Annotated in this window: 102 protein-coding genes, 4 rRNA genes and 2 pseudogenes (2 of these 108 only partly in view); 67 read left to right on the top strand and 41 right to left on the bottom strand. The window is 39.7% G+C overall.

The window, feature by feature from the left end:
• Together ispA and RB214_RS13130 are read right to left on the bottom strand one after the other, a co-directional pair.
• Window positions 1-203: the 5' portion of a (2E,6E)-farnesyl diphosphate synthase gene (gene ispA, locus RB214_RS13135; RefSeq protein ID WP_309167400.1), read on the bottom strand. 685 nt of this gene lie to the left of the window's left edge; 203 of the gene's 888 nt are visible here — the first part of the coding sequence; the start codon lies at window positions 201-203; its stop codon lies beyond the left edge, outside the window.
• 2 nt (window positions 204-205) lie between these two features.
• On the bottom strand, window positions 206-448 hold the full coding sequence (locus RB214_RS13130) for an exodeoxyribonuclease VII small subunit (protein WP_002961738.1): 243 nt from the start codon (window positions 446-448) through the stop codon (window positions 206-208).
• 321 nt (window positions 449-769) lie between these two features.
• Between RB214_RS13130 and pomA the strand changes: the two genes are divergently transcribed.
• The 4 genes from pomA to RB214_RS13110 all read left to right on the top strand — a co-directional run bounded on the left by pomA (window position 770) and on the right by RB214_RS13110 (window position 5,163).
• Window positions 770-1,537 carry a flagellar motor protein PomA gene (gene pomA, locus RB214_RS13125; protein WP_007587114.1) on the top strand — a complete coding sequence of 256 codons (768 nt, stop codon included), beginning with the start codon at window positions 770-772 and terminating at the stop codon, window positions 1,535-1,537.
• Window positions 1,538-1,539: 2 nt separating this feature from the next.
• Entirely contained in the window at window positions 1,540-2,460 is a 921-nt protein-coding gene (locus RB214_RS13120; RefSeq protein WP_309167395.1) for a flagellar motor protein MotB, read from the top strand.
• A gap of 204 nt (window positions 2,461-2,664) precedes the next feature.
• The gene (locus RB214_RS13115; protein ID WP_024603830.1) at window positions 2,665-3,180 is read left to right on the top strand and encodes a hypothetical protein; all 516 of its coding nucleotides are present in this window, start codon (window positions 2,665-2,667) and stop codon (window positions 3,178-3,180) included.
• Window positions 3,181-3,222: 42 nt separating this feature from the next.
• Complete coding sequence (locus RB214_RS13110) at window positions 3,223-5,163, top strand: DNA topoisomerase III (protein ID WP_309167393.1); 1,941 nt, start codon at window positions 3,223-3,225, stop codon at window positions 5,161-5,163.
• Between the two features lie 76 nt (window positions 5,164-5,239).
• Here RB214_RS13110 and RB214_RS13105 read toward each other — a convergent pair whose 3' ends face one another.
• Window positions 5,240-6,550, bottom strand: a complete 1,311-nt coding sequence (locus RB214_RS13105) for an amidohydrolase (protein ID WP_309167392.1) — start codon at window positions 6,548-6,550, stop codon at window positions 5,240-5,242.
• Between the two features lie 111 nt (window positions 6,551-6,661).
• Here RB214_RS13105 and RB214_RS13100 point away from each other — a divergent pair, with 111 nt between their 5' ends.
• Window positions 6,662-7,519: a tetratricopeptide repeat protein gene (locus RB214_RS13100; RefSeq protein ID WP_309167391.1), complete on the top strand. Its 858-nt coding sequence runs from the start codon at window positions 6,662-6,664 to the stop codon at window positions 7,517-7,519.
• Between the two features lie 213 nt (window positions 7,520-7,732).
• On the opposite strand, the gene RB214_RS13095 is transcribed toward RB214_RS13100, so the two are convergent.
• Window positions 7,733-8,770: an IS110 family transposase gene (locus RB214_RS13095; protein ID WP_309167389.1), complete on the bottom strand. Its 1,038-nt coding sequence runs from the start codon at window positions 8,768-8,770 to the stop codon at window positions 7,733-7,735.
• Window positions 8,771-9,757: 987 nt separating this feature from the next.
• On the opposite strand from RB214_RS13095, the gene RB214_RS13090 reads away from it, so the two are divergent.
• From RB214_RS13090 to glsB, 5 genes are all read left to right on the top strand, one after another.
• A 16S ribosomal RNA gene (locus RB214_RS13090) occupies window positions 9,758-11,291 on the top strand.
• A gap of 296 nt (window positions 11,292-11,587) precedes the next feature.
• Window positions 11,588-14,477: ribosomal RNA gene (locus RB214_RS13085) — 23S ribosomal RNA — on the top strand.
• A gap of 146 nt (window positions 14,478-14,623) precedes the next feature.
• A 5S ribosomal RNA gene (gene rrf / locus RB214_RS13080) occupies window positions 14,624-14,738 on the top strand.
• A 62-nt stretch (window positions 14,739-14,800) separates the two neighbouring features.
• A 5S ribosomal RNA gene (rrf, locus tag RB214_RS13075) occupies window positions 14,801-14,915 on the top strand.
• Together the 16S, 23S and 5S rRNA genes form the textbook arrangement of a ribosomal RNA operon.
• A 351-nt stretch (window positions 14,916-15,266) precedes the next feature.
• On the top strand, window positions 15,267-16,190 hold the full coding sequence (gene glsB, locus RB214_RS13070) for a glutaminase B (protein ID WP_002961081.1): 924 nt from the start codon (window positions 15,267-15,269) through the stop codon (window positions 16,188-16,190).
• Window positions 16,191-16,227: 37 nt separating this feature from the next.
• Here glsB and RB214_RS13065 read toward each other — a convergent pair whose 3' ends face one another.
• Window positions 16,228-17,532, bottom strand: coding sequence for an inosine/guanosine kinase (locus tag RB214_RS13065; protein WP_010554383.1), 1,305 nt, complete (start codon window positions 17,530-17,532; stop codon window positions 16,228-16,230).
• 178 nt (window positions 17,533-17,710) lie between these two features.
• On the opposite strand from RB214_RS13065, the gene tadA reads away from it, so the two are divergent.
• Entirely contained in the window at window positions 17,711-18,226 is a 516-nt protein-coding gene (gene tadA / locus RB214_RS13060) for a tRNA adenosine(34) deaminase TadA (protein WP_033026952.1), read from the top strand.
• A 2-nt stretch (window positions 18,227-18,228) separates the two neighbouring features.
• Here tadA and RB214_RS13055 read toward each other — a convergent pair whose 3' ends face one another.
• Window positions 18,229-18,396 (bottom strand): hypothetical protein, encoded by a 168-nt coding sequence (locus RB214_RS13055; protein WP_002961076.1) that lies wholly within the window; start codon window positions 18,394-18,396, stop codon window positions 18,229-18,231.
• A gap of 163 nt (window positions 18,397-18,559) precedes the next feature.
• Window positions 18,560-20,068: a membrane-bound lytic murein transglycosylase MltF gene (mltF, locus tag RB214_RS13050; protein ID WP_309167385.1), complete on the bottom strand. Its 1,509-nt coding sequence runs from the start codon at window positions 20,066-20,068 to the stop codon at window positions 18,560-18,562.
• Window positions 20,069-20,279: 211 nt separating this feature from the next.
• Here mltF and purL point away from each other — a divergent pair, with 211 nt between their 5' ends.
• The 4 genes from purL (at window position 20,280) to RB214_RS13030 (ending at window position 27,290) form a co-directional block, all read left to right on the top strand.
• On the top strand, window positions 20,280-24,170 hold the full coding sequence (gene purL, locus RB214_RS13045) for a phosphoribosylformylglycinamidine synthase (protein WP_309167383.1): 3,891 nt from the start codon (window positions 20,280-20,282) through the stop codon (window positions 24,168-24,170).
• A gap of 128 nt (window positions 24,171-24,298) precedes the next feature.
• Entirely contained in the window at window positions 24,299-26,749 is a 2,451-nt protein-coding gene (locus tag RB214_RS13040; protein ID WP_309167381.1) for a YdbH domain-containing protein, read from the top strand.
• A 2-nt stretch (window positions 26,750-26,751) separates the two neighbouring features.
• Window positions 26,752-26,949 (top strand): YnbE family lipoprotein, encoded by a 198-nt coding sequence (locus tag RB214_RS13035; RefSeq protein WP_002961070.1) that lies wholly within the window; start codon window positions 26,752-26,754, stop codon window positions 26,947-26,949.
• A gap of 11 nt (window positions 26,950-26,960) precedes the next feature.
• The gene (locus tag RB214_RS13030) at window positions 26,961-27,290 is read left to right on the top strand and encodes a YdbL family protein (protein ID WP_309167378.1); all 330 of its coding nucleotides are present in this window, start codon (window positions 26,961-26,963) and stop codon (window positions 27,288-27,290) included.
• Between the two features lie 69 nt (window positions 27,291-27,359).
• Here RB214_RS13030 and RB214_RS13025 read toward each other — a convergent pair whose 3' ends face one another.
• Window positions 27,360-27,908 carry a DUF1415 domain-containing protein gene (locus RB214_RS13025; RefSeq protein ID WP_309167377.1) on the bottom strand — a complete coding sequence of 183 codons (549 nt, stop codon included), beginning with the start codon at window positions 27,906-27,908 and terminating at the stop codon, window positions 27,360-27,362.
• Window positions 27,905-29,203 (bottom strand): lipid IV(A) 3-deoxy-D-manno-octulosonic acid transferase, encoded by a 1,299-nt coding sequence (gene waaA, locus RB214_RS13020; protein WP_165744239.1) that lies wholly within the window; start codon window positions 29,201-29,203, stop codon window positions 27,905-27,907. Before waaA ends, RB214_RS13025 begins: the two co-directional genes overlap by 4 nt.
• Window positions 29,204-29,385: 182 nt before the next feature.
• On the opposite strand from waaA, the gene RB214_RS13015 reads away from it, so the two are divergent.
• Window positions 29,386-29,976, top strand: coding sequence for an SIS domain-containing protein (locus RB214_RS13015; protein ID WP_309167376.1), 591 nt, complete (start codon window positions 29,386-29,388; stop codon window positions 29,974-29,976).
• Window positions 29,976-31,415, top strand: coding sequence for a bifunctional D-glycero-beta-D-manno-heptose-7-phosphate kinase/D-glycero-beta-D-manno-heptose 1-phosphate adenylyltransferase HldE (hldE, locus tag RB214_RS13010; protein ID WP_309167374.1), 1,440 nt, complete (start codon window positions 29,976-29,978; stop codon window positions 31,413-31,415). The genes RB214_RS13015 and hldE overlap by 1 nt, the downstream gene beginning before the upstream one ends.
• 236 nt (window positions 31,416-31,651) lie before the next feature.
• Here hldE and RB214_RS13005 read toward each other — a convergent pair whose 3' ends face one another.
• The gene (locus tag RB214_RS13005; protein ID WP_309167373.1) at window positions 31,652-33,157 is read right to left on the bottom strand and encodes a capsule assembly Wzi family protein; all 1,506 of its coding nucleotides are present in this window, start codon (window positions 33,155-33,157) and stop codon (window positions 31,652-31,654) included.
• A 211-nt stretch (window positions 33,158-33,368) separates the two neighbouring features.
• Here RB214_RS13005 and RB214_RS13000 point away from each other — a divergent pair, with 211 nt between their 5' ends.
• Together RB214_RS13000 and RB214_RS12995 are read left to right on the top strand one after the other, a co-directional pair.
• On the top strand, window positions 33,369-34,442 hold the full coding sequence (locus tag RB214_RS13000) for a glycosyltransferase family 1 protein (RefSeq protein ID WP_309167371.1): 1,074 nt from the start codon (window positions 33,369-33,371) through the stop codon (window positions 34,440-34,442).
• Window positions 34,439-35,524, top strand: coding sequence for a glycosyltransferase (locus RB214_RS12995; protein WP_309167368.1), 1,086 nt, complete (start codon window positions 34,439-34,441; stop codon window positions 35,522-35,524). Before RB214_RS13000 ends, RB214_RS12995 begins: the two co-directional genes overlap by 4 nt.
• A 1-nt stretch (window position 35,525) precedes the next feature.
• Here the strand turns inward: RB214_RS12995 and RB214_RS12990 are convergent, their stop codons facing one another.
• Window positions 35,526-36,254 (bottom strand): 3-deoxy-D-manno-octulosonic acid kinase, encoded by a 729-nt coding sequence (locus RB214_RS12990; protein WP_309167365.1) that lies wholly within the window; start codon window positions 36,252-36,254, stop codon window positions 35,526-35,528.
• Between the two features lie 122 nt (window positions 36,255-36,376).
• On the opposite strand from RB214_RS12990, the gene RB214_RS12985 reads away from it, so the two are divergent.
• From RB214_RS12985 to glpG, 6 genes are all read left to right on the top strand, one after another.
• Window positions 36,377-37,435: a glycosyltransferase family 9 protein gene (locus RB214_RS12985; RefSeq protein WP_309167362.1), complete on the top strand. Its 1,059-nt coding sequence runs from the start codon at window positions 36,377-36,379 to the stop codon at window positions 37,433-37,435.
• Complete coding sequence (gene gmhB, locus RB214_RS12980) at window positions 37,435-37,998, top strand: D-glycero-beta-D-manno-heptose 1,7-bisphosphate 7-phosphatase (RefSeq protein ID WP_309167360.1); 564 nt, start codon at window positions 37,435-37,437, stop codon at window positions 37,996-37,998. The genes RB214_RS12985 and gmhB overlap by 1 nt, the downstream gene beginning before the upstream one ends.
• A 159-nt stretch (window positions 37,999-38,157) precedes the next feature.
• Complete coding sequence (locus RB214_RS12975; protein WP_309167358.1) at window positions 38,158-39,351, top strand: glycine C-acetyltransferase; 1,194 nt, start codon at window positions 38,158-38,160, stop codon at window positions 39,349-39,351.
• Between the two features lie 50 nt (window positions 39,352-39,401).
• Window positions 39,402-40,427 (top strand): L-threonine 3-dehydrogenase, encoded by a 1,026-nt coding sequence (gene tdh / locus RB214_RS12970; protein ID WP_024595694.1) that lies wholly within the window; start codon window positions 39,402-39,404, stop codon window positions 40,425-40,427.
• 68 nt (window positions 40,428-40,495) lie between these two features.
• Window positions 40,496-40,813 carry a thiosulfate sulfurtransferase GlpE gene (gene glpE / locus RB214_RS12965; RefSeq protein ID WP_010554397.1) on the top strand — a complete coding sequence of 106 codons (318 nt, stop codon included), beginning with the start codon at window positions 40,496-40,498 and terminating at the stop codon, window positions 40,811-40,813.
• Entirely contained in the window at window positions 40,810-41,628 is an 819-nt protein-coding gene (gene glpG, locus RB214_RS12960; protein ID WP_165744230.1) for a rhomboid family intramembrane serine protease GlpG, read from the top strand. Before glpE ends, glpG begins: the two co-directional genes overlap by 4 nt.
• A gap of 3 nt (window positions 41,629-41,631) precedes the next feature.
• Here glpG and RB214_RS12955 read toward each other — a convergent pair whose 3' ends face one another.
• Window positions 41,632-42,030 (bottom strand): flagellar basal body-associated protein FliL, encoded by a 399-nt coding sequence (locus RB214_RS12955; protein ID WP_165744229.1) that lies wholly within the window; start codon window positions 42,028-42,030, stop codon window positions 41,632-41,634.
• A gap of 154 nt (window positions 42,031-42,184) precedes the next feature.
• On the opposite strand from RB214_RS12955, the gene RB214_RS12950 reads away from it, so the two are divergent.
• Complete coding sequence (locus tag RB214_RS12950) at window positions 42,185-42,724, top strand: chorismate lyase (protein ID WP_165744228.1); 540 nt, start codon at window positions 42,185-42,187, stop codon at window positions 42,722-42,724.
• The gene (ubiA, locus tag RB214_RS12945; protein WP_182197283.1) at window positions 42,721-43,599 is read left to right on the top strand and encodes a 4-hydroxybenzoate octaprenyltransferase; all 879 of its coding nucleotides are present in this window, start codon (window positions 42,721-42,723) and stop codon (window positions 43,597-43,599) included. The genes RB214_RS12950 and ubiA overlap by 4 nt, the downstream gene beginning before the upstream one ends.
• Window positions 43,600-43,637: 38 nt before the next feature.
• Here the strand turns inward: ubiA and RB214_RS12940 are convergent, their stop codons facing one another.
• The 3 genes from RB214_RS12940 to RB214_RS12930 form a co-directional block, all read right to left on the bottom strand.
• Window positions 43,638-44,258 carry a 2OG-Fe(II) oxygenase gene (locus tag RB214_RS12940; RefSeq protein ID WP_002961046.1) on the bottom strand — a complete coding sequence of 207 codons (621 nt, stop codon included), beginning with the start codon at window positions 44,256-44,258 and terminating at the stop codon, window positions 43,638-43,640.
• A gap of 91 nt (window positions 44,259-44,349) precedes the next feature.
• On the bottom strand, window positions 44,350-45,234 hold the full coding sequence (locus RB214_RS12935) for a LysR family transcriptional regulator (protein WP_002961044.1): 885 nt from the start codon (window positions 45,232-45,234) through the stop codon (window positions 44,350-44,352).
• 377 nt (window positions 45,235-45,611) lie between these two features.
• Window positions 45,612-46,034: a DUF2721 domain-containing protein gene (locus RB214_RS12930; protein ID WP_002961042.1), complete on the bottom strand. Its 423-nt coding sequence runs from the start codon at window positions 46,032-46,034 to the stop codon at window positions 45,612-45,614.
• 83 nt (window positions 46,035-46,117) lie between these two features.
• On the opposite strand from RB214_RS12930, the gene RB214_RS12925 reads away from it, so the two are divergent.
• Genes RB214_RS12925 through tsaD form a run of 3 tightly spaced genes read left to right on the top strand, consistent with a single transcriptional unit; the run spans window position 46,118 to window position 48,106 of the window.
• Complete coding sequence (locus tag RB214_RS12925; protein ID WP_309167347.1) at window positions 46,118-46,471, top strand: DUF2007 domain-containing protein; 354 nt, start codon at window positions 46,118-46,120, stop codon at window positions 46,469-46,471.
• Complete coding sequence (locus RB214_RS12920; protein ID WP_002961040.1) at window positions 46,464-47,054, top strand: YjaG family protein; 591 nt, start codon at window positions 46,464-46,466, stop codon at window positions 47,052-47,054. The genes RB214_RS12925 and RB214_RS12920 overlap by 8 nt, the downstream gene beginning before the upstream one ends.
• A gap of 38 nt (window positions 47,055-47,092) precedes the next feature.
• Window positions 47,093-48,106 carry a tRNA (adenosine(37)-N6)-threonylcarbamoyltransferase complex transferase subunit TsaD gene (gene tsaD / locus RB214_RS12915; protein ID WP_309167345.1) on the top strand — a complete coding sequence of 338 codons (1,014 nt, stop codon included), beginning with the start codon at window positions 47,093-47,095 and terminating at the stop codon, window positions 48,104-48,106.
• A gap of 11 nt (window positions 48,107-48,117) precedes the next feature.
• Here the strand turns inward: tsaD and plsY are convergent, their stop codons facing one another.
• On the bottom strand, window positions 48,118-48,729 hold the full coding sequence (gene plsY / locus RB214_RS12910; protein ID WP_002961038.1) for a glycerol-3-phosphate 1-O-acyltransferase PlsY: 612 nt from the start codon (window positions 48,727-48,729) through the stop codon (window positions 48,118-48,120).
• 230 nt (window positions 48,730-48,959) lie between these two features.
• Here plsY and folB point away from each other — a divergent pair, with 230 nt between their 5' ends.
• From folB to RB214_RS12870, 8 genes are all read left to right on the top strand, one after another.
• Window positions 48,960-49,319 carry a dihydroneopterin aldolase gene (gene folB, locus RB214_RS12905; RefSeq protein WP_024604056.1) on the top strand — a complete coding sequence of 120 codons (360 nt, stop codon included), beginning with the start codon at window positions 48,960-48,962 and terminating at the stop codon, window positions 49,317-49,319.
• A complete protein-coding gene (folK, locus tag RB214_RS12900; protein ID WP_024604057.1) occupies window positions 49,320-49,808 on the top strand; it encodes a 2-amino-4-hydroxy-6-hydroxymethyldihydropteridine diphosphokinase in 489 nt (162 codons plus the stop codon).
• Complete coding sequence (locus RB214_RS12895) at window positions 49,805-50,605, top strand: undecaprenyl-diphosphate phosphatase (RefSeq protein ID WP_149603106.1); 801 nt, start codon at window positions 49,805-49,807, stop codon at window positions 50,603-50,605. The genes folK and RB214_RS12895 overlap by 4 nt, the downstream gene beginning before the upstream one ends.
• 175 nt (window positions 50,606-50,780) lie before the next feature.
• A complete protein-coding gene (gene mpl / locus RB214_RS12890; protein ID WP_309167340.1) occupies window positions 50,781-52,136 on the top strand; it encodes a UDP-N-acetylmuramate:L-alanyl-gamma-D-glutamyl-meso-diaminopimelate ligase in 1,356 nt (451 codons plus the stop codon).
• Between the two features lies 1 nt (window position 52,137).
• A complete protein-coding gene (locus RB214_RS12885) occupies window positions 52,138-52,758 on the top strand; it encodes a flavin prenyltransferase UbiX (protein ID WP_024600592.1) in 621 nt (206 codons plus the stop codon).
• Entirely contained in the window at window positions 52,758-53,687 is a 930-nt protein-coding gene (locus tag RB214_RS12880) for an ABC transporter ATP-binding protein (protein ID WP_309167337.1), read from the top strand. Before RB214_RS12885 ends, RB214_RS12880 begins: the two co-directional genes overlap by 1 nt.
• Window positions 53,688-54,455, top strand: coding sequence for an ABC transporter permease (locus RB214_RS12875; protein ID WP_002961025.1), 768 nt, complete (start codon window positions 53,688-53,690; stop codon window positions 54,453-54,455).
• Complete coding sequence (locus tag RB214_RS12870) at window positions 54,455-55,132, top strand: tRNA (guanosine(46)-N(7))-methyltransferase TrmB (RefSeq protein ID WP_002961024.1); 678 nt, start codon at window positions 54,455-54,457, stop codon at window positions 55,130-55,132. Before RB214_RS12875 ends, RB214_RS12870 begins: the two co-directional genes overlap by 1 nt.
• Before the next feature lie 266 nt (window positions 55,133-55,398).
• On the opposite strand, the gene RB214_RS12865 is transcribed toward RB214_RS12870, so the two are convergent.
• Window positions 55,399-57,279 carry a GGDEF domain-containing protein gene (locus RB214_RS12865; RefSeq protein WP_033020723.1) on the bottom strand — a complete coding sequence of 627 codons (1,881 nt, stop codon included), beginning with the start codon at window positions 57,277-57,279 and terminating at the stop codon, window positions 55,399-55,401.
• 266 nt (window positions 57,280-57,545) lie between these two features.
• Between RB214_RS12865 and panP the strand changes: the two genes are divergently transcribed.
• Window positions 57,546-59,171 carry a pyridoxal-dependent aspartate 1-decarboxylase PanP gene (panP, locus tag RB214_RS12860; protein WP_309167329.1) on the top strand — a complete coding sequence of 542 codons (1,626 nt, stop codon included), beginning with the start codon at window positions 57,546-57,548 and terminating at the stop codon, window positions 59,169-59,171.
• Between the two features lie 36 nt (window positions 59,172-59,207).
• Here panP and RB214_RS12855 read toward each other — a convergent pair whose 3' ends face one another.
• From RB214_RS12855 to RB214_RS12835, 5 genes are all read right to left on the bottom strand, one after another.
• Window positions 59,208-60,536: an IS4 family transposase gene (locus RB214_RS12855; RefSeq protein WP_375144323.1), complete on the bottom strand. Its 1,329-nt coding sequence runs from the start codon at window positions 60,534-60,536 to the stop codon at window positions 59,208-59,210.
• A gap of 124 nt (window positions 60,537-60,660) precedes the next feature.
• Complete coding sequence (serA, locus tag RB214_RS12850; RefSeq protein WP_309167328.1) at window positions 60,661-61,890, bottom strand: phosphoglycerate dehydrogenase; 1,230 nt, start codon at window positions 61,888-61,890, stop codon at window positions 60,661-60,663.
• A 9-nt stretch (window positions 61,891-61,899) separates the two neighbouring features.
• Window positions 61,900-62,553 carry a ribose-5-phosphate isomerase RpiA gene (gene rpiA / locus RB214_RS12845; protein ID WP_309167327.1) on the bottom strand — a complete coding sequence of 218 codons (654 nt, stop codon included), beginning with the start codon at window positions 62,551-62,553 and terminating at the stop codon, window positions 61,900-61,902.
• Between the two features lie 53 nt (window positions 62,554-62,606).
• A complete protein-coding gene (locus tag RB214_RS12840; protein ID WP_309167326.1) occupies window positions 62,607-63,203 on the bottom strand; it encodes a 5-formyltetrahydrofolate cyclo-ligase in 597 nt (198 codons plus the stop codon).
• 18 nt (window positions 63,204-63,221) lie between these two features.
• Window positions 63,222-63,770: a hypothetical protein gene (locus RB214_RS12835; RefSeq protein WP_197099017.1), complete on the bottom strand. Its 549-nt coding sequence runs from the start codon at window positions 63,768-63,770 to the stop codon at window positions 63,222-63,224.
• A gap of 293 nt (window positions 63,771-64,063) precedes the next feature.
• On the opposite strand from RB214_RS12835, the gene RB214_RS12830 reads away from it, so the two are divergent.
• Window positions 64,064-66,052 carry an LTA synthase family protein gene (locus RB214_RS12830; RefSeq protein ID WP_197099016.1) on the top strand — a complete coding sequence of 663 codons (1,989 nt, stop codon included), beginning with the start codon at window positions 64,064-64,066 and terminating at the stop codon, window positions 66,050-66,052.
• Between the two features lie 95 nt (window positions 66,053-66,147).
• Here RB214_RS12830 and metK read toward each other — a convergent pair whose 3' ends face one another.
• Window positions 66,148-67,299, bottom strand: coding sequence for a methionine adenosyltransferase (gene metK / locus RB214_RS12825; RefSeq protein WP_002958976.1), 1,152 nt, complete (start codon window positions 67,297-67,299; stop codon window positions 66,148-66,150).
• Between the two features lie 304 nt (window positions 67,300-67,603).
• Between metK and tkt the strand changes: the two genes are divergently transcribed.
• The 6 genes from tkt to RB214_RS12795 all read left to right on the top strand — a co-directional run bounded on the left by tkt (window position 67,604) and on the right by RB214_RS12795 (window position 72,942).
• Window positions 67,604-69,595 carry a transketolase gene (gene tkt, locus RB214_RS12820; protein ID WP_024604068.1) on the top strand — a complete coding sequence of 664 codons (1,992 nt, stop codon included), beginning with the start codon at window positions 67,604-67,606 and terminating at the stop codon, window positions 69,593-69,595.
• 184 nt (window positions 69,596-69,779) lie between these two features.
• Window positions 69,780-70,094, top strand: a complete 315-nt coding sequence (locus RB214_RS12815) for a pyrimidine/purine nucleoside phosphorylase (RefSeq protein WP_002958974.1) — start codon at window positions 69,780-69,782, stop codon at window positions 70,092-70,094.
• 177 nt (window positions 70,095-70,271) lie between these two features.
• The gene (hpf, locus tag RB214_RS12810; RefSeq protein WP_007376058.1) at window positions 70,272-70,628 is read left to right on the top strand and encodes a ribosome hibernation-promoting factor, HPF/YfiA family; all 357 of its coding nucleotides are present in this window, start codon (window positions 70,272-70,274) and stop codon (window positions 70,626-70,628) included.
• A 201-nt stretch (window positions 70,629-70,829) separates the two neighbouring features.
• Complete coding sequence (locus RB214_RS12805; protein WP_309169011.1) at window positions 70,830-72,005, top strand: divalent metal cation transporter; 1,176 nt, start codon at window positions 70,830-70,832, stop codon at window positions 72,003-72,005.
• 71 nt (window positions 72,006-72,076) lie between these two features.
• Window positions 72,077-72,532 (top strand): GNAT family N-acetyltransferase, encoded by a 456-nt coding sequence (locus RB214_RS12800; protein WP_309167318.1) that lies wholly within the window; start codon window positions 72,077-72,079, stop codon window positions 72,530-72,532.
• A gap of 95 nt (window positions 72,533-72,627) precedes the next feature.
• Window positions 72,628-72,942, top strand: coding sequence for a type II toxin-antitoxin system MqsA family antitoxin (locus tag RB214_RS12795; RefSeq protein WP_309167317.1), 315 nt, complete (start codon window positions 72,628-72,630; stop codon window positions 72,940-72,942).
• 126 nt (window positions 72,943-73,068) lie between these two features.
• Here the strand turns inward: RB214_RS12795 and RB214_RS12790 are convergent, their stop codons facing one another.
• Genes RB214_RS12790 through RB214_RS12775 form a run of 4 tightly spaced genes read right to left on the bottom strand, consistent with a single transcriptional unit; the run spans window position 73,069 to window position 76,169 of the window.
• On the bottom strand, window positions 73,069-73,830 hold the full coding sequence (locus RB214_RS12790) for a hypothetical protein (protein WP_309167315.1): 762 nt from the start codon (window positions 73,828-73,830) through the stop codon (window positions 73,069-73,071).
• 9 nt (window positions 73,831-73,839) lie between these two features.
• Window positions 73,840-75,027 (bottom strand): VWA domain-containing protein, encoded by a 1,188-nt coding sequence (locus RB214_RS12785; RefSeq protein WP_309167313.1) that lies wholly within the window; start codon window positions 75,025-75,027, stop codon window positions 73,840-73,842.
• A gap of 1 nt (window position 75,028) precedes the next feature.
• Window positions 75,029-75,877, bottom strand: a complete 849-nt coding sequence (locus RB214_RS12780) for a MoxR family ATPase (RefSeq protein ID WP_309167311.1) — start codon at window positions 75,875-75,877, stop codon at window positions 75,029-75,031.
• 52 nt (window positions 75,878-75,929) lie between these two features.
• The gene (locus RB214_RS12775; protein WP_039486721.1) at window positions 75,930-76,169 is read right to left on the bottom strand and encodes a DUF1653 domain-containing protein; all 240 of its coding nucleotides are present in this window, start codon (window positions 76,167-76,169) and stop codon (window positions 75,930-75,932) included.
• A 60-nt stretch (window positions 76,170-76,229) separates the two neighbouring features.
• Between RB214_RS12775 and RB214_RS12770 the strand changes: the two genes are divergently transcribed.
• The 11 genes from RB214_RS12770 (at window position 76,230) to rpoS (ending at window position 83,816) form a co-directional block, all read left to right on the top strand.
• Window positions 76,230-76,709 (top strand): DUF2947 domain-containing protein, encoded by a 480-nt coding sequence (locus tag RB214_RS12770; RefSeq protein ID WP_002958965.1) that lies wholly within the window; start codon window positions 76,230-76,232, stop codon window positions 76,707-76,709.
• Window positions 76,710-76,784: 75 nt separating this feature from the next.
• Window positions 76,785-77,420, top strand: coding sequence for a hypothetical protein (locus RB214_RS12765; protein WP_002958964.1), 636 nt, complete (start codon window positions 76,785-76,787; stop codon window positions 77,418-77,420).
• 37 nt (window positions 77,421-77,457) lie between these two features.
• On the top strand, window positions 77,458-77,745 hold the full coding sequence (gene ftsB / locus RB214_RS12760) for a cell division protein FtsB (protein WP_002958963.1): 288 nt from the start codon (window positions 77,458-77,460) through the stop codon (window positions 77,743-77,745).
• Window positions 77,735-78,436 (top strand): 2-C-methyl-D-erythritol 4-phosphate cytidylyltransferase, encoded by a 702-nt coding sequence (ispD, locus tag RB214_RS12755; protein WP_165743875.1) that lies wholly within the window; start codon window positions 77,735-77,737, stop codon window positions 78,434-78,436. Before ftsB ends, ispD begins: the two co-directional genes overlap by 11 nt.
• Complete coding sequence (ispF, locus tag RB214_RS12750; RefSeq protein WP_024604077.1) at window positions 78,433-78,930, top strand: 2-C-methyl-D-erythritol 2,4-cyclodiphosphate synthase; 498 nt, start codon at window positions 78,433-78,435, stop codon at window positions 78,928-78,930. Before ispD ends, ispF begins: the two co-directional genes overlap by 4 nt.
• Complete coding sequence (gene truD / locus RB214_RS12745; RefSeq protein ID WP_309167303.1) at window positions 78,927-79,979, top strand: tRNA pseudouridine(13) synthase TruD; 1,053 nt, start codon at window positions 78,927-78,929, stop codon at window positions 79,977-79,979. Before ispF ends, truD begins: the two co-directional genes overlap by 4 nt.
• The gene (gene surE / locus RB214_RS12740; protein ID WP_024600608.1) at window positions 79,960-80,724 is read left to right on the top strand and encodes a 5'/3'-nucleotidase SurE; all 765 of its coding nucleotides are present in this window, start codon (window positions 79,960-79,962) and stop codon (window positions 80,722-80,724) included. Before truD ends, surE begins: the two co-directional genes overlap by 20 nt.
• The gene (locus RB214_RS12735) at window positions 80,714-81,352 is read left to right on the top strand and encodes a protein-L-isoaspartate(D-aspartate) O-methyltransferase (protein ID WP_309167302.1); all 639 of its coding nucleotides are present in this window, start codon (window positions 80,714-80,716) and stop codon (window positions 81,350-81,352) included. The genes surE and RB214_RS12735 overlap by 11 nt, the downstream gene beginning before the upstream one ends.
• Before the next feature lie 9 nt (window positions 81,353-81,361).
• Window positions 81,362-81,940 carry a YqaA family protein gene (locus tag RB214_RS12730; protein ID WP_309167300.1) on the top strand — a complete coding sequence of 193 codons (579 nt, stop codon included), beginning with the start codon at window positions 81,362-81,364 and terminating at the stop codon, window positions 81,938-81,940.
• Window positions 81,941-81,981: 41 nt separating this feature from the next.
• Entirely contained in the window at window positions 81,982-82,806 is an 825-nt protein-coding gene (locus tag RB214_RS12725) for a peptidoglycan DD-metalloendopeptidase family protein (protein ID WP_309167297.1), read from the top strand.
• A 35-nt stretch (window positions 82,807-82,841) separates the two neighbouring features.
• On the top strand, window positions 82,842-83,816 hold the full coding sequence (gene rpoS, locus RB214_RS12720) for an RNA polymerase sigma factor RpoS (protein WP_024600611.1): 975 nt from the start codon (window positions 82,842-82,844) through the stop codon (window positions 83,814-83,816).
• A 91-nt stretch (window positions 83,817-83,907) separates the two neighbouring features.
• On the opposite strand, the pseudogene RB214_RS12715 reads toward rpoS, so the two are convergent.
• Window positions 83,908-84,360, bottom strand: a pseudogene (locus RB214_RS12715) (DNA mismatch repair protein MutS); the annotation flags it as partial.
• A 70-nt stretch (window positions 84,361-84,430) separates the two neighbouring features.
• Here RB214_RS12715 and RB214_RS12710 point away from each other — a divergent pair.
• The 3 genes from RB214_RS12710 to RB214_RS12700 all read left to right on the top strand — a co-directional run bounded on the left by RB214_RS12710 (window position 84,431) and on the right by RB214_RS12700 (window position 86,681).
• A complete protein-coding gene (locus tag RB214_RS12710) occupies window positions 84,431-84,772 on the top strand; it encodes a hypothetical protein (RefSeq protein WP_008467385.1) in 342 nt (113 codons plus the stop codon).
• Window positions 84,769-85,119, top strand: coding sequence for an IS66 family insertion sequence element accessory protein TnpB (gene tnpB / locus RB214_RS12705; RefSeq protein ID WP_024604009.1), 351 nt, complete (start codon window positions 84,769-84,771; stop codon window positions 85,117-85,119). The genes RB214_RS12710 and tnpB overlap by 4 nt, the downstream gene beginning before the upstream one ends.
• An 80-nt stretch (window positions 85,120-85,199) precedes the next feature.
• A complete protein-coding gene (locus RB214_RS12700) occupies window positions 85,200-86,681 on the top strand; it encodes an IS66 family transposase (RefSeq protein WP_002963282.1) in 1,482 nt (493 codons plus the stop codon).
• A 21-nt stretch (window positions 86,682-86,702) separates the two neighbouring features.
• Here the strand turns inward: RB214_RS12700 and mutS are convergent.
• Window positions 86,703-88,856: pseudogene (mutS, locus tag RB214_RS12695) on the bottom strand (DNA mismatch repair protein MutS); the annotation flags it as partial.
• 21 nt (window positions 88,857-88,877) lie between these two features.
• Here mutS and RB214_RS12690 point away from each other — a divergent pair.
• The gene (locus tag RB214_RS12690; RefSeq protein ID WP_309167296.1) at window positions 88,878-89,366 is read left to right on the top strand and encodes a nicotinamide-nucleotide amidohydrolase family protein; all 489 of its coding nucleotides are present in this window, start codon (window positions 88,878-88,880) and stop codon (window positions 89,364-89,366) included.
• 67 nt (window positions 89,367-89,433) lie between these two features.
• Window positions 89,434-90,477, top strand: coding sequence for a recombinase RecA (gene recA / locus RB214_RS12685; RefSeq protein ID WP_182701119.1), 1,044 nt, complete (start codon window positions 89,434-89,436; stop codon window positions 90,475-90,477).
• 382 nt (window positions 90,478-90,859) lie between these two features.
• Here recA and RB214_RS12680 read toward each other — a convergent pair whose 3' ends face one another.
• A complete protein-coding gene (locus RB214_RS12680) occupies window positions 90,860-92,983 on the bottom strand; it encodes a TonB-dependent siderophore receptor (RefSeq protein ID WP_309167293.1) in 2,124 nt (707 codons plus the stop codon).
• A 219-nt stretch (window positions 92,984-93,202) separates the two neighbouring features.
• Window positions 93,203-94,369: a DcaP family trimeric outer membrane transporter gene (locus RB214_RS12675; RefSeq protein WP_024600614.1), complete on the bottom strand. Its 1,167-nt coding sequence runs from the start codon at window positions 94,367-94,369 to the stop codon at window positions 93,203-93,205.
• Window positions 94,370-94,811: 442 nt separating this feature from the next.
• Between RB214_RS12675 and acs the strand changes: the two genes are divergently transcribed.
• Both acs and RB214_RS12665 read left to right on the top strand, forming a co-directional pair.
• Window positions 94,812-96,752 (top strand): acetate--CoA ligase, encoded by a 1,941-nt coding sequence (acs, locus tag RB214_RS12670; RefSeq protein ID WP_309167291.1) that lies wholly within the window; start codon window positions 94,812-94,814, stop codon window positions 96,750-96,752.
• Between the two features lie 104 nt (window positions 96,753-96,856).
• A complete protein-coding gene (locus RB214_RS12665; RefSeq protein ID WP_002958948.1) occupies window positions 96,857-97,507 on the top strand; it encodes a response regulator transcription factor in 651 nt (216 codons plus the stop codon).
• 101 nt (window positions 97,508-97,608) lie between these two features.
• On the opposite strand, the gene purU is transcribed toward RB214_RS12665, so the two are convergent.
• Complete coding sequence (gene purU, locus RB214_RS12660) at window positions 97,609-98,439, bottom strand: formyltetrahydrofolate deformylase (protein WP_008134586.1); 831 nt, start codon at window positions 98,437-98,439, stop codon at window positions 97,609-97,611.
• Between the two features lie 205 nt (window positions 98,440-98,644).
• Window positions 98,645-100,531, bottom strand: a complete 1,887-nt coding sequence (locus RB214_RS12655) for a hypothetical protein (protein WP_309167286.1) — start codon at window positions 100,529-100,531, stop codon at window positions 98,645-98,647.
• 312 nt (window positions 100,532-100,843) lie between these two features.
• Here RB214_RS12655 and RB214_RS12650 point away from each other — a divergent pair, with 312 nt between their 5' ends.
• The 3 genes from RB214_RS12650 (at window position 100,844) to RB214_RS12640 (ending at window position 104,370) form a co-directional block, all read left to right on the top strand.
• Window positions 100,844-101,821, top strand: coding sequence for a DNA topoisomerase IB (locus tag RB214_RS12650; protein WP_165743865.1), 978 nt, complete (start codon window positions 100,844-100,846; stop codon window positions 101,819-101,821).
• A gap of 210 nt (window positions 101,822-102,031) precedes the next feature.
• Entirely contained in the window at window positions 102,032-103,357 is a 1,326-nt protein-coding gene (locus RB214_RS12645; protein ID WP_309167284.1) for a L,D-transpeptidase family protein, read from the top strand.
• 11 nt (window positions 103,358-103,368) lie between these two features.
• A complete protein-coding gene (locus RB214_RS12640) occupies window positions 103,369-104,370 on the top strand; it encodes a D-Ala-D-Ala carboxypeptidase family metallohydrolase (protein WP_309167283.1) in 1,002 nt (333 codons plus the stop codon).
• A gap of 110 nt (window positions 104,371-104,480) precedes the next feature.
• On the opposite strand, the gene RB214_RS12635 is transcribed toward RB214_RS12640, so the two are convergent.
• The 8 genes from RB214_RS12635 to RB214_RS12600 all read right to left on the bottom strand — a co-directional run.
• Window positions 104,481-104,798: a hypothetical protein gene (locus RB214_RS12635; RefSeq protein WP_309167282.1), complete on the bottom strand. Its 318-nt coding sequence runs from the start codon at window positions 104,796-104,798 to the stop codon at window positions 104,481-104,483.
• Between the two features lie 88 nt (window positions 104,799-104,886).
• Window positions 104,887-106,251: an exopolysaccharide Pel transporter PelG gene (gene pelG, locus RB214_RS12630; protein ID WP_309167281.1), complete on the bottom strand. Its 1,365-nt coding sequence runs from the start codon at window positions 106,249-106,251 to the stop codon at window positions 104,887-104,889.
• Window positions 106,239-107,756 carry a GT4 family glycosyltransferase PelF gene (pelF, locus tag RB214_RS12625; protein ID WP_309167280.1) on the bottom strand — a complete coding sequence of 506 codons (1,518 nt, stop codon included), beginning with the start codon at window positions 107,754-107,756 and terminating at the stop codon, window positions 106,239-106,241. The genes pelG and pelF overlap by 13 nt, the downstream gene beginning before the upstream one ends.
• Window positions 107,749-108,732 carry a HEAT repeat domain-containing protein gene (locus RB214_RS12620; RefSeq protein ID WP_309167278.1) on the bottom strand — a complete coding sequence of 328 codons (984 nt, stop codon included), beginning with the start codon at window positions 108,730-108,732 and terminating at the stop codon, window positions 107,749-107,751. Before RB214_RS12620 ends, pelF begins: the two co-directional genes overlap by 8 nt.
• Window positions 108,729-110,027 carry a PelD GGDEF domain-containing protein gene (locus RB214_RS12615; protein ID WP_309167276.1) on the bottom strand — a complete coding sequence of 433 codons (1,299 nt, stop codon included), beginning with the start codon at window positions 110,025-110,027 and terminating at the stop codon, window positions 108,729-108,731. The genes RB214_RS12620 and RB214_RS12615 overlap by 4 nt, the downstream gene beginning before the upstream one ends.
• Window positions 110,024-110,539 (bottom strand): hypothetical protein, encoded by a 516-nt coding sequence (locus tag RB214_RS12610; protein WP_002958938.1) that lies wholly within the window; start codon window positions 110,537-110,539, stop codon window positions 110,024-110,026. Before RB214_RS12610 ends, RB214_RS12615 begins: the two co-directional genes overlap by 4 nt.
• 14 nt (window positions 110,540-110,553) lie before the next feature.
• Complete coding sequence (locus tag RB214_RS12605) at window positions 110,554-113,841, bottom strand: tetratricopeptide repeat protein (protein WP_309167273.1); 3,288 nt, start codon at window positions 113,839-113,841, stop codon at window positions 110,554-110,556.
• Window positions 113,841-115,343: the 3' portion of an endo alpha-1,4 polygalactosaminidase gene (locus RB214_RS12600; RefSeq protein WP_309167272.1), read on the bottom strand. It continues 1,206 nt past the right edge of the window; the window shows 1,503 of its 2,709 coding nt (coding positions 1,207-2,709); the start codon falls outside the window, past its right edge; the stop codon is at window positions 113,841-113,843. Before RB214_RS12600 ends, RB214_RS12605 begins: the two co-directional genes overlap by 1 nt.

The raw sequence follows: 115,343 nt of genomic DNA, 5'->3' as shown, positions 1-115,343 counted from the left end.
ACATTTAAGTCTTGCTGGTTTGCGCCAAGCATTTTACCTGTGGCATAGACTAAAAATGGACGTAATCTTTTACCGCCATTAAATAATCCATACTGGGTGGCGTTCTTTACAGCTTCTTCTGTATCGAGAGGTTGTTTAAAATGCTGTTGTAAGGTCGCTACTACATCTTTTTGAGCACGTTCAATATGATTTTTTATGCTCACAGCTATTCCATATCATTATCAAAATTTGTAAGTACTGACTTTTCGCCATTTCCCATCAAAATTGATACTTTTTGTTCTGCTTGCTGTAATTTCCCAGATGAAGCACTTGCTAATGCAATTCCACGCTCAAATTGCTTTAACGATTGCTCAAGCGATAAGTCACCTTGTTCCATGTCACTAACGATTGTAGATAATTCTTCTAGTGCTTGTTCGAAACTTAAGTTTTCAGGTTTTTTAGTCGCCATCTTTATTTCAGCTTACATAATAAATTTAGGGGTCAATTTTAGGGGGAATGCTAAACTAGGTCAAAGGATGATATGGGTTTTTTACCTTTATAACGTTAAATTATATTTCAAGTGCATTAATAAAGCCTTAATAGCGGTCTGTTGGTTTAATAAATCAATTGATAATTAGGTAGCCCTTATAACTTGATCTAAAATAGTGCTAAAGGCTGCTTTTTATGTTTATTTATAAAAATGGCTTAAGCAATTCAATATGTTGCCGATAAGCAGTTAATAATAAAAATTTATGATAAGGCCATTAAGCATGAAACTTCTGGAGGAAATGTGGATTTAGCAACCATAATCGGGATCCTAGGCGCAATTGGCTTAATTGTCATGTCTATGTTTATGAGTAGTAGCGGTGAAATGGCTATGTTTTACAATACCCCGTCTGTGGTTATTGTATTTGGTGGTTCACTCTTTATTGTTTTATCAAACTTCACCATGTCGCAATTTTTGGGGATAGGTAAAGTTGTTGCCAAAGCGTTTATGTTTAAAATCGAGACGCCAGAAATACTTATCGAAAAAGCAGTAGAGCTTGCGGATTCAGCTCGTAAAGGCGGTTTTTTAGCACTCGAAGAAGCTGAAATTCCAAACCCCTTTATGCGCAAAGGCGTCGATATGCTCGTTGATGGCCACGACGCAGATGTAGTTCGCGCTACACTTCAAAAAGATATTTCTCTAACCACGACTCGCCATGAATTGGGCGCGGGTTTATTTAAGTCGTTAGCTGATATAGGGCCTGCAATGGGCATGATTGGTACTCTAATTGGTTTGGTTGCAATGTTGTCTAACATGGATGACCCTAAGGCAATTGGTCCGGCAATGGCAGTAGCACTATTAACAACTTTATATGGTGCGTTTTTAGCCAATGTTGTGGCAATTCCTATTCAGGTAAAACTTGAACTGCGTAAAGACGAAGAGGCTATGAATCAGCGTTTAATTTTGGATGCTATTTTAGGTATACAAGATGGTCAAAACCCAAAAGTAATCGAAGGTATTTTGAAAAATTACTTAGCTGAATCTAAACGTAAAGTAGATACCGAGGAGTAATTATGTCTGATCAAGAGTGCAAATGCCCACCACCAGGCCTACCAGCATGGATGGGAACGTTTGCCGATTTAATGTCACTGTTAATGTGCTTTTTTGTACTCTTGCTTGCGTTTTCAGAAATGGATGTACTTAAGTTTAAACAAATTGCGGGCTCTATGAAGTTTGCTTTTGGTGTGCAGAATAAAATTGAAGTGAAAGATATTCCTAAAGGTACCTCTGTTATTGCCATTGAGTTTACCCCAGGCAAACCAGAGCCAACCCCAATAGAAACCATTCAGCAGCAAACAGTCGAAATGACTCAACAAATGTTAGAGTTTCAGGCTGGTGATGAAAGCTCAGCTGGCGGCAGGCAAGAGCAACGCGGAGATAAACGCGGTGGGGAATCTCGTAGTACTTCTCAAGAGCAATCGTCAGAGCAAGCAACTTCAGCAGCCGATCAGGAACAAACTAACGAGCTTGTTAAAAAAATTGCACAACAACTTGAAAAACAAATAATTGATGGCGCAATTGAGCTTGAGTCTTTAGGGCAGCAAATAATTATTCGCATAAGAGAGAATGGTTCATTTCCTTCAGGTAGTGCATTTTTACAACCTAAGTTTAAACCTATAATTCAAGATATTGGTGTGCTGTTAAAAGATGTACCCGGTGAAATAACAGTATCTGGACATACTGATGATTTTCAGGTGTCGAATGAGTTATATATTAACAACTGGGACCTATCATCAAAGCGTGCCGTAGCAGTCGCAAGCGAGCTGCAAACGGTGCAAGGGTTTGATAAAAACCGCATGATGGTAGTGGGTCGGGCTGATACCCGTCCACTTGTTCCAAACGATTCAAATGAAGATCGCCGCAGGAATCGCCGAGTAGAAATATCTATATTACAAGGTAAAGCAAAAGAGTCAGCGCCTATTGATGTACGTTAAGCTATTGCTTGGTATTATATCTCACTACTTTTTGTTTTAATTTAGGGTACTTAATTGCCTAAGCATCTTGGCAATTTCATCATTTTAGCTTACAGTACATTTCCTTAACATATGTAATGGAATTCCCGTGAATAAAAAATATAAGTATAGCGATATGCCTGGAAATGGTACTGGCGGAGATGACGATAAGACGAAAGAATAACAATGCCTTTATGGGTTGATAAGGTAATTACATTTCTTGAACTTAGCTGGGTTTTATTTTTAATCCCAGCTATTGTTGTTTTCTATTTGCGTAAAGATTTTTTAGCATTACGATTTGTATGTGTCACAGGTGTATTTTTCTTATTTGGTGCACTTATATACGATTCTTTAAAAGAGTTTGATAAAGATATTTATATATATAGATATCTTGTCTGGGCGTTTAATGACATAGCTTGGATGGCTTTAATTGCCTATCTTGGGATAAAAGATAAAGTTTATTTATGGCAATGTGTGTTAGGTCAGTTGGTTGTTATAATGGCACCAATTTTACAACTTTTTCGCGTTGTTGATCGCCACCTTTGGGATTTATCTTATAGCACGCTAATGTATAAAACGCTTTTACCTTTAATTAATACGCTCACCGTAGTGGTGTGTTATCTTCCGCTAATTTATATTGTAATTAAAAATAATAAGACAGTAACTGGTAATAATCATAAAAAAGCCCCTCCTTTAAAATAGCTGTGCTAAACTACTGTTTATATGAACAGTGGTGAGCAAGCTATGAAACTCTACATTGCAGAAAAACCTTCACTTGGACGCGCTATTGCTGATGCGTTACCAAAACCACATAAAAAACACGATGGCTATATAGAAGTCGCCAACGGAGATTGTGTCTCGTGGTGTATAGGGCATTTACTAGAACAAGCAGAGCCCGATGATTATGATGAGCGCTTTAAAAAGTGGCAGTTTGATCACTTGCCTATAATACCTGAGCAGTGGAAATTAAAAGCCAAAACCAAAACTCGCAAACAGCTCACTGTTTTAAAAAAATTAATTAAACAAGCCTCGCAACTTATTCACGCTGGCGATCCAGACCGTGAAGGCCAGCTTCTGGTCGACCAAGTAATAGAAGAAGCTAAAATAAGTCAGGCTAAAAAGCAAAGTACGCAACGTTTACTCATTAGTGATTTAAACTTATCGGCGGTAAAGAAATCATTGGGCACAATGCGTTCTAATCGAGATTTTATTCCGTTAAGTGTATCTGCTTTAGCGCGCTCTCGTGCTGATTGGCTATTTGGTATGAATTTAACACGTGCATACACACTAGCTGGGCAAAAAGCAGGGTTTGGTAATGTGCTTTCGGTAGGGCGAGTACAAACCCCTATTTTAGGTCTTGTTGTTAATAGAGATAACGAAATAGCACACTTTGTATCTAAGCCTTTTTACGATGTATTGGCGCATTTGCTTACTCCAGATAATCAACCATTCATAGCTAAGTGGGTTCCAAGCAAAGCATGTGAGCCACATCAAGATGAAGAAGGGCGAATACTTAACAAAGCTCTTGCAGAAAATGTTGCTTCACGTATTACACGGCAAAGTGCTGAGCTTACTTCACTCGACCAAAAACAAAAAAAGCAAAGTGCTCCATTACCTTATAATTTATCTGCTCTGCAAATAGATGCCGCTAAAGCATTTGGTATGCCAGCTCAAAAAGTATTGGATATTTGCCAAATACTTTACGAACGTCATAAACTAATAACTTACCCACGCTCAGATAATCGTTATTTACCTAAAGATCACCATCAAGAAGCATCTGCTATTTTAAAGGCAATAAGTGCAAATGGGGGGCAAAGCAGTGAATTAGTAAACGGGGCTGATGTAAAAAAGCGTAGTAAATGTTTTAACGATTCAAAAGTAGCAGCCCATCATGCCATTGTGCCTACGGCTAAGCAGTTAAAGTCAGCGAGTTTGAGCGGTGACGAAGCAAAGGTATATCAATTAATAAGCCGTCATTACTTAATTCAGTTTTATCCCGACTATATATATAACGAAACTAAAGCTGAGGTAATTATTGCTGGTGGGCTTTTTAAGGCAAATGCAAAGCAAGATGTAAGCTTGGGTTTTAAGGTGTTAATGGGTAAATCTGAATTAAAAGATGTAGCCTCGCTACCTCCTTTAACAAAAGGTATGCCTCTTTTTTGCGATAAAGGCGAAGTAGTCGAAAAGCATACATCACCCCCAGCTTATTTTACCGATGCCACATTATTGGCTGCGATGACGGGCATTAGCCGTTATGTTAAAGATCCACAAATTAAAAAAGTATTAAAAGACACTGATGGTTTAGGTACGGAGGCAACACGTGCGGGAATAATCGAGTTGCTATTTAAGCGGCGTTTTTTAAAACGTGAAGGTAAGTCAATTAGAGCGACCGAAACGGGACTTGCTCTTATTAGCGTATTACCACAAGGTTTAGCGAGTCCTGATTTAACCGCAAAGTGGGAGTCGAGCTTAGGTGATATTGCACAGCAGGCAATGAGTTATCAGCAATTTTTACAGCCTTTACTTGCTGACCTAAATGGGTTTGTTCAATTAGCAGCAAACTGCGATAGCAATGCATTTGCGAAGTTACCAAAAACCTCACCTAAAAAACGTTTTGCTAAACGAGGTGGAAAAGCGACCTTTAAAAAGTCGAGTTATAAAAATAGCTCTGTTGCTAGTTAGCAACAGAGCTATTTTATTAAACGATATTACTTAACCTGAACTCTGTTTGAGATAGATTTATTATCCAGAATTCAGGTTACTTATTAAATAAAGCAACAGCAGCGTTACTCATTGCTTTTATTCCAGTAGGAATAGCAACTTTATAATCTGGTGCAAATTTACTAGAGTGTAGAGAAGGGAGTACCTCACCTGTTTTTATTGAATCTGCATATTGTGCTTGGTTTACGCCTCCTAGCCAAAAGAGGGTGATAGAGATATTTTCATCGGTGCGCCCGTATAGGCCAAAATCTTCACCCGCCATTACAGCTTGTGTTTCAAGTACATTAGTATCGCCAATTGCGCTGGCAATAGAATTTCTAACAATGTCTGTTTGTGCAGGGTTATTATAAGTAGATGGAATAGATTCATCTTCATGTACATATACTACAGGGTAGTTTGATTTATCCAATCCAGCGCTTTGTGCTATCCCAGCTGTAATACGTTTGATTGCAGCTATTTGAGCGCTTCTTACATCGGGGTTATAGCTTCTAAGAGTGAGTTGTAGTTTTACTTCATCCGAAATCACATTATGTTTTGAACCACCATGAATAGACCCCACTGTAATAACAGAAGGCTCAAGCGGTGAAAGCTCTCGGCTTGTGATTGTTTGCAAAGCAAGTACAGTGCGTGCAGCTATAATCACAGGGTCTATAGTTGTATGCGGATAAGCACCATGGCCACCTTTACCTTTAATTGTAATATCGACAGAATCTACACTTGCCATCGTGTATTCATTTTTCATTGATACCTTACCAGCGGGGACGCTAGCGCTTACATGTAAAGCAATTATATGATCAGGTTTTGCATATTTACTAAATAGTCCTTCGCTTAACATCGCTTTAGCACCCCCACCTACTTCTTCTGCAGGCTGTGCAACCATCATTAATGTACCTTGCCACTGTTTTTTATGAGCAATTAACTGCTCTGCAGTTCCAATAAAAGAGCTCATGTGGATATCGTGGCCACAGCCGTGCATTACACCTACTTTTGCACCGTGCTCGTCTATTACTTTGACTTTTGAGGCATAGGATTTTCCTGTTTGCTCAATAATAGGTAAGCCATCAGTATCAGTGCGGATCATTACTGTCGGCCCCTCACCATTTTTATAAATACCAACTACACCAAAGCCACCTACATTACTTGCTACTTTAAAACCCAGCTGAGTTAATCTATCTGCTATCTTTTTACCTGTTTTTTGTTCGTGATAAGAAAGCTCTGGGGATTGGTGTAAGTCGAGGTAAAACTTTTCAATAGCTGGCATGGCTTTGCTTAAATTCAAATCGAGTCCATTTGCTTGTACTAATGGGCTTGCTAATAAAAGTATTGCACTTAGGTAAGTTAATTTCATATTTTCCCTTATTGTTGAATATGTATACCGAGTGATTTAGGTATATGACTTGTAATTATTATGTTCACCACCATATAAAAACCTAAATAGACGAATATGGCAATCAATTCAATGAGCAACATAGTTAGTATTAATGCGCAAAACCTTCAACAAGTACTCGGTGAAACATCACAACAAAAATTGGTGTTGCTTAACTTTTTCTCTCCTCAAAGTTCTGACTGCATCGGACAGGCTGCAATTTTAGATAAAGTAGCAGCAGAATATGCAAGCTATATAGTAGTAGCAAACCTAGATTGCGATGCAGAACAAGCACTCGCTTCTCAACTTGCGCAACAAGTTGGTCTGCAAACACTGCCTACGCTTGTATTATTAAAAGACTCCGCACCAGTAGATTTACTTGCAGGTGTTCAAAGCGAAGCACAAATACGCGAAGCCCTAGCAAAGCATTTACCTGCGCAACAAGACTTACTGTTAGAACAAGCAAAGCAAGCGTTATTAAAGTCAGATTTAAATGCTGCATTTAATTATGCAAAGCAAGCTTATGAAATAGACAGCGGTAATGCACGTATCAAGTTAGTGCTAGCAGACATATGTATTCAAATTCACAAGGTAGATGAAGCGCAAGCACTTATAAATACAATAGATGCACAAGAGCAAGATGCTTACTTTAATAATATTAAAGCAAAATGCGAGGCCGCGCTTGAAGCAAAAGATTCACCAGAGATTAAAGAAAAGCAACAACAAGTAGAAAAGTATCCAAATGACTTAGAATTAAAAGAAGAGCTCAGTATTTTACTTAATGAAGCAGGCAGAAAAGAAGAAGCATTGGATGTACTGTTTACAGTTCTACAAAAAGATCTGAACTTCAACGAAGCAAAACCAAGCTTTTTAGCCATTATTGCCTCTTTACCTGATGGCGACGCACTCGCAGCTAAGTATCGTCGCAAGTTATATAGTATTTTATACTAGGGTCTTATATGGACTCCCCGTAAATGTCAAAAAGAAAAAGTTAAAATAAATTTAGATGCTAGCTTATATACGGGCTCAAATGAGGGGCTACCTCTGGCCTCTTATGTATTCGCACCTTCATGACTATTCTGTTGAGCAGTTTATGAAACTTCAGACCCTAACAGTCTATTGAAGGTTGGTCTTACCTATTTTAAGCGCTCTTATTGACAAATTTTAAGCCGCAAGTAATTGTGGCTGGTATTCTTTATTATGCTTTTGCATTGCAAAAGCCGTTCTTATCGTTTTATTCGCTAAAGCAATTGCTGCGACTTTCTTTCCTCGACGCGCGGTTAATGCTTTTAACCATACATCTTTTTCACTGCGACTTTCTCTTTTTTCTAGTTGGGAAACAACAGCTAATGCACCTTTAAACAAAGCACTTCGCAGCTTCTTATTTCCTATCACTTTAGATATCGAGCCTATTTTTTCTTTACCACCACTGCTATGTTGTACAGGTGTTAGACCAAAGCAAGCGGCGGCTTCTCGACCACTTTTGAAATGTGTCGCATTACCTAGCGCTATTTTTATCAAGATTGCACAGACTGGGCCGACTCCCTCTAAGGCTTGTAAGCGATTGCAGGCTTTATCTTCTTTAACTATTTCATGCAGTTGTTTTTCAATCAGCTTTGCTTCTTCAATTGTCTCCTTAAAGCGTTGAAAAAGGAGGTGAATTGAAAAGCGAAATGAGGATGTTAAACTATTTTCTGCGTCTTCTAGTATCTCTGGTATAGCGTGAATTAATGGGGTATCACCTTGAGCTATTGGGTACCCTAACTCCAAAAGCAAGCCTCTGAGTTGATTACTTAAACTTACTTTTTGTTTGACCAATAAATCACGCATACATTCAATGCCTTGCAGGCATTGGTCCTGCACTGAAAGTAATCGGCTTTCTTTAATATGAGGCTGACGAGCGGCAACAGAAATAGCCAGTGCATCATTAGCATCTGTTTTTTGTCCTTGACGAAATGCTTTTACTTGTCGTGCATTAATTGCTTTTACTTGATGACCAGCTTGTTTAGCAAAGCGTGCCCAATAATGTGTTCCGCCACACGACTCCATAGCAACTAAAGATTGCTTCTCTTTAATTAACAACTCTTTAAGTTTAGCTCTTGTGATTGCTTTGTTATAAATAACGTTTCCATTTTTATCTGTTTTGCAGACCTGGAATAAATTTTTTGCTAAATCAATTGCGATTACATTACAATCAAACATGTATGGGCTCCTTGGTAAAAGTTTGGTCGCTTATTACGTTACTCCTGAGGGAAGTGGGAGTCCATACATCTGTTGCTCTTTGCGGATTAAAATTTGTTCAAACTAGGGGGTGTTTAATCGCGGCGCGAGATTTGTAACCTAGTGGGCTAAGTAAAAACCGAGTAACAAAGAGTAAATAGCCCCTAGGAAGAACCCTTTAGGCAGCGCCTGTTTGGCATTAATGCTACGTTATCGCCTATTTATGGGGAGTAACCACACTACATAGGCTCTGCCTTGCCTGAATACCAAACAGGCTGCTGCAAATTTAACCTTGAAAGATAAACAGACCCTAGATTCTAATAACTATTACTTTTGAGAAGCACCTATATAAGGTGCTTTTTGTATTTTTAGGGTTTTAATTAAAAGCTTTAGTATGGTTTAGCTATGTAAAAATAAGAGTTATCAACAGGGTTTTGTGGGTAACTTGTGCTTATCATGTGTGCTTGCTTGGGGCTTAATTTTAATTACTATTTTATGCAAATAACGCTTGCGTAAAATCCGCCGCTCCCTATAATGCGACCCCACTGAGACGGGAAACGCCAACGCATAGCGAGGCAGCAACTACTTAGAGAGTTAAATAAAACTTCGGTTTTAAATCTTCCAAAAAGAAAGTTTAAAACAAAGTGTTGACTCGAAAAATAAAGGGTGTATTATTCGCATCCCTTGAGTCGCTAAAGCGACTCAAGCGTTCTTTAACAATATAAAGCAATCATCTGTGTGGGCACTCGTACAGATTGAGTTCTAACAGCCAAGCTACTTAGGTAGCGAGGCAAACAAATTAGAGTCTCAATTGAAACTGAGTGACCATATGTTATTAAAAGATTCAGCCTTGAGCTGTTTTGATTTCACTTTTTTAAAAGTGAAAATAATAACGCACAGTCAATTCGTTTTTGGCAACAAAAACAAAAATTCAGAATTCATTGAGCTGTCGAAAGACATAAAACTTTTTAATTGAAGAGTTTGATCATGGCTCAGATTGAACGCTGGCGGCAGGCCTAACACATGCAAGTCGAGCGGTAACATTTCTAGCTTGCTAGAAGATGACGAGCGGCGGACGGGTGAGTAATGCTTGGGAACATGCCTTGAGGTGGGGGACAACAGTTGGAAACGACTGCTAATACCGCATAATGTCTACGGACCAAAGGGGGCTTCGGCTCTCGCCTTTAGATTGGCCCAAGTGGGATTAGCTAGTTGGTGAGGTAATGGCTCACCAAGGCGACGATCCCTAGCTGGTTTGAGAGGATGATCAGCCACACTGGGACTGAGACACGGCCCAGACTCCTACGGGAGGCAGCAGTGGGGAATATTGCACAATGGGCGCAAGCCTGATGCAGCCATGCCGCGTGTGTGAAGAAGGCCTTCGGGTTGTAAAGCACTTTCAGTCAGGAGGAAAGCGTGGTGGTTAATACCCATCATGTGTGACGTTACTGACAGAAGAAGCACCGGCTAACTCCGTGCCAGCAGCCGCGGTAATACGGAGGGTGCGAGCGTTAATCGGAATTACTGGGCGTAAAGCGTACGCAGGCGGTTTGTTAAGCGAGATGTGAAAGCCCCGGGCTCAACCTGGGAACTGCATTTCGAACTGGCAAACTAGAGTGTGATAGAGGGTGGTAGAATTTCAGGTGTAGCGGTGAAATGCGTAGAGATCTGAAGGAATACCGATGGCGAAGGCAGCCACCTGGGTCAACACTGACGCTCATGTACGAAAGCGTGGGGAGCAAACGGGATTAGATACCCCGGTAGTCCACGCCGTAAACGATGTCTACTAGAAGCTCGGAGCCTCGGTTCTGTTTTTCAAAGCTAACGCATTAAGTAGACCGCCTGGGGAGTACGGCCGCAAGGTTAAAACTCAAATGAATTGACGGGGGCCCGCACAAGCGGTGGAGCATGTGGTTTAATTCGATGCAACGCGAAGAACCTTACCTACACTTGACATACAGAGAACTTACTAGAGATAGTTTGGTGCCTTCGGGAACTCTGATACAGGTGCTGCATGGCTGTCGTCAGCTCGTGTTGTGAGATGTTGGGTTAAGTCCCGCAACGAGCGCAACCCCTATCCTTAGTTGCTAGCAGGTAATGCTGAGAACTCTAAGGAGACTGCCGGTGATAAACCGGAGGAAGGTGGGGACGACGTCAAGTCATCATGGCCCTTACGTGTAGGGCTACACACGTGCTACAATGGCGCATACAGAGTGCTGCGAACTCGCGAGAGTAAGCGAATCACTTAAAGTGCGTCGTAGTCCGGATTGGAGTCTGCAACTCGACTCCATGAAGTCGGAATCGCTAGTAATCGCGTATCAGAATGACGCGGTGAATACGTTCCCGGGCCTTGTACACACCGCCCGTCACACCATGGGAGTGGGTTGCTCCAGAAGTAGATAGTCTAACCCTCGGGAGGACGTTTACCACGGAGTGATTCATGACTGGGGTGAAGTCGTAACAAGGTAGCCCTAGGGGAACCTGGGGCTGGATCACCTCCTTATACGATTTAGAACTTATTTGTTCGTAGTGTCCACACAGATGATTGTTAATTAGTGCGTGTCCTTCGGGATAACTAATTAATATGCTCTTTAAAAATTTGGAAAAGCTGATAATAAAATTCTGATAGATACATTGTATTTATCAAGAGTTTTCAAAAGTAAAAAAGAATGGTAGCAGTACCATTCAGTGCCATTTGATTAACGTTTTACGTTGATTGATTGGTATCTACTTTAGTATTCAATATTAACTTCTGGCGAAGTTAAACTGTCACAAAACAAAGACCCGTTTGGGTTGTATGGTTAAGTGACTAAGCGTACACGGTGGATGCCTTGGCAGTTGGAGGCGATGAAGGACGTATTAACTTGCGATAAGCCTAGTCAAGCTAGTAAAAAGCGCTTGAGACTAGGATTTCCGAATGGGGAAACCCACCTGCTTGCAGGTATCGTTAACTGAATACATAGGTTAACGAGGCGAACGCGGAGAACTGAAACATCTAAGTACCCGTAGGAAAAGAAATCAACCGAGATTCCGAAAGTAGCGGCGAGCGAAATCGGAACAGCCCTTAAGCTTATTATGTGTTAATGGAAGGCTCTGGAAAGTGCCACGATACAGGGTGATAGTCCCGTACATGAAAAGACATTTTAAGTGAAATCGAGTAGGTCGGAGCACGTGAAACTTTGACTGAATATAGGTGGACCATCATCTAAGGCTAAATACTCCCAACTGACCGATAGTGAACCAGTACCGTGAGGGAAAGGCGAAAAGAACCCCTGTGAGGGGAGTGAAATAGAACCTGAAACCGTGTACGTACAAGCAGTAGGAGCCCACTTGTTGGGTGACTGCGTACCTTTTGTATAATGGGTCAGCGACTTATATTTTGTAGCGAGGTTAACCGAATAGGGTAGCCGTAGGGAAACCGAGTCTTAACTGGGCGACTAGTTGCAAGGTATAGACCCGAAACCCGGTGATCTAGCCATGGGCAGGTTGAAGGTTGAGTAACATCAACTGGAGGACCGAACCCACTAACGTTGAAAAGTTAGGGGATGACCTGTGGCTAGGAGTGAAAGGCTAATCAAACCGGGAGATAGCTGGTTCTCCCCGAAATCTATTTAGGTAGAGCCTCGGACGAATACTTACGGGGGTAGAGCACTGTTAAGGCTAGGGGGTCATCCCGACTTACCAACCCTTTGCAAACTCCGAATACCGTAAAGTAATATCCGGGAGACACACGGCGGGTGCTAACGTCCGTCGTGAAGAGGGAAACAACCCAGACCGCCAGCTAAGGTCCCAAAGTCATAGTTAAGTGGGAAACGATGTGGAAAGGCCCAGACAGCCAGGAGGTTGGCTTAGAAGCAGCCATCCTTTAAAGAAAGCGTAATAGCTCACTGGTCGAGTCGGTCTGCGCGGAAGATGTAACGGGGCTAAACTATGCACCGAAGCTGCGGATTCAGAATTTATTCTGAGTGGTAGGGGAGCGTTCTGTAAGCGGTTGAAGGTGTACCGGGAGGTATGCTGGACGTATCAGAAGTGCGAATGCTGACATGAGTAACGATAATGGGAGTGAAAAACTCCCACGCCGGAAGACCAAGGGTTCCTATCCCATGTTAATCAGGGTAGGGTAAGTCGACCCCTAAGGCGAGGCCGAAAGGCGTAGTCGATGGGAAACAGATTAATATTTCTGTACTCGATATAATTGCGATGGGGGGACGGAGCAGGCTAAACAAGCATGGCGTTGGTAGTCCATGTGAAAGTGAGTAGGTTGGCGACTTAGGTAAATCCGGGTTGCTATTAAGACTGAGACACGAGACGAGTCACTAAGGTGATGAAGTTGTTGATGCCATACTTCCAGGAAAAGCCTCTAAGCTTCAGATTATATGGAATCGTACCCCAAACCGACACAGGTGGTCAGGTAGAGAATACTAAGGCGCTTGAGAGAACTCGGGTGAAGGAACTAGGCAAAATCGTACCGTAACTTCGGGAGAAGGTACGCTCCTATCTGTGATGAGACTTGCTCTCTAAGCGGACGGGAGCCGCAGTGACCAGGTGGCTGGGACTGTTTATTAAAAACACAGCACTGTGCAAAATCGCAAGATGACGTATACGGTGTGACACCTGCCCGGTGCCGGAAGGTTAATTGATGGGGTTATCCTTAGGGAGAAGCTCTTGATCGAAGCCCCGGTAAACGGCGGCCGTAACTATAACGGTCCTAAGGTAGCGAAATTCCTTGTCGGGTAAGTTCCGACCTGCACGAATGGTGTAACCATGGCCACGCTGTCTCCACCCGAGACTCAGTGAAATTGAAATCGCAGTGAAGATGCTGTGTACCCGCGGCTAGACGGAAAGACCCCGTGAACCTTTACTACAGCTTGGCACTGAACATTGAACCTACATGTGTAGGATAGGTGGGAGACTTTGAAGCAGCGACGCTAGTTGTTGTGGAGTCGTCCTTGAAATACCACCCTTGTAGTTTTGATGTTCTAACGTTGGCCCCTGAATCGGGGTTACGGACAGTGCCTGGTGGGTAGTTTGACTGGGGCGGTCTCCTCCTAAAGAGTAACGGAGGAGCACGAAGGTTGGCTAAGTACGGTCGGACATCGTACGGTTAGTGTAATGGTAGAAGCCAGCTTAACTGCGAGACAGACACGTCGAGCAGGTACGAAAGTAGGTCATAGTGATCCGGTGGTTCTGAATGGAAGGGCCATCGCTCAACGGATAAAAGGTACTCCGGGGATAACAGGCTGATACCGCCCAAGAGTTCATATCGACGGCGGTGTTTGGCACCTCGATGTCGGCTCATCACATCCTGGGGCTGAAGTCGGTCCCAAGGGTATGGCTGTTCGCCATTTAAAGTGGTACGCGAGCTGGGTTTAGAACGTCGTGAGACAGTTCGGTCCCTATCTGCCGTGGGCGTTTGAGAATTGAGAGGGGTTGCTCCTAGTACGAGAGGACCGGAGTGAACGAACCGCTGGTGTTCGGGTTGTCATGCCAATGGCATTGCCCGGTAGCTACGTTCGGAACTGATAAGCGCTGAAAGCATCTAAGCGCGAAGCAGGCCTCGAGATGAGTTCTCACTAGACTTTTAAAGTCTCTGAAGGGCCGTTGAAGACTACAACGTTGATAGGCAAGATGTGGAAGTGGTGTGAGCCATTAAGCTAACTTGTACTAATTACCCGTGAGGCTTAACCATACAACGCCAAACGCGTTTTATGCGACAGTTTAGACAGAAGTTAATATAACTAAAGTAGATATTACTTAAGAAAGACTTAAAAAATATTATCAGATATTTTCCAAATTCAGTTAGTGCGTAGCGATACGAACTGACAACCTAATTTGCTTGGTGACAATAGCGTTTTGGACCCACCTGATTCCATGCCGAACTCAGTAGTGAAACGAAACAGCGCCGATGATAGTGTAGCATTTGCTATGTGAAAGTAGGACATTACCAGGCTTCAAATTCAGTTGAAGGACTTTAACCTTAATAATTAAAATAAGAAAATTGAAAAGAATTTTCTTGGTGATAATAGCGTTTTGGACCCACCTGACTCCATGCCGAACTCAGTAGTGAAACGAAACAGCGCCGATGATAGTGTAGCATTTGCTATGTGAAAGTAGGACATTACCAGGATTTAATTAAGAGAAACCCGTTACAGTAATGTGACGGGTTTTTTGCTTTTTGTAATTTTGTAAATAGTCCATGCCGAACTCAGTGGCGAAATGAAATAGTTCTAAGGCGAGCCCCGCAGAAGGACGCCCCGACACAAAGATAGTGTAGCATTTGCTATGTGCCTCTCCACCGCTGTGGCACTACGACATTACCAGGATTTAATTAAGAAAAACCCGTTACAGCAATGTGACGGGTTTTTTGCTTTTTTAAATTAAGAAAAACATCCCCCTTTAAATTCAACAACAAAACTAGTTGCGTCTATTCGCGCGTGCTAAAATCCAATTTTTATGAATGATGATATAGAGGTCTAGTTTGCCTACAGCTGATTACCAAAAGGTGCTTGATGAAATAGCACATGAAGTACGCCCTTTATTATCACAAGGAAAAGTAGCTGATTATATACCGGCCCTTGCAGAGGTCGATCCTGAGCAATTTTCTATCGCTATTTATACAACTGATGGTAAGACTGTATGTGCGGGGGATTGCTCTCAACGTTTTACCATTCAGTCTGTTTCAAAAGTTATGACACTTACTATGGCACTGCAACGTTATGGTGATGAACTTTGGCATCGAGTTGGAAAGGAGCCTTCAGGTACTGCCTTTAATTCGCTTACACAGCTTGAGTTTGAAAAAGGGATTCCTCGTAACCCTTTCATAAATGCAGGCGCAATTGTAACGTGTGATGCGTTATACAGCCGCTTATCTGCACCAATGCACTCTATGCTCGAGACCTTTAGGTTGTTAGCTGGTAATAGAGGGATAGTGATTGATAAAAAAGTCGCTAATTCTGAGTATGAATTTAGGCATCGTAATGCTGCTATGGCGCATTTAATGAAGTCGTTTGGTAATTTTGAAAATGAAGTCGATGATGTTTTATGGTCTTACTTTAACTTTTGTTCTATTGAGCTCAACTGTATTGAATTAGCCAAAGCTTATAATTTTCTAGCAAATAAAGGTGTTGATAATCGATCGGGCGATCGTGTTTTAAGTAGCCGTCAAAATAAGCAGCTTAATTCGTTATTATTTACCAGTGGCTTATATGATGCTGCGGGGGATTTTGGTTACAGAGTCGGTATGCCAGGTAAATCGGGAGTGTCAGGGACTATTTTAGCTGTGTTACCAAATAAGTTTACTGTAGCTGTTTATTCTCCGGGGCTTAATTCGTTTGGTAACTCCGTTGCAGGAATAGCAGCGCTGGAACTGCTATCTAAAAAGCTCGATATTTCTATTTTTTAGGAAATCGATAGGGAGCAATAATTGCTCCCACCGTTATTTATTGTTCCCAATAAACTTGTTCTAAACAATCTTCGCGCTCTGGTAAACCACGAGATAAACGCGGAGAGTGCTGAACTAATACTTCATAGCTCGCTCGGTTAGCATATTTACTAATTTGCGATAGTGACGAGTAAGTAATAGCTTGTTGCTGATGTTTAGCTGAGTTTGCCACATTAAGCTTATGGTAAACATTCGCTGACAAATCATGTAGTACAGCCGCAAGTGCGCAGTCACCTGCACCATTGGTGTTTTTTATTGAATCAGGTCCACCCATAAATGGGGCCGTATGACTATATGCTCTGATAGGTTCATCACACTCATCTTTACGCATAGCTCGTGAGAATTCGTAACGGTTAAAATCAGGTATGGCGCCTGGTAGTAACGGGTATTCGGTTTCACGCTTTAAGCTTTCGTCTACGTAGCCGGCCATAAATAAGCCTTTTTCGCCAGCGGTACAAATAACTAAGTCTACCCAATCAAGTGCTTTATCAGCAGCTAGAAGAGGATCTTCAAAACCTGTAATAGCTAAACCTTCTTCTTCGTTCATAGCAAGAATATCAACATGCTTTTCAACAAAGTTTGCCCACCAAGTAGGGTCTTGTTCAATTAAGAACTTAGTACCGAGTGTAAGCACAACTGGCACACCTGCGTCATTAGCGTATTTTACCGCTTGCATAGTGGCTTCAGTCATTGTTTCGCTACCTTGAGTACGCATAAGATAGGCACTAATCACTAACGCTGATGAATTCTCAATAAGGTCTTTATCGATAGATTCAGGACGTAAGTGATTCATTAGGCCTGCACTTATTGCAAAAGTACGCTCACCGGTTTCATCAATTAATGTAAAACAACGGCCTACAGGCCCATCAACTGGTTGAAGGTAGTTTAAGTCTACACGGCTTGAGGTATTACATAAAAAACGGTAAGCGTAGCTACCTATTTTTATATTTTCGCTCATTACGCCTAATAAAACTGAGCGATCATCTGCAAGTACAGAGTAGTTGTGCATAGTGTTACCAATGGTTCCACCGGCAAACTCAAAATCAACCATATTGTTTAATTTTAAACGATCGTATAAGGCGTTTGTTGTATCGCTATCAATAACTTGCGACATCCCTCTACGTAGTTGAAATTCGTCAAGGAAAGCTTGATCAACTTTTGCCTCTATATCAACAACGATCTGATCGATACCCGTAATATAACTACGTTGTAATCGCTCTGTTGCGTTAAGTTGATTGGTAAGTGGATCTTTGGCTTCCACTGGAAAATAATGTTTATGCCTGCGGCGTCCAGGAAATTTCATTTGCTACCCGTGTTGTGAGCTAAATAAAAAAAGCGTGAGATTATAGCGTAAATCAGCACGAGTGAGCCATTACAAACGGGTAAATATTGTTTTATTTTTGGAATAAAGTAATGAATGGCGCACTTTAGAGTGCTAACTAGGTATAATTACAGCATAAAAGGTTATTTAAGTAGAAATAATGAACGAACCATTTGATGATTCCTACTGGATGGAACAAGCGCTTTTGTATGCAAAGCAAGCAGAGCTGCTTGATGAAATTCCGGTTGGAGCAATTGTAGTCAAAGATAACCAGCTAGTTTCAGTCGGGTATAACCGCTCAATAACGGATAATGACCCATCTGCCCATGCCGAAATGATTGCAGTGCGAGAAGCTGGAAAAGTCCTTAACAATTACCGCTTAATTGATTGCACCCTATACGTAACGTTAGAGCCTTGTTCTATGTGTGCGGGATTGTTAGTGCATAGCAGAATAAAGCGTTTAGTATTTGGAGCAGTCGATGCTAAAACAGGGTCTGCGGGTTCAATTATGAATTTATTACAAGAGCCTAAGTTAAATCATCAAGTTGAGGTGTGTGGTGGTGTTTTGGCACAGCAGTGCGGTGATACTATTTCGAATTTTTTTAAGCGTAGAAGAGCGCAAATTAAAGCAGCTAAGAAAGCTGCTCGTGATGAACAAATAAATAAGCCTAACTAAAGTTAACTAGCGATTGGCTCTATTTCTGTTTCAGCCATTTGCTGCATAGCAAACATTCGGCGGCGCCAGATGATTTTTTTGTGCAGTTTTCTTAGCATAACACGACGACGTGTGGCTGTTGAATAAATCACATTGCGTTTTAATTTTTGTGTGCGTCTACGTTTTAGCATGTTTTCTCCTAATGCAAGAGTGAGAAAGGCACGGGTATATCTTATAAAATAATGATATACAATTAACACACATTAGTGATCATTTGATGACAAGTAAACAGATATTTAATTTACTTAAATTTTGCTTACTGGCTTGCTCAAAAAACTGATACCTATACAAATCTTAGTTATTGTTTTCACTCGGTTGTTCGGGCTCAATTATAGGCTGTTGTTTTTCTGTTTGCGCTTCATCTTTGTTACTTTTTTCGTCACTTTCTTCATTTAGCTTTGGCTCGGTATCAGTGCTCTGCTCTGTGATTGGTTCTGGTTCAGGTTCTACAGCAATAGCATTATTCTCATCTAGCCAAACAAGTGCATCGTAATAGCGACGAATATTATCAACATATTTAACCGCTACATCGCCACGCGCATAACCATAGCGAGTTTTACGGTAATAGCGCTTTTTAATTAATAGCGGTAAGCGTTTTTTTACATCAGCCCATTTATCAGGGCTTGCGCCTTGCTGCTCGGTAATCATACGCGCGTCGTTAACGTGCCCCCAACCTACATTGTAAGCCGCTAGTGCAAGCCATGTTCTATCAGGTTGAGGAATTCTATCAGGAATACGCTTAATCAGTTTACTTAAATACTTACCACCACCGCGAATATTTTGCTCTGGCTCTAAGCGGTTGGTAACACCTACTTGTTTTGCTGTACTGCGGGTTAGCATCATAATACCGCGAACGCCTGTTGGCGATTTAGCGCGAGGATTCCACATAGATTCTTGATAGCTAAGTGCCGCTAATAAACGCCAATCAAGGCTACCAGCATATTGTTCAAACCATGGTTGGTATGTTGGTAAGGTTTCTTTGATAGCTTCGATATAAGCAAGGGTATTTACATAGTTAAATTGGCGTACGTGGCCAAAGTATTTTTCTTCAAGTACGTAGAGCTGATTACTCTGTTTTATATCGCCAAAAAATGGCACTAATAAGGAGTATAAAGAATCATCTTTTGATTTATTAAGTATCCATGCAATCGGGTCGTTATGACTAACAGAAAAACCGATACTTAAATTTGGATGATAACGTCGAAACAGCGATAGGGTATGCGTATCAGCGAGTGTGTAATCTATTTCGCCATCAATAACTGCTTGAAGTAGTTCTTCTTCATCAAACTCTTCGCTTTCTATCCAAGTAAGATCTGGATTGTTTTTTTTCATTTTTTGCAGAGTAAGCGAATGACTACTTTTAGCGATAACAGTAAAGTTGCCATCTAAGTCGGCAAACTCTCGAGGGCGAACACGTCCTTGCTTATAAACTAACTTTTGGCTGATTGTTCTGTAAGTTGGTCCATAACGGTATTGCTCTGCACGGGTTTTATTATAGGTAAGTCCTGAGGCAATTAAATCTAAATCGCCGCTTTCCAGGCGTTCAAACATATCGGATAAGTTAAAAAATGGCACTATTTCAAGCTCTACACCTAGATATTCAGCAAATGCTTGAGATAGCTCATATTCAAAGCCTTGTTCACCTTGAACGGCTTGATAATAATTACTAGCACTTGCAAGTGTACCCACACGTATTTTGTTTTGTTCTTTTATTTGGGCGAGTTGAGTTGGCTGCTCTTGCATATCACATGCACATAACAGCATAACTAAAGTAATGATTATTATTAGTTTTTCTTTGAACATTGAGTGCCCCTTAAGCTCGCCAGCCACCGTTATAGCAAAACTAAGCCATCGCGTCACTTTACCTTTTATTTTATTAACCAAAAGAGGCTATAAATAAAGCTAAAAAGTTAATTTTATGAAAAGCGTAATTTTGAGTTAAATCTGAATGCTAATTGGACTATAATGCGTGCCTAAAATATCGTTCAATCCCTAACCCCGGATGAAATTACCTATGTTGATCCTTCGTGGTGCACCAGCACTTTCAGAGTTCAGAGTTAATAAAATTTTAGCGCGTTGCCAACAATCGCAACTTCCAGTCACTAACGTATACGCCGAGTATGCTCACTTTGCCGATTTAACATCGCCGTTGAGTAGCTCTGAGCAAACCAAGCTTGAAAAACTATTAACTTACGGTCCAACTATTGCTGAGCATACCCCAGCTGGCAAACTTGTACTTGTTACACCTCGCCCAGGTACCATTTCACCTTGGGCATCTAAAGCTACCGACATCGCCCACAACTGTGGTTTAAAGCAGGTTCACCGTGTTGAACGCGGTATTGCTTATTATGTTGAAGGTGATTTAAACGCAGAACAACTTGCACAAGTAACTGCGTTATTGCACGACCGCATGACTGAAGCCACACACAATGAACTTGAAGATGCGGCTCAGCTGTTTCGCAGTGATGCCCCACGCCAAATGTCGTCTGTCGATATTTTAGGTGGTGGACGCGAAGCACTAGCAACAGCCAATGTTGAGCAAGGCTTTGCGCTTGCTGATGACGAAATAGACTACTTAGTAGAAAATTTTACAAAGTTAGGACGTAACCCTAACGACATCGAATTGTTTATGTTTGCACAAGCGAACTCAGAGCATTGTCGCCATAAAATATTTAATGCTGACTGGACAATCGATGGTAAAGAGCAGCCAAAATCGCTGTTTAAAATGATTAAAAATACGTTTGAGCTAAATCCTGAAAATGTATTGTCGGCGTATAAAGATAACGCGGCAGTAATGAAAGGCTCAAAAGCGGGTCGCTTCTTCCCAAATGCGCAAGGTGAATATGCGTATCATCAAGAAGACATTGAAATACTAATGAAAGTTGAAACTCATAACCACCCAACAGCTATTGCGCCATTCTCAGGTGCTGCTACAGGTTCTGGTGGTGAGATTCGCGATGAAGGCGCAACTGGTCGTGGCTCTAAGCCAAAAGCAGGGTTAGTTGGCTTTACTGTATCAAATTTACGTATTCCAGGTTACGAGCAACCGTGGGAAAGCGATTTTGGTAAGCCGGGTCGTATTGTAAACGCACTTGATATAATGACAGAAGGTCCACTAGGTGGCGCTGCATTTAATAATGAGTTTGGTCGTCCTAACTTATTAGGCTACTTCCGTACTTACGAAGAAAAAGTAACAAGCCATAACGGTGAAGAAGTACGTGGTTACCATAAACCAATTATGCTTGCCGGTGGTTTAGGTAATATTCGCTCTGATCATGTTCAAAAAGGCGATATTCCTGTAGGCGCTAAATTAATTGCGCTAGGCGGGCCTGCAATGAACATTGGTTTAGGCGGTGGTGCTGCATCAAGTATGGCCTCAGGCCAGTCAAACGAAGATTTAGACTTTGCTTCAGTACAGCGCGAAAACCCAGAAATGGAACGTCGTTGCCAAGAAGTTATCGATAAATGTTGGCAGCTAGGCGATGAAAACCCAATCGCGTTTATCCATGATGTAGGTGCCGGCGGTTTATCTAACGCGTTTCCTGAGCTTGTTAATGATGGCGGACGTGGTGGTAAGTTCCAATTACGTAGCATCCCTAACGATGAGCCAGGCATGGCACCACACGAAATTTGGTGTAATGAATCACAAGAGCGTTATGTACTCGCTGTTGGCGTAGAGGACTTTGACCGCTTTGAAGCAATTTGTAAGCGCGAACGTGCTCAGTACGCTGTTATTGGTGAAGCAACAGCTGAACCTCACTTAACAGTGTCAGACAGCCACTTTGAAAATAACCCTGTTGATTTGCCGCTGGACGTATTATTAGGTAAAGCACCTAAAATGCACCGCGATGTAACGTCAAAGCAAGTTGTTGGCAAAGCGCTTGATATCACATCAATAAATGCAGCAGATGCAGCGCAGCGCTTAATGCGTTTACCAACCATTGCAGAAAAAACATTCTTAATAACAATCGGTGATCGCTCAGTTACGGGTTTAGTAGCGCGCGACCAAATGGTTGGTCCTTGGCAAGTACCTGTTGCTAACTGTGCTGTAACTGCGGCAACGTATGACACTTACCACGGTGAAGCTATGTCACTCGGTGAGCGTACTCCGGCTGCATTACTTAATTACGGTGCTTCTGCTCGTTTAGCTGTGGCAGAGTCGTTAACTAATATTGCCTGTGCAAATATTGGTAGCCTTGAAAACATTAAGTTATCGGCAAACTGGATGGCAGCAGCGGGTCACCCAGGTGAAGATGCTGGTTTATATGAAGCTGTTAAAGCCGTAGGCGAAGAGCTTTGTCCTGCGCTTGGTTTAACGATTCCTGTAGGTAAAGATTCTATGTCGATGAAAACGACATGGAAAGATGAAGGTGACTCACAAGAGAGGTCAGTAACATCGCCGCTTTCACTGGTTATAACTGCATTTGGTCGTGTTGACGACGTACGTAAAACAGTAACGCCACAACTGCGCACAGATAAAGGCGATACATCGCTTATATTAGTTGATTTAGGTGCGGGTAAAAACCGCATGGGCGCATCAAGCCTTGCACAAGTTTATAAGCAATTAGGTGATGTAACCCCTGATGTTGATAGCCCTGAGTTATTAAAAGGCTTCTATAACGCAATGCAAGCACTTGTAGCTGATAGTAAGTTACTTGCCTATCATGACCGCTCAGACGGTGGTTTATTTACCACAGTAGCTGAAATGGCGTTTACGGGTCATACCGGTGTAACGGTTGATTTAGCAGCTTTAACAGGTTCAGACATTGAAGCGCTTTATAACGAAGAGCTAGGTGCCGTAATTCAAGTTGCAAATGCTGATTTAGATGCAGTAAATGCGGTGTTTGAACAATATGGTATAGCAGCCATTAGTCACAACATTGGCACGCTTAACAGTGACGATACGATTATATTTAACCGTGGCGAAAATACGGTACTTAATCATACGCGTACTGAGCTTCGTACTATTTGGGCTGAAACAACGTATCAAATGCAAGCACGCCGTGATAACCCTGAGTGTGCTAAGCAAGAGTTTGATGCTAAGTTTGATGCAAAAGATCCAGGCTTAAACGTAAAACTTAACTTTGATTTAAACGAAGATATAGCTGCACCATATATTGCAACCGGTGCTAAACCGCAAATGGCTATTTTACGTGAGCAGGGTGTTAACTCTCATTTAGAAATGGCGGCAGCGTTTAATCGCGCAGGTTTTGCAGCCGTTGATGTACACATGAGCGACATTTTAGAAGGTCGTTTAACACTAGAGCAATTTAAAGGTTTAGTGGCCTGTGGTGGTTTCTCATACGGTGACGTACTTGGTGCGGGTGAAGGTTGGGCTAAGTCTATTTTGTTTAACGACATGGCACGCGATCAGTTCCAAAACTTTTTCCACCGTGAAGATACCTTTAGCTTAGGTGTATGTAACGGTTGCCAAATGTTATCAACGTTAAAAGAGTTGATCCCTGGTACTGAACATTGGCCGCGCTTTGTAACTAATAAATCAGAGCGTTTTGAAGCACGCTTTAGTTTAGTAGAAATACAAGAGAATCCGTCTGTGTTCTTTAACGGAATGGCTGGATCGCGTATGCCAATTGCAGTTTCTCATGGTGAAGGTCATGCTGAGTTTGCAAACGATGCAGCCACTAAAGCGGCGCTTGATAGCGGCACTGTAGCGGTTAAATTTGTAGATAACTACGGTAACCCTACAACGCAGTACCCAGCGAATCCTAATGGTTCTCCAGAAGGTATTACCGGTATTACGTCAACTGATGGTCGTGCCACTGTAATGATGCCGCATCCAGAACGTGTATTCAGAAGCGTTGCCAATTCTTGGCACCCAGATGAGTGGCTCGAGGATAGCCCGTGGATGCGTATGTTCCGTAATGCACGTAAAAACGTAGGTTAATTATATTTACGTTTATACAAGTTAGATTCATAATCTTACTGTAAAATAAAAAAGGCTGCATTGTGCAGCCTTTTTTGATTAGTATAGTTTTAGCTAAAAGCTAAAAGCACAAAGCATTTAAGGATAGTATGTTTAAGCGAGTTGGTTTAATTGTTGGGGCTGTATTGCTAAGTACCTTGCTGCTTGGTTATGTATTTCGCTTGCCTTTATTACAGTGGGCTATAGCGCCTGAGCTCGAAAAAGCGGGTGTCACATTAAACTGCCTTGATTTTTCAATTACGTCTGAACTAAATATTCATGCTGATAAAGTGTGTGTAAATTATCAAAATCAACAATTACAACTTACTGGTATTACTGCAAATACAAAGCGTGTAGATATTGAAAATGCAGTGCTAACAGTTAATCCACTCCCTAAAAGTGATAATGCTAATCAGCTTGCTAAAAATCTCGATTTAGCACTTCCCTTAAATCGCCCATTAATCAATATTAAACAGCTTGTAGTAAAAAGTGATGAGTTCAATAAGCCACTTAAAATAAGCATATTAGAACCCGAACTAAATAAATTTAATGTCTCAGGTGATATAAACGCAAGTGCAATTTTGACTGCTAATAAAGTAAGGGGTCAGTTTGAAATTAATGACACTTTTTTAAAGCACGTTATAAACACTAAAAATACATTAATAGCAGATTTTAACTTTAATACTCAGCAAGCATTTAGCTTTGATGGTATAGAACTTGAGTTAAATGGCGATATTAGCTCCCAGTTTGCTCACACGTATGAGCAGTGCAAAGTTAACGTATTAACCACAGGTAAATTGGCGACGCGTTTTAATTTAAATAGCCAAGCGTTAATGTTTAATACCGATTTGCTTAATAACAAAATTAATTTAACACCAAGCTGTACTGAGTTAATTCCACCAAGTGAATATGCAGGCTTTATTAGCAAACAAGTTCCTTTAAATTGGCAACTTAAACTCCCTCAATCAATTAGCTTAGAGGCTAGTGGGTTGAGGGTACCTGCAATTAATTTGGTAAGCGTGGGCGATAAGCAATTTGATATTTTAATAACAGATACAACACTAAATATTACATCTCCATTTGAAGACTTACAGTCAACTTTGTCAGCTCAAATAAATACACCCGATATAAATAATATTAACGTTAATGCTCAGTTATCTGGCGCTGCAATTATAGGCGATTACGCCGTTGTGCTTGAAAATTTACCTGAGTTTGCACCTGCAACAGCGAATGGGCTTAGCCTTAGTGGTCACTTTAATATAAGTGAGTTTATAGACTTAAAACCCATTGGGCTTATAAATGCTAAATTAACGCTTAATAGTGTAGATGCGTTTGATATAAGTGCAGTGCAATACCAAGGTGATTTAACTGCAAAAATGGATAAACAGTTAAACACAGAAGTAACGTTAACGCAGCAATTAAAAAGCGCAGAATATAAAGAATTTAAAGTCACAGATATAAGTAACACATTAACAGCAAATGCTAATTTAGGCGTAGGTGAGTTATTTGCTGATCTAACAGCAAAAACGAATATAAAGGCTGTTAATAGCCCCGACATAAAACTTAATAATATAAAAGTAGAGTCTACGGGCTTGCAAAGCCGTGCACTAAAAGCCACGCATCACGCATTTATAAATAATGTTGAGTTAGTGATAAATCATCATATGTCGTCGCAAGCTCATCCATTTGAAGTGGTTATTCCTGAACAAAGTGCGCTGTCGTTAAATGCGTTTATTAGTCAATTTGAGCCACTTGCACAGTTAACAGAGGGCGAACTTAATGGCTATATTAGTGGCGATATAAACTTACAAAATGCACTGTTCAATATAGGGATTAGTCATACAAGTGCATTGTATAACGATTACCTTGCGAGTGATTTAAGCAGTACATTTAGCGGGGAATATAATTCAGGTAAGCTTAATGTAAAACCAACTACCTTTAATTTAAATGAATTTAGAGCCGGTGCCGTAGTTAAAACTATTAAAGGTCAATGGCAAGTTAATAACAATACCGCGCTTATAAATGATGTAAAAGGAAGTGTGTTTGGTGGCGAGTTTTCATTAGATAGCTACACAGTAGGGAAGCCAAACCAAGTTGCTAATGTTAAGTTTGAAAATATTGATGCAAGCAAACTTGTTACACTCGACGATAAGTCGGGCATTGTATTAACGGGACGCTTGGCGGGGTCTTTACCGGTTCACTTTGATAGTGGAAAAATTGAGATAATTGACGGAAGCTTATTTAGCCAAGGAACAGGTAATTTAAAAATTACCAATAATGCCGCTTTTGATTCAGTAATGCAGCAACAGCAAGAGTTACAACCTGTGTTAGGGTTATTAACTAATTTAGATATTCAAAAACTTAATAGCAGTGTGGCACTAAAAAATGATGGTTGGTTAAAACTAGGGGTTAATTTGCAAGGCTATAATAAAGCAGAGCAGCAGCAGGTTAACTTTAATTATAACCACGAAGAAAACGTATTTACACTTTTACGCGCACTGCGCTTAAGTGACGAAATTACACAAAAAGTTGAGCAACAATACTCACAAAAAGGAAACTAATAATGAGACAGTCGTTATTGATAAAAGTACTGCTCGCACTGGGTGCTATTAGTGCACTAAGTGCTTGCACGCATCGTGTTGAGGTGTCTGCTAAAGAGCCCATTACTATTAATTTAAATGTGAAGGTCGATCACGAAATTCGCGTAAAAGTAGATAAAGAACTCGACAATTTATTTAGTGACGACAGTGAGTTATTTTAAGGAGCTAGAACATGAATACGAAGAAAAAATTAAACATTATTACGTTAGTTAGTGCAGTATGTATGTCGTTCTCTGCGTGGGCTATTAGCCTTGATGACGCTAAAAACCAAGGTCTAGTAGGTGAAGATAGCTCTGGTTATTTAGGACTTGTTGTACAAAACGCAGAGGCAAAAGCCGTTGTTGATGACATAAATGCAAAGCGTAAAGCGCAGTACTTAAAGCTCGCTAAAAAGAATAACTTGTCGCTTTCACAAGTTGAAGCGCTTGCTGCTGCTAAAACAATTGAAAAAACCCAAAGTGGTAATTACGTTGAAGTAAATGGTAACTGGGTTAAAAAATAATCTTAAGTATTACTTGTTTTGCAAAAGGTTTGCACAAACTTTTGTACAAACCAAGATAAAACCGAGCATTTAAGCGCTCGGTTTTTTACAGCCTTCAAGCAACTGCTGCCAAAAATCAATCCCCTTACGTCTTGCTAAGTTTATATTATGCTCAGGAATAGATTCAGGCTCGTTATAACTATCAAGTGCTTCGCTCATGCTTGCTTCGCGGATTAAATGCAAAGTAGGAAAGGGCGCTCTATTTGTGTAGTTTGCGGCATCGGTTTCATCACTGTCGGCAAATACATAATCTGGGTGAAAATTAGCGATTTGATACTTACCTTCAAAGCCTTGCGCGACTAAAAGTGCATTAGCTAAATCGACCAAGTCTAAAAAGTCTTCAAAGTCACTAAAGCCGTTGTCAAACATGATAAGGGTTGTTTCGCGCTTTGGTTCACGGTCAAGCTCAACACATTGCTCAAGCATATCCATTACAGTATCATCCATAGTTGCTGCTGGGCTTACTATGTAATGGATACAGTTGTTTTCTACTTCTTTTCGAGCAAATGGGCAAAAGTTATATTTAACAATAACAGATGACACCCATTCACGGGTTTGGCTTATAGCTATGTTGGTCACGGTTTTGGCTCTAAATATTGATTAATAATGTTAAGTGTTTTTTGTATAGCACCTTGGTTTTTAGTTACGCATTGCGCAGCTTTAATACCTAAGGTTAGGCACGCTTTTGTGTTTTGGCTAAACGTTATAAGCTGCTTTGCGAGTTCGTCGTTACTATCAACCACTACAGCACCTTTGAGCTTTGTTAGCTCGGGATAAACATGATCAAAATTGTATGTGTGTGGACCTGTTATTACACCTACCGAAAACGCCGCTGATTCCAGTGGATTATGCCCACCTCTGCGAATTAAGCTGCCACCAATAAAGCTCACATTTGCAGCGCCATATAAACACTGTAATTCACCAAGCGTATCAGCAAGGAGTATTTGCTCATTATTATAGTTATTTTGGCTACGACGGCTAAAGCTAAGTGGGCTTTGCGTTAAAAGCTCTGCCACTTTGTCGAATTGCTCTGGATGGCGCGGGGCAATTATAAGTAATGCGTTCGGTTGCTTTTTTAGTAATTCTTGATGGGCTAAAAGTACCAGCTCATGCTCAACAGGATGTGTTGAGCCTGCTACCCATACAAAGCGTTCATCGTTATTGTCTTCATTGCTGTTATAAAGCTGTTTAAGGTTGAGTACTTCAGCTAATTGCTCTTCACTTGGTGTTATATCAAATTTAATTGAACCTGTTACATAGCTTTTTGAAGCTTCAAGACCAAGTTCAATAAAGCGTTTAGCATCTGCCTTGTTATGACTCGCAAGTACCGTAATTGAGCGCATAATAATATGGGTTAATTTAGCGACCTTTTGATAGCCTTGCTGCGACTTTTCAGAGAGTCTTGCATTGATGACAAGTACTGGTATGTTTTTTTTGTGGCTTATCGCCATTAAATTTGGCCATAGCTCGGTTTCTAAAATACATAATGCTTGTGGCTTTATACGCTTTAAAAATCGAGCCGTTGCAAACGGGAAATCGATTGGTAAATAGCTACACGCTACAGTATTTTTAAACTGGCTAAGTATTTGCTCTCTGCCTGTTGGAGTATTACAGGTTATAAGTATATTTAAATTTGGATGCACTTTTTGCAAAGCTTTAATAAGTGGCGTTGCGGCAAGTACCTCGCCAACAGAAGCACAATGAAAAACTAAAGGTTTAGTTTTAACCGTAAATAAAGACTTACTGACAAACCCAAAGCGCTCTTTAAAGTGTGCACGATAGCCTTGGTTTTTTTTACCTCGTAAAATATATAGATAAAATACAATCAGTGGGCTAATAATAATTAATGCGAATGAGTAAAAAATGCGTGCCATACTGATCTTTCTTAAAGGGAAGTGGCGTTAGTTTACCGTGAAATAGCCGTTTTCTAAACAGACTCGTTATAAAATATGGTCTGGGTTCAGTTATAACCCGATAAAATACACACAATTAAATAAAATTATGGAATAATGAATTTAATTTTTCCTGCCATTTCAGTTCCAAGAGGAATTTTTTCATGTCAATTATCGATTCAGTGGCAACTAGCTACGTTGAAACATTAAACCGTCATCAGGCATTATTTGAAACGATGGAGGCTTATCATCAAGAATCTATGCAATTGTTAGAAGCATGCCATAGTGCATTACAAGCTGGTGGCAAGATTGTTTGGTTTGGTAACGGTGGTAGTGCAGCAGATGCACAGCATTTAGCAGCAGAATTTGTAGTGCGTTATAAATTAGAACGTGGTCCGCTTGCTTCAATTGCATTGACCACCGACACCTCAATTTTAACAGCGCACAGCAACGACTATCACTTTGATACGGTGTTTGAGCGCCAAGTTCAAGCGTTATGTAAGCCAGAAGATTTAGTAATTGGTTTAACTACATCAGGTACTAGTAACAATATTAATTTAGCATTAGAGGCTGCAAATAAACTAGGCGCTTTTACAGTGGCATTAACTGGGCGTGATGGCGGTAAAGTAAAAGATATTGCTAAGTTACCTATTATTATAAAAAATGACGAAACAGCACGTATTCAAGAAGCTCACATGTTTATAGGTCACTGGTTATGTGAAGCCATGGATATGGTTGTTGCGGAGCAGCAGTAATGGATTTATCGTTATTAAAAAACTTATCAGCGGCACGAATATTAGTTGTTGGCGATGTAATGCTAGACCGTTATTGGTATGGTGATACAGGTCGCATTTCGCCAGAAGCACCAGTACCGGTTGTTAAAGTGAGTAAATTTGAAGACAAAGCGGGCGGTGCAGCTAACGTTGCAAAAAATATAGCGCGGTTAGATACAAAAGTTGGCTTATTGGGTTTAATTGGTGAGGACGAAAGCGGGCAGATTTTAGAGACCATCCTAAAAGGTGAAAAAATAAGCTCACAATTAGTGAGTGTATGTGATTTACCGACTATTTCAAAAATGCGTGTTATTAGCCGCCACCAACAATTGGTTCGACTTGATTTAGAAGAAACGTTTACTGAGCAACACAGCCAGCTTTTATTAAACCGCTTAGAGCTTGTACTTGATGAATACGACTTTATTGTGTTTTCTGATTACAGCAAAGGATCTTTGAGTTTAATTAAAGAAATGGTAAGCCTTGCGAAGGGCGCCGGAAAAACGGTTTTAATCGACCCTAAATCGCCAGATTTACATTTATATGAAGGTGCTGATTACATTACACCTAACTTACATGAGTTTAAGTTAGCGGGTGGTCAAACCGATTCAGAAGAGGCTTTAGCCGCAAGTGCGCGTGATTTAATTAGCAAAAATGGCATTAAAGCCATGTTACTTACGCGTTCTGAGCAAGGTATGTCGCTTATTAGTGCAGATGAAAAATTTGATTTTGCAGCGCAAGAGCTTGAAGTAAGCGATGTAACCGGGGCCGGTGATACGGTTATAGCTACACTCGCGGTTATGCTTGGTGCGGGCATGGAACCTAAAGATGCTGTCGAAATTGCTAATTTAGCCGCAGGTATCGTTGTGAGTAAGTTTGGGGCTGCAACTGTCTCGCCAGAAGAGCTAAGCCGCAAGCTTGGTCAGTATTTACATACTACGGGTGAGCATTACCAAACACCATTTGATGATGTACTTCAGCATATTGAATTTGCAAAACAAAACGGCGAAACCATTGTATTCACTAATGGCTGTTTTGATATTTTACACGCCGGGCATGTACGTTATTTAGCGCAAGCTAAAGCACGAGGCGATAGACTCGTTGTTGGATTAAATAATGATGAATCAATTACGCGTTTAAAAGGGGCAGAACGTCCTATTAACCCACTAGATGAGCGTGCGATGGTACTTAGCGCACTTTCATCAGTTGATTGGGTTATTCCGTTTGGTAGCTTAGATGAAAACGATACTCCCGCTAAATTAATTGAGCAAATAAGCCCTGATATTTTAGTTAAAGGTGGCGACTACACTGTAGATCAAATAGCGGGTGCTGAGCATGTACTTCGCCATGGCGGAAAAGTTGAAGTGCTTGAATTTTTAGATGGGTGTTCAACATCAAAAGTAATTAGTAAAATTAAACAGTAATACCAATTTTATTAAAAACATGATCATTCTAGCGTATTAAATAGCTCACTAACTACGTTAAAAATTATTTATATAGAACAACTATGTATCATAATTTTAGCCTTGTTATTGAGCTATTTTCTTATCGCTATAATAGAACACTAATTTAATGCAATTGGTATATTAAGTTACTAAAAATACAAAAAAGGGATGAAAACAGTGTTTTCATCCCTTTTTATTTTTAATAAAGTAACTTACTAAAAATTTAATTCGTACTTGGCAAATGCTGATGTATCGTTTTCAGCACCGTCATTGTTAGATGCAAAAGCACCTAAAGTGACTCGCCCTCCCATAGAAAGCATTCTATAACGAAGTTCTAATTGCTTACTATTAAAGCCTGTTTTAGTAATAGTGTTACCTAAGTCTGGATTGTTAGGATAACGATCGCGATTGTCACTATTATAATCAACACTGCGCAGTTTTACCTGCCAATCATTACCATTTGACAGTTGGCCTAATAAAGTTAGAACAACTGATTGTGCATCATTATCATAAGTTGAACCAATTGTACGGCCGTGGTAGCGATAGCCAGACTTATAAGTATCATGCTCATAGTAACAATTTTCAACTATTGATTCAGCTTGACATGAAACACCTGTGTCTATGTACTCTACATTTATTAATAAGTTTTGATCATATACACGTTGTGTTGTCTGTACACCAAATAAGTAGGCTCTATCAGCGGGTTTAAATTGTGAACTGGCATCTTCGCCAATCGTACTGGCATAAACAGCATAAGGTTGGTTGAAAAGTGTATCTGACCAGCGAATATCTATGCCAGCTAATTGATTACCTATTTTTGACTCTAATTGGCTATCGCAACTAACATTGCCATCAATACATGCTGTTTGCCCAGTTATGACATCAATAAAATCACCCGCAGAGCTTGGTTGACCTTCGCCAGCCCATTGCGCAGACCAGCTAACAGCAATTTCTAATTGTTGTATTGGGCGTATATTTAATCTACTGCTCCAAAGTAAAGCATCAGGAATTACACGTGTAGACTCAAGTTTAGCCATTTGTGCGGTAAAGCCCCATTGACCAATCCAGCTTAACCATGGTGTTTCAAAAGCAGTACTTTTTTCTCTGGTTACACTTAGTGCAGGTAAAGGTTTCGCATTACCAGACATAATTAAGCTGTTATCAACACCAGGTCCCCAAAATTGCTCAACAGCACCGGCTCTAAAAATCCAGTTACCTAAACGGTAAGCTAAGTAACTATCGTCAAGTGAGGTATCGTTACAATCGGTTAAAGCTTGCTCATCGGTAACTATATCGTCAGTCGTTTTTCCATCAACTAAACATTTTTTACCGTCGCTTCTGTAATTTATAGCTACTTTAGCTGCAAAGTTATCGCCTAAATAAGCGTAAGCTGCTGAAAGCTCTGTTTCTTGTGTATTTGTTGCACCAAAGCTTGTTGCTATGATCGGATCTGTGGCTGCAAAAGCAGATAATTGAAGACTATGCGAGCTGCTATTTTCTGATTTATATCGATGCTTAACGCGAAGTAAAGCATCTTGCAAGCTTGGAGATAATTGCTCAAGCGGCATGCTTTGCACATCACTTATAAAACTTTTCCACATAAGCGGATAGGTAGTTACAGGCGCTAAAATAACACCGGCATCAGCTAATTGTTGAATATCAGCTCTAAGACCGTAATCATCGGGTTTTACCCATGGTTCAGCATTAACTGACGCGCTCATAGCGCAAAAAAGAGTAGAAAGTAGAAAAATTCTGTTTCGCAAAGTTCAGATCCTTGTGATTTAGATTGCGGCTAAGTTTATCAACCTAAGCTTGTTATTGCAGTAAATAATCAAATTTATAGAGCTAATTTAATATATTAAAATGTAACCTAGCTATCGTAATAAGTATCTGATTGGTATACTGGAGTTCAAATAGGAAATTGAGAATGTAATGAGCAACAAACGACTTTTATTTATTCCCGTATCATCACCAGAAGGCATTGGTGAATATATGCGCTCGTTGTTGTTGGCTCAAAGTTTAAAGGCAGAACTTACTGATTCTCTCGATATTCACTTCATACTAAACAAGCATACAAGCTACGCAAAAAAGTGTCCTTTTGAAGCCACATTGCTTGAACACTCAGCGACTAAAGAGCTTGATTCTGTTTGCGACTTTATAGAGCAATTTAAACCTGACGTCGTTGTTTTTGATTGTGCAGGACGTGCAGGGCATATGAAAGCGGCTAAAAAAGTAGGCGCTAAAGTTGTATTTATTTCTCAGCATGCAAAAAAACGCGCTAAGGGATTGAAGCTAAACAGGATTAATTTAATTGATACACATTGGGTTGTACAGCCTGATTATTGTATTGAGCCACTTACATGGGCTGAAAGTGCGAAGTTAGACATGTTTCCCTTGGCACCCCCTCGTAATGTAGGCCCTTTTGTTGCATTTGCTTCTTGTGAGCAAAAACGTGATGTTTTAAATCGCTATAATTTAGTATCTGATGGCTATTTTATTGTTAATGCGGGTTCTGGCGGACATATATTAAATAATCTTAATTGTGCTGAGGTTTACTTTAAAGCCGCGCTTAAAATTACTAAAAATACTGGTTTAAAAGCAGTTGTAGTGTTTGGTGCGAATTATAATAAAGCAATTCCGAAAAGTGATGAGGTTACTTGTTTATCAAGCCTGCAAGGAACCGAATTTTTGGCATTAATGAGCCAAGCTAAAGTCGCATTACTTAGTGGTGGAGATACTTTATTGCAAGCAATTGCAGTTCAAACCCCTGTTGTGGCATGTGCTATCTCAAAAGATCAAAATACACGTTTGGATCATTGCGTTAATGCAGGTGTTGTAATAAAAGCAAATCTTGATATTGATGAAATTACAACGAAAATAGCTCAAGTTATTACCGAGCCTTTTTATAGTGAATTTATTGGTAAATATAAGCAACTCGATAGCACACATAGCTTCGATGTGATCACTACCGGTATAAAAAATATGCTTGTAGGAGATCGCTTATGAATATAGTGATTGTAATTGATTCACTAGTAGGTGGTGGTGCTGAAAAAGTAATGCTTACCTTGGCTGAAAAAATGGCGAAACTACAGCACAATGTCACTATATTATCTCTTGCGAGCAACGCTGAGTATGACATTCCTGATATAGTTAAAGTTGATAGCCTTTTTCCTGATAGAGCATCTAAAGTAGATAGATTCTGGCAGCGAAAAAATAGTATTTTGCGATTAGAAGCGTGGTTTGAAAAAAAACAAAGCGAGATTGGCAATATTGACCTAGTGCTTTCTAACCTTGATAGAAGTAATAACTTGCTCGCGCTTAGTAATATCAAAAATGTTCACTTTGTTATTCATAACTCCGTCAATGCAGAACTTGCCCGTCAAAAAAAGTTAGGTCCATTTTCATACTTATACCTTAAAAAAAGTAAGCAAAACTTAAATGGTAAATCACTTACTTGCGTATCAAAGGGTGTTGAAAAAGAAATAACACAAGGGGATTTAATTAACCCAAGTGCAATCGCGACTATTTATAACCCGTTCGATTTTGAAAAAATAAGACAGCAAGCAAATGAGCAAAATAACAATATCCCAAATGAGCCTTACTTAATTCATGTAGGAAGACTCGCCAAACAAAAACGCCACGATATATTATTTGCAGCATTTGCAAAGCTTGATAAAAAATACAAGTTAGTCCTTTTATGTAATAAACCGGCTAAAGCGCTAAAGCTTGCACAGCAATATGGCATAGAAAAACAGTTAGTAGTGCCTGGATTTCAACAAAACCCGTACAACTGGATTAAGCATGCCAAAGCTTTAGTTTTGAGTTCTGATTTTGAAGGACTGCCAACGGTATTAATTGAGGCTTTAGCGGTGGGTACTCCGGTAGTTAGCACTAATTGTACATTTGGACCAAGCGAGATATTAACAGGCGAGCTGAGTAAATATTTAGTACCCGCTGGACAAAGTGAGGCATTAGCCAATGCCGTTAAGCAGGTGCTAGTAGATAAGCCAAATGTAGAAAACGCAGATATTCTAAAACAAGTACAGGCAGAGCAGGTTGCTCTGCAGTATTTAGCATTGGCTAACTAAGTTAACTTATATTAGCGAGTGTTTTGAGGTAGTTGCTGTGCAGAGTTTGCCAGTCATTCACTTGCCAATTAAATACATCATTTCGACCTTGTTCTTTTAAAAATGAGCGCTCAAGGCGTGTTATATTACTTTGTTGCCACTGTGGGTTAGGCGTTCTTATTTCACCTCTGTCAAAGTCGATAATATACACATCACCAGTATCATCAAACAATATGTTATTAATGTTTAAATCGGCGTGATACACACCTTTTGAATGAAATAGCGCGATTGTTTTAGCAATGCGCTCCAACTCATCTTCAGTCAATGGGCGTTCAATTAATATATCGAGTACACTTTTAGCGCCTTTAACAGCCTCGGTAATAATATCACCACGGTAAATTAATCCGCTGTGGGTTACTTTAGCTGCAACAGGGGTTGGTACGTTTAAACCAAGCTCTATAAGCTTACTCATTAAGCTAAACTCTTTAAATACGCGGGTTTGTTCAAGTCCTGGGTATAAATATTGATCGCTTAGCAATTTACCCACTAAGCCACCGCGCCAATAATGCCTAAGTACGGCTGTTAATTCGTCTTGCTTAAAAAACCATGCTGTTGCTCGACCTTTTTTAGCGCCCACAATTTTATTTTGTTGTTGCCAATAATTTGTATCAAACCAATCGAGGGTAATTTGGCTTGTGTATTTAGGGTGGCTTAATACAGTGTGATTGCCTTGCACGTGTTGTTTAAACATAGCTCTGTGTAATTGCTAAATAATAGGCCTATATTAGCGCGTTTTAAAGCGCAGGATAAGTGCTTGCAATAGCGTGATTATAATTTAAGATCGGCTTTTGTATTAAATACCTAAGGGAATGTGTGACTCAAGCTCCTAATTATTCATCTATTTGTATATTAAGACTCTCTGCCATTGGTGACGTATGTCATGGTGTGAGTGCTGTACAAGCCATTCAAAAAGCACACCCGAATGCGAAAATCACCTGGGTAATTGGCAAAATAGAAGCCATGTTACTTGCTGACTTACAGGGTGTTGAGCTGGTGGTATTTGATAAAAAGCAAGGCAAAGCAGCGCTTAAAAGCTTAAAGCAACGCTTCAACAACCAAAAGTTTGATGTGCTTCTTAATATGCAAGTTGCATTAAGGGCTGGGTTTGTAGCGCGTTGTATTCCTGCAAAAGTAAAAATAGGGTTCGATAGGGCTCGTTCAAAAGAATTACATAGCTTATTTATTAATAAACGAATAGATCCACAAGCTCAGGCGCACGTTCTTGAAGGCTTTAAAGGTTTTGCAAAAGCCATTGGTGTTTCTGATTATAAACCGAGTTGGAACATGCCATATACCGAGCAAGACCAAGCGGTTGCAGATGAGTTACTAACACCAGAATACCTAACTAATAAACTATTAGTAATATCGCCCGCAGCTAGTAAAGCGCAGCGTAATTGGCTCGCTGATCGTTATGCCACATTGGCTGATTATGCAAGCGAGCAAGGCTTTAAGGTGGTATTGACGGGTGGTCCAACAGAGCTTGAAATTAACCTAGCAAATAGCATTATTGAGCACAGCAACACGCCTATTTTAAATTTAGTAGGTAAAACAAAACTCAAAGAGTTGTTGTGCGTGTTAAAGCGTGGCAGCTTAGTGCTTGCCCCCGACACGGGTCCTGCGCATATGGCAGTAACAGTTGGTACGCCGGTTATTGGTTTATATGCACATTCAAATCCAGCACGCACAGGTCCTTATTTATATCAAGACTACGTGGTAGAGGTTTATCATCAAAACTTGTTTAAGCAAACAGGTAAAACGGCTGAGCAAGTCTCGTGGGGTACACGCGTAAAAGGCGATGATTTAATGAGCCAAATTACAGTTGATGATGTAAAAGCGATGTTTGACCATGTTGTACAAAAAGAGTCTTTGTAATGAATGCACAACAAAAAAATAAAGCGCTTTTTTTAGACCGAGATGGCGTGGTAAATGTTGATCATGGTTATGTGTATCAAAGCGATAAATTTGAATTTATTGACGGTGTTTTTAGCACTTGTAAAACATTTTATGATGTAGGCTATAAAATCATAATCGTCACTAATCAATCTGGAATTGGTCGAGGTTATTACACCGAAGCTGATTTTTTAGCACTGACCGACTGGATGAAAGACCAGTTTAGTGCCCACAGCATTGCAGTTACCGATGTGTATTTTTGCCCGCATCACCCTAAAAAAGCGCGCCCTGAATATTTGAAAGAGTGCAGTTGCAGAAAGCCTGCGCCAGGTATGTTATTACAAGGCATACAAGAGCATAATATCGACCCTGCTTGCAGTATTATGGTGGGCGATAAACTCAGTGATATGAAGGCTGCGAAAAAAGCGGGCATCACTACACGCGTTTTAGTGCGTTCAGGGCAAAGCTTTGACGAAAGCGCTAAGCAAGAAGCTGATTTAATTATCGATTCTATAAGTAGTTTACCTGCACTTTTAAACACATAAATAAACAGCCTGTAAACTGGCAGGAATTCCTTCCAACTGAGGGCGTTTGCGACGAACTGCAAACCGTGCATTTTACCCATTAAACTTTTACAATACCCCGCATAATAAACAGCCGCGAAAGTGCGGTTGTTTACCCGTTCAAATATATGGAGAACCTAGATGAGAGCATCTGCTTTTTTTAGCCAGCTACAACAGCAAATTGAAGACGTAAAAACCGAAGGTTTGTATAAAAACGAACGTATTATTAAGTCCCAGCAGCAAGCTCAAATCGAAGTTGCATCAGGTAAAGTAATCAACTTTTGTGCTAATAACTACTTAGGTTTAGCTAATAGCCCAGAGTTAATTGAAGCGGCGCAAAATGGTTTAAATAATCATGGTTTTGGTGTTGCGTCTGTTCGTTTTATTTGTGGCACGCAAGATATCCATAAAACACTAGAGCAAAAAATCAGTGCGTTTTTAGAAACAGAAGATACTATTTTATATTCTTCATGTTTTGACGCAAATACAGGTTTGTTCGAAACTATTTTAGGCGCAGAAGACGCTATTATTTCTGATTCATTAAATCATGCATCAATTATTGACGGTGTACGTTTATGTAAAGCTAAACGTTTTCGTTATGCAAATAACGACATGGCTGATCTTGAGAAGCAACTTATTGCAGCAGACGAAGCCGGTGCTAAAACTAAACTAATTGCTACCGATGGCGTGTTTTCTATGGACGGCGTTATTTGTAATTTAGAAGCTGTGTGCGACTTAGCCGATAAATATGATGCGCTTGTAATGGTAGATGACTCTCACGCAGTTGGCTTTGTTGGCGAAAACGGTAAGGGTACACCTGAGTACTGTAATGTATTAGACCGTGTAGATATTATCACCGGTACATTAGGTAAGGCGCTGGGCGGTGCTTCAGGTGGTTATACATCAGGTAAAAAAGAAATTGTTGAATGGTTACGTCAGCGTTCACGCCCATACTTGTTCTCAAACTCATTAGCGCCTTCAATTGTTACTGCATCAATTAAAGTACTTGAAATGCTTGAAAATGGCGGCGAGCTTCGCGCTAAACTTTGGTCAAATGCTAAATATTTCCGTGAGCAAATGGAAGCTGTTGGTTTTACGTGTGCAGGTAAAGATCATGCAATTATCCCCGTAATGCTAGGAGATGCCAAAGTAGCCTCGTTAATGGCTGATAAATTACTTGCTGAAGGCATTTACGTAACCGGTTTTTCATTCCCTGTAGTACCAAAAGGGCAAGCGCGTATTCGTACACAAATTTCAGCGGCACATAGTATTGAGCAACTCGATACAGCTATCGATGCATTTACCCGTATTGGTAAAGAAATGGGCGTTATTTAATTTTATTTTAAACCGAAGCCTCGCTTCGGTTTTTTAATTGAGTGTGGATTATGAAAGCATTATCAAAATTAAAAGCAGAACCGGGCATTTGGATGACAGATGCACCAAAGCCAGAAGTAGGTCATAACGACTTACTGATTAAAATTCGCAAAACAGCTATTTGTGGTACCGACGTACATATTTACAAGTGGGACGAATGGGCAAGTAAAACCATTCCAACGCCTATGGTTGTTGGCCATGAATATGTTGGTGAAGTCGTTGATATGGGCCAAGAAGTTCGTGGCTTTCAGGTTGGCGACCGCGTATCTGGCGAAGGGCATATTACGTGTGGGCATTGTCGAAATTGTCGTGCAGGGCGTGTACATTTATGCCGTAATACAACGGGTGTAGGTGTAAACCGTGAAGGTGCGTTTGCCGAATATTTAGTTATTCCTGCATTTAACGCATTTAAAATTCCAGATAATATTTCTGACGAACTCGCTTCTATTTTCGACCCATTTGGTAACGCAGTTCATACCGCACTATCGTTTGACTTAGTTGGCGAAGATGTACTTATCACTGGTGCAGGCCCAATTGGTATTATGGCAGCAGCTGTTGCAAAACATGTTGGTGCTCGCCACGTTGTAATTACCGACGTAAACGAATACCGCCTAGATTTAGCACGTAAAATGGGGGCTTCACGCGCTGTAAACGTTGCCAATGAAAAGCTTGAAGATGTAATGAAAGAGCTAGGTATGACAGAGGGTTTTGATATTGGCCTTGAAATGTCAGGTGTGCCAAGCGCGTTTAATTCAATGCTTAATAATATGAACCACGGCGGTAAAATTGCCATGCTGGGTATTCCACCATCTGATATGGCAGTTGACTGGAACCAAGTTATTTTTAAAGGTTTAGTGATTAAAGGTATTTACGGTCGCGAAATGTTCGAAACGTGGTACAAAATGGCAAGTTTGATTCAATCTGGCCTAGATTTAAACCCAATCATTACACATCAATATTCTGTGGATGACTTCCAAGCTGGCTTTGATATGATGATTTCAGGTCAGTCAGGTAAAGTAATTTTAAACTGGGATTAGTTCCTCACTAAATTACAAGAAGGGCGGCTTTAGCCGCCTTTTTTATACTATTAATTAAAGAGATTTCAATGGCATTTAAACATATTTCTATAGCGCAAACGTTAGAGCTTTTAGATAAAGAAGACGTGGTAATTGCAGATATTCGCGATCCTAATTCGTATCAAGCCGGTCGCATTCCAGGCTCAGAAGCACTTTCTAACGGTAATATCGCACAATTTATGATGGAAAAAGAATTCGATCAGCCAATTATTATTGTCTGCTACCACGGTATGAGCTCACAAGGCGCAGCTAGCTACTTAGTTGAGCAAGGTTTTGAAGACGTTTACAGTATGGATGGCGGCTTTACAGCTTGGGAAGCTGCTTACAGCGAGAAAGTAGAGCGATGATAGAGCTTGGCAGTTTAAATAACCCGCGCGCCGCACAGGGCTTTATAGATTATTTAAAAAGCCAAGGTTTACAAGGACAATTAAGCTCCTCAGATGGTAGCAATGTCATTATTAGTGTTGCGCCTGAGCATTTTCATCAAATACAACCTTTATGGGCCGAATTTACACAAAACCCTAACCATGAACGCTATCAACAAGCTTCATGGGATGTAGGTAGCACACAATCGCCGCTTAAATACCAAGGGCAATCACTTAATCTAATGACGCGATTTAAAGCGCTTAGCTGGTTAAATCAAACCGTAAGTATTGTAAGCGTTATAATTTATTTTGCTTTTTTCCTAGGTGGTTTTGAGACCATTTACACCATGATGCAGTTTAAACCTACGCAGCCTTTAAGTTGGTTAACGCCCGCCCTCGTACATTTTAGCGCGATGCATATAGTGTTTAATTTAATTTGGTGGATGTCGCTTGGTGACAATATCGAAAAACAATGCGGAAAACTCACCCTAATAGGTTTGTTTTTAGTAACTGCACTTATAAGTAATTGGGCACAATACTTAATGGTTGGCCCCAATTTTGGCGGCTTGAGTGGTGTGGTGTATGGGCTACTTGGTTTTTGCTGGATTCATAGCTTTTTAAATCCTAACAAGCCTGCGCTTGTAAGTACGGCTATTGTTGGCTTTATGTTGATTTGGTTAGTGCTTGGGTTTGCTGATGTATTGTTTGTAGGTATGGCTAATTGGGCGCACTTAGGTGGGTTACTTAGCGGTATGGCTTTTGCCTATACCGCCAAAATATTTAACGCAAAACGTTAAATACTAATGATATAAATATTTAGTGAACAAGACTTCACGGATGATCTCTTGTCCTGTTTCTTCTTTTAGCAGGCTTTTTAGTTTTTCGGCGCACTTTGCACGTATTTCTTCACGGCCAGTAAGTGATTTTATTTTTTCTTCTGGTTCTTTAGATAAAATCTCTACTAGGGCATCACGAAGTAATGGCGTGTGGTGTTCAACCAGTGCAATATCAGAAGTATCAGTAAGCATTAAATCAATAGTTACACGCACATAGCCCATTTTTTTACTTGATGCGCCAATGTAGTTGGTGATTATATCTGGCTCAAAACCAAAATAACCAACTGTGGATTCAGCACGAGCTGTAAAGCTTATAACGCTTACAAAGAATGTAAAAAGACCTGCGTATACTATTTTTTTCATATTTAAAGCGTTTCTTAAAACTTGTTACAAATAGTTTATACTTAATAGTAGGTAATAAACAGCGCCAAGCAATTATTTATGGTTATAAAACATCACTTTTTCAAAAGCTTTGGCAATGGTATCATCTCGTTGTTTTTTATTTTGTTGAGCTATTATGATTACTTATCCTCTGTCTATATCTGCTAATTGGCAGTCCACTTCTTATATAAGTGACTTATCTCCTCTAGAGCAAGAGTGGCTTTTTGAACAGAATTCATTAACGGCTAAATTAAAAAGCAACTCAAAAACTTTTAATGTAAAGGTATTAAGTGAGCAGTTATTTACTTTAAGCCCAGAGCAAAACTTACTACTAAATAGCACAGCTAAAACAGCTATGAATCGAGAAGTTCTCTTACTGTGCGATAACAAACCAGTGGTGTACGCACAAAGCTGGCTTCCGAAAAATGATTCTATTAATCCTTTGCACAATATGGGCGAGCGTCCTTTAGGTGATGTGATTTTTCAGGACCCAGCATTAAAAAGAACGGATATAGAAATTGCTTATTTTGATGACACGCACCCTATTCAGCAATTAGTTACAAAATTGAACTTACCCGAGAAAAACTTACTAGGGCGTCGAAGTGTATTCTCACTCAAAGAATATAAGTTTTTAGTGTGTGAAGTGTTTTTACCTGGAGCATATTTATACTCATGAAATTAGCCGCTTTAAAGCCAAAACATATTCCTTATTATATACAGTTAATGCGTATAGATAAGCCCATTGGTACCTTGTTATTACTTTGGCCAACATACTGGGCTTTATGGCTTGCTAATAGTGGGATGCCGAGCTTACTCAACCTTATTATATTCACGCTGGGCGTTGTTGTTATGCGTAGCGCAGGGTGTGTAATTAATGATTTTGCAGATAGAAAAATAGACGGCTCGGTAAAACGCACAGCTCAACGGCCGCTAGCTTCAGGGCAGGTGAGTAGTGGTGAAGCACTTAGTCTATTTTTACTACTCATAGTTATTGCGTTCATTTTAGTATTAATGCTTAGCGTTAATACTATTTTGCTTTCTTTTGGAGCTTTGGCTTTAGCCTTTTGTTACCCCTTTATGAAGCGCTATACACAGTTACCTCAAGTTGTTTTAGGGGCTGCATTTGGTTGGGCTATTCCTATGGCGTATATGGCTTCAATTAATGCACTACCACAGCAGGCATGGTTATTATTTATAGCCAATATTTGCTGGACAGTGGCTTACGACACCATGTATGCGATGGTTGATAGGGACGACGATTTAAAAATAGGGGTAAAATCAACCGCTATTTTATTTGGTAAATACGACCGCCATATTATCTTTTTACTTAATGCTGTATTTATAGCGTTGGTTGCTTTTATTGGTATAAGCAATCATTTAAGTGTCGCGTTTGGCGTTGGTTTAAGTATTGCTGCGGGCCTATTGGCATACCAACAAACGCTTATTCATAAACGTGAAAGAGATGCCTGTTTTAAAGCGTTTTTAAATAATCATTACGTGGGTTTGGCTATCTTTATAGGGTTATTACTTTCATACCCAATAGCATTTTAAAAACCTCAATAAAGGCTGTTAAAATGCTCTATTAGGAGTTATCGGGGCGGATCAATAATGCCGCTAATAGAGGCGTTTTTTCTAAACCAGCCTGCAATAGAATAGCGATCGTCAACGGCGGGAAGTACTTCGTGGGCAAAGCGTTCGCTTTCAAACATTACTAATGTGCCAGCAGTTGGTTTAATTGTTATTTCTATCTCTTTACTTTTAGGTTTATAAATAACAAGTTCGCCACCTTGCTTAGGCGTATTTAAATAAAGTACCGTTGTAAATACTCGATTAGAGCGACCTTTAAATGCATCTAAGTGCTTTTTGTAAAAATCACCCTGTGTATATTTTGCATAATGGCATTCGTAATCAAATAACCCCATAAAAAAACTGCGATTTAACGTAGTCTTTATACTTTGCATTATTGCTTGATAGGTAAGCTGTGCTTGAGAGCTGCCGTCAAACCAATAGGTTTTATCAGTACGTACGGTTTTATCTATTTGTAAGTCATTTAATCGACCAATACCAGCAAGGCTAAAGTGAGGGTTTATACGGTGGCAGTCTGCAACTAAATCGTTAACTAAATCGGCAATAAGCGCGTTATGAATTACGGTATATCCTTGGCGTTCTATATCATCTAAATAGACATCAGGACCAAAAAGTGTGTTCATTCACATCAGCTGTTTAAAAAAGGTGCGACAGTGTAGCCGAAAAGCTGTTAAAAGCTACTGTTTATTGTGCCGCACTTTTTGAAACATCAGATTAGCTAAATGCAGCACCCGCTTTTTTTATAAGCGATAGTAAATGCTCTACATGTTCAGTAATCGACGTCTGTTGGCTTGTTTGTACAACGAGTTGTTCGTGGTTTAAACCTTTATTTGTTTTAAGTTGTACTAATTCAGAATTCTCTGCGATTGCATTAGCATGTTCAATGCTTGCAATAGCAAAATGATCTGATTTAACTACACCTGCCATCACTTGCTCAATACTGCCCACTTTAATACTTGATGATTTATTTAAAGAATCAATCGCTTCATTAAGCATAGTTTGTACTTGTTTAGACTCAGAGAAACAGCCAAACATCGGGTAGCTATCAAGGTTTTGTTTACTTATATCGTTTTTATGGGCAAGAGGGTGGTTTTTTGAAACAAATAATACAAGCTGATCTGGTAAGTGAATGTCACTACCAATGCTGTTAATAGCTTGAGAGTATACGCTTATATCTATTTCACCCTGTTGGAGTTTGCGTGTTAGCTCTTGCTGATCTTGTAGCTGCATCTCAATTTTTATATGAGGGTATTGAGCTAAAAACTGTCCACAAGAAATAGGTACTATGCTGCTTGCCTTATTGGTATACCCAATAACGAGCTTTTCATTGGCATTACCGTTTACTGATTGAAAAATCCGCTTTTTCGTTAGCTCAAGTTCCGATAGGGTTGTTTTAGCATATTCTAGAAAAAGCTCGCCTTCTGGCGTTAATTTAACAGAGCGTGTTGAGCGTTTTACTAACTCATATCCCATTTCATCTTCAAGTGTTTGAATGCTGCGCGTTAGCGCTGAAGTACTAATTTGGGTTTGTTCAGCAGCTTGTCTAAAATGACGTAATATACCAAGTGCTACAAATTGCTCTAATTGTTCAAATCTCACTTTATAGTCCCTTTTTATAAGTAAGTCGCAGATACCACGGACATCAAATATATTAATTTTTATTCTAAAGTTTAGTAAAATTCTATATTGAAATACGGTTGCAAGTTCATACGTGTTTCCAGCAGGATACCCCCCTTTTAGTATTAATTAAAGAGAAAAGCGACCAAATAGTATTGCTTTTTAAATTCATAACTAGTTGTTTATTGTATTTTATCTATGTTTTTGCAATGGGCTAGCTAAGTAAACTTATTTGTAGTCAGTAAGTTAGTTAGTATATTTGGATTAAATTGTTCTAATTAATAAAAAAGTACGCCCCAAAAAGGGGCATTCATACAACATGATTGTGACAAATAATAGAGTGTTTTATTTATAATAAACTATTTTACAAAATTTCTATTTATTCGGCTACTTAGTGGTTTATTTTCAATGCTTTGTAGTTCTATCTCGATTGCATCACAGGAAATATGTATTTCAAATAAAGACGTTAATAACGATAAACTTAAGCAAGCTAAGCTAATGCCAAATAAAATAATTCCTGTGGCATTAAACTCAATAAATAATGCAAACATTGATAGTGTACACAGTAGAAAAGAGGCTACCCCGTACACTTGCATCGTTCTAATTAGCTTAATACGTTTACGTAAGTTAGTGATTTGAGCCACTACAACAGGCCGAATAGATTCACCTTCACGCGCATTTAGCTCCCTAATTAATTGCGCTAAAACTAAAAATCGGTTTGTATAGGCAAGTAATAGCAGCGATATGGCCGGAAAAAGTAAGCCCGGAGTTGTTAGTGTCATGTTGATTCCTTAAAAGTGCAGCATGTTAGTATGCTAATAATTTAGCGTAGGATATTGTTAACACAAAATAAATGAGGTGAGTATTGCAAAATATTAATAATAACAACACAACAGATAGCTCTTTTCAGTGGATCACAATTTATAAAGCCGAAAACACCCTTGAAGCTAATATTATTAAAGGTTTAATACAAACTGGTGGTATTGAATGTAAAATAAAAGGCGAGATGCTCCAAGGCGCATTAGGAGAAATTCCATTTGATCAGGCGCAAGTTAGTGTGCAGGTTTATGCGATAAAAGAGCGCCATGCGCGGCAAATATTGATAAACTATCAACAAGTAAAACAATCCGCTCCAGATTGGGTATGCCCTAATTGTAATGAGCATAATGGATCAACATTTGATTTTTGTTGGTCGTGTGAGACGTTAAAGAATGACTAAAGCAAATAATTTTCAGCGTATTAGAGAGCTTAACTATTTACAAAAGGCCGTCTTAGCAAGTGCTTTAATAGAGCGAATGCTGCCAAATTACGGTTTATTTAGCGAAGCAACGGGGTTTGGTGATGAAACCTTATTACGTAATTCGCTTAATGTTTGTTGGGAAAAAATATTACTGCCTAAAAGTAAAATAGATCTCGAAAAACAAGTTGAAAAAATAGAGCCAAATGTTCCTGAACTTGCTGATTTTGATATGTTTGGTACTTATCCTGCTATTGATGCTGCAACGTCTTTACTTAGCTTAATGCACGGTTTAGTGGCGCAAGATGAGCAAGAGTTCATTAGTGTGAGCAAAATATCTCAAGCAACAGTGGCTCGCTTTATTGAATATCAAATGACGGTTGAAGGTGAGATTGCTGATAACACAGCAGTGAGAGAGCACCCATTAATGCAGTACGAAATTGAAGTATTAGGTGAGCTAATTGATTTTGTAGAAAATATGGGGCGTATTACCTCTGATAGCGTAAAGGCACTAAAAAAGTTTGCCCTTGAAGATGGCCAAACAAATATTGGTCTTACGTTATAAAAGTAGCAAAGTAGAATTTAAAAGGCAGGAGAAGTACAGTGCGAATTTTAGGCATTGAATCGTCATGTGATGAAACGGGTATTGCAATATATGATGACGAAAAAGGCTTGTTAGCTCATCAATTATACAGCCAAGTAAAAGTACACGCTGATTACGGCGGTGTAGTGCCGGAACTTGCATCGCGCGATCATGTTCGTAAAACATTACCACTTATAGATGCAGCTTTTGCACAAGCAGGTTGTGGCCCTGAAGATTTAGACGGTATTGCTTATACTGCAGGCCCAGGTCTAGTTGGTGCATTATTGGTAGGTACGTCTATTGGTCGCTCATTAGCATACGGCTGGGATATACCTGCGGTAGCAGTACATCACATGGAAGGGCATTTACTTGCTCCGATGCTTGAGGAAAATACCCCTGAGTTTCCGTTTATTGCATTGCTTGTATCGGGCGGTCATACCATGATGGTTAAAGTAGCGGGTATTGGACAATACGAAGTACTAGGTGAGTCAGTTGATGATGCCGCAGGCGAGGCCTTTGATAAAACGGCTAAGTTACTTGGTCTTGATTACCCCGGTGGCCCACGCTTAGCTAAAATGGCTGAACAAGGCGTAGCAAAGCGCTTTGTATTTCCTCGCCCTATGACCGACAAGCCAGGTCTTGATTTTAGTTTTAGTGGTCTAAAAACAGCGGCATCAATCACGATTCGTGAAAAGGACGACGATGATCAAACCAAAGCTGATATAGCGCATGCATTTCAAACTGCGGTTATTGATACCCTCGTTATTAAGTGCAAGCGTGCGCTTAAACAAACAGGTATTAAGCGTTTGGTTATCGCCGGTGGCGTAAGTGCGAATACACAGCTTCGACTGCAGCTCGAACGCGTAATGAAAGGTATGAAAGGCGAAGTGTTTTATCCGCGTACTGAATTTTGTACCGACAATGGTGCAATGATTGCTTATGCCGGAATGCAACGTTTAAAAGCAGGGCAATTTGCCACGCTTGATATGAAAACAAAACCTCGTTGGCCTATAGATAGCCTTGAGCCGATTTAATGACTCATATTTTAGATATTTTTGTTTTCATCGGTGGGTGCTTTTTTAGCACCCACTTTTGGTTCTTCCCCACTAAATAATCGAATAATATTAGTACGGTGACGAAATATAATTAACAGCGTGATAAAAGTAACGGGAAGAGTATAAAGTGGCTTTATTAGCCATGTATACAAGGGCGCTAAAGATACAGCTACAAGCGCCGCCAGTGATGAATAGCGTGTTATTGCCACTATAACTAACCAAGTACACACAAGTAAACCTGCCAATGATAAGCCAATAGGTAATAATGAGCCAAATGCCGTTGCTACGGCTTTACCGCCTTTGAAGCTAAAAAACAGTGGATACATATGGCCTAAACAAGCAGCTACTGCGACTAAACCAAGCTCTAAAGGTTCAACTTCTAAAAAATAAGCCCCCCATACCGGAATAGTGCCTTTTAAAATATCAAACACTAGAACCAAGCAAGCCGGAAATGCTCCGCCTAATCTATAAACATTTGTAGCTCCTGGGTTATTAGAACCACTATTACGAGGGTCTGGGAGTTTGAACAACCGCGACACTAAAATAGCCGACGAAATCGACCCAAGTAAATAAGCTAAAACAAACATTATAGTGGCTAACACGCGCTTCCTTATTTTTTAATTGCTATACCAATTGATAGTGCTTTTAGGCTATTATTGGCAGCTAAATTTATCGTAAAAATTATTAACAGACTATTTAATAGCTAGTTTAGTTATTTTGCTATTGTAGAAGTTATTTTTACATATTTAAACACTGGCTAAACCATATACAGTATTAATTTTATTGATGCTTAGTATAGTTGCTTAGTAGTTTGTTGTTATTTGGAGTATCAATGGATAAGGTTTTTATATCTCAATTGCACGTCGACACTATTATTGGAGTGTACGACTTTGAAAAAGAAAGTAAACAGAGCCTTTATTTTGATATTGAAATGCTAAGCGATATTAAGCCTGCAGCTGAAAATGACGATATTAATTTAGCACTCGATTACTCAAAAGTAAGTGAGCGAGTTATTGAGCACTGCACTTTAAAACCTGTAGAGTTGCTAGAAACTTTAGTTGAACAATTAGCGCATATTATTTTAAGCGAGTTTAATACTCCACAAGTTACTATAAGAGTAAGTAAACCAGCAGCAGTAGCACAAGCGCAAACTGTAGGTGTTGAAATTACACGTGTTAAGGCAACTGACTAAATGGCTCAAATTTATATCAGCCTAGGGTCAAATATAAATAAAGCGCATTATATACAATGTGCATTAATTGCACTTAAGCAGCACTTTGAACATATTGTACACTCGTCTGTTTTTGAAAGTGAAGCAGTAGGGTTTGCTGGCAATAATTTTTATAATTCAGTCGTTGGCGCTACAACTGATATGTCGCTTGTTGATGTATGCGCTTTATTAAAACAAATAGAGCGTGATAATGGACGCACAGCGAACGATAAAAAGTTTAGTCCACGAACGCTCGATTTAGATTTACTATTTTATGATGATGTAATTTGCGCTTCTCCAGCACAATTACCACGAGATGAAATAACTAAAAACGCATTTGTATTACAACCTCTTAGCGAGGTTGCCCCAGATTTCTATCATCCTGTAGCTAAACAAACGATTGCGCAGTTATGGAATGAATATAATAACCCTCAACAAAAGCTATGGAAGGTGGAGTTTTCTAACCCATGAGTATCATCGAAATAATTATTTTAGCCCTCATACAGGGATTTACTGAGTTTTTACCAATATCTAGTTCTGCGCACTTAATTCTCCCATCGCAAATTTTAGGCTGGGAAGATCAAGGGCTTGCGTTTGACGTGGCAGTACATGTTGGTACTTTAATTGCCGTTGTTATTTATTTTCGCAAAGAGGTCGTCGACATACTCAGTGCGTGGTTTAAATCCTTTGGAGCACAGGGTACTACTGATGATAGTAAGCTAGGTTGGTGGATAATTTTAGGCACTGTGCCTGCCGCTATTTTAGGCTTACTTTTAAAAGACTTTATAGAGTTGTACCTACGAAGCGCTTGGGTAATTGCTACTACCACAATTGTGTTTGGTTTATTGCTTTGGTACGCGGATGCAAAAGGTAAGCAAATTAAAACTATTTATCAGCTTAATTGGAAAACAGCACTTATTATTGGTTTTGCACAAGCTGTTGCAATGATCCCGGGAACTTCTCGCTCAGGTATTACGATGACTGCTGGTTTAATGCTTGGAATGAATAAGCAAAGCGCAGCGCGTTTTTCGTTCTTACTGGCAATTCCAATTATTTCTATGATGGGGCTTTATTATACTGCAGAGCTTGCTTTGGGTGACCATGTGGTTGATTGGAATACATTATTACTAGGTGTAGTGCTATCGTTCTTATCGGCTTATGCATGTATATTTATGTTTTTAAAAGTAATAGAGCGAATGGGCATGTTGCCATTTGTGATATATCGTTTATTGCTCGGTGTAGGTTTAATAGTATTTTTAATGATGTAGCAAATAATGACTAATAAAAAAGCCTTCTAATTAAGAAGGCTTTTTTATTATCAAGTGGTCATTTTGGCACGAGTGAAATGCTTACTCGCAATGGTAACTAAGCACGAATTTTGGCATTATAGCGCCATTAAACTTTGCATAGCTGTAAAGTGAGCATACGATTTAAGGAAAGTATATGCATATACATATTTTGGGTATTTGTGGCACGTTTATGGGTGGTATTGCAGCCATTGCTAAATCGTTGGGTCATAAAGTAACGGGTTCCGATCAAAACGTTTACCCACCAATGAGTACGCAACTTGAAGAGCTTGGCATTGAACTAACTCAAGGCTACGCGGTATCTCAGTTAGAGCCAAAGCCAGATATGGTCGTTATTGGTAATGCAATGAGCCGGGGTAACCCATGTGTTGAATATGTGCTTGATAAAGGTCTGCCTTATACATCTGGCCCTGAGTGGCTTAAGCATAACTTACTGCAAGATTCTTGGGTGCTTGCGGTTGCTGGTACGCATGGTAAAACAACCACAGCAAGTATGCTTGCGTGGGTATTAGAGTACGCAGGTTTAAAACCAGGGTTTTTAATTGGCGGCATAGTGCAAAATTTTGGTGTATCGGCAAAAGTGGGTGAAACGCCATTTTTTGTTATTGAAGCCGATGAATACGACACAGCTTTTTTTGATAAGCGCAGTAAGTTTGTACACTACCTCCCGCGTACACTTATCTTAAATAATCTTGAATTTGATCACGCTGATATTTTTGAAGATTTAAACGCAATAAAAAAACAATTTCATCACTTAATGCGTACATTACCTCAAAGCGGCAAGGTAATTTGGCCAAAGCAAGACGTAGCGCTTAATGACGTAATAGCACAAGGGCTTTGGAGCGAAAGCGAAACGCTAGGCGATGATTGGAGCTATGAATTAATAAAAGCCGATGGAAGTGAGTTTAATGTATTACTTAATGGCGAAAAGCAGGGCACTGTCTGTTGGCAAGCAATAGGCGAGCATAACGTTCAAAATGCGATTATGACTATCGCAGCAGCGCGCCATGTGGGTATAGCCATTGATCATAGTATTGATGCTTTAGGAGAGTTTATTAGCCCTAAAAGGCGTATGGAGCTAAAGGCGGATATAAATAATATTAAAGTGTATGACGACTTTGCGCATCACCCAACAGCAATTAAAACTACGCTTGCAGGATTGCGCGCAAAAGTAGGCGATGAAAAAATTATCGCTATTTTAGAGCCGCGCTCAAACACCATGAAAATGGGCGTACACCAACATACATTATTAGATTCATTACGTGATGCTGACAACGTACTCCTTTTTGAACCAGAGAATCTAAATTGGTCGCTAAAAGAGCAAGCAGATAAAGCAGGCATGCAGTGCTTTAACAGCACACAAACAATTATTGATACAGTGCTTGAAAATATTGAGCCTAATCAACATATTTTAATTATGAGCAATGGCGGTTTTAATGGCCTTCATCAACACCTTGTTGATGGCTTAGCTGATAAATACAGCGGAGAATAGTGTGCAATTTAAAGATAGAATTACGCTCGCATTTAGTGGTGCATCGGGTGCGCCTTATGGGCTTAGGTTACTTGAAGTATTACTAGAGCAGCAATTTCAGGTCTACGTTCTCATTTCAAGTGCAGCACGCGTGGTGCTTGATACAGAATCAAATATTAAGCTCTCTGGTAATGAAGATAAAGCCACAGAGCAGTTAAGTACGCTGTTTAATGCCAAATCTGAACAGCTAAAAGTATACGGTAAAGATAACTGGTTTAGCCCTGTGGCTTCGGGCTCTGCTGCTCCTAAAAAAATGGTAGTATGCCCATGTAGTGCCGGATCGGTTTCTGCAATTGCAGTGGGGGCGTCTGATAATTTATTAGAGCGCGCCGCTGATGTGGTAATTAAAGAACGCGGACAGCTCATTTTAGTGCCTCGCGAAACACCATTTAACGAAATTCATTTAGAAAACATGCTTAAGTTATCTCGTTTAGGGGTAACAATTATGCCAGCCGCACCTGGTTTTTATCATAAGCCACAAAGTATTGAAGACTTAGTTGATTTTATGGTGGCGAGAATTTTAGATCATTTAAACATTGAGCATAACCTAACAAAACGTTGGGGTTATGGTGAGGGTAAGTAATGAGTAAGCAAAATATTGCTTTAAATATAGAAGGCCTTACCAAGGTTTATAAAAATGGTGTTGAGGCAATTAAAGGCTTTGATTTACAAGTTGAAGAGGGCGATTTTTTCGCTTTGCTTGGTCCAAATGGAGCCGGTAAATCAACCACTATTGGTGTTATTTCGTCACTTGTTAATAAAACAAAAGGCAAAGTAGAAGTATTTGGCTGTGATATTGATACTGATTTAGAAGCTGCAAAAGCGCATTTAGGCCTAGTACCGCAAGAGTTTAACTTTAGTCAGTTTGAAACGCTTAGCCAAATACTGGTTAACCAAGCCGGTTATTATGGTGTGCCACGTGGTGAAGCCCATAAACGTGCTGATAAATATTTAGCGCAGCTGGGTTTGTTAGAGAAAAAAGACAAGCAAGCACGTACGCTTTCAGGCGGAATGAAACGTCGATTAATGATTGCACGCGCCCTTATGCACGAGCCAAAATTACTTATACTTGATGAGCCAACAGCGGGTGTAGACATAGAACTTCGTCGTTCAATGTGGGATTTTTTACGCCAAATAAATGAGCAAGGCGTTACTATTATTTTAACCACACACTACCTTGAAGAAGCTGAGTTACTGTGTAAAAACATAGCGATTATTGATTCTGGTCGAATTGTTGAAAACACCACCATTAAAGCACTGCTTGCAAAACTTGATAAAGAAACCTTTATTTTAGATTTAAAAATGCCAGCAAACCCTGTCACGCTTGAAGGTTATAAGTTTACGATGACGGACGATCATACTGTTGAAGTAGAAGTCGCTAAATCACAGGGCTTAAATGCGGTATTTAGCGCATTAACAACCCAAGGTAATACAGTATTGAGTATGCGAAATAAAGCAAACAGACTAGAAGAGTTATTTGTAGGATTATTAGAGCAAGGGCGGGGCGAATAAATGTTTAAATATGGCGTAGCCTTAAAGAGTTTATGGATTAAAGAGTGTATTCGTTTTTTACGTATCTGGGTACAAACCTTAGTGCCGCCAGCAATTACGATGAGCTTATATTTTGTTATTTTTGGTAACTTAATTGGTTCACGTATTGGTGATATGGGCGGCTTTAGTTATATGGAGTTTATTGTACCTGGCCTTATAATGATGTCGGTTATTACTAATTCCTATTCCAACGTAGCCTCTAGTTTTTACTCAACAAAATTTCAAAAAAGTATTGAAGAGCTTTTAGTTGCACCTGTGCCTAATTACATCATTGTACTGGGTTATATGGGCGGCGGTATGACGCGTGGTATTATGGTGGGCTTTATAGTTACCTGTGTATCGTTATTATTTGTTGATATTCAAATTCATAATATTTTTGTAATTATGGCGACCGTTATTTTAACCTCAGCTGTGTTTGCTTTAGGTGGTTTAATTAATGCAATTTACGCAAATAGCTTTGACGATATAAGCATTATTCCCACCTTTATACTAACGCCATTAACTTACTTAGGCGGTGTATTTTATTCAATAACGTTATTGCCAGAATTTTGGCAAAACGTATCGCAAATAAACCCTATTATTTATATGGTAAATGCATTTCGCTATGGCTTTTTAGGTGTGTCGGATGTTGATTTAAGTGTAGCGCTAGGTGTTATTTTGGTGTTTATTACTGTGTTATTTACTTTAGCGCTAACTTTAATTAAAAAAGGTGTGGGGCTAAGACACTAATGAGTGATGCAAATTCACGTAGTATTGTATCTAATCAAGCGGGTATTCACGAAAAGCTTGATGAAATAGTAAATAAGCACTTAGATGCTGAATTTAAAAAGCCAATAGCAGCGCATACCCAAGCCGCATTTGACGAGGTTAATGCTAAAGTACAAGCCTTTAGTGGCCCGCTTATTTTGGACTCGTGTTGTGGCGTGGGTGAAAGCTCAGCTAATCTAGCTAAACGCCACCCTGATGCACTTATAGTTGGTATTGATAAATCTTCGCACCGATTAGATAAGCATGATGTTGAATATAAGCAAACCGACAGTGGTCAGTACATCTTAGTGCAAGCAGATTTAAATGACTTTTGGCGTTTAGCGGTAGCCGCCAATTGGCAACCTACGCACCATTATTTGTTGTATCCAAACCCGTGGCCTAAATCTAAGCATATTCGTAGGCGCTGGCATGGCGCAGCTATTTTTCCATTTATCGTTAAGTTAGGTGGAAAATTAGAAGTGCGCAGCAATTGGGATATTTACGTTAAGGAGTTTGCTCGGGCGCTTGAATTAACAGGCAACCCTTGCGATGTAACACTTTATGAGTCAGACGATGCAATTACGCCTTTTGAGCGTAAATACTGGGCCAGTGGCCAGCAAAGCCACCGACTCGTTATAAACTTACCTAGGGCGTGTTGACCTTTCGTGATTGATTTTGCAGCAGCATGTTTGGTTTTTAGGCAAGGCGGAGCCTATGTAGTGTGGTTATTCCCCATAAATAGGCGATAACGCAGCATAAAGTCCAAACATGTGCTGCCCTTTGGGTTCTTTCTAGGGACGATTAACTCTTTGTTGCTCTGTTTTTACTTAGCCCACTAGGTTACAAACCTCGCGCCGCGATTTAATCGCCCCTAGATTGAACAAATTTCAATCCACAAAGATCAACACGCCCTGGTTAAAGTAAGTTAAAGTGCTAATTCTTCTGTAACCGTATTAACATGTGGCACTGGGTGGGCAAAATAGTTGCCTTGCATTAGTGTCACATTCGCCTTTTTAAGTGCGGTTACTATGGTTGTATTTTCTACCGATTCTGCCATTAATTGTAAACCAAGTTGATTAGCAAAGCTGGCTATATGCTCAATAAACAAGTAGATATCTTTGTCATTCACTATTTGCTTTATTAGTGCGCCATCTAATTTAATACCATCTACTTCAAGCTTAAGTACGTTTGATATATTTGAATAACCACTACCAAAGTCATCAATAATAACCTTAACGCCTTTCGTTTTAACCATTCCAATAAATGCTTTTACTTCAGAGAAGTTGGCAATAGCTTGGGTTTCTAAAAGCTCTAATGTGATATTACCAGGATGCGGGTAGCGCTTAAGTTCGTCCGCAATAAACTCACTTAAATTAGGGTCGAGCATATCTTGTGCTGTTATATTTAAACTCCAGCAAATATCGGTTTTTCTAAAGCGACTAACGCATTGTGAAAATATAGTACGGGTAAGTATTCCGTCCATTCTTGAGCGGGTAACAACATTTAAAAATGCATCAGGTTTTAATACTTCCCCTTGCGCTGTTACCATTCGAGCTAAACATTCGTATTGAACGACCTTATTGGTATTTGTGTCAATAATGGGTTGAAAGTAAGGCACTATACGATTGTTATCAAACGCTTCTCGCACTTCTTTTGCCATTTCTACATTGTATTGATATTGCGTTTTTACATCGTGTAGCGCTTTTGAGTAGTTAACTACACTATGCCTGCCTTGTTTAGCTTGCAGCGCTGCTATATGAGCGTTTTCAAGTAGTAGCGATTTATTACCACTGGCAATACCTGCACATAGGGTTATGTAGATAAAAGGGTCAGTTAATACCGGTGTATTAAAGTTATATGTTTTTACGAGGTCGGTAAATTCGTCATTACTCATTTCTTTAGGCGCGAGTAATACTATTTTATTTGTTGCTAGTCTATATATATGGCAATGCGTAGAGCTTCTAAGTTTAAAGTGAATAAGTAAGTTTTTCATTACCTTGTCACCCACTTCCGTGCCGTAAAAACTGTTTATATCTTCTATTTCATTAACCCAAATAACGGCTAATTGCATGTGATGTGCATTACTTTTTTTAATAAAGTACTCAAGTGCAATATGATTTGAAAAACCAGTACTTGAGTCAGTTGCTAAAGACCGTTTTAGTAAATAAATATATATGGCGGCAACGAGTATCGCGATAAAAAAGAAGAAGCTAGCCATTGCAGCTGCTTTTGATACGCTTTCTTTAAGTTTCTCGTTTAAATCATAAATAGTTATATCGGCACCCGTTAAATAGGTATTGCCGTTGATTGGGTCAACGTAAGGAATAAAAATTGTTTTAAAGTGGCCCCACTGATCGCTCGATATTTCAAATACTGGCTCTGTTGAATAAAAAGCACTTATATTTGCATCGGTAGCTTCAGGGTAGAGATCTAAAAATTGAGTTACCTTGCCATTATTCTGATCGTCTTGCGTGTAGCTTGATGAGCTAAAAAGCACCTTACCGTCTTTTAAAATCATTGAATAGACATAAGCAATATCAAGTGCTTGAGCAAACTCAGAGAGTTGTTTACTTTTATCTTGATAGTAAGAAAAACTTATATTATCGCCTTGATTAACCGCACTTAAATAATCGTCACCTAAAATATGTTTAACGCTGGTGGCGGCATTAAGTAAGCGATTATCAACCGACTGCATTATTTCAGCACGCGTGGTTTGGTAAGTGTAGTAAACGTAGGTTAGCAAGCTTATTAAAAACAAGCTAAAGCCTGCCACTATCCAACTAACTTTGACTCTTCCTTCTGGCATATGTGTCCCTTTTTTGTTATCAAATTTATTATACCCAAAATAAGTAAATGCCCAATAAATAATTAGGTTTGGTAGAGTTTTAATTAAATTATCATTTTTTTGTCATCGCTTTGATTGCTTTTATAGGTTTAAACGAGACATTTTAGTTATATTGCAGTAAAGTTAGCGCAATTTTTAAAGAAACACGATTGCTCCAAATGTCCTAATAAGTAGGCGTTTTTGATGGGTAAGCGCGTGTTTTAGCTACACACACACTAGGTATTAAGATGGATCAAAAGCGTTGTGCCGTCGCCTCTAAAGAAAGCCTTAAGCGTATATTTACTGTACCTGAAGCGCCAGACTCAACTTTAAGCAAAATCGAGCTTGAAATTTCGAGTAATTTAGCAGGTTTTCTAAACGAAAATATAGCGGCAATTGAAAAACCATTACATGAAATAGAAAAAGATTTTCAATCGGCAGTGATCCCAGAAGATCCAACGTTTGTCTCTGCTTATGCCCAAGACATAATGGAGCAACTTGTTGCACATTCTGTGCATACAGCTGCGCCTAGTTTTATTGGTCACATGACCTCTGCCTTGCCGCACTTTTTATTACCGCTGTCAAAATTGATGGTAGGGCTAAATCAAAATCTAGTAAAAATAGAAACATCTAAAGCGTTTACGCCTCTTGAGCGTCAAGTGCTTGGGATGATGCATCATTTAGCTTATGGGCAAGAAGACTCATTTTATTCTAAATGGATGCACAGTGCTAAAACCTCATTAGGTGCATTTTGCTCTGGTGGTACGGTTGCTAATATTACTGCGCTTTGGATTGCGCGAAACCGCTTATTAAAACCTGATGGCGATTTTAGAGGCATTGGTGCACAAGGCTTAATTGCTGGTATGCTGCATTACGGTTATAAAGGTTTAGCAGTATTAATATCAGAACGCGGGCATTACTCATTAGGTAAATCGGTTGATTTACTCGGCATTGGTCGCGATAACTTAATTGGTATTAAAACCTGTGAAAATAATAAAGTTGATGTAGGAGCGATGCGCGAAAAAGCACGTGAGCTTGAAGCGCAAGGCATTAAAGTAATGGCGATTATTGGGGTCGCGGGAACAACCGAAACCGGTAATATTGACCCACTTGATGAAATGGCCTACTTAGCACAAGACATTAACTGCCATTTTCATGTAGATGCAGCATGGGGGGGAGCGACCCTTTTATCGAGTACGCACCGTCCTTTACTAAAAGGGATTGAGCGAGCAGATTCAATTACCATCGATGCACATAAACAAATGTATGTACCAATGGGAGCGGGTTTGGTTTTATTTAAAGACCCCGCTGCAACTGATGCAATAGAACATCACGCTGAGTATATATTACGTAAAGGTTCAAAAGACTTAGGTAGCCACACGCTTGAAGGCAGCCGACCTGGTATGGCAATGTTAGTACATGCTTGCTTACGTGTTATTGGTCGTAAAGGTTACGAAATGCTGATTGATCGAAGCATCAAAAAAGCACATTACTTTGCTGATTTAATTAAGGCTGATGAAGACTTTGAGCTTATTTCGGAGCCTGAGTTGTGCTTATTAACGTATCGTTATGTACCTAAGCAAATTAAACAAGCAATAGCCGACGCAGATGCTGCAACTCGGTTAGATATTTTTGCTTCACTGAACCGTTTTACTGCCAGTATGCAAAAGCGTCAGCGAGAGTCTGGTCGCTCATTTGTATCACGTACACGCTTAACGCCTTCTAAATACGACAATCAACCAACGGTTGTATTTAGAGTGGTCCTTGCTAACCCGCTTACCTCAGGCGCTATTTTAAAAGAGATATTAGCTGAGCAAAAAGAGTTGGCTGCAACAGATCCGGTATTCAAAAAATACTTGAGAAAGTATATGTAATCTAAATACAAAAAGGGTCCATAAGGATAATGCCAGTCAGTTAAGCTGACTGGCATTTTTCTTTTTATGGGGATACTTAGATGGTTTTGGCTTAACCCATCGGGGATATCTTCTATCCTCTCGTCTAGCTGGAAGCTTAAATAAGACCAGTGTATTGAGTAAGTGCTGCCAGTGTATTGGAATGTTTCCTGGACTCATTATAGATACTGACGAGAAATACTGAATGACAGCCATCGAACTGCTAGAGAAACTAAGCTGGTTAGGCCATATCCCTGTGACTGTCGCCGCCATCGTCATTATTCTTCGTATTAAATTATAGGCGAGTAACACGCCCCATAGCTCCTGACGCACCATGTCTGGACGCTTGCTTCTTAAATGGTATGCGCTATCAAGCATGGTTTGTTTGATTTCTCTAAACCCAAGTTCTATCTCCCAACGATGACAATATAATTCAACAATTTCATTACCTGGATAACGCAATCTATCCGTCATCGAGGTTAATATACGGTAGCTTTTGCCCTTTATTGTTTTACTGATTAATCTCGCTTTAATCGTTTCAGGAACATCGGGAAAGTTTTTTTGTGCATGCTTTGTGGTTTTCAATTCAATGATATGGTCATTTTTACCCGCGCTGGAGATGATTTCATACTGTAAGTCGGGCCTTGCTGGTATCAGCCAGTGCCTCATCTCCCCAGTTTGATGCCAACGGTTTAACAGGCCTAAAGAATAATATCCTTTATCAAAAATAGTCAGTGAATTATCTGGTGTACGTTCAATTAAACGCTCAGCTAATTTCATCTCGTTGGTTTTATAGTTATCAAACTCGCTACTGAGCAGTTGATGGCTGGTCAATTCCATATGACAGACCCTGCGTATTTGAGGAAAGGCTGTATCACCGTATTGGTTGCTACCTGAAGAGAAGGCTTTACGATTATCAGGCGTGTCGGCTGTTCGCCACACAACACCGTCAACAGCTAATAGGTTCAAACCATTCCATGTTTCGAATGACTGTTGCTTATACATTGATTGAGCATATTTATTGAAAACGTGTTTAACGGAATCATCACCTAACCTTTGTCTCGCCTGTACCATCGCACTTGGAGCAACGAGTGGGTTCTTGCCAGGTAACATGATATCTAGCTTATTAGCGATATTCCAAACTGATTCTTTTCGAAACAATGCCATGCCAATAACTGACCACAAAACGGCTTCAAGCGGTAATCTTCGCTTACGAACGGTTGCAATCCCTGCTTGTTGAAAACCTTGTTCAATGATTTCAGGGTCAAGAATTTCTGATAATTTTTCAAAGGTATGGTATCGGCTGCTTTCTTCAAGTGTTGCTTGCAGTGCTTGTTCTATATTCACAAAAAAATCCGTAGTTAGTTTCCTAACTACGGATTTTGCATGATCGTTTGGATCGGTCAACCGGTCATTTTCTTAACTGATCGGCATTAGTCCATAAGGACCCTTTTTTAATATCAAAGAATGGTTAATGTAAGATACGTGCTCTAATTGTACCCTCAACAGCGCTTAGTTCTTTAAGTGCTACTTCAGATTGATCTGTATCAACATCAATAACTACATAACCAATAGATGCGTCTGTTTGTAGGTATTGCGCAGCAATATTAATACCGTGCTGTGCAAACGCTTGGTTAATTTGCGTTAGTACACCTGGGCGGTTGTGGTGTACGTGTAATAAACGGCTACGATTAGCAAGCTCAGGTAGCGATACTTCAGGGAAGTTAACCGCAGTAATAGTTGAGCCATTATCTGAATATTTAGCCAATTTACCCGCTACTTCAATACCAATGTTTTCTTGCGCTTCTTGTGTAGAACCACCAATGTGCGGCGTTAAAATAACATTGTCGAATTGGCGCAGTGGCGATACAAATTCTTCATCGTTAGATTTTGGCTCAGTAGGGAACACATCAATTGCTGCACCACTTAGTTTTTTCTCTGTAAGCGCTTCTGCAAGGGCATCAATATCAACAACAGTTCCGCGTGATGCATTGATCAAAATAGACCCCTGCTTCATAACTGCAAGTTCTGCTGTACCAATAAGGTTTTTAGTTTGCGGTGTTTCTGGTACATGTAAGCTAATAATATCAGAGCGTTGTAACAGCTGAGTAAGGTTATGAACTTGTGTTGCATTACCCAGTGATAACTTATCTTCGATATCGTAAAACTCCACGTTCATACCGATATTTTCAGCCATAATACCTAGCTGAGTACCAATGTGACCGTAGCCAATAATACCTAATGTTTTACCACGTGCTTCAAACGAACCATTTGCTGTTTTTAACCAGCCACCACGATGAGCCGCTGCATTACGCTCTGGAATACCACGTAATAAAAGTAGAATTTCGCCAAGTACAAGTTCAGCAACTGAACGAGTATTAGAAAATGGAGCGTTAAATACAGCAATACCACGTTCGCGTGCTGCATCTAAATCAACTTGGTTTGTACCAATACAAAAACAACCAATAGCAACTAGCTTTTCAGCTGAGTCTAATACGGCTTTGTTAATATGAGTACGAGAACGAAGTCCTACAAAGTGAACATCTTTAATGCGCTCTTTAAGCTCGTCCTCAGGTAAGGATGTTTTAACGTAGTCGATATTGCTGTAACCGTTACGTTTTAGCGTTTCAACAGCGCTTTGGTGAACACCTTCAAGCAAGAGAATTTTAATTTTGTCTTTTGCTAACGATACCTTACTCATAACCTCATCCTATTTAATTTGTGGCCCATTTTTGGTACCGATAATCACTTTATCAGCACCTCGCATCGCAAATAGGCCGTTGGTAACTACGCCAACAATTGAATTTATTTGTGTTTCAAGTTGTTTGGCATTGGTAATTTTTAAGTTAAATACATCTAATATAACGTTACCATTATCGGTAACTACGCCTTGGCGATAAACAGGGTCACCACCAAGTTTTAATAATTCTCGTGCAACGTAGCTGCGCGCCATTGGAATAACTTCTACCGGAAGCGGGAAGTCGCCCAATGTATCTACCAGCTTTGTGTCATCAACAATACACACAAACTGTTTTGCAACTGCTGCTACTATTTTTTCACGTGTTAGCGCTGCGCCGCCGCCTTTAATCATTTCGTTTTGAGCGTTTATTTCGTCGGCGCCGTCAACGTATACATCTAAAGCATCAACGTTATTAAGTTCAAACACTTCAATACCTAACGATTCCAAACGTGCAGTTGACGCTTCTGAGCTTGATACAGCGCCTACAATAGTGTCCTTTACTGAGCCAAGGGCATCAATAAAGTGATTAACAGTAGAGCCTGTACCGACACCTACAATGGTGTTTTCTTTTACAAACTCGAGTGCTGCCCAGGCAGCTGCTTTTTTTAATTCGTCTTGTGTCATTACTTTGTGCTCATGTATGTCAGAAATATGCGGCTAGTAACCAAAATTAAATGTTACCAACAGTATGTTTTATCTGGGGTGATAATGGTTTTAAGTGGTATGTCCCACGACTCAATTGGTAGAGCATCAACTTTTTGGCATTCATGTGCAAGGCCAATTAGTTGCGGTTTTTGCCAATTTTTTTCATGTAAACGCGCCAATGTCCGGTCGTAAAACCCACCTCCCATTCCTAGGCGATTACCTTGTTTATCAAATGCAACTAACGGCATAAGGATGTAATCAAGCGCTGGTAATGGGCATATTTGAGAGCAGTTCAGCTTAGGCTCCAAGATACCATAGCGATTTGCCCTCATGGGTGAGTTTTTCTCATAGCGCTGAAATAGTAAATTAGCGCCATTAAATGGGTGTATTATAGGTAGATAAACAACATGGTTTAAGTTCCATAATTCTTTAATTAACAATGAAGTGTCTAGTTCTCCGTCGTTACTTAAATAAATGGCAATATGCTTAGGACTCGTTGTTTTTTCGCTTTTTAAGTGTTGAATAAAATTCATTTTTAGCGATTGCGCAGCAATTATTTGCTGATTATTTGACAAGTTTTTACGGGTGTTACGAATTTCAGCTCTTATTTGTGCGCGTTTATTGCTCATTAAACTAATTAGCCATTCTTAAAAAGAGAATAAATCGGGAAAAATTAAAAAAACAGCCAGTACGACTAGCAAAATTGTGGCAGTTGCAATCAATGAATATAAAAGTAAGTTACTGCGTTTTTTAGGAGGTGCTAAATCCTCATCTAGCATTAGGTCGTCATTTTGCCATTCGTCTACACTTTCGTCTGGTGTTTTTAATTGAGCTTCAGGAAGGCGTTGCTCTAGCTCATCTAGCTTTTCTTCAAGACGTATTAAGCTGCTAGTGATGTAATCTAGAGCATCAAAAATACGTTCATCACGTTGGTTGTTATTTGCAGCTGCGGAGGAGCTATTTTGAATGGTGTTTGAAACAGCTTGCAGCTTACTTTTAATACCTAAGCTTGCTAATAACTTACTCTGTTTTAACGCTTTGTCTTTATCGCTTGGCGCAAATAGCGGCTTACCTTTAAAAAAAAGAGCTACTTTTTCATCTGACGTTTTTAATTTTGCAGCTAAGTTTGCGCACGCTGTTTTTATGTCAACGTTATCGGCAAGTCCTGCAAATATAACGCGAAAGTTATCGGCCATTTAACTATCCCTAAAGCTTTATAATGAAGCGAGTATAAACCGAACCCCTTTATAAATGTATCTCTATGTAAAATAAAATTGTTAAACGTATCTATTTCCCAAAAGATGACTTACAAAAAAAGTTGATTAGTATTTCAATAGAATATTCCATTACTTGCAATTAAATGTGAATAGAATATTTTATATGTAAAATTTATTCTTTAATTACAAGTAATTACAGCTATTTCCTTGTTGAAATAGCTTAAACAAGTAAAATTGTTTTCCTAGGGGTATAATATATTAGGTACAGGATTTTGCTAAACACACACACACTTCCATCTAGTCGCTGGCTAGAATTTGTAAAAGAAAGCGGACGTATCGCCACTCTTTGGTTTGCTGGTGTACTACTTTTTATGGGCTTTCGGATTTTCTTTTTAATTCACTTTAGTGATCGTATAACTTCCGAACTAGATATTGATTCAATAATCGCGACATTAAAAGCGGGTCTAGCATTTGATTCTGCCGCGACGGGAGTCTGTTTTAGTATTGTTTTTATTTTAAACTGTATTTTACAGCCTCTGCGTTTAGGACAATGGGTTAGAAAAGCACGTATATATACAAGTCTAATATTTTTCATTACGTCAACAATACTATGTATAACGAGTATTACTTACATTGCTGAATATGGAAGCCAGTTTAACTTTTTTATGTTCGAAGGGCTAAATGACGATCAACAGGCAATTGCATTAACTGTAATCGAGCAATATAAACCGTGGGGTAGCCTACTTAGTTTAGTTATTTTATTAGCGATAGCATTTAAAATAAATAAACTAGTTGATAGGAAAAGCTATAGTGCTATCAACCATCTTTTCACGACTAATATATTAAAGCGTACGATTTTAGTTGCATTGATTATTGTTTTATTTGTTTGTGCAATAAGAGGATCATTTGAAACTCGTCCTGCTTCTCGAAAATGGTCAGCAGTAACGACAGATGCTTTTGTAAATAATCTTGTAATAAATCCGTTTCGAAGCTTTATATATGCCATTAAAGATTATAATGATTTACAAAGTTTTGGTTTAAATGGTCACAATCCTTACTTACAAAAAAATGCACCTGACATAGATAACCCTTTAACGACGCTTGAGAAAAAAACCAGTGCGCCAATGTTAGCGGCACCTTCACAAGTGTTTTTTATTGTTATGGAAAGTTATGATGCTTGGCCGTTACAGCAAAAATATACATCGCTCAATTTAACTAATGAACTACGTAATTTAGCTAGTAAAGGTATATATTTAAATAATGTGTTACCTGCAGCAAGCAGTACTATGAATTCGCTATCTAGCCTTATGTCTGGTATAGCGTTTTCGGGCGTTAATATGAGCCGTATTGGACCACAAAAACCAGCGAGTAAGTTATCAATATTTAATCAACTTGAGCAACTAGGTTATCAAAGTCGATTTTATTATGGCGGCTTGCTGTCATGGCAAAATATAGGCGAATATGTGCTTTCACAAGGAGCTGATAAAGTATTTTCGGCTGCAGACACTGGAGGTAAAGGAAGTGCTGGTGTGTGGGGAATTGATGATGGTCAGTTATTTGATTTAGTCGATACTAAAACAGATGAAAAAAGTTTTAACTTAATCATGAGTGGGAGTTACCACGGACCATTTAACTTAGATTTAGATAAGTATGGGTATCCTTTAAAATCAGTTGCTGACTATCCAAAGGAAATTCAAGCTTTAGATGATGACTTATTAGACCCTTACGTATTAGGGCATTTATGGTATGCCGATAAAATGCTTGGTCAATTTGTTCGTAAAATGGAGCAGCACTACCCAGATGCATTATTTGTAATTACAGGTGATCACTATAGTCGCCGTTATTTACATCATCGCCCAGATCTATATGAACTAACACATGTACCGCTTGTTATTTATGGTAAAGGTGTAAATCCAAACTGGGTATCTAGCGATCAATTAGCGAGCCATATGGATATTGCACCTACATTATTAAACTTAATAGCACCGCAAAATACGACATTTTATAGCATGGGCCAGTCACTATTAAATCAACCTAAAGATCGTACTGTATTTGGTTTTCAAACTGTGCGTAAACCAGAACAGCTTTGGCGTGGTGATTTTTCGTCAATGTATGAGTATCAAAAAGTTGAACCAGAGGATCGGATTAACTTAGTACCACTTAAGCCGCAGCCTTTTGAACCAATTGATGTAGCAACAGAGCAAGCTTATAATAAGTATATGGCTACAGCGTGGCAGTTACTTACTAAAGGAATGGATTAATAGATTTAAAAGTAGCTTTTAAAGCTGCTTTTACTCAATTAGTTTACATATAAAAAAAGCGCCAATTGGCGCTTTTTTTATATTTACTTAGCCAATCAAAGGCCAGCAGCTGCACGAAGTGCATCAGCTTTATCTGTACGTTCCCAAGGGAATTCGTCGCGACCAAAGTGGCCGTAAGCCGCTGTAGGAAGGTAGATAGGGCGCTCTAAATCAAGCATTTGAATTAAGCCGTAAGGGCGCAGGTCAAAGTGTTCACGAATAAGCTCGATTAAACGGCTTTCTTCTAACTTGCTTGTACCAAACGTTTCAACGCTGATAGATGTAGGCTCTGCAACACCGATTGCGTAAGAAACTTGTAATTCACATTTATCAGCAAGGCCAGCCGCAACTACGTTTTTAGCAACGTAACGTGCAGCGTATGCAGCTGAGCGGTCAACTTTTGATGGATCTTTACCAGAGAAAGCACCACCACCGTGACGAGCCATACCACCGTATGTATCAACGATGATTTTACGACCTGTTAAACCACAATCGCCCATTGGTCCGCCAATTACAAAGCGACCTGTTGGGTTAATGAAAAATTTAGTCGCGCTTGTAATAAGCTCTGCAGGAAGTACCGGCTTGATGATAGTTTCCATCACCGCTTCTACTAAATCTTTTTGTGAAATGTCTTCGCTGTGCTGAGTAGATAGTACTACTGCATCAATACCTACTGGCTTACCATTTTCGTATGCAAAAGTAACTTGAGATTTTGCATCTGGACGTAACCAGTTAAGCTCGCCGCTTTTACGTACTTGCGCTTGGCGCTGTACTAAACGGTGTGAGTAAGTAATTGGCGCAGGCATTAGCACTTCTGTTTCGTTACATGCGTAACCAAACATAAGACCTTGGTCGCCAGCACCTTGTTCTTCTGGGCTAGTACGGTCAACACCTTGGTTAATGTCAGGAGACTGTTTACCAATAGTGTTTAAAATTGCACATGAATCAGCATCGAAACCCATGTCTGAATGCGTGTAGCCAATTTCACGTACTGTTTTACGTGTAATTTCTTCAATATCAACCCATGCGCTAGTAGTGATTTCACCACCAACCATAACCATACCTGTTTTTACGTAAGTTTCGCACGCAACACGGGCATGAGAATCTTGCTCTAGGATAGCATCAAGTACCGCATCAGAGATTTGATCGGCGATTTTATCCGGATGACCTTCAGAAACTGATTCAGAAGTAAATAAATGTTTTGCCATTGTATTTCTGCTCACAAATATTGCGCTTCACAAACGTCGGTATTAGCGCTAAAAAATTAAGGGGCGTATTTTATCGAAAACAAAACACCTTGCATAGTGTTTTTACGCCTAGACGTCTAAATAAAATTACTAATAACTTTTTGGTCTTAAAAAATATTCATAATGCCTCACTTTTATAGGGTTTTTAATTGCACACAGCCCCCACAATAAGTAAGAATGGTCTATATAAACAAACCCAAGTTACTTGGGTGCATAAACAAACACATAAATACCCGCGCAAATACACATAAAGGTAGGAGAATTCATGCCATCTCGCAAAGAACTTGCAAATGCTATTCGCGTCTTGTCAATGGACGCAGTACAAAAGGCCAAATCTGGTCACCCTGGAGCCCCTATGGGCATGGCTGATATCGCAGAAGTATTATGGCGCGATTATCTAAAACACAACCCAACAAATCCAGAGTGGGCTGACCGTGACAGATTTATTCTTTCAAACGGCCACGGTTCAATGCTTATCTATTCTCTATTGCACCTAAGTGGTTACGACTTACCACTGGACGAAATTAAAAACTTCCGTCAAATGCATTCTAAAACACCAGGTCACCCTGAATATGGCTATGCACCAGGAATCGAAACTACTACGGGTCCATTAGGTCAAGGGATCACAAATGCCGTAGGTATGGCAATTGCTGAAAAAGCGCTAGCTGCACAGTTTAACCGCGAAGGTCACGATATTGTTGATCACTTTACCTATGCATTTATGGGCGATGGCTGCCTTATGGAAGGTATTTCTCATGAAGCTGGTTCACTTGCAGGCACATTAGGTCTGGGTAAACTTGTTGCATTTTGGGATGACAACGGCATTTCAATCGATGGTGAAGTAGAAGGTTGGTTTACAGATGACACGCCAGCTCGCTTTAAAGCATACGGTTGGCATGTAATTAGTGGTGTTGATGGTCACGACAGCGATGCTATAAGTGCTGCAATTGCAGAAGCTAAAAGTGTTACCGATAAACCATCACTAATTTGTTGTAAAACAATTATTGGTTACGGCTCACCTAATAAATCTGGTAGCCACGATTGTCACGGTGCACCACTAGGTGATGACGAAATTAAAGCGTCTCGCGAATTCTTAGGTTGGACTGGCGATGCGTTCGAAATTCCTGATGATATTTACGCACAATGGGATAGCAAAGAAAAAGGTCAGCAGCTTGAATCAAGCTGGGACGAAAAATTTGCAGCATACGCAAAAGCATACCCAGAGCTTGCAGCTGAATATAAGCGTCGTATTAATAACGAACTGCCTGGCGATTGGGCTGAAAAATCTCAAGCGTACATTGAGCAATTACAAGCAAACCCAGCAAACCCAGCGTCTCGTAAAGCATCACAAAATGCATTAAACGCATTTGGTCCGTTATTACCAGAATTTATGGGTGGCTCAGCCGATTTAGCAGGCTCAAACTTAACAATTTGGGATGGCTCTAAAGGTTTAACACACGACGATGCAAGCGGTAACTACATTTACTACGGTGTACGTGAGTTTGGTATGTCGGCAATTATGAATGGTATTGCCCTTCATAAAGGCTTTATTCCTTACGGTGCTACGTTCTTAATGTTTGTTGAATATGCAAAAAATGCCGTACGTATGGCTGCATTAATGAAGCAACCAAGCATTTTTGTATACACGCACGATTCAATCGGTTTAGGTGAAGATGGTCCAACTCACCAACCAGTAGAGCAAATTGCAAGCATGCGTTTAACGCCTAACTTATACAACTGGCGCCCATGTGACCAAGTTGAGTCGGCAATTGCATGGCAACAAGCTATTGAGCGTAAAGACGGTCCTACATCGTTAATCTTTACTCGCCAAGGTCTTGAGCAACAAGCGCGTGACGCACAGCAATTAAGCGATGTTAAAAAGGGTGGTTACATCCTTAGCTGTGACGGCAATCCTGAAATTATTTTAATTGCGACGGGCTCTGAAGTGCAACTAGCACAAGATTCAGCAACTGAGCTACGCAGCCAAGGTAAAAAGGTACGTGTTGTATCTATGCCATGTACTGATGCCTTCGAAGATCAAAGCGCAGAGTACAAAGAAAGCGTATTACCGGCATCTGTTACACGCCGCGTAGCAGTAGAAGCAGGTATTGCTGACTACTGGTACAAGTACGTAGGTCTAAATGGCGCAGTAGTAGGTATGACTACCTTTGGTGAGTCAGCACCTGCTGGTGAGCTGTTTGAGCACTTTGGTTTTACAGTGGCAAACATTGTAAGCAAAGCAAACGAGCTTTTTTAATCGCTTTGATTAAATAAAGTAAGTAATTGAAAAACCCGCACATGCTGCGGGTTTTTTTATGCCCTTACATGAAGCAACTTCACCTTGAACAATGCTGCTTTCCTTGCAAGAAAGTAAGCTATCAGGCAAGGTAGTGCGATAAAATTTATAAATAAAAATCTTAAATTAATAGCAGGAGCTAAAAATGCCAAAGTTCGATAACGTGAGTGTAGTAAAAAAAGCCAATGTATATTTTGACGGAAAAGTGTCGAGCCGTACCGTTATTTTAGGTGATGGCGAAGCGAAAACGTTAGGCTTTATGCAACCTGGTGAGTTTGTTTTTGATACAAACCAAAAAGAGTGCATGGAGCTTTTAGCTGGCCAATGGGATATTTTATTACCAGGGGCAAGTGAGTGGAAAACATTTAACGCGGGTGAATCGTTTAATGTTGATGCAAATGTAAGCTTTAAAGTAAAAGTATCTGATTTTGCTGACTACTGTTGTTCGTACACAGATTAATCAATACAGCTAGACGTCTGAAAGCCCATGTACTATGGGCTTTGCATAAACTTTGCACAACGCATGATTTAAATCACCAAAAACCGCAAATAAACCTCAAATATCTCTCTTTTTTCCTTGTGTTAATCTAAATAGCCCCCAATACTATTTATGAGGTAACAAATAAAAGGATACCCTATGAAAATTAATCTTTCTGGTCACCATGTTGAAGTTACTGACTCTATTAGAGAGCACATCAACGAAAAATTTTCAAAAATCGAGAGCCACTTTCCATCGCTTATTGCACTCGATATTATTTTGTCTAAAGAGCATCATAAAATCCAAGCTGAAATTAGCACTAATTACGAAGGCACGCGCATATCGGTAAAAGGGGAAAACGAAGTTATGTACCCTGCCATTGCAAGCGCAGCTAAAAAACTCGATGCAGCACTAAAACATCGAAAAGGGCAGATAAAAGCAAACTTACACGAAAAGCCTGTTAGCACTACACCTGAAATCGCACACGAGATCATCCAAGAGATGGATCTTAAATAAAATTTAGTTCCAAAGTATTGTAAAAAAGAGCCGTATGGCTCTTTTTTATTGCCTGTAATTTAGGTAAGTTATGCGTTCTTGCAGTTTATTAATTAAAAAATTAATAAAAAGAACACACAACACACATATTTTGAGAAATTAATGCACACAACAAAAGCAGTATGGAAGTCTCGACTAGGTGCGCTTGGACCTGGAATACTCATGGCAACAGCCGCTATTGGCGGATCTCACCTAGTTGCCTCTACGCAAGCTGGGGCAATATTTGGCTGGCAACTATTTTGGCTAATCCTCGTTGTTAATGTTTTAAAGTACCCGTTTTTTCGCTTTGGTATGGAATACACACTCGCGACTAAAAATAGCCTAGTGGAGGGCTATAAAAGTAAAGGCCCGTTTTATTTTTACAGTTTTATCGGTTTAAACATTGTAGCCGCCGTAGTTAATACCGCTGGCGTATTACTACTTACTGCAAGCTTACTGCATTACGCGTTGCCCGTAGTGATAGAAGTAACACTGCTATGTTGGATATTATTAGGAGTGTGCTTAGGCATATTATTGTTAGGGCACTTTAAAGCGCTCGACAGTGTGGCCAAAGGCATAATGGGGTTATTAACGCTGGCTACCGTTATTGCGTTAGTTATCGCGTTTAGTAATGGCCCAATGGCGCCTGCTGATTATGTTGGCCCATCACCTTACGAGCTGGCCATGCTGAGCTTCATGGTTGCGTTAATGGGTTGGATGCCAGCCCCTATCGAAATATCTGCATTAAGCTCTTTATGGCTAAAAGAAAAACAAGCGCAGCAAACAGTTTCTAAAAGCCAAGGCTTGTTCGATTTTAACGTAGGTTACTGGCTTACAGCAGGCTTAGCACTGGTGTTTTTTAGCTTAGGTGTATTAGTGCAATACGGGCAAACTAGCAGTATAGAACTCGGTGGAGTCGCCTTTGCTAAGCAGCTTATTGATATGTACGCACTCACAATAGGCGAGTGGGCAAGGCCGCTTGTATCAGCAATCGCTTTTTTATGTATGTTTGGCACTACACTTACTGTACTTGACGGCTATGCCCGCACACTTAACGAATCCCATAAATTACTTGGCTTTGGGCAATCAAAACACAGCTTAAATATTTGGTTAATACTACAAGCACTTGCCGGTATGGCGGTTATTTTATTTTTTAAATCAGTCCTTGGCCCCATGCTTACGTTTGCCATGACACTTTCATTTGTTACAACGCCTGTATTTGCATGGCTTAACTTTAGCCTTGTGCGCTCAGAGCCTGCTATAAAGCACAGCGTGCTATTACGTAGTTTAACGTGGTTAGGGCTAGTGTATTTAGTTGGGTTTGCAGTTGCGTTTGTAGTATGGAAACTAGCAGCCTAAATAGAGCCACTTACTTTAGGGTTTTAATTAAAGCCCTAAAGCATTAAATTCTAGGGTTAAACGAGGTATAAATGGATATTAGAATAGGTGAGCTTTCAAACCCACACGTTATAAAGTTACTACAAGCGCATCATAACGATATGTTAAAACACTCGCCCGTTGAGAGCGTACATGCACTTGATGTAAGTAAACTCACTCAGCCCGATATAACTTTTTATAGCTTATGGATTGATAATAATTTAGCGGGTGTTGGCGCTTTAAAAGCACTAAATACAACGCATGGCGAAATTAAGTCAATGCGCACATCAAGCAACTATTTACGCCAAGGCACAGCCGCTAAGTTACTCACGCATATTATTGAGCAAGCAACTTTACGAGGTTACAAAAAGTTAAGTTTAGAGACCGGCACGGCAAAGGCATTTTTGCCCGCACACAAGCTTTATACTCAATTTGGTTTTAAAGAATGCGAACCATTTAGTGATTATGAGCTAGATCCGTACAGCTTGTTTATGAGTAAAGGGCTTTAAGTTGTATGCGCTCACTATTTACAGTAAAAACGAAGTAACCGATTTAACAGCAGATCAGAAAAAGCAATTAAAAGAATTCTTAGAGGTGTGGCGCAATGAGCAAACGTGATTTATTTTCAGAATTAACTACAGCACTTGTGGACGCTAAAGCGCATCCACAAGGAAAGCTTACGTTACGTTCTCATACAGTAAATGATATTAACGATCTTGCTATCTCACCTGATGAAATAGTAAATATTCGACAAACATTTAATATGTCACGTGGTGTGTTTGCTAACATTCTTCATACTTCAGCAAGAACGCTTGAAAACTGGGAACAAGGGCGAAGCGCACCAAATGGGCAAGCAATTACCTTGTTAAAGCTTGTGCAGCGACATCCTGAAACATTGAACCATATAGCTGAGTTGTAGGGTTTTAATAAGGTAGTGCGGACTGGATGCTTGCTCGTATATTTATTATTTATTGAAAAATGAACTGGTCATGCAAGAAGTTAATTTTATGTAGTGAGCAAAAAATGAATTTCGAATACGAAAAAGTTAGTCGTCACAATAAACATCGCTGAATTTATATTTTCCTTCGTATTTTTTAAAAAGTTTCGATTCTTTTAGTTTAGGTAAGTCCAAAATATCTAGATCATTTTCAGCCACTGTTTTTGATAGAAGCTTATACCTTGGTGAAATAGTTTCGTAAAACTCTGCGGTATTTATCTCTATGCTTTTTATAAGCCCTAAAGCTTCGTTGCCCCAGCTAACTAAAGATGAGTTGACTAATGCTGCGTTTTTATATTTTATTTGCTCTTTTTTTAAGGTGCCATGAGCGCGATATTTCTCTTCATAATCCCGAATACTCGCCTCCCTAGCTGTTTTTATTCTAGAAAGCTCAGCTTGCAAAGATGCATCAGGTAAACTTCTTTCATCAGCAATTTTAAAAGCTTCAGCATCATCATATTCTGAAAGTCTCAAATGTTCATATAGATCGAAAATTTGAACTTGAGATTCTCTAAGCTCAAAAGAGATACAGTAAAAAGAAGATATATCATTTAGCAAAATAGCGCTTAAGTTGTATTTTTTTTCATTAACCCAAGTGTTTCTTACTTTCCAAGCTATACAGGCTAAAGCGATAGTTGCTACCATTATTACAAAGGTACTGATAGAAGTTATCCAGTTAGCAAGGCTATCTTGTTTAAATTTGCTTAGTAGTATATCCATAATTGAATTCGTAGAAATACCTACGATGAATCCAATTAATATGAGAAGAGTACAAATAAGCCATTCATTTGAATAAATACTTTTTTTCATGTTATTCCTTTAGCTCAGCTCTTTTATCGCTCTACTTATTCCATCTAAGCTCAGCGCATACATGCGGTTGTTCATTAGCTCTTTTATAAAGCCAATTGATTGATAGTACGGCCAGTGTTCAACGGGTTGTGGGTTGAGCCAAGCTACTTTATCAAAGTGGTTGGTGATACGTTGCAACCATGCACTGCCGGGCTCTTCATTGTAGTGTTCTACGGAGCCGCCCGCATAAGCTATTTCGTAAGGGCCCATAGTGGCATCGCCTACAAATATTACTTTGTAGTCGCTGGTAAACTTATTAATTAGCGTCATGGTGTCAATCACGTTTGAGTGGCGGCGTTGGTTGTCTTGCCACACGTGCTCATATAAGCAGTTATGAAAGTAGTAAAACTCTAGGTGTTTAAATTCGCTGTGGGCTGCGCTAAATAACTCTTCGCAGGTGTGAATGTAGTCATCCATTGAGCCGCCAATATCAAACAGCATGAGTACTTTTACGGCGTTGTGGCGTTCGGGTGCCATTTTTACATCAAGCATGCCGCCTTGTTTTGCAGTAGCGCGAATGGTCTCGTTTAAATCAAGCGTGTCGCTTGCGCCAGTGCGAGCAAATTTACGTAATTTTTTAAGGGCGAGTTTAATAGTACGCGAGCCAATTTCTCTGTCGGTGTCGAGGTTTTTGTATTCTCGTTTATCCCACACTTTTACCGCTAGGCGGTTACGGTTGCCGTTTTGTCCTATACGCACGCCTTCGGGGTTATAGCCGTATGCACCAAAAGGTGATGTGCCGCCAGTGCCTACCCATTTATTGCCACCTGCGTGGCGTTTTTGCTGCTCTTCTAAACGCTCTTTTAAGGTTTTCATAAGCTCGTCGAGCCCGCCCATGGCTTTAAGTTGGGCTTTTTCTTCATCGCTTAGGTTTTTTTCAAACTCTTTACGTAGCCAGTCTTCAGGTAAGTTGTGCTGTTGCTTTAAGCTCTCGAGCAAATCAAGATCGGCAATACCGCTAAAGTAGTCGCTAAAGGCTTTATCGAATCGATCAAAGTGCGTTTCGTCTTTTACCATTATGGTGCGAGCTAAATAGTAAAAGGCGTCTACGTCGGCAAATATAACACCTTTTTTTAAGGCGTTAATTAAATCGAGCAGTTCGCGAAGGCTTACCGGTAGGCGGTATTTACGTAGCGTGAAAAAAAACTGCACCAGCATATTAGCGACGGCTCATAAACGCGAGTTTTTCGATTAGGCTGATGTCTTGCTCATTTTTGAGTAATGCGCCAAACATGGGCATTAAACCGCCTTTTTTAGCTTTGTCGTGCAGTGTTTTAGCGTCTATGTCTTCAGCCATTAAAAGCTTTAACCAGTCGAGTAATTCGCTGGTGGAAGGTTTCTTTTTAAGGCCGTTTGCTTCGCGCAGGTTAAAAAACACTTCAAGTGCTTGGCGTACTAAATCCTGTTTAACGTTAGGGTAGTGCACGTCAATAATTTGCTGCATTTCGTTGCTGCTAGGAAAATCAATGTAATGAAAAAAGCAGCGGCGTAAAAATGCGTCCGGTAATTCTTTTTCGTTATTTGATGTGATGATTACAATAGGGCGCTCTTTTGCGACAATGCGCTCGTTAGTCTCATAAACATGAAACTCCATTTTATCAAGCTCAAGTAGTAAGTCGTTTGGGAACTCTATGTCGGCTTTGTCTATTTCATCAATCAAAAGCACTGGGCGTTTACCGTTGAGCTCTGCATATGTAAATGCCTGCCAAAGATTACCTTTAACGATGTAGTTACTAATGTTGTGTACACGCTCGTCACCTAATTGGCTGTCGCGCAGGCGCGAAACCGCGTCGTACTCGTATAAACCTTGCTGCGCTTTAGTAGTCGATTTTATATGCCACTGAATAAGCGTGGTATCTAAGCTTTTAGCCAACTCCTCAGCCAGCATGGTTTTACCTGTGCCAGGTTCGCCTTTAATTAAAAGTGGTTTTTCGAGCATAATGGCAGCATTTACAGCTTGTTTAAGCGCGCTACTCGCTATGTAATTGTCAGTTGAATTAAATTGCACGGTGTACCCTTGTCTGGTCTGAGCAGTAAGTTATTTTGTTATAATGCCATAGTTAAGCAGCAGGTCCAATATAAGCAAAACGCTGTATGACCTCACCTTCTTTTTCAACAGTTTCTAAAAACATACTAAGTGGGCGCGCCCATATACCAAATTCACCATAAAGTGCTTGGTAAATCACAAGCTGTTCCTCGGTTTCGCTATGGGTGGCAACATGAATAACTTTATATTGCGGGCCTTTGTAGTGTTGGTATATGCCTGGTTTTAGGGAAAGTGGTTTTATTGCTGTAGTCATGTTTTGATCTCTTGTATAATTTGGCTTTGCACTTTTAATGTTAACTAATTTGCCAATACTATGAACTATATTTCTTTAGATGATTACAAAAAGGCGTGGGTTTTTCGCCACAAAGATTTACCTGTATCTGATGAAGACGCAGCAAAAATAAAGCCTATGAGCGACGAGCGCGCAGCCGTACTTTGGACAACCATGGTGAGCCGTGAGTTTGATCACCCCGATTTTTTTGAAGACACCGATTGGTGTGGCCAAGAAAAAAGCTTTAGCCAAGAAGTAGATTGGCAAGATGCGTGGGAAAATGGTGATGCGCTACCACCAGAAGCAATCTTAACGTTTTTAGATTGGGAAGCTAACACCACGGTTTATTTTTGTATGGCTCGCGATAATATTATCGAAACGACGTTTGATGTATTTAAACGCAATTGGCAAAACTTTATGTTTTTAGCTGATGGCAGTTTATTGATTGGTAAAAAGCGTAATACGGTTGTGCAATTTTTAGAATCAGGTAAAGCAAAATTAGGTGAAAAGCCAAGCGCTTAAAATAGTGCGCTGCGCTTAAAAAATATTCAATACTGTGTTATAAAACATTTACCTGAATATTTTTGAGTACAGCTTTTGGTCGCTAAAAATCAGTCACTTGGTGCTCAGCAGCAAGTTGAAATTTGGCAAACTGATGCACAAAAAGTGTTGTATGCACAATTGTGTAATGCGTTTTATCAGCGTGAGGTTCAGCGATTAGTTGCAGAGCCTAATGCCGATAAACTGCGCCGCCAGTTAAAAAGCCTACCTTATTATATTGAGCGAGCTGCAACGTTAGTTGCCAATGGTGACACGCCTTTTACGCTTGATGCACAAAATGGTACGTGGCTTGAAAAGCAAAAACCGACCCCACCCGATGTGAATGTTCAAGCTAATGAACTTTTTTATCAAACGTATGCCAAAGTGGGGCTTATTGTGCCCGTTATATTGCATGGCTACGATCAGGTGCGTCTTAGAATAGACAGTATCGATCAGTTAGGTGAAAATAAGCTGCATTGTAACGAGCTTGGTTGGTTTGATTTTTTAGGAAATGGGCTAGAGCAGCAAAATGCTCAGCTAATAAAGCCAAGTAAGGTGAGTTTAACCGCTGCATGTTGCGGGCATCAGTGGCAATTTTCGAAGCGTTGTATGCCACGGGTTTTATCACTACGCGAAATGCTTTTAGCGGGTAGTATTAATTGGCGTAATTTAAAGCGCCCCTTAGCGTATTAAAGTTAAGGTATTTGGAATTTAAAATAAGGAGTGTTAAATGCGTATTTTTCAAGTTGGCTTACTGTGCTTAGCACTGTTTGTACAATACAGGTTATGGTTTGGTCATAATGGTTTACAAGACTACACACGACTAAAAGGTGCTGTAACGTCGCATCATCAAACCAACGAAAAACTCATTAAACGTAATAAAGTACTTAAAGCAGATATTGAAGACTTAAAGCTTGGCCAAGAAGGCATTGAAGAGCGTGCACGCAACGAATTGGGAATGATTAAACCGGACGAAACATTTATTCGTGTTTTACCGGGCAAACAATATGACAAATAAACAGACTATTGCAGCAATTGTACCTGCGGCGGGTGTTGGCAGTAGAATGCAGCACAATGCGCCTAAGCAATATATACAATTAGCCGGTAAAACCATTTTAGAACACACCTTAGCTAAACTTTCTCAATTACCTCAATTACGCACTATTGTTGTTGCCCTTAGCGACAGCGACCCCTATTTTGACGAACTCCCACTGCTTGATAATCGCATTGTGCGAGCCAGTGGCGGAAAAGAGCGAGCCGACTCGGTGCTTAATAGCTTACTTTTTTTAGCGCCTAACCCGCCTACATGGGTGCTTGTACATGATGCTGCACGCCCGTTAGTTAATATTAGTGATATAGAACGTTTAATTGATGAATGTATACGCGCTGATGAAGGCGGTATTTTAGCTAGCAAAGTAAAAGACACCATAAAACGCGGCCACACTCATGCCCTACAAACGGTGCCGCGAGACGATTTATGGCAAGCACTTACCCCGCAGTTTTTTAAATATGACGAGCTTAAAAATGCACTGCAAAACGCATTAGCAAGCGGGGCTACTATTACCGATGAAGCCAGTGCAATTGAGTGGGTGGGTAAACCGGTTAAGCTTGTAGCAGGTCGTAGCGATAATATTAAAATAACCACGCCAGAGGATTTAGACCTGGCTGGGTTTTTATTACATAAACAACAAAACGAGAGTGGATTATGATACGAATTGGCCATGGTTTTGACGTACATAAATTTGGCGGCGAAGGCCCGTTAACTATTTGTGGTGAAAAAATTGATTACCCACAGGGCTTTTTAGCGCACTCAGATGGTGATGTTGCTATTCATGCATTATGCGATGCTATTTTAGGCTCACTTGCAATGGGTGATATTGGTAAGCACTTTCCAGATACAGCTAGCGAGTATGAAAATATCGATAGCCGTATTTTACTTCGCCATGTGGTGGGCTTAGCTAAAGAACAAGGTTATGTACTTGGTAATGGCGATGTGACTATTGTTGCTCAGGCACCAAAAATGTTGCCACATATTCAAGCTATGCGCGCTAATTTAGCCAGCGATTTAAATTGCGACCTTAGCCAAATTAACGTTAAAGCCACTACTACCGAAAAGCTAGGCTTTGAAGGGCGCAAGGAAGGTATTTCGAGCCATGCGGTGGTTATTATGAGTAAAGAGCTTGCGAGTACAAAAAACGCATGAGCGATTTAAATTATTTATACGGTGCACCGCTTTCTAAAGCTGATTTTAAAACCACAGCTGAAGACTTTATGGTTGATGAAGACTTAGGTATAGAATTTACCGGCAGTGGCGAACACGTGTGTTTGCAGGTGGTTAAAAAAGGCGAAAACACGCAATACGTTGCAAAGCTAATTGCACAGCGTGCGGGTGTTTCACCGCGAGACGTAAGCTATGCAGGCATGAAAGATCGCCACGGCGTGTGCTCGCAGTGGTTTAGTGTAAAAGTACCAATTAAAAAGCCTATCGATTTTAGTGATTTAAATAGTGAGAGTATTTTTATTGTGTCGCAACAGCGCCACGACCGTAAGTTACGTACGGGCTGCCACAAAGGTAATAAATTTACTATTACGCTTCGTAACGTAACCAACCCTCTTGATATTTTATGTCGTATTAACGCAGTACGCGCAGGTGTGCCTAATTACTTTGGCGAACAGCGCTTTGGGCATGGCGGTCATAACTTAGTTATGGCTGAAAAAATGTTTGCCGGTGAGCGTATTCGCGATAAAAAGTTGCGCGGTATTATTATTTCAGCAGCACGATCGCATGTATTTAATCAGTTAGTGAGCCTACGTGTAAAAGAGCATGGTTTAGCTAAAACAATGCACCGTGAAGTATTTATGCTCAGCGGCAGCAATGCATTTTTTGAAGATGCAATTAATGACGAAAACATAGAGCGATTAGCCACCGGCGATATTATGATGTCGGCACCTATGGTGGGAAAAAGCGAAAAAGGCTTAATCGAACAAGAAAAAATATGGCTCGAACCTTTCCAAACATGGTGTGATGGCTTAGGTGAGTTAGGCCTTAAAAATGAGCGCCGAATGCTGCGCTTAATTCCACAAAACTTAACTGTTGAAACACTTGATGAAACCACACTAAAACTAAGCTTTGGTTTGCCAAAAGGGTGTTTTGCAACCGCATTATTACGTGAGCTAGTGGATTACACAGATGCTAGCCCTCGAGAGCGCAAAGAAAAGGATAATGGCATAAATGAAGATACTGTTAAGTAACGATGATGGCGTAAATGCCAAAGGCATTGCGGTTTTATATCAGGCGCTTATACAAATTGCAGATGTAACCCTTGTTGCACCTGATCGCAACTGTAGTGGCGCGAGTAATTCTTTAACACTTATGAACCCGCTACGAGCAACTACACTCGAAAATGGTTTTATGTCGGTTAATGGCACACCCACTGATTGTGTACATTTAGGTGTAAATCAGTTAGCTGATGAAAAGCCAGATCTAGTTGTTGCAGGTATTAACCATGGTGCTAATTTAGGCGATGACACGCTTTATTCCGGTACTGTTGCCGCTGCAACTGAAGGTCGCCATTTAGGTCTGCCTGCAATTGCGGTATCGCTTTGCTCACATAATGGCGATCATTTTGAAACAGCCGCTGCAGTTACCGTCAATATTATTAAAGGCTTGGCTTCGCATCCGCTTCCAAAAGATCAAATAATAAATATTAATGTGCCAGATATTCCATTAAGTGAATTAAAAGGGGTGCAAGTAACACGTTTAGGTGCTCGTCATAAAGCCGAAACGATGACGAAACAAACCGATCCTTGGGGCCGTGATATTTATTGGTATGGATCGCTTGGCACCGAAAGCGATGCTGGTGAAGGCACCGACTTTTACGCAATCAATAATGGCTATGCCTCAGTTACGCCACTGAGTGTTGATATGACAGCTAAAGATAGCTTAAAGGCAGTAGGAGAATGGTTAGCCGATTTGGAGATTAATCGTGCTCGCTAATTATACCCGCAGTGCAAAAGCGCTTTCTGACTTACTAAAGCGTGAAGGTGTTGAAGATACGCAAGTACTTAGTGCTATAGCTGATATTCCGCGCCATATTTTTATAGATGATGTGCTAAAACACAAAGCCTATGAAAATACAGCGCTCCCTATTGGGCACGGGCAAACAATTTCTCAGCCTTACATAGTAGCGCGCATGACAGAGCTACTTCGTTTAGTTGGTGTGCGCAATAAAGTGCTAGAAATAGGTACAGGATCTGGGTATCAAACTGCAATATTGGCCAAAACGTTTACAAAGGTTTACTCGGTAGAGCGTATTAAAACACTTCAGTGGCAGGCAAAAAGACGTTTGCAGCAACTCGATTTATATAATGTAACCATGAAGCATGGCGATGGTTGGCAAGGCTGGCAATCACAAGCGCCGTTTGATGGTATTATAGTGACTGCTGCGGCCTCTAAAGTTCCGCAAGATTTACTTGCTCAGTTGGCCGATGGTGGCGTGTTATTAGCCCCAATTGGTGAGAGCGATCAAAAATTAGTAATGGTTATCCGCAAAGGCGATAATTATAAAGAGCATGTTATTGCTCCCGTTAGATTTGTGCCGTTAGTACCTGGCGATATTGAATAGGAATTCATTTTGAAGTTGTTTACCAAGTTATACGATATGGCCCTAGTGTGGGCAAAACACCGTCATGCGGAACGTTACTTAGCTGCTATGAGCTTTGCAGAGTCAGTTTTTTTTCCAATACCGCCCGATGTAATGCTTGCACCTATGTCGCTTGCACAGCCCAAAAAAGCGTGGCGTTTTGCAAGTTTTGCCACAATAGCATCGGTTGTTGGTGGAGTAGTTGGTTACTTGCTTGGGTTTTGGCTATTTGAACCCGTTGTTGAGCCATTGATTGTGCAAATGCACTGGCAAGAAAAGTTTGATATAGCACTAAACTGGTTTAAGGATTACGGTGTTTGGGTTGTGTTTTTAGCCGGTTTTTCGCCTATACCATATAAAGTATTTACGATTGGCGCAGGTGTTTTACAAATGGCATTTTTGCCATTTTTAATAGCATCAGCCATTGGGCGCGGTGCGCGATTCTTTTTAGTTTCAGCCTTAATGAAGTGGGGCGGAGCTCAAATGGAGCGAAAATTACGTCAGTATATTGAAATACTTGGTTGGGGATTAGTGGTATTAATTGCGCTAGCTTACTTTTTATTGCGTTAAGCGTTAAAAATATCAATTTTCTAATTTAGGGGAAAAATACAATGAATAAACAGTGTTTACTGTATGTAACTATATTTATTAGTATTTTTCTCTTTGGTTGCTCTTCTCGCCATGTTCCTGCACCTGTTAGTAGCTTAAATAATAATGTTAATGATTTGGGTCATACTATTAATATTAATGGGACTAGCTATAAAGTACAAAAAGGAGATACGCTCTACTCTATTGCCTTTAGTGCTGGGCAAGACTTTAGATTACTTGCAAAAAACAATTCAATTCCATCACCTTACACAATTTTCCCTGGGCAAAACATCTCCTTACTCCCTAAGCCCGAAAAAACAAAAAGGGATGAAAAATATACGAATTCGAGTAAAAAGTCTACAAAAAAAACACAAAAAAATAACATAATATTAAAGAAAGAGCTTGATCCCCCAAAACAACGAGAGTATGTTCAGAAACAAGCCAGTAACAAAGTTAGTAATACTAAACGTTTGTCGAGCAGTAAAGTTAAATGGTTTTGGCCCGCAAAGGGCAAAATTACCAAACGCTTTTCTAATAAGGAAAACGGTTATAAAGGTTTACAGATTACTAATCGCAAAGGGGCTTCAGTCTTAGCTGCGGCACAAGGAACAGTGGTGTACGCGGGTAACGCCCTTCGAGGTTATGGCAGTTTAATCATATTGAAACATAATGATGATTACCTAAGTGCTTATGCACATAACTCGAAATTACTTGTTAAAGAAAAGCAGAAGGTTAAGGCAGGACAAAAAATAGCAGAAATTGGTAATTCAGAATCTCCGGTCACCGCGCTTCGCTTTGAAATTCGCTACCGAGGGCAAGCTGTCAATCCTGCTAAATACCTACCCTAATTTTTAGGTATTGATAATTGCTCGGGAGAAGGCTTATGGCTAGCGCAGCAAAACTTGACAAACATACTACGACTGACGAAAAATTCGATGACATCGATGTTGATGAAAGTACAGCTCTACTAGATAAAGTAGACGACGATGAAATATTTGCTAAAGAAGAAGTAACTAAAAATCTTGACGCAACTCAACTTTATTTAGGTGAAATTGGTTTTTCTCCTTTGCTTAGTGCTGAAGAAGAAGTGTTTTTTTCTCGCAAATCACTTCGAGGCTGTGAAGCCTCACGTAAACGTATGATTGAAAGTAACTTACGTTTGGTTGTTAAAATAGCACGTCGCTACAATAATCGCGGCCTTGCTTTACTTGATTTAATTGAAGAAGGTAATTTAGGCTTAATTCGCGCAGTTGAAAAATTTGACCCTGAGCGTGGATTTAGATTCTCTACTTACGCTACATGGTGGATACGTCAAACAATTGAACGTGCCATTATGAACCAAACGCGTACCATTCGCTTACCTATCCATGTAGTTAAAGAACTTAATGTTTACCTGCGTACAGCACGTGAATTAACTCAAAAGCTTGACCATGAGCCAACAGCTGACGAAATTGCAGCTTGCCTAGATAGACCCGTTGAAGACGTTACTAAAATGCTACGTTTAAACGAAAGAATTGCATCAGTAGACATGCCTATTGGTGTCGAAAACGACAGTGTACTACTTGATATCATCCCAGATGAAAAAAGTGCTGGCCCTGAAGGCGAAGTACAAAATAATGATATTAATAAACATATTGTAGACTGGTTAGGAGAATTAAACCCTAAACAACGTGAAGTATTGGCACGTCGATTTGGATTGCTTGGTTATGAGCCATCAACACTTGAAGATGTAGGTCGTGAGATAGGCTTAACACGTGAGCGTGTAAGACAAATTCAGGTAGAGGCATTACGTCGTTTAAAAGACATTTTGCAACAAGAAGGTTTAAGTACAGATAGCTTGTTTAATCAGTTTTCGTAACTAGTTAAATAGTATAAGAGACTATGTGTGTTAAAAAGCCGAATAATTTATTCTTCGGCTTTTTTTATGCTTGTAAATCAGATGATATAAATTACAACAATGCTTTTAGTTTATATAACAAATCGTGCGCTTGGCGTGGCGATAAATTATCAGGGTCAATTGCACTTAACTGCTCTTCAACTTCAGAAGGTGTACTTTGTGCAATTTCGTTATTAAAAGTAAAGGCTTGCTGCTCTGTATTTGGTGCAGTAACGCTTTGATGATTTTCAAGCAACTTAAGTTTTTGCTTTGCTTGTGCAATCACAGCTTTTGGCACACCTGCAAGAGCGGCTACTTGTAAACCAAAGCTTTTGCTTGCTGCACCGTCGAGAACTGTATGCATAAATGCAATCGTGTCGTTATGTTCTATTGCATCAAGATGCACGTTTACAAGGCCCGTGGTTTGCTCAGCAAGTTCTGTTAATTCAAAGTAGTGCGTAGCAAACAATGTTTTAGCAGATATTTTTGATGCTAAATGATCGGCTGTTGCATAGTAAGCGTCTAGCGAACCACACCTAGCATCGATGCTCTGATTATCTAAAAATACCTGCTCAATGATAAATTCGGAGCAGGTGATGAAAACTTACAGAACAAGCGCACAGTGGCAGCAGCTTTTGCTGAAACGCAGTACGTTTAGTGGTACTAATATTGAATTCTGCCAACACCATAATGTCGCTATTACGACTTATTATAAACAACGTGCTTTACTGGCAAAAGACCAGCCTAATTCCACCTTGCCAGTGCACACGCAGTGCCTTACATCATCACGTTTTGTCCAGGTAAAACAAACTACTGAAGTCTGCGCGCAAACTCGTCAAAATACGCTGCAGTTTGATACGCTAACCGGCCAACTCACGTTTCCTATCGATTTAGCGACGGCCGATATCGTTGCCATTATTAAAGGGCTAACGGTATGAGGATGTTCGTTGATGTACCCACCGTCTATTTATGTGCCGATGCCGTTGATTTTCGAAAATCAATTAATGGTCTGGCGGCGTTGGTGGAAGCAGAGCTTGAACTACCCGTGCTCAGTGGTGCGCTATTTGTGTTTTGTAATAAAGGCCGTGACAAACTCAAACTGCTTTACTGGGATAACACCGGTTTTGCACTGTGGTATAAGCGATTAGATAAGCATAAGTTCAAATGGCCCAAACTCATGTCACCCACCATGACCTTAAGCGAGCAGCAATTACACTGGTTATTATCGGGTTATGATGTGATTGGACACAGTAAAATTGATGTCGCAGGTAAGAAAATGCTTTAATATTTGCGATCGATTGATGATCATCAAAGTGAGTTCAGTTAGCACTGCAAAGCCTTTGATGATGCCTTAAAATAGGCGTCATGAAAAATGAACTCGCCCTTAAACAGCGCATTGCTGAACTTGAAAAACTGTTAGCGCAGAAGGATGCCCAGATTGCGGCATTGGAAGAGCGCTGGAGCTTGGCCCAACAAAAACAATTCGGCAAAAGTGCTGAAGGCTTTGCCGGGCAAGGCGAGTTATTCAATGAAGTGGAAGAAATTGTTGAGGAAGTTGAGGCAGAGCAACAATCCATTAGCTATACCCGTAAAAAGCCGGTGCGTAAGCCACTGCCAAAAGACTTACCTCGTGAGCAGGTTATTCACGACATCATCGACAAAACATGTGATTGCTGTGGCGGTGAGCTACATAAAATGGGTGAAGATAAGTCAGAAAAGCTTGAGTTCATACCCGCTAAAATCAAAGTGATTGAGCATATTAGGCCTAAATACGCCTGCCGTCACTGTGATAAATCCTCAACTCAGACACAGATTAAACAAGCCTCAATGCCTGCCATGCCCATCAACAAAGGCATTGCAACCAGCAGTTTGCTCAGTCAGCTTATCACCAGTAAATACCAATACGGGTTACCGCTGTATCGCCAGGAAGCGATGTTTAAGCAATACGGTATTGAACTCAGTCGACAGACCATGAGCAGCTGGATAGACAAATCAGCCACACTCTTCGCGCCATTAGTTGAACGGCTTAAAGCCGAGCTGTTAAGGCAACCCACGCTGTTTGCCGATGAAACGCCATTAAAGGTGGTGAAATCGGACAAAGTAAACAGTTACATGTGGGTGTATTGCTCGGGTCGAGATTCACCAGACCCGAATAATCCTATCCCTAATATCGTACTTTACGACTTCCACAATAGTCGCGCGGCCGCCTGCGTGGTCAATTATCTTGATGGATATCAAGGGTACTTGCACGTGGATGGCTATCAAGCCTATGCCAGAACAGAGGCAACCTTAATCGGCTGCTGGGCGCATGCTCGTCGTAAATTTATCGACGCGAAAAAGCTACAAGGTAAAAACAAAACCGGCAAAGCGGATGTGGTATTGAGCCTTATCCAAAAACTGTACGGCGTTGAGTCACGCATCAAAGATAAAAGTGTGGATGACAAATATACGGCAAGACAAGAGGTTAGCCTGCCTATTCTTAGCAAGCTAAAAATATGGCTTGAGCAGGATCAGCCAAATTTAGTGGGGAACAGCAAACTGATAGAGGCAGCTAATTACCTGGCAAATCAATGGCACAAGCTCATACGCTATGTTGATGATGGCCGACTTAGCATCGATAATAATAGAGCAGAACGCGCGGTAAAACCGTTTGTGATAGGCCGAAAGAATTGGTTATTTAGCCAAACGGCTAACGGTGCCCATGCTAGTGCCACCCTTTACAGCATTGTGGAAACCGCCAAGATAAATGGTCTAATCCCATTTAATTACATCTGTGCTTGCCTTGATGAACTGTGCCAGCCTGAGCCCGATATCGACAGCTTGTTACCCTGGAATTTTAAAACATAGGTGTAGTTCGCTAGACGCTCACGTTGCATACGCAAGCGAAAGCCCATCGTAGGTACTTGTACCACGACCAATTTCATCCATTAATACTAAAGACTGCGCAGTCGCATTATTTAAAATCGTTGCTGTTTCGGTCATTTCTACCATGAAGGTTGAACGCCCTGATGCTAAATCATCGCTTGCACCAATACGTGTAAATATACGGTCGATATTACCGATTTTAGCGCTGTCAGCGGGCACATAACTGCCAATGTGAGCCATTAGAACAATAAGTGCTGTTTGGCGCATATAAGTTGATTTACCGCCCATGTTTGGACCGGTAATAATTAGCATTTTACGCTGAGAATTTAACTCTACAGGGTTGGCAATAAACGGTTCTTTCATTACTTGCTCAACAACAGGGTGACGACCTTGTTTAATGCTTATATTGTCGTTATCGCACAATTGTGGTTTTGCATAATTGAGTGCAAATGCACGCTCAGCTAAATTGTTTAAAACGTCCAGATCAGCCAGTGCTGCAGCCATCATTTGTAATTGCTCAATATGCGGAGCAATAAATCTAAATAGCTCTTCATATAATTGCTTTTCAAGCGCGAGAGCTTTTGATTGGCTACCGAGTACTTTATCCTCGTGTTCCTTAAGCTCTGGAATAATGTAACGTTCGTTATTTTTAAGCGTTTGGCGACGAATGTAGTCGGCTGGAACCAAGTGCGCGTTAGCTCTACTTACTTCTATAAAAAAGCCGTGTACTCGGTTATAGCCAATTTTTAATGTACTAATTCCTGTACGTTCACGCTCGCGTTGTTCAAGCTGTTCAAGTACATCGGTGGCACCTTTGCTTAAGTTACGCCACTCATCAAGCTCACTGTTGTAACCAGGGGCAATAACACCACCGTCACGAATTAGTACCGGTGGGTTATCGATAACTGCACGTTCTAATAACGCTTGTAAATCAGGGAGTTCAGGCGAGTGCTTGATGATACCTGCTATACGAGGATCGTTAGCGTCAGCTAACAAAGTATGCAGTGGTGCAAGTGCTTGTAGCGCACTGCGCAGGCGAGTTAAATCACGCGGGCGTGCAGTACATAAAGCAAGGCGTGCAATAACACGCTCTACATCACCAATCTCTTTTAATGATTCGTGTAATTCACCGCCAAGCTGCGCATCTAAAATAGCGCTAATTGCATTTAAACGTGAATTTAGCTCGTCTTTATTACGAATTGGTGTATGAATACGGCGCTTAAGTAAGCGAGAACCCATTGGCGTTGCTGTTTTATCAAGTACTTGAGCAAGTGTATTTTCAAACCCGCCCGATAAATTAACAGTTAATTCTAAATTTTTACGGGTAGCGGCATCTAAAATAACAGCGTGTTCGTTGTGCTCAAGCGTAATTGCACGAATATGCGGCAGTGCAATACGTTGTGTATCTTTTACGTATTGCATTAGGCAACCTGCAGCAACAAGCGCGCTGTGGGCTTTATCTACCCCAAAACCCACTAAATCCTTAGTACCAAATTGATCGCATAATAAGTGCTGAGCCGTATCTAAATCGAACTCCCATTCTGGGCGACGGCGGGCACCTTTTATATGTTCAATTAAATGAATGTTCTCAAAGCTTTCGCTATACAGAAGTTCTGCTGGTGATAGGCGTTGAATAGTTGAGCTAAAGGCTTCGTCGGTATTTACTTCGACAATATTAAAACGACCAGAGTTAATGTCTAAATAAGCAATACCGTATAAGCCTTTTTTACTTTGCCAAACGCTGGTAAGGAGATTGTCTTGTCGTTCTTGTAAAAGTGCTTCATCAGAAATTGTACCGGGTGTAACTATACGCACTACTTTACGATCAACAGGGCCTTTACTGGTTGCAGGGTCTCCCACTTGTTCGCAGATAGCGACTGATTCACCCATTTGGACTAGACGTGCTAAGTAGTTTTCTACCGCATGGTAAGGTACACCCGCCATAGGGATAGGATCGCCGCCAGCTTTACCACGATGAGTTTGCGAAATATCGAGTAATTGAGCGGCGCGTTTAGCGTCATCAAAAAAAAGTTCGTAAAAATCGCCCATACGATAAAACAATAAAATATCGCGATGCTCTGATTTTATTTTTAGATACTGCTGCATCATAGGGGTTTGTTGTTTTATAGTGTGTGGTGCATAAAGATCAAACGACATGTATTTACCCAAAGGCTGAATATGGAATTACATCAAGAGATTAAAACACTTGCTGCGCAATTAGGCGCTATTTTAACGGATAAATGCTTATGGATCACTACTGCTGAGTCATGTACTGGTGGCGGAGTGAGTTATGCGCTTACCGATACACCTGGAAGTTCAGCTTATATCGACCGTGCATTTATCACTTATAGTAACCAAGCAAAGCAAGATTTGCTCAATGTTAGTGCTAGTACATTAAATCAATACGGTGCTGTGAGCGAGCAAACAGTCCATGAAATGGCAGTAGGTGCTATTAAAGCAACAAACGCTAATATATCTATAGCTGTATCGGGCATTGCAGGGCCTGGCGGGGCGACAGAAGGTAAACCTGTTGGACTTGTATGGTTTGGCATACAAATTGATGACAAAGTACTGACCTTTAAACAAATATTTACTGGTGATAGGGCTCAAGTAAGGCTGCAAGCTATTGTATTTGCATTAAAAAGTGTAATAGATGAGATAAAATGAAAAAATTAGCTTGATACTGTGATTTCATACAGTATACTTGTTCGCATTAGCTGGATTGGAGAACAAAATGAACGATAACAAACAAAAAGCGTTAGACGCAGCACTATCACAAATTGAACGTCAATTTGGTAAAGGCTCAATTATGAAATTGGGTGACAACAAAGCGTTAAACATTGAATCTGTATCTACAGGTTCACTAGGTATTGATATTGCCTTAGGCATAGGTGGCTTACCTATGGGACGTATTGTTGAAGTGTATGGTCCTGAGTCATCTGGTAAAACAACGCTTACTTTACAAGTTATCGCAGAAGCTCAAAAAGAAGGTAAAACATGTGCCTTTATTGATGCTGAGCATGCTCTAGATCCTGTATATGCACAAAAACTAGGTGTAAATATTGATGACCTTTTTGTATCTCAACCTGATACAGGTGAGCAAGCACTAGAAATTTGTGACATGTTAGTACGTTCAAGCGCAGTAGACGTTGTTATTATTGACTCGGTTGCTGCACTTACACCAAAAGCTGAGATTGAAGGCGACATGGGCGACTCGCACATGGGCTTGCAAGCACGTTTAATGTCACAAGCATTACGTAAGCTTACTGGTAATATTAAACGTTCTAACACGTTATGTATTTTCATTAACCAAATCCGTATGAAAATTGGTGTTATGTTTGGTAACCCAGAAACAACAACGGGTGGTAATGCACTTAAGTTTTACGCATCGGTACGTATTGATATTCGTCGTATTGGTTCGGTGAAAGAAGGTGATGAAGTTGTTGGTAACGAAACCCGCGTTAAAATTGTTAAAAACAAAGTTGCGCCGCCGTTTAAACAAGCTGAATTTATCATCATGTATGGCGAAGGTATTTCTAAGCAAGGCGAGTTAATTGACTTAGGTGTTAAGCATAAAATTGTTGAAAAAGCAGGTGCTTGGTATAGCTACTGTGGCAACAAGGTTGGCCAAGGTAAATCTAACTCAATTAAGTTTTTGAAAGAAAACCCAGAAATTGCAGATGAGATTGAAGGTAAGTTACGCGAAATGCTTTTACTAAAAGCAACTATTGAACCAGAAGATGGTGAAGATAAGTTAGGCGACGATCCAGACCTTTAAACTGCACCCAAATGAGTTTTTAAGCTTGATTTGACCCGAGCTTTAAAAAGCGCTGATCAGTAATGATTAGCGCTTTTTTGTTGTTAAAAACTTAGAGTAGATAACCTGAGCTCTGGATAATAAATCTATCTCGAGCAGCTATTTTCAGCACTAACTGCGTTGAATTTACTTGCAATAGGCCAGCTATTGACGCGTAAATTCGTCTTGTTTCCACTGAAAATCTCTGGCTAGATAAAATAAATTTAAATACCACTATGATTCAATACGTTAGTAAATCTCTTAACCAGAGTTTAGGTTAGATAAAATAAAAACGACACATTAAAAATGTGTCGTTTTTTAATTTAACCGCAAAAATCTACGGCCTTTAATTAATCAAATATATTTATAACTGCCAATTTACAGATAGAGCGTAGTTACGCGGTGCACCGTAATAACCTTGTTCCCAGTATAGGCTGTGCAAATATTTTTCACCTGTGGTGTTATTAACGTTGAAAGTGACTCCTACGTTATCTGTAATTTTGTAAGTGGCCATTAAATCAAGTAACCCGTATGCATCTTGGTGAGTAGTGACGCTTGCAATACCATTAGCATCTTTAACTTGAACTCGGCTAGTTGAATCCTGCCAGCGATAGTTTGCACCAAATGATAAACCATCAACTAAAGGTACTTGGTAGGTTGCGGCCACTTTAAGTTGATTTTCAGGTGTGTAATCTTTAACTAAATCATCACCATCAATAGTTAGGTTACTAAAACTTACACTTGCGCTTAAATCATCAGTTATGCGACCACTTAATTCAACTTCGAAGCCGTTGCTGTTAATACCATCTGCTGCATAATAACGCGTATCACTAGGTAGTGAGTCGGGTAAAGCTATGGCAAGCCCTTCCTGCTTTGCATCGAAGTAAGCAAAAGTTACGAAAATTTGGTCATCAAGTAACTGTGCTTTTATACCAACTTCACTGCTTTTACCTATTACGGGAGCTAATTGGTTGGCATTAATATCAAGCTCTTTTTGCGGTACAAATGTTTCTGTATAGCTTGCATAAGCTGATAGAGACTCGTTAAAGTCGTACACCGTGCCAATATAAGGAATAACTTCAGAGTCGCTTCTTGTTTGTTCAACACCGTAAGCGTTCCCTTTTGTTTTCCAATCGGTATAACGCACACCAGCGAGCACACTTAAAGGCTCACTTAATTTAATGCGAGTAGATATGTAAGCTGATTTTTGCTCGTTAGTAATATCACTACCATTTAAGCCATCAGCAAGTGTTGCCTCTGGTACTACACCATCCCACGTTTTAAGTGATGGCATTGCTGGAAAACCATTGCCTGTAGTGTAATCGTAAAGAGACTGCTCGTTGTAATCCATTTTAGCTTGGCTAACACCAAATGATAGGTCGTGCTCTTGGCCAAATAAATCAAACTTACCACTGGCATATAAATCAAATAAGTCATGCTTATCTTCGTAATCATAACGGCTAGCATAACCTGTTAAACCAAGTTCAGTATCTTTATCAGGGGTGCCGGATACGTAGAACAACTCTGAGTCTTGTTCGTTTTCGATGTGAGCATAACGTGCTCTAGCTACCCATGTTGCCGATAAGTTTTGTTCAAGTGTTACATATACTTGCTCAGCACTGTTATCCCAGTAAGACCAGTCAGCAGCGGTGCTGGTTGATTCGTCGTAATCGGTTGCTGTTCCGTCTGTATAATAAAGAGGTAGTGCACCCCACAGCGGGCTATCTGCGTCTTTTTGTTGGTTAACGTAGTTAACGCTTAATAATGTGTTGTCTGTTAATTTGCCTTCGTAGGCTAAGTAAACAATGGTTTTATCTGTTTCGTAGCGATCTAAATATGAGTCAGCTTTTTGCTTTGTAAATACAGCGCGTACAGCGTGGTCTTCATTTATTGGCGTAGATACATCTAAATCTAAACGTTTTTTATTCCATGAGCCATAAGATGCTGATGCATTTGCCTGTGTTGTATAAGTTGGCTTTTTTAAAACCATGTTTACAGTTGCAGAAGGATTACCAGCGCCGGTCATTAAACCATTAGCACCGCGAACTATCTCTACACGGTCATAAATTGATGTATCAAGACTGCCTTGAATAGAGCCTGAGCTTTGTGGGATCCCTAAGCCATCAACTTGAAAGTTCGTAATTTCAAAACCACGGGCCTTAAAGTAAGTACGATCTGTTTCTATTTGCTCTACTGTTACGCCTGGCGTGCTTTCAAGTACTGAGTTTATATCGTCTAGTGAAAAGTCGTCCATTAGTGCGCGTGAAACTACCGAGATTGATTGTGGTGTTTCTTTAATTGTTAAACCTAGTTTGGTAGCCGATTGCGCTTCTTCAGTAATGTAGTTTTTATGATGCTGACCATATACCGCAATTTTTTCGAGAGGTTCAGATTTTACATTTGCCTCATCAGCAAGTGCATAACCAGATAAAATTAAAGAAGTAGCAAAGCTTAGTTTAGATAAACGCAAAACTTGAGGGGACAACATAAGTTTTTCCAGTTAGTTCAAAAGAAGTACGTAACTTAATCTAAATGATATCGATTTGCAATTGTGTTTAGTGTTTTTATCAATAATAATTCTATTTTTTTGGATTTTAGCGCCACATATAAAGATTTTAGGTACGAATTGATGAATTATATAGAACTCAATCTCGCTTATAAAAAAAGCGGCCTAGGCCGCTTTTTAAAGTAGTTAGCTTTTTAATTATTAAAAAGAGTACTTAACAGAAAACTGTAAGCGGTCTAAATCGCCATCAACGCCGCTTTCAGTTTCACGCTCAGCATGCTTTAGCTCAGCACCAAAAGTTAGACGTTTAACCGGTGAGTATAGAATGTTAGCGCTATAGCTTTGGCTTGATTCAGTCGGATCACCAGAAATAGCTAATAAATCAGTGTTGTTATCAGCACTGAAGAATGAATATAAGAACGTTGAACGCCATTGGCTTGTCCACTTGTGCTGGTAAGCAACAAAACCAGAAGTCGAATCAATTGCATCTAGTTCATCGCCATTAAGTACTGCACCGTGAGCAACGTTTAAGCCTACGTAACGGCCTAAGCCTTTACCTTGAGTAAGCATAAATTTAAGGTTGTCTTCACCAAGGTTTATTTTACCCGATGCACTAATACCAAAAGAAGTTTCATCTGCATCAACACTGCCTACTTTATAAGTAAGTTGGCGAGCAAGCGCTGCAACCACAATGTTACCCCAATCAGCTTTGTGTGTGTAACGAGCTGTAAAGTCAGGCAATGATGCATCATCAGTTACTACCATACCGCTAGTAGTAGAAATTGTACTTTCTGGGTTTTCTAATGAAAACGACCATGCGCCAGTGGTGTATTTAATTTGCGATTGACGCACAAACACAGTGCCCTCAGCAGGGCCTACAAAATCAAGCGTTTCAGCAAGCGCCCCCACGTTTTGGAAGTTAGACCATGTTTGACCAAATAACCAACCATCGTAAGTTACAAAGGCATGGCGAATACGCGGGGCGTAAGAATTTGAAACTCGCTCATTACCGCCAGCAGCCGAGGCCAAAAAGTCAATTTCAATTTTAGTATTAACGGTTTTACCGTTATCCATAACAGTGGCTGTGCCAAAGTTAAAACGTGACTCACGAGCATGCATATCAAATACAGCATCTGAGCTGTTATCATCGCCAACTGTTAACGTACTTGGTACGTAAAAGTCACGACCTACGTTTGAGCCTGCAGGCGCACCCGCTGAATAATCACTCCACATAGAGTCGAGTTTAATGTATCCACCGTAAGTAAATTCCGTATCACCAATTTTTGCGGCAGTCGCTGCATAAGCAGTGCTTGATAGTGCACATAACACAGCGCTTGCTGCTAATGTTTTTAATGGGGTAAATTTCATTGTGGTGTCCTTTATAGGCTACTTGTTGTTTGTTGCTTTTTTTTTCATGTAAGGTTGTATTACTTGCTACTAGTATTACTTACGAATAAAAAAGGGTGTTAGTTTGGCTTCTCAATACACATATTGTTTTCATTCGTTAAATAAAGCTTTAGCAAGTAATACCGCAAATATCTTTATTAAAGTGCACAAACACTTTTGAATATGTGCAATATTTACTCAATTACCTATTGGTCTATAAGACTAAGGTTTTAGAGTTGATTAGTTTGCATTTACTTACATTTAACGCGTTGTATTATTTATATAAAAAAATTGAAAGCAGGTGGATTATAAACTACAAATGAGCAAATTGGAGTAGAGTACAACTAAGGTCTAATACTTAATAAAGTACTGCTGAGTAATCCTTGATAAAAGCTTAAGGCAAGTAATTTAAATGGAGACGAAGATGTCACAAAGTATCTATCCAGTTCCTGCGCATATTAAAGATGCGACTCTCATTGATAAAAATAAATATAATACGCTTTATAAGCAATCTATTGATGACCCTGAAAGTTTTTGGCGTGAGCATGGCAAACGCCTCGATTGGTCTACTCCTTACACTAAAGTTAAAAACACCTCTTTTGATAAAGGCCACATCAGTATTAAATGGTATGAAGATGGCTATTTAAATGCGTCTTACAACTGTATTGACCGCCACTTAAAAACGAAAGCAGACAAAATTGCGCTTATTTGGGAAGGTGATGATCCTTCTCAAAGTGAGAACATTACTTATCAAAAACTTCATGATGAAGTGGCTAAATTTGCCAATGGTTTAAAAAAGCTGGGTGTACAAAAAGGTGACCGCGTAGCTATTTATATGCCAATGACCCCACAAGCGGTGTATGCAATGCAAGCCTGTGCACGTATTGGTGCTATTCATTCTGTTGTATTTGGTGGTTTTTCACCATCGGCTATTGCTGATCGTATTAGAGATTCTGGCGCTAAGGTTGTTATTACTTCTGATGAGGGACGCAGAGCAGGAAATTGTGTTCCATTAAAAGCAAATGTAGATGAAGCGGTAGCGCAAGAAACTGTAACCACAATTGAACACGTTATTGTGCACCAATTAACAGGCGGTGAAGTTGATTGGAATGAGCACGATATATGGTGGCACGAGCTAGTTGCTGACTTACCAGCACAGTGTGAGCCAGAGCCAATGAATGCTGAAGATCCTTTGTTTATATTGTATACATCAGGTTCTACTGGTCAGCCTAAAGGTGTTGTACATACTACAGGTGGCTACTTAGTTTACTCATCAATGACACATGAATACGTATTTGATTTAAAAGAAGATGATGTGTATTGGTGTAGTGCCGATGTAGGTTGGATCACAGGCCACAGTTACATTGTGTACGGGCCATTAGTAAACGGTTGTACTCAGGTTTTATTTGAAGGTGTACCCACTTATCCAACTGCAGGGCGTATGGGCGAAGTAGTTGATAAACACGGTGTTACTATTTTATATACCGCCCCTACAGCAATTAGAGCACTAATGGCTAAAGGTGATGAGCCTACAGCTTCGTCACATCGCGATAGTTTACGTATTTTAGGTTCAGTAGGTGAGCCAATAAATCCAGAAGCGTGGACATGGTATTACGAGAGTATTGGTAAATCTAATTGCCCGATTGTTGATACATGGTGGCAAACAGAAACCGGTGGCATTATGATCACACCACTTCCGGGCGCTACTGATACAAAACCAGGTTCTGCAACACATCCATTTTTTGGTATTGCGCCTGCATTATTTGATGCTGAAGGTAATACACTCGAAGGTGCCGTAGATGGTAATTTAGTTATTTTAGATAGTTGGCCATCGCAAGCTCGAACTGTTTATGGCGACCATGAACGTTTTGAACAAACTTATTTTAGCGCCTACCCAGGAGTTTACTTTACAGGCGATGGTTGTCGTCGTGATGAAGATGGTTATTACTGGATCACCGGTCGTGTGGACGATGTACTTAATGTGTCTGGGCACCGCCTTGGTACTGCCGAAATTGAAAGTGCGTTAGTTGCGCATGAAGCGGTAGCAGAAGCTGCTGTTGTAGGTTACCCGCATGATATTAAAGGCCAAGGTATTTATGTTTACATTACGCCTAACGAAGGTATAACAGTCAGCGATGAATTAACTAAAGAGGTACGTAATTGGGTTCGTAAAGAGCTCAGCCCAATTGCATCTCCAGATATGATTCAATGGTCACCTGGTTTGCCAAAAACACGTTCAGGCAAGATTATGCGTCGTATTTTACGTAAAATCGCTGCAAATGAGCACCAACAACTCGGTGATACGTCAACGCTTGCCGATCCTTCAGTTGTCGATGAACTAATCGAGAACAGATTAAATCGTTAAATGTGCGTTAAAAACTTGATTACAAGTTGATTCTAAACGTAGTATATCGGCTGTCAGTAAAGGTTTTAAACCTGACTGGCAGCCGAATTTATTAGGAGTGAACCATGAGTCAGTTTTTAATAGCGGACGATCATCCGTTATTTCGTGAAGCACTAAAGGGCGCACTGAGTGCAAAATTTGAGGGTTTAGAGGTTTTTGAATCATCCGATTTTGACAGCACACTGCAAGTGTTAAGCGAGCAAGAGGATCTTGATATATTACTGCTAGACCTTCACATGCCAGGTAATGGTGATTTATACGGTCTTATTCGTATTAGAGAAGAATACCCAAGCTTACCTATTGCCGTTGTTTCAGGTAGTGAAGACGTGAATATCGTTTCTAAAGTAATGGGTTATGGCGCTATGGGTTTTATTCCTAAATCATCATCGTCTGATGATATTGCCAGTGCGATTAACCAAATACTTGAAGGCGATACATGGCTACCAAAAGAGCTAAAAAACAAAGTAGCTGAAATTGAAGGTGAAGATAGAGAAATAGCAGCGCAAGTTGCCTCATTAACGCCCCAACAATACCGAGTGCTGCAATATTTGCACGAAGGTTTACTTAATAAGCAAATTGCTTATGAACTACACATATCAGAAGCGACAGTAAAAGCACACATTACAGCCATATTTAGAAAACTCGGTGTGTACAATCGTACCCAAGCCGTTTTAATTGCCGCTAAATTAAAGCTCGAACCAATAGAGCAGGCATAATTTACATTTAAAAAGTTATTAGCTTATTTATGAGCAAAAAAAATGCCAGCAACAATGCTGGCATTTTTTATATGTAGAATAATTAAGCAGTTGGAATAATGCTAAGAAAACACCACGGTTTTATTACCATTAATAAATAGCTTATGCTCTGAGGCAAGTTGAAGTGCTTTACAAAACACTGTCTTTTCAACATCTTTGCCCATTTTAGCCATCATTTCGGCGGTATTCGCATGTGTAACGCTGGTTACATCTTGCAAAATAATAGGACCTTCATCAAGCTCATTATTAACAAAGTGAGCGGTAGCACCAATGATTTTTACGCCGCGCTCAAATGCTTGATGATAAGGTTTAGCACCTATAAATGCTGGCAAAAATGAGTGATGGATATTAATTATTTTACCTTCAAATCGACCCACAAATTCAGGACTTAAAATACGCATGTATTTGGCAAGGCCAATAATGTCAGGGTTGTAACTGGCAATTAAATCGCCTACCTTTTCATCATGCTCACTACGGGTTAACCCTTCGTGCGATACAACATGAAATGGCACACCAAACCCTTTAGCTAGCGGCTCTAAATCAGCATAGTTCGCAATTACAGCTAATACTTCAATATTAAGAGTTTGTTCAAATTGCTTTAACAGCATACCACCTAAACAATGAGCTTCTTTAGTTGCCAATAAAACTACTTTAGTTTTTGCGCCGCAATGTAGCGCAAGTTTAGCGCCTTCTGGTAACAATGCGCGTAGTTGATCTAAAAAGTCACTTTGTGGCTCGCCTGTAAGCTCTGTACGCATAAAAAATCGCTGCGCGTCTTTATCTACAAATTCGTTGTTACGCGTAATGTTTAAATTATTTTTATGGCAAAGCCCTGTAATTTTAGCTATTAAGCCTACATCATCAGCACATTGGGTGGTTAGTATATAGCTCATTGTCCTCATTCTTACCCTGTAATTAATCCTTTCATTATTTGTGTTTTGGCACATAAAGCAAGGGCTTTGTGAACTAATCCAATATTAATCATGTTGTTGAATGCAAAAGAGGTAATAAAGTTAAAAAGTATTGAATAGAGGTTAAAAAAATGCCACCTAAGTTAACAAGGTGGCATTAATACAAGCTATCTAAGTTTTAGGTTAATTAACCCTTAGGCTCGGGAGATAAGTTTTCTTCTTGTCTTAAATACCCGGCAGCTTCCTCATCGTCTTTCGCTATCGCTTGCTGAGTAGGTATAGCGCGCGTTTGTTGGTTTAGTTGATGTATTTGTGACGCATTACCTAAATCACGCTCACTGGTAATTGAGGCGATAGATTCGCGGTCTTTTAAGAACGCAATAACGTCTTTTTTGATTGCTTGTAATTGCCCTTCGTCTTTATGCATTTCCATAATATGGCGAGGGTGCTCAAGGTTTTTCATACCTGTTGCAGCAAACGTAGTAGAAATAACACGAGAAACAATAATCCAAGGCGTTATGCTACTGCGTACTAAAGTATTTTCTGAGCGGGTGCTATCGTGAATACCAGTACCTGTTGATATTTTAGACTCAGTAAAAGTGCCTTCACATTTAAAGTACACAAGCAGTGACTCAAATTGCATTTCTGCAAAAAATAGATGCGCTGTGTTCGCAAGTAATTGCGCAAATGCTTTAATAAGTATGCCTATTAGCAATAAGTGAAAGCTTGTCATTAATAGCTCACTAAATTGAATAGCATGTTGGTTATTAAATGCCTGTTTAAAACTATTAATATTTGCCGCATCAATGTAATGGTAAATATTAATAAACGAATACGCTAAAAATACAGTAAATGCTAACGCTACAATATAAAGTAAGTTACCGCTCACCAAAGCAAGTAATCTCGCGAGTGTAAAGTTTTTACCTAAGTCCATTGAGTGTAGTTTAGGCTGAATCTCTTGGATCATTTCACCTTTAAAACCGCCTTTACCTTCTATTTGTTCTTGAAGCTTAGGGTCTAATTCTCTGTAAACTCTGTTAGGTACTTCTTTATAACGACGATTAGCCATTACTAGGTTATCGAGGTTTATGAAAATCTCGTCTGGATGAACAGACTCTTGCCAGTTTTCACGTAGTTCAGATACTTCAGCTGAAGGGGTAACTGAATTTAAACGCGCTTTAATCATGATAAAAGCAAGCGCACAGCTTAGAGTCGCTAATATAATAATTGCAATTAAGTACATTCCAGCATGAAGACTAGGTAGTTGCTCAAGCCAGCTATCTATTTCTTGTTTACTAATGTGCTGCTCTTTCATCAACCATGACATAGAAAGACCAATAACGATGGGTAAAATAAAAGATAACGAAATAATTTTTGCAAGCGCACCAGTACCAAGTGCTTCAATATTCTTTTCTGCATTTCGAGAGATAGGTTTACCTGTAGAGCGCCAAGAAAAAAGCACGTAAAACATTAATATTGCACTATAAACCGGAAATGCTAATTCCCCAGCTTCACCGGTAAAGCCCGATAAAGATACAAATGCAACAAGGCCATAAGCAATAAGGGCGACAAAGGTGCTTACCCATGAGCCAAATAATCGCTGGGCAACATTTCGAATAGGATATGGTAGGAATAATAACTTAGGGATTAAGCTGTGAAGTAAGCGTGATAAAAAACCATTAGGCTCTTTAAATGTACTGTTTTTACGACCAACCAGCATTTCTTCAAGTGATTGCGCTGTGTAGGCTACTTCTTTTTGTTCTTCTTGAGCGGTTGATGCTTGCGATTTACTGTAGTTATAAGCAAGTGAAGTTGGGTGGTTTCTACCTACAAAGTATTTAAGTGTTGCATAAATACCTGCCGATAGTGAGCGAATGCCGAATGCTAAAATAAGCATGCCAAACACCATTAAAATCCAACCTGCGGTTGTATCTTCTTTCACAGAGCCCGCAGCAATAACAAGTAAACTAATACCTGCTATAGACTCAATGAGTCCTCTTAATGCTGTTACTTTACCTTCCAGTTTGAAGGGGTTTTTTAGTCCAAGATCAATCGATCCATAATCAAAAGCCATTGAATTCTCCATTTAAACAGCACCCCACTTGCGGGGGACAAAGTGTAATTAATCTGAACTTAGGATAATAAATCTATCTAAAGTAGTTACTTTTAGCGCCGAGTGCATCAAGTTTAATCGTAATAGACTCGCTGCTGGCACGTAAGTTCTACCTACTTTTACAAAAACCTAAATAGAATTATTAATATATATTAAGTATTTATAATTGTTGTTTGTTTTTTATTATATATCAATAGTCTTGTTCAGTTTAAGGTTATTTTAAAGTGATACATTTTAAAGCTCGACGCATGCTTAAATATAACTGGAGGGTTAATGAAGCTAATTTATGTAGACGATAATTTACCAGGGATCACTCGTAAACTTAAACAGAAAAGTTGGCTTTACTTTGATCCAATCGGTAAGCAAATAAAAGAGCAAAATGTGATTGATCGTTTGAATGGATTGGCATTTCCGCCTGCCTATAAAAACGCTTGGTTTTGCCCAGAAGAAAACGGACATATTTTAGCGACAGGATTTGATAGTAAGGGGCGAAAGCAATACCGCTACCATCCTGAATTTAGGGCGCAACAAGAAGCAAAAAAATACCAAGCATGTGGAGTATTTGGTAATAAACTCCCTTTGTTAAGAGCGCGTTTAGAAACAGACTTACAAGGCGATGAGCTTAATATTGAGCGCACTTTAGCGGCAGTTGTAAGACTTATGGATTTAGGTGCATTGAGGGTAGGTAACGAGCGTAACGTAAAGCAAAATAAAAGTTTTGGTGCTACAACATTACGAACACGCCATGCAAAACTCACGGGCAAAAATATTCAGCTAAAATATCGTGCCAAATCAGGTAAGGAACGTGAAGTAAATATAACCGACAGGGTGCTTAGCCATGTTATAAAAGACTTACAAGATTTACCCGGGCAGCATTTATTTCAGTATATAAATGAAGGTGAGCGCACAAATGTAACATCAAGTGAAATAAATCAATACATTCAGCAAATAATGGGCGAGGAGTTTAGTGCAAAACACTTTAGAACTTGGCGAGCAAGCGTTATTGCATTCAAACAATTAGCTAAAGCTAAAGGGGCGCTTACTTTAAAAAGCATGCTTGATAGCGTATCTGAGCAACTTGGTAATACTCCCGCTATAGCACGCAAATCTTATGTGCATCCCGATTTAATTACGCTGTGTAAAGAAGATGAAGATACTCAAACTGCGTGGAGAGAGTCCCTTTCATTACCACGAAAAACAAAGTACTTGAGTCGTTATGAACGTGGTTTTTTAGCTTTTTTAAAAGATTAATTGCCATAGCAACTTTACACACTTGAGCATATTAATTACATATTCTCTAATTTAATTTATTAACGTTTAGAATAAGGATTTTTAAAAAGTCATTAAATTTCAATTGTTTATTTTGAAACTTTAATTTGGCATTACCGTTGCACCTCCAGAGTACTACTTAGTGGTAAGTACAAAAGCATTTATCAACGATATTTAGCGAGGAGGTACACAGTGAAGGGGTCATTTTCAAATCAAGCACTTACTAAAGCAAAGGGTTTTACATTAAAAACTGCATTGTTTATTGGCATGAGCGGCTTATGCTCAGCATCCACTCTTGCTGCCAATGAGCTTGAGAGTGTGGTACTCGCTAACTCTTCACTAACTACTTACAATTCACAAAAGTACATGCAAGCTGATGACACCTACTACTTTGACCAATATTCAGCGCAGTTAATTGAGCGTACAGAAAAAGCGATTAATTGGTATCAAGAAATAGTTAACAACGGTGGTTTTACACACTTATATAACGATGAATTGCTTGAACTGGGTAGTAATAATAAAGAGGTGAGCTTACTTGCACAGCGTTTATATCAAGAACGTGACTTAAAAAGTAATGTATGCGACGAAGCTATATGCACGTTTGATAAAGATATAGAGCAAGCTGTTAAGCAATTTCAAAGCCGCCATGGTTTAAAAGTTGATGGCCGAGTGGGCAAGCGTACTTTTGCATCGCTTAATGTGCCTGCACAGAAAAAACTCGATAAATTAAAACTTAACTTTTATAGAATAACTAATTTTGCAGGCGCAAGTGATGAGCAATATGTGTATGTAAATATTCCTGAATACAGCTTACGATTTGTAAAAACTGGCGATGTAAAATTAAAAAATAACGTAATTGTAGGTAAACCAAGTTGGGAAACACCTGCATTTAGTGACGAAATAGAAAAGTTTGTAGTTAATCCTGAGTGGCGTATACCCACCTCAATTGCCACCAAAGAAATTGCTCCAAAGGTAGCCGAGGATCCTGACTATCTTGTAAAAAATAATATTGAAATTAGAAAAAACAGCTACCTAGACTCACAAACTGTTAATCCAAGCAATATTGATTGGGATTCTATTAAGCCGTACCAATTTGATCACTTTTTAGTAAAACGTGCTGGTGAAGAAAACCCCCTAGGGGAAGTTAAGTATTTATTCCCCAATGCCGAAGCAATTTATGTTCACGATACACCAGCTAAGCAGCGTTTTAGCCAATCAAATCGTGCTTTATCGCATGGCTGTATAAGGATAGAAAAACCTTTTTCGTTAGCGCGTGAGATCATCAAGCACGAAGGAGAGGCACAAACACTCAGTCATATTGATAGCGCACGAGACCAAAATAGTACTCAAACGTTTCATTTAGATGAGCCTCTTCCTATTCATTTAGTCTATTGGACTGCATGGGTTGACGAAAATAAGCTGGTTAACTTTAGAGATGACATATATCAACGCGATAAAAAAGCACTATTAAAAAATGATGAACAGTCGGTGATTGCCGCTTTGTTAAAAAATAAATAATGAGAGGGTTTATGCAATTTATTCATTATATTTCTATCGCCATATTCACAATTATATTTAGCAATAGTGTATTTGCTGCAGCGCCTACAAAGCCTGCACATCAGGTAGTTGATATAAAAAACAAAGCCAACTTTGAAAATGCAGAATTTAGCCTAAAAATTAACGACATAGTTATGCCATATTCGGTGTTTTCAGTATTTGTAATGCCCAAAGAGCAAGTTGAGTTTGAAGTGCTTTTTGCGCAATCAAAAAACGCTTACACGCTAATTAACACTCAAGGGAAATCTAAGCTTACAAACACCAACCGCTGGCAATGGCAAGCACCCAAAGAGCCCGGTTTAACAACGGTAATTATTGAGTCGCCCGATAAAAAACAGCGTATGAAAATCAACGTATTTGTAAAAGTACCGGCAGAAAATGTTGAAGGAGGAAAGCTCAAGTATTACCACATTGGGCACTATCCTAAACCTTCACAGATTAAAGACGCTTCACACTACATAGTGCCAGATGGCTTTGTTAAGGTAACGCCTGAAAATGAAAACGTAAAAATATCACCTCACTTTTCACTAAAGGAATTTGTTAGTAAGCAGCGAAGTAAGCACCCAAAGTATTTATTTTTACAAAATAAGTTGTTACTTAAACTAGAAAAAATACGCAAAGAACTGATTTTAGAAGGTATACCGGTTAGTAATATGGTGGTTATGAGCGGTTATAGAACTCCGTACTACAACAAATCAATTGGCAATGTAAAACTTAGCCGACATGTATTTGGTGATGCTGCCGATATTTTTATAGATAACGATGGCAACTACCGTATGGATGATATAAATAATGACGGTAAGCATTCAATTGGTGACGCTAAAGCGATGGCCGATATAGTGGAGTCGTTAGCTAGGCGTGAATCATTTAAAGGTTTACTAGGTGGTTTAGGTATTTATGGGCCTAAGTCGCACAGAGGCGCATTTATACATGTTGATACGCGTGGTTTTAAAGCGCGTTGGGTGAGTAAATAGTTATATTAATAAATATATTAGCGCAATTACCACCTCGCATATTTAAAAAGTGCTGGTAAAACTCATATTACCAACACTTTTTGAGACAAGCTTATCAAAAGCTAATAGCATTAAGATAACAACGCCCATGTCATTAAGATGCTAAATGCGTACGATTCGCTAAAGTTAATTTGGCGAACATTAAAAATATCTGAAAATAAACGATTCCAAATTTCGTTAAATAACTTTGATAAAACTAACGCACCAGCGATCCATGTTGCTAACAGTAATGTCGTTTTTACAATCAAAGAGTCAATATACATATCTATAAGGGCATTTGATTCGTGTGTACTTCCTACTTCATAATTAGTTAATGCAAAGACAAAGCTTATAGCCCATAAGGCTATTGTGGCTAAAATATTAAAACGTGTTGTAATTCCTTTTTTCATTTAAATACTTCCTTTTCAATATTATGTTTAAGCTATAAGTGCTTGTGCTGATTTAGTCTATGCTCGCTCTTATTAAGTCTATAATATATTACTGCAGCATGAAAGTTTCGTATTCTAAATCTTCAAATTGTTTAGAAAGCCAAAATAACCCAACAACAGAGGTAACAATAGTTGAGAGAGCAAAGCCGTAACCATAAAACTGCGGCCCAAAAGCGATTGATAGCAAAGTTAAAACAACGTTTATTACCAAAAATAGCCCCGCTAAAAATAGGACGGTCGAGCGTTTATCTAAATAAAACAAAATATTTAAAATAGACAAAAATATAACTTGTACACCCACACCAACTACATCAATAAATAAAAGCGTTTTATAGTTTGGATCAATACCAATAAAGGTAAGTATTTGCTCGCCCCATAATAATAAGCAGGCAACGGTAATACCTTGAATTTTAAATATATCGTATAAACCGGCACGTGCAGTTTGGATCATATTGTCTTTTAAATAGTAAATTTCTTCTAACGATGATCCCTCTCGAATAGCTGTGTAAAAACGATCGTATTCTTCTACAAAGTCGGTTTCCATTTTTACTAAAAATACAGCCATACCGGGAATAATAGACAAATAGGCTAAAAATATAGGTAAGTCGTAAATTGGGCTAGCTCTTAACGTGCCAATAATTTGAATTGATGTGCTTGGCGAATACCAAAAAATGATCTTATCAGCCCACACACCAATGTTATAAAACAGACCACAAAAGAATAGGCTGTAATACACTTTTTTATTGCTTAAAAAGTCAAAGCTAATAAGTTTTTCACCAGGATAACGGCGAATAATCATAAACAAAAAGCTAAAAAAGAGCAGAGCTTCGCCTGCAAAAAACGCAAAAAATAAGCCATCTAACTGCCAGTCTCTTAATAAGTATGCAAGTAATACCATAAAGGCGTAACCACTTAGCATGGTTATTAAAATTAACCGGTACTCTTTCATACCCGATAGAAAAATAGCGCCAAGCCACTGATTACATAAGCTTACAAAGGCACCTAAAATTATAATCTTAGTGACAACGGGTATAGGGAGCATAGGCCAAACCGCTAAACCGACTAATAGCGCAGCTATTGTTGTTACAAGCTGTGCACCAAGTAAATTAGGGAGTACTTTTGCCTCTTCTTTTTGAAAAAACAAATCGGCAATAAACCGAGTTAGTAATAACTGCAAGCCACCCGTTAAAATAAGTGAGGCGGCCATCATGTAGGTAACAAGCGTTAAAAATTGAATAATAAGTACTTTAGGTAATGCAATTCCTAAACTTAAAATACCAATAAGCATTAACGCTACAATAGAGAGCAGCCAAGGCCCTGAGCCTATTAAACCTGCGTAGCCGTATGCTTCAAAAACTGAGAGCAGGGTATTTTTTTTGAGAATTTTTCGTATCTCAAAACCTATTCCAGCCATGCTATTGTATCCTTATAAAGTTTATCGTAACGGGCAAACATGTGGCTCTCGTCATAAAATTTTTGTACGCGGTCTAAACCACTTTTTTGATACTCAAGCCAAGCTTGCTCATTTGTTAGCATGTTTGATATTTGCTTTGCTGTTTCGCTCGGAGAAGCAATTGGGACAACTTCACCGGCTTTCCCTAACGCTTTATCTTCATCAGTTCCGCCTTCGATTATTTCGCGGCACGAACCAACATCACTAGCAAGTACAGGCACACCAGCCGCCATTGCTTCTAAAAGCACTAAAGGCTGCGCTTCAGAAATCGAGGTTAAAGCTACAATTCCGAGCTGAGGCAAAATTTTAGTGATATCTTGCATACCTAAAAACTTAACACTGTTTTGTAAATCAAGGCTGCCTACCAGTAGCTCACACTCTTTGTAGTATTGTGGATCTTCTTCGAAAGGGCCGATGATCCAGCCTTCGACCTCTGGTAATATCGATTGCGCTTCTTTAATCGCACGTATAAAGGTTTTAATATCTTTTATAGGCACTACACGTCCAATTAACCCAACAACCGGTGGTATCTGTTTTGGACGCTGATCAAGCGCTTCAATAAAGCGCACTGTTTTAATGCCATTAGGTACAACAAATGCTTTTTCAGGTGCTGCACCATCTTTTATTTGGCGCTGCCTGTTACCGTCGTATAGCGAAATGATCTTATCTGCTTCTTGGTATGTTGTTCGACCAATTTGCTCAAAAAAGCTGATCCACATACGGCGAATAAAGCCCATCTCGGTATTTAAGTTTTTACCTAGGCTTTGTTCTGACTCTTTGATCCAACTGGCTTGAATAAGATCTATTTTTCTCTCTTTGGTGTAAATACCATGCTCGGTCAACAAAAAGGGAGTATTACTTATTACACTGGCGCCGGATCCTAAAATACCCGCATACCCGGTAGATATTGAGTGAATAAGTTTAACTTTAGGAAGCCCTCGTGCAATTTCGGCTATTTTAAATAGCGGTTTATATAAATTGCGATATGACCAAAAAAAGTCAATAAAAGAAGATTCATCACAAAAAGTTGAATAATAATTAGTGAGTACTTGCCATGAAGATTCACTATATAAAAAGTCGGCTTCGTTAATACCGTCTTTTTTAGCTAAAGTTTCAAATGCAAACTTTAATAATTCAGTCGGGATTGGCTCGTTACAATCCCTAAAATAATTTTGTAGTTGCAGCCAAAAATCAAAGAGTTCTTTTTTATATCTAACCCCGTGCTTAGCTTTTATTTCAGAGGTATCATTTTGTACTAAATAATGAATATGCAGCTTGGTAACGTTTTCAGGCAAGGTATATTGAATCTCGCCATAATGCTCTGGCGCTCCACCTATAAAAACAAGCTCAAAGTTATAATGAGGTAACCCTTCAATTATTTGATGGACCCAGCTAGATACGCCACCACGCACATAAGGGTAAGTACCTTCTAAAAGCAGTAAAATGTCTGCATTTTTGTTACTCATGCCAATACTCCTGTAAATGACGTAATTCACTGTCCTTAGGTTGTTCTGGGAGTTCTTTTAAGTAGCGTTTACAGTCGTCAAACTTGTTCATACAAAAGGCAACTTCGGCTTTATAAGGGAGAACATGACGCCTTGCCATGCCCGACTCAGTTGCTTTGAGTAAGTACTCATGGGCTATTTCGTATTTGTTTAAGGCTAAAGATATACGCCCTAAAAATATAAAGGTTGCAGGTGTTTTTACGTGCTCAATACTTTGCTGTGCAAGTGCTTCGGCTTTTTCTAAAACGTATTTACGAAGCGCACCTTGTGCTAAACCTAAGTAGCTAAGTTCCCAATAAAGTTCGGCTAGTTGTTTTTGTAAATTACTTAACTTTGGCTGCTTAGTCGTAATGGTTATTTCTTGCTGGTACAAACTGATTTTTTCGTTGAGTTTGGTTTCTTTACCATCAAGGGTTGAGTAGGCGAGTAAGCGAATATCATCTTCTAAATCTTTAAGTGCTAGCTTTAAAATAGGAATAGCTTGTGAGTCACTCATGTGACGAGCCGCCATTACGGCACTTAGACGTTTATTTGGTTCACTCGCGTGTTTCAAAATTGCTTTAAGTCCGCCCATAGAATAGGTCGGGTTTGCTGATATTGCTCTGGCTTCAAAAGGAAGCTCAGGTATTTTATGCTCTTCAATTTCTATGTCATCGTTTTTGAGTGGTTTACACAGAGCAAACGTAAGCGCTACTACAAGGCCTATAATTCCAAGTACAGGCAATGTAAACAACAATAAAAACATGAGTAGTAAAGAGCTATAGGGAGTCGTTTTGTATTTTTTAGGTATCAGGAAATAGCTAACAAAAGCAAAAAGGATGCTAGCAATAGCATGCAATAGTATAGCTAAAAACCAATTAGGTGTTTCCAGTACTTCTATTAGTGCAAAGTACTGACAAATACACCCTAAAATAGCCGCTACAATAATTATAATCATGAAAGTGAAACCAATCTCTTTATGTCATCTGAGCTTATTGGTAGTGCAAGTTGTTGCTCAATAACAATATCAAGCTCAGCTAAAGTGCTACCAGTGCGCTCTTTACACCAAGTGTTCATTCGGGCAATAAAGCCTGCTTTTTCAAGTTCATCAGCTAATGGCATTAATAGCAGTAATACCTGATTTTTATCATCATATAAATAAATGTCTAAACCACGACGGGCTTCACTTAAATAACTCATAAGTTGAGTCGATTTATCAGTAATATTGTTGGCTTTTATTTTTAGTAGCTGCGATGGAATGTTGTATCGTTTTGCTTCTTTATTTGCGCGCTTAACTTGGCGAATAAAGTATGGAGACTCTTCATACGTCATTACTGGGTTTGTTATTTCATGACGAAGTAAATCGCCTATATGCCCAGCCATTACAGCAAGTAATGTTAGAGTTGTATTTTTAAGCGCAAAAAATTGTATTCTTTCAACCAAAATAGCGCCGTAAATAGTATTGTTTACGTCGATAAGTGGGATTGCCATATGGTATTTACTTATACCCGATGATGCTTTTTCGTCTTTTACCGATACTAATTCTTTTTCTTCGATCATTGCTAATATAAGAGGATCGTTTTTAGCTATTTGACTCATTTTACCTATAGAGGCAAGTGGTGGCTCTAAAACACTGTCGTTTTCAACTTTATATAACCCCGCTCTTTCTAGCGAACCGTACTCAACAAACAAGTCGATTATTTTTTGCGCTGCGCTATCAAGTCTTCTTTCTTTTAATAGCCCGATAGAGGTTCTTACTGCTTGTAGTGATTCACGTAAACTTAACGTATGGCCAGCTAGCATTTGCTCAATTCTATCGTGAGATGAATTAATTAAATGATACTGACGAGTAAATGTTTCAAGACGATCAGTTACGTACTCAAGCTGAATACTTTGCTGTTGATTAGTACGCTCCCACACATCTCTAAATTCGCCTGTGATCATAATTACAATAATGTAGCCAATCATAGCGTTAATATTGAAGTCGCTTTGCGGTGATAAAATATTTGCTTGAAGTAAAAAAAGTTGGCCAACAAGCAAACATAAAATACTAATAAAGCCTTTTGAAAAGCCATAGCGTAAAGAAACTAAAAGTGGGCCAAGTACAGGCCACGAAAACCCTCCCTCAGTCCAAAATGGGTCCTGTGCGTTAAATAATACAGGCAGCCCTAAAGCAAGCGCGGTAAATATAAATACCTCAGCCCATATTTGTAGCTCAGGAACGTCTCTTGGTCTAAGGAAATGTGTTTTCACTCACTAACCTCTATATAAGAAATTAAATCGGCAATCACATCTTGTGCTGTTGCTGCAATGCTATCGCGGCCCCAGCCACTTTTAGCAATAGTACCTGTCCAAACTGGTGTGGTTTGTCCATTTACAGTGAGTGATAATGTAAGTGCAACAACAGGTTCGCCATCAAGGCCTGCTTTATAGCGCCACTCTTCAATGCTGCCTGTTAGTACATAGTCAGCTTGTTGAGTGCTTAACCATTGCATAGCATTGTCTAAACGGTATTGATCATCCAGTGGTGGAAGCTCTTTGCTGTTTACGCGAGGTGCACGTATTAGAGTTGGTAATTTATTTTGTTGCCAAATACTGGCTAAAATATCTTCAGCACGCTCACCGGCAAGCGGTGTTTGAGCATGATTAACAAGCGGCATTAGTGCCACTGTTTTTGAAGGGCTAAGCTCTATATCATCAGCAACTCTGCTGGTGGTACATGCTGATAATAGTAATACCAAACACGGTATAATTAAACGAAACATACTCTCTCCTAACATTAAAAATGTACGTAATAACCTAATTGTAATTGTGTATCTGAGTTACCCACTTTATTACTACTTTGGTAACCCAGCTGTAATTTAAATAAATCATCGCCCAGTACAGACCAACCTGCGCCACTTGAAACTGATACATCTACTGTATCGTTAAGTGTTTGATAGCCAGTACTTATATCAAATAACCACGAAGGGCTTGCGCCTAAATAAGGAGGTTCTAATGAACCAGTTGAAGCAAATGAGGTCCCTAGTGCAAAACGTCTAAATGGTTGAAGGTCAACTCTTAGCGGTCTTCTGCTTGAATCTGTATTTATTAATGCATTAACACGTTCAAAGTCTTGCCATTGCGCACTAAAATAAGCGTTCCAAATTGGGCGGTCTTTTAAAATGCTGTATTGGTAACGAGCATTATATTCTTGGCCGTTTATTAGTGAGCTGCCATCGCTTCTTCGAGAAAAAGACATCGCTGCTGCTGATAGCTGTACGTTTTGTCTACCATCAATGTTGTAGTTAACATAGGCCGTGGCTTTATCTAGCTGAGCATAGCTAAGTAGTGCTTCTGATTGGCGGTTTTCAACATTATATTCAAGCTTTAAACCTACCTGTGTTCGTGAATCCCATTGATAACGAGAGTCTAAGCTAAGACCTTGGCGGCTAACTAAGCTGCCTTGGTGCGAATCTATTTTTGCATCAAAATACCAACGACCAAAGGTCATTTTATCTTCTATCGCAAACAGTAATCCGTTGTTATCAAGGTTTTGCTGATTACTTAAACTTAATTTCCATTGCCCATTAGCATAAGGAAAATAAACGTTTACATCGTACTGGCTACTGTTTAAACCAGCCTCTGGCGATAGGTTTATTTCAAGCGCTCTAAAATAGGATGCGCGTGCATTTCTGAGTAAACTCAATTGCGATTCATTTGCCTCGCCAGTGAGTTCTTCGTACCAACGTTGCATGGTGGCATAGGGTTGTTTTAAATAGAGTAGGGCGTTTAGCTCATCTAGTTTGCTTAGTGAACCTTCAGCTATAAGCTGTTTCGCTTTATTAAATTCGCCGTTGGTCATATAAAGTTGTAGTTTTTGCCATGGCTCTAATTTTTGTGCAGCCCTGCGCGCTAACCACCAGTTTGTTAGGGGCTCACCAATAGTGTCGGGGGCAAGTTCTTCCATTGTGTTTAATTGCATTAAATGAGGAACAGCCATCGCGCCCGCCCAGCGGAACATTAGGCCTCTGTATGCATATTTATCTTTAGGCAAGTGTTGCAGTAAATAGTGATTAAGTTCAGCAGCATTTGCATAATAGCCAAGTTGTTTCATTACATCGGCTAAGTTAACCAGTGTTGTTAAGTCACTTGGATCTGCAATGGCTAATTTACGCAAATAAAAGTAAGCACTATTATATGATTTTTCATAAATAGATAGGCTAGCTAAGAGCTGCGTCCACGCATAGGACGTGTCGCTTTGAGAATAGCGCGTTAAAATGCGGCCAATCATTACAGTGTCATGCATTTGCAGCGCTAACCAACCTTGTGCAAGCACAACATCAGAGTCATATTCGCTTAATTTAGCAGCGCGGTTTAAAGTTGTATAAGCTGAATTTAAATCACTTTGGTTTTGATACCAATTTGAAAGAATTAACCAAGCAGGGTAGAGGGCTTTATTGTAGCGCTGCTTATCAAGTTCAGCATGAATACGTGCAACTGATTTAGCATCATTTACTTGTGTGCTTAATAATGCAATTTGAATCAATTGACGGTCAGTTTGCGACGCACTTTTCCATAAATAATCAAGAAGCTCCTGAGGCCGACCTTCAAAGCGTAATTGTTGGTAGTGCAACATGTCGCCTACGCTTAAAGGGCTTATTTTTTGTAACTGCTCTAATGCATATAGCTCATGAGCTTTGTCTTGGACTCGCATTGCCATGTCTACATTGGCGCTCCAAAACTCATCGTCAGAACTTTCTTGCTTGCTTTTTAGTACTTGCAGAGCTGTAGCAAAGTCATCTTCTAGCCAAAATGCGCGGGCAATCCAAAGTAAATCTTCTTCATTTTTAGGCCCTTTATATGTAGGCCACAAGCCCCTTAAGGCTTTTAAATTACCAGTATCGTGAAGCACTTTTGCTTTCCAGTATTGTGATAATACACTTTTACCATTTATTTGCTCAAAGCGTTCAATATTGTTTAACTCTTGCTTTGTGTTACCAATAAATTCGTTAGCTTGCATCCAATTAGCAAAACCATTGCCTTTCAGACTTCTGTTTTGGGCTTTATATTCGTATATATCATTAGCATCTTGGTATAAATATAAAGCGGTGGCATCGTTAATACTGTCGGTAAGCATCGCAGGAGTTACTGCTTTGTTAGACATTAGCCATTTAAATTCTCGAAGAGCTTCTTTAGGCTTGTTTTGCCAGCGCTTTATCTTCCAATTTAATAAATGTAGCTCTTTGTCATCTGGGCTCTGTAGTAATAACTGTGCGAGTAATTGTTCTGCCCCTTTTGCATTTCCATTTGCTAAACGCAGGTGCATTGCTTGTGTTAAGTACTCGCTGTTATTTGGGTCAGCTTTTAATAAGCTTTCAATCGCTTGAGCTGCATCTTCTGTGTTGCCAGCCAAGTTTGCTAAATAAAGGGTGCGTTTAACATCGGCTTTGTCACCGTAGGTGTTCCACCATGCATAAGCTTGAATCGGATTATTTGCGCCAAGTGCAGTTTCAATCGCTTTAGCTGCAATGTCAGCATTTATATTTGTTTTATAAATAGCGAATGCTTTGTCAGGTTCCCCTGCGCTTAACCAGTAATCGGCTGCAAGGAGTGGCTGTTTATTTTTTTGATAATACTGAGCAACTTTTGCGTTTAACCCAACGGCTTTTGCAATAGTCAGTATTTGTTCGTTCCAATTTTTATGAGCTCCTATTTTTAAAGATAGCTCTTCAAAGCGGTCGTCAACTTTAGCACCACTTGCTAGCCATAATGAGTAAAGCAGCTTTATTTCAAGTGTTGCTTTGCGCTCGCCTCTAGGTAGCTTTTCAAGCTCGTTAGTGGCTTGTGAATACTCACTAAGCCCTATATGTAGCTCAACCAATTTTGCGCGAAGCTTTTCGTTGTCGGGCTCTGCATTGAGTGCTGCATTAAGGTAAGATTTCTCAAAAGTATAATCTTGTGAAAGTGCATCATCTTCAAAAAATAAGGTATGGGGAAATAACGCATAAAGTGCAAAACAACTTACAGCTAGTATCGCTAATATTGTTTTTATAGAAATTAACTGAGGGCGCTTTTTAGTATTCATTATAGAGCAGATCCGTTGCAGTTAAGGTAACCATAAAATTGACCTTTTGGCAGATTAAAGTGCGTCACATTAGTGCGTGTTACACCTTTAAAGTGTTCACCCAAATTAGATACAAATTCGCATGAGCGTGCATTAATTAAATCAAGTGAAGCGGGCACCCATGCTTTAAAACTAACCGGTCCGTTAACTTGCCAGTTATCAATAACAACATTTGCAGACGCTAAATAAGGTTTTTTACTATTTTGGCTATGATCAAAGCTAAGGCGAGCTATGTTATTTATAATATGTATGTAGTCACCTTTTTCAGTTACACCAGATACACCTTCACTTTGAGCTATGTTTGGCACATCAAAATCGCTAGGTTTGCGCAGAGTGCGAATGTACTTTGAGCTAAATAACCATTCATTATTACTGTTTTTTGCAAGTGCAGAAAAGTAAAAATCTTTTGCTACTTTTGCATAGTGGCTTAAATGCACCGGTGTATTTGGCCTTGCTAAAACATAATCAATGTTGTGTTTAAGGGCGTCTAAGCCCGCAAGAACTTCACCTGAATAAAAGTGATAATAAATAGTGTAAGGTTTTAACCTATATGGCTTTTCTGTTATTTCGAATGTTTCGGTTAAGCGTCTAAAGCCGTAATAAGGGCCATGCCATAAGTTTGTGTAAACATTTTCATTTAATATGGGGGCGTAAATTTGATACAGCAAATCTCTTTCAGGGCGACCGATAGGGGAGATGTGAGAAAGGCTTGGGTTATCAGCATTTACATCAGTATTACCACCGTTGACATTTAACACGCCAGCGTCACGAGCAAGTTCAAGTGCTTTTGGGCCAGGTGTTGCATCACCAGACCATAGCATCATTACTGTTTTTTTATTTTTAGGTGCGAGCTTGTCATTAATGTACTTTATCGAGTCGGTAATTTCTTTTTTAAGGCTAATTGTGTTGTAGCCAGGCACGTCTAGATGAAAACCGTAATCTGTGTCGTCTTCATCTATTTTTTTCCGCCCAGATAGGGCTGTCCAAAAATAGGGGTGACTATAAGTGTGTGAAGCAACTTCTACGTAAGGCAAGTTAAAAATACTACGCGCAATGCCTTCGAGTTTGGCACTTTGTTTAGAATGAATACCGCCTTCTTCAATATCAGCTTGGATCACTGATGACGTTAACGGTAGTTTGTAGTGTTTAATTATTTCGTCTCGAATTACTTCTGCTGAATAAGGCTTACCTGCGTAGTGGGCAACACTTGTAAATCCATCTCCATCGATATGCAAAGTAAGCATTCGCCTGCCGCTTTCGGTGGTTGTATCTGGCACTAATATAGGTGGTAACCCCATTGCTTGAGTAAGCAATGTACGCGGATCAATAACCCATTTGCTGCCTTCCATCGGAAATGTGTCAATTAACCAAGGAGCGGCCACGACTGCACCATATTTAGTTTTAGCCGCTTGTAAAATACTCATATTATTAGCAGACTTTATTGTTATTAGAGGAGTCGCATC

This window comes from Pseudoalteromonas sp. HL-AS1 (genome assembly GCF_031198785.1).
Classification (GTDB): Bacteria; Pseudomonadota; Gammaproteobacteria; order Enterobacterales; family Alteromonadaceae; genus Pseudoalteromonas; species Pseudoalteromonas distincta.
The sequence above is the reverse complement of the archived record's forward strand: the minus strand, read 5'-3'. Positions and strand labels throughout refer to the sequence as shown.

Coding starts and splice junctions, on each gene's coding strand:
- RB214_RS13130 (WP_002961738.1), bottom strand. CDS start 448: ATGGCGACTAAAAAACCTGAAAACTTAAGTTTCGAACAAGCACTAGAA.
- RB214_RS13120 (WP_309167395.1), top strand. CDS start 1,540: ATGTCTGATCAAGAGTGCAAATGCCCACCACCAGGCCTACCAGCATGG.
- RB214_RS13115 (WP_024603830.1), top strand. CDS start 2,665: ATGCCTTTATGGGTTGATAAGGTAATTACATTTCTTGAACTTAGCTGG.
- RB214_RS13110 (WP_309167393.1), top strand. CDS start 3,223: ATGAAACTCTACATTGCAGAAAAACCTTCACTTGGACGCGCTATTGCT.
- RB214_RS13105 (WP_309167392.1), bottom strand. CDS start 6,550: ATGAAATTAACTTACCTAAGTGCAATACTTTTATTAGCAAGCCCATTA.
- RB214_RS13100 (WP_309167391.1), top strand. CDS start 6,662: ATGAGCAACATAGTTAGTATTAATGCGCAAAACCTTCAACAAGTACTC.
- RB214_RS13095 (WP_309167389.1), bottom strand. CDS start 8,770: ATGTTTGATTGTAATGTAATCGCAATTGATTTAGCAAAAAATTTATTC.
- RB214_RS13065 (WP_010554383.1), bottom strand. CDS start 17,532: ATGAAATTTCCTGGACGCCGCAGGCATAAACATTATTTTCCAGTGGAA.
- tadA (WP_033026952.1), top strand. CDS start 17,711: ATGAACGAACCATTTGATGATTCCTACTGGATGGAACAAGCGCTTTTG.
- RB214_RS13055 (WP_002961076.1), bottom strand. CDS start 18,396: ATGCTAAAACGTAGACGCACACAAAAATTAAAACGCAATGTGATTTAT.
- mltF (WP_309167385.1), bottom strand. CDS start 20,068: ATGTTCAAAGAAAAACTAATAATAATCATTACTTTAGTTATGCTGTTA.
- purL (WP_309167383.1), top strand. CDS start 20,280: ATGTTGATCCTTCGTGGTGCACCAGCACTTTCAGAGTTCAGAGTTAAT.
- RB214_RS13040 (WP_309167381.1), top strand. CDS start 24,299: ATGTTTAAGCGAGTTGGTTTAATTGTTGGGGCTGTATTGCTAAGTACC.
- RB214_RS13035 (WP_002961070.1), top strand. CDS start 26,752: ATGAGACAGTCGTTATTGATAAAAGTACTGCTCGCACTGGGTGCTATT.
- RB214_RS13030 (WP_309167378.1), top strand. CDS start 26,961: ATGAATACGAAGAAAAAATTAAACATTATTACGTTAGTTAGTGCAGTA.
- waaA (WP_165744239.1), bottom strand. CDS start 29,203: ATGGCACGCATTTTTTACTCATTCGCATTAATTATTATTAGCCCACTG.
- RB214_RS13015 (WP_309167376.1), top strand. CDS start 29,386: ATGTCAATTATCGATTCAGTGGCAACTAGCTACGTTGAAACATTAAAC.
- hldE (WP_309167374.1), top strand. CDS start 29,976: ATGGATTTATCGTTATTAAAAAACTTATCAGCGGCACGAATATTAGTT.
- RB214_RS13005 (WP_309167373.1), bottom strand. CDS start 33,157: ATGAGCGCGTCAGTTAATGCTGAACCATGGGTAAAACCCGATGATTAC.
- RB214_RS13000 (WP_309167371.1), top strand. CDS start 33,369: ATGAGCAACAAACGACTTTTATTTATTCCCGTATCATCACCAGAAGGC.
- RB214_RS12995 (WP_309167368.1), top strand. CDS start 34,439: ATGAATATAGTGATTGTAATTGATTCACTAGTAGGTGGTGGTGCTGAA.
- RB214_RS12990 (WP_309167365.1), bottom strand. CDS start 36,254: ATGTTTAAACAACACGTGCAAGGCAATCACACTGTATTAAGCCACCCT.
- gmhB (WP_309167360.1), top strand. CDS start 37,435: ATGAATGCACAACAAAAAAATAAAGCGCTTTTTTTAGACCGAGATGGC.
- RB214_RS12975 (WP_309167358.1), top strand. CDS start 38,158: ATGAGAGCATCTGCTTTTTTTAGCCAGCTACAACAGCAAATTGAAGAC.
- tdh (WP_024595694.1), top strand. CDS start 39,402: ATGAAAGCATTATCAAAATTAAAAGCAGAACCGGGCATTTGGATGACA.
- glpE (WP_010554397.1), top strand. CDS start 40,496: ATGGCATTTAAACATATTTCTATAGCGCAAACGTTAGAGCTTTTAGAT.
- glpG (WP_165744230.1), top strand. CDS start 40,810: ATGATAGAGCTTGGCAGTTTAAATAACCCGCGCGCCGCACAGGGCTTT.
- RB214_RS12955 (WP_165744229.1), bottom strand. CDS start 42,030: ATGAAAAAAATAGTATACGCAGGTCTTTTTACATTCTTTGTAAGCGTT.
- RB214_RS12950 (WP_165744228.1), top strand. CDS start 42,185: ATGATTACTTATCCTCTGTCTATATCTGCTAATTGGCAGTCCACTTCT.
- ubiA (WP_182197283.1), top strand. CDS start 42,721: ATGAAATTAGCCGCTTTAAAGCCAAAACATATTCCTTATTATATACAG.
- RB214_RS12940 (WP_002961046.1), bottom strand. CDS start 44,258: ATGAACACACTTTTTGGTCCTGATGTCTATTTAGATGATATAGAACGC.
- RB214_RS12930 (WP_002961042.1), bottom strand. CDS start 46,034: ATGACACTAACAACTCCGGGCTTACTTTTTCCGGCCATATCGCTGCTA.
- RB214_RS12920 (WP_002961040.1), top strand. CDS start 46,464: ATGACTAAAGCAAATAATTTTCAGCGTATTAGAGAGCTTAACTATTTA.
- folB (WP_024604056.1), top strand. CDS start 48,960: ATGGATAAGGTTTTTATATCTCAATTGCACGTCGACACTATTATTGGA.
- folK (WP_024604057.1), top strand. CDS start 49,320: ATGGCTCAAATTTATATCAGCCTAGGGTCAAATATAAATAAAGCGCAT.
- RB214_RS12895 (WP_149603106.1), top strand. CDS start 49,805: ATGAGTATCATCGAAATAATTATTTTAGCCCTCATACAGGGATTTACT.
- mpl (WP_309167340.1), top strand. CDS start 50,781: ATGCATATACATATTTTGGGTATTTGTGGCACGTTTATGGGTGGTATT.
- RB214_RS12880 (WP_309167337.1), top strand. CDS start 52,758: ATGAGTAAGCAAAATATTGCTTTAAATATAGAAGGCCTTACCAAGGTT.
- RB214_RS12875 (WP_002961025.1), top strand. CDS start 53,688: ATGTTTAAATATGGCGTAGCCTTAAAGAGTTTATGGATTAAAGAGTGT.
- RB214_RS12870 (WP_002961024.1), top strand. CDS start 54,455: ATGAGTGATGCAAATTCACGTAGTATTGTATCTAATCAAGCGGGTATT.
- RB214_RS12865 (WP_033020723.1), bottom strand. CDS start 57,279: ATGCCAGAAGGAAGAGTCAAAGTTAGTTGGATAGTGGCAGGCTTTAGC.
- panP (WP_309167329.1), top strand. CDS start 57,546: ATGGATCAAAAGCGTTGTGCCGTCGCCTCTAAAGAAAGCCTTAAGCGT.
- serA (WP_309167328.1), bottom strand. CDS start 61,890: ATGAGTAAGGTATCGTTAGCAAAAGACAAAATTAAAATTCTCTTGCTT.
- rpiA (WP_309167327.1), bottom strand. CDS start 62,553: ATGACACAAGACGAATTAAAAAAAGCAGCTGCCTGGGCAGCACTCGAG.
- RB214_RS12840 (WP_309167326.1), bottom strand. CDS start 63,203: ATGAGCAATAAACGCGCACAAATAAGAGCTGAAATTCGTAACACCCGT.
- RB214_RS12835 (WP_197099017.1), bottom strand. CDS start 63,770: ATGGCCGATAACTTTCGCGTTATATTTGCAGGACTTGCCGATAACGTT.
- metK (WP_002958976.1), bottom strand. CDS start 67,299: ATGGCAAAACATTTATTTACTTCTGAATCAGTTTCTGAAGGTCATCCG.
- tkt (WP_024604068.1), top strand. CDS start 67,604: ATGCCATCTCGCAAAGAACTTGCAAATGCTATTCGCGTCTTGTCAATG.
- RB214_RS12815 (WP_002958974.1), top strand. CDS start 69,780: ATGCCAAAGTTCGATAACGTGAGTGTAGTAAAAAAAGCCAATGTATAT.
- hpf (WP_007376058.1), top strand. CDS start 70,272: ATGAAAATTAATCTTTCTGGTCACCATGTTGAAGTTACTGACTCTATT.
- RB214_RS12805 (WP_309169011.1), top strand. CDS start 70,830: ATGGCAACAGCCGCTATTGGCGGATCTCACCTAGTTGCCTCTACGCAA.
- RB214_RS12800 (WP_309167318.1), top strand. CDS start 72,077: ATGGATATTAGAATAGGTGAGCTTTCAAACCCACACGTTATAAAGTTA.
- RB214_RS12795 (WP_309167317.1), top strand. CDS start 72,628: ATGAGCAAACGTGATTTATTTTCAGAATTAACTACAGCACTTGTGGAC.
- RB214_RS12790 (WP_309167315.1), bottom strand. CDS start 73,830: ATGAAAAAAAGTATTTATTCAAATGAATGGCTTATTTGTACTCTTCTC.
- RB214_RS12785 (WP_309167313.1), bottom strand. CDS start 75,027: ATGCTGGTGCAGTTTTTTTTCACGCTACGTAAATACCGCCTACCGGTA.
- RB214_RS12775 (WP_039486721.1), bottom strand. CDS start 76,169: ATGACTACAGCAATAAAACCACTTTCCCTAAAACCAGGCATATACCAA.
- RB214_RS12770 (WP_002958965.1), top strand. CDS start 76,230: ATGAACTATATTTCTTTAGATGATTACAAAAAGGCGTGGGTTTTTCGC.
- ftsB (WP_002958963.1), top strand. CDS start 77,458: ATGCGTATTTTTCAAGTTGGCTTACTGTGCTTAGCACTGTTTGTACAA.
- ispD (WP_165743875.1), top strand. CDS start 77,735: ATGACAAATAAACAGACTATTGCAGCAATTGTACCTGCGGCGGGTGTT.
- ispF (WP_024604077.1), top strand. CDS start 78,433: ATGATACGAATTGGCCATGGTTTTGACGTACATAAATTTGGCGGCGAA.
- truD (WP_309167303.1), top strand. CDS start 78,927: ATGAGCGATTTAAATTATTTATACGGTGCACCGCTTTCTAAAGCTGAT.
- surE (WP_024600608.1), top strand. CDS start 79,960: ATGAAGATACTGTTAAGTAACGATGATGGCGTAAATGCCAAAGGCATT.
- RB214_RS12725 (WP_309167297.1), top strand. CDS start 81,982: ATGAATAAACAGTGTTTACTGTATGTAACTATATTTATTAGTATTTTT.
- rpoS (WP_024600611.1), top strand. CDS start 82,842: ATGGCTAGCGCAGCAAAACTTGACAAACATACTACGACTGACGAAAAA.
- RB214_RS12710 (WP_008467385.1), top strand. CDS start 84,431: ATGAAAACTTACAGAACAAGCGCACAGTGGCAGCAGCTTTTGCTGAAA.
- tnpB (WP_024604009.1), top strand. CDS start 84,769: ATGAGGATGTTCGTTGATGTACCCACCGTCTATTTATGTGCCGATGCC.
- RB214_RS12700 (WP_002963282.1), top strand. CDS start 85,200: ATGAAAAATGAACTCGCCCTTAAACAGCGCATTGCTGAACTTGAAAAA.
- RB214_RS12690 (WP_309167296.1), top strand. CDS start 88,878: ATGGAATTACATCAAGAGATTAAAACACTTGCTGCGCAATTAGGCGCT.
- recA (WP_182701119.1), top strand. CDS start 89,434: ATGAACGATAACAAACAAAAAGCGTTAGACGCAGCACTATCACAAATT.
- RB214_RS12680 (WP_309167293.1), bottom strand. CDS start 92,983: ATGTTGTCCCCTCAAGTTTTGCGTTTATCTAAACTAAGCTTTGCTACT.
- RB214_RS12675 (WP_024600614.1), bottom strand. CDS start 94,369: ATGAAATTTACCCCATTAAAAACATTAGCAGCAAGCGCTGTGTTATGT.
- acs (WP_309167291.1), top strand. CDS start 94,812: ATGTCACAAAGTATCTATCCAGTTCCTGCGCATATTAAAGATGCGACT.
- RB214_RS12665 (WP_002958948.1), top strand. CDS start 96,857: ATGAGTCAGTTTTTAATAGCGGACGATCATCCGTTATTTCGTGAAGCA.
- purU (WP_008134586.1), bottom strand. CDS start 98,439: ATGAGCTATATACTAACCACCCAATGTGCTGATGATGTAGGCTTAATA.
- RB214_RS12655 (WP_309167286.1), bottom strand. CDS start 100,531: ATGGCTTTTGATTATGGATCGATTGATCTTGGACTAAAAAACCCCTTC.
- RB214_RS12650 (WP_165743865.1), top strand. CDS start 100,844: ATGAAGCTAATTTATGTAGACGATAATTTACCAGGGATCACTCGTAAA.
- RB214_RS12640 (WP_309167283.1), top strand. CDS start 103,369: ATGCAATTTATTCATTATATTTCTATCGCCATATTCACAATTATATTT.
- RB214_RS12635 (WP_309167282.1), bottom strand. CDS start 104,798: ATGAAAAAAGGAATTACAACACGTTTTAATATTTTAGCCACAATAGCC.
- pelG (WP_309167281.1), bottom strand. CDS start 106,251: ATGGCTGGAATAGGTTTTGAGATACGAAAAATTCTCAAAAAAAATACC.
- pelF (WP_309167280.1), bottom strand. CDS start 107,756: ATGAGTAACAAAAATGCAGACATTTTACTGCTTTTAGAAGGTACTTAC.
- RB214_RS12620 (WP_309167278.1), bottom strand. CDS start 108,732: ATGATTATAATTATTGTAGCGGCTATTTTAGGGTGTATTTGTCAGTAC.
- RB214_RS12610 (WP_002958938.1), bottom strand. CDS start 110,539: ATGTTTCGTTTAATTATACCGTGTTTGGTATTACTATTATCAGCATGT.
- RB214_RS12605 (WP_309167273.1), bottom strand. CDS start 113,841: ATGAATACTAAAAAGCGCCCTCAGTTAATTTCTATAAAAACAATATTA.